At 70.2% G+C, this 113,799-nt stretch carries 104 protein-coding genes and 4 pseudogenes (2 of these 108 only partly in view); 57 read left to right on the forward strand and 51 right to left on the reverse strand.

Annotated features, from left to right (window positions below):
* A protein-coding gene (locus tag BIV24_RS22035; protein ID WP_245766893.1) for a hypothetical protein crosses the window boundary here: on the reverse strand, positions 1-919 show its 5' portion. 590 nt of this gene lie to the left of the window's left edge; 919 of the gene's 1,509 nt are visible here — the first part of the coding sequence; it begins with the start codon at positions 917-919; its stop codon lies beyond the left edge, outside the window.
* A gap of 123 nt (positions 920-1,042) precedes the next feature.
* Here BIV24_RS22035 and BIV24_RS22040 point away from each other — a divergent pair, with 123 nt between their 5' ends.
* The gene (locus BIV24_RS22040; protein ID WP_071368125.1) at positions 1,043-1,582 is read left to right on the forward strand and encodes a WcaF family extracellular polysaccharide biosynthesis acetyltransferase; all 540 of its coding nucleotides are present in this window, start codon (positions 1,043-1,045) and stop codon (positions 1,580-1,582) included.
* On the forward strand, positions 1,579-2,706 hold the full coding sequence (locus BIV24_RS22045; protein ID WP_071368126.1) for a glycosyltransferase: 1,128 nt from the start codon (positions 1,579-1,581) through the stop codon (positions 2,704-2,706). Before BIV24_RS22040 ends, BIV24_RS22045 begins: the two co-directional genes overlap by 4 nt.
* On the opposite strand, the gene BIV24_RS22050 is transcribed toward BIV24_RS22045, so the two are convergent.
* The 3 genes from BIV24_RS22050 to gmd all read right to left on the reverse strand — a co-directional run bounded on the left by BIV24_RS22050 (position 2,685) and on the right by gmd (position 7,499).
* Entirely contained in the window at positions 2,685-3,401 is a 717-nt protein-coding gene (locus BIV24_RS22050) for a hypothetical protein (RefSeq protein WP_071368127.1), read from the reverse strand. The genes BIV24_RS22045 and BIV24_RS22050 overlap by 22 nt on opposite strands.
* 126 nt (positions 3,402-3,527) lie before the next feature.
* A complete protein-coding gene (locus tag BIV24_RS22055) occupies positions 3,528-6,251 on the reverse strand; it encodes a LamG-like jellyroll fold domain-containing protein (RefSeq protein ID WP_177198788.1) in 2,724 nt (907 codons plus the stop codon).
* Positions 6,252-6,485: 234 nt separating this feature from the next.
* Entirely contained in the window at positions 6,486-7,499 is a 1,014-nt protein-coding gene (gene gmd, locus BIV24_RS22060; protein ID WP_071368128.1) for a GDP-mannose 4,6-dehydratase, read from the reverse strand.
* Positions 7,500-7,651: 152 nt separating this feature from the next.
* On the opposite strand from gmd, the gene BIV24_RS22065 reads away from it, so the two are divergent.
* Positions 7,652-8,596 (forward strand): GDP-L-fucose synthase family protein, encoded by a 945-nt coding sequence (locus tag BIV24_RS22065; RefSeq protein WP_079168438.1) that lies wholly within the window; start codon positions 7,652-7,654, stop codon positions 8,594-8,596.
* A 74-nt stretch (positions 8,597-8,670) separates the two neighbouring features.
* On the opposite strand, the gene BIV24_RS22070 is transcribed toward BIV24_RS22065, so the two are convergent.
* Entirely contained in the window at positions 8,671-10,146 is a 1,476-nt protein-coding gene (locus BIV24_RS22070; RefSeq protein WP_071368130.1) for an exopolysaccharide biosynthesis polyprenyl glycosylphosphotransferase, read from the reverse strand.
* 491 nt (positions 10,147-10,637) lie between these two features.
* Here BIV24_RS22070 and BIV24_RS22075 point away from each other — a divergent pair, with 491 nt between their 5' ends.
* The 6 genes from BIV24_RS22075 (at position 10,638) to BIV24_RS22100 (ending at position 18,201) form a co-directional block, all read left to right on the forward strand.
* The gene (locus BIV24_RS22075) at positions 10,638-11,600 is read left to right on the forward strand and encodes an LCP family protein (protein WP_071368131.1); all 963 of its coding nucleotides are present in this window, start codon (positions 10,638-10,640) and stop codon (positions 11,598-11,600) included.
* Positions 11,601-11,722: 122 nt separating this feature from the next.
* Positions 11,723-13,234, forward strand: coding sequence for a glycoside hydrolase family 71 protein (locus tag BIV24_RS22080; RefSeq protein ID WP_071368132.1), 1,512 nt, complete (start codon positions 11,723-11,725; stop codon positions 13,232-13,234).
* A 76-nt stretch (positions 13,235-13,310) separates the two neighbouring features.
* The gene (locus tag BIV24_RS22085; protein ID WP_071368133.1) at positions 13,311-15,137 is read left to right on the forward strand and encodes a gamma-glutamyltransferase family protein; all 1,827 of its coding nucleotides are present in this window, start codon (positions 13,311-13,313) and stop codon (positions 15,135-15,137) included.
* 141 nt (positions 15,138-15,278) lie between these two features.
* Complete coding sequence (locus BIV24_RS22090) at positions 15,279-16,124, forward strand: inositol monophosphatase family protein (protein ID WP_071368297.1); 846 nt, start codon at positions 15,279-15,281, stop codon at positions 16,122-16,124.
* A gap of 161 nt (positions 16,125-16,285) precedes the next feature.
* Positions 16,286-17,695, forward strand: coding sequence for a phytoene desaturase family protein (locus BIV24_RS22095; protein ID WP_071368298.1), 1,410 nt, complete (start codon positions 16,286-16,288; stop codon positions 17,693-17,695).
* Positions 17,692-18,201, forward strand: coding sequence for an O-acetyl-ADP-ribose deacetylase (locus tag BIV24_RS22100; protein ID WP_071368134.1), 510 nt, complete (start codon positions 17,692-17,694; stop codon positions 18,199-18,201). Before BIV24_RS22095 ends, BIV24_RS22100 begins: the two co-directional genes overlap by 4 nt.
* A 40-nt stretch (positions 18,202-18,241) precedes the next feature.
* Here BIV24_RS22100 and BIV24_RS35595 read toward each other — a convergent pair.
* Together BIV24_RS35595 and BIV24_RS22105 are read right to left on the reverse strand one after the other, a co-directional pair.
* Positions 18,242-18,343, reverse strand: a pseudogene (locus BIV24_RS35595) (dihydrofolate reductase family protein); the annotation flags it as partial.
* Positions 18,344-18,433: 90 nt separating this feature from the next.
* Positions 18,434-18,733, reverse strand: coding sequence for a hypothetical protein (locus BIV24_RS22105; protein WP_245766894.1), 300 nt, complete (start codon positions 18,731-18,733; stop codon positions 18,434-18,436).
* Between the two features lie 109 nt (positions 18,734-18,842).
* On the opposite strand from BIV24_RS22105, the gene BIV24_RS22110 reads away from it, so the two are divergent.
* Both BIV24_RS22110 and BIV24_RS22115 read left to right on the forward strand, forming a co-directional pair.
* Positions 18,843-20,321: an AlkA N-terminal domain-containing protein gene (locus tag BIV24_RS22110; RefSeq protein WP_281247763.1), complete on the forward strand. Its 1,479-nt coding sequence runs from the start codon at positions 18,843-18,845 to the stop codon at positions 20,319-20,321.
* Between the two features lie 25 nt (positions 20,322-20,346).
* Positions 20,347-20,865, forward strand: a complete 519-nt coding sequence (locus BIV24_RS22115) for a methylated-DNA--[protein]-cysteine S-methyltransferase (protein WP_071368300.1) — start codon at positions 20,347-20,349, stop codon at positions 20,863-20,865.
* Here BIV24_RS22115 and BIV24_RS22120 read toward each other — a convergent pair.
* Together BIV24_RS22120 and BIV24_RS22125 are read right to left on the reverse strand one after the other, a co-directional pair.
* Positions 20,862-21,623 carry an SIR2 family NAD-dependent protein deacylase gene (locus BIV24_RS22120; RefSeq protein ID WP_071368135.1) on the reverse strand — a complete coding sequence of 254 codons (762 nt, stop codon included), beginning with the start codon at positions 21,621-21,623 and terminating at the stop codon, positions 20,862-20,864. The two genes, BIV24_RS22115 and BIV24_RS22120, sit on opposite strands and share 4 nt — an antisense overlap.
* 348 nt (positions 21,624-21,971) lie before the next feature.
* A complete protein-coding gene (locus tag BIV24_RS22125) occupies positions 21,972-22,406 on the reverse strand; it encodes a DUF6233 domain-containing protein (protein ID WP_071368136.1) in 435 nt (144 codons plus the stop codon).
* A gap of 309 nt (positions 22,407-22,715) precedes the next feature.
* Between BIV24_RS22125 and BIV24_RS22130 the strand changes: the two genes are divergently transcribed.
* The gene (locus BIV24_RS22130; RefSeq protein ID WP_177198790.1) at positions 22,716-23,885 is read left to right on the forward strand and encodes a glycerate kinase; all 1,170 of its coding nucleotides are present in this window, start codon (positions 22,716-22,718) and stop codon (positions 23,883-23,885) included.
* Positions 23,886-23,954: 69 nt separating this feature from the next.
* Here the strand turns inward: BIV24_RS22130 and pssA are convergent, their stop codons facing one another.
* From pssA to BIV24_RS22175, 9 genes are all read right to left on the reverse strand, one after another.
* Entirely contained in the window at positions 23,955-24,773 is an 819-nt protein-coding gene (gene pssA / locus BIV24_RS22135) for a CDP-diacylglycerol--serine O-phosphatidyltransferase (protein WP_071368302.1), read from the reverse strand.
* 22 nt (positions 24,774-24,795) lie between these two features.
* Positions 24,796-25,452, reverse strand: coding sequence for a phosphatidylserine decarboxylase (locus BIV24_RS22140; protein WP_071368137.1), 657 nt, complete (start codon positions 25,450-25,452; stop codon positions 24,796-24,798).
* 170 nt (positions 25,453-25,622) lie between these two features.
* Positions 25,623-26,828, reverse strand: a complete 1,206-nt coding sequence (locus tag BIV24_RS22145) for an acyl-CoA dehydrogenase family protein (RefSeq protein WP_071368138.1) — start codon at positions 26,826-26,828, stop codon at positions 25,623-25,625.
* Positions 26,828-27,397, reverse strand: a complete 570-nt coding sequence (locus BIV24_RS22150) for a MaoC family dehydratase (RefSeq protein ID WP_071368139.1) — start codon at positions 27,395-27,397, stop codon at positions 26,828-26,830. The genes BIV24_RS22145 and BIV24_RS22150 overlap by 1 nt, the downstream gene beginning before the upstream one ends.
* Positions 27,398-27,402: 5 nt before the next feature.
* A complete protein-coding gene (locus BIV24_RS22155) occupies positions 27,403-28,368 on the reverse strand; it encodes an HpcH/HpaI aldolase/citrate lyase family protein (protein WP_071368140.1) in 966 nt (321 codons plus the stop codon).
* Positions 28,365-30,413: a protein meaA gene (locus BIV24_RS22160; RefSeq protein ID WP_071368141.1), complete on the reverse strand. Its 2,049-nt coding sequence runs from the start codon at positions 30,411-30,413 to the stop codon at positions 28,365-28,367. Before BIV24_RS22160 ends, BIV24_RS22155 begins: the two co-directional genes overlap by 4 nt.
* An 18-nt stretch (positions 30,414-30,431) precedes the next feature.
* On the reverse strand, positions 30,432-31,769 hold the full coding sequence (ccrA, locus tag BIV24_RS22165; protein ID WP_071368142.1) for a crotonyl-CoA carboxylase/reductase: 1,338 nt from the start codon (positions 31,767-31,769) through the stop codon (positions 30,432-30,434).
* Between the two features lie 418 nt (positions 31,770-32,187).
* On the reverse strand, positions 32,188-33,000 hold the full coding sequence (locus BIV24_RS22170) for a TetR family transcriptional regulator (protein ID WP_071368303.1): 813 nt from the start codon (positions 32,998-33,000) through the stop codon (positions 32,188-32,190).
* A gap of 136 nt (positions 33,001-33,136) precedes the next feature.
* Entirely contained in the window at positions 33,137-34,942 is a 1,806-nt protein-coding gene (locus BIV24_RS22175; protein ID WP_071368143.1) for a 3-hydroxyacyl-CoA dehydrogenase family protein, read from the reverse strand.
* Between the two features lie 392 nt (positions 34,943-35,334).
* Here BIV24_RS22175 and BIV24_RS22180 point away from each other — a divergent pair, with 392 nt between their 5' ends.
* Entirely contained in the window at positions 35,335-35,910 is a 576-nt protein-coding gene (locus tag BIV24_RS22180; RefSeq protein WP_071368144.1) for an adenylosuccinate lyase, read from the forward strand.
* A gap of 4 nt (positions 35,911-35,914) precedes the next feature.
* Here the strand turns inward: BIV24_RS22180 and BIV24_RS22185 are convergent, their stop codons facing one another.
* The 3 genes from BIV24_RS22185 to BIV24_RS22195 form a co-directional block, all read right to left on the reverse strand.
* Complete coding sequence (locus tag BIV24_RS22185; protein WP_071368304.1) at positions 35,915-36,445, reverse strand: GNAT family N-acetyltransferase; 531 nt, start codon at positions 36,443-36,445, stop codon at positions 35,915-35,917.
* Between the two features lie 39 nt (positions 36,446-36,484).
* Complete coding sequence (locus BIV24_RS22190; protein ID WP_071368145.1) at positions 36,485-36,883, reverse strand: RidA family protein; 399 nt, start codon at positions 36,881-36,883, stop codon at positions 36,485-36,487.
* Positions 36,884-36,950: 67 nt separating this feature from the next.
* Positions 36,951-38,528, reverse strand: coding sequence for an alpha/beta hydrolase (locus BIV24_RS22195; RefSeq protein ID WP_071368146.1), 1,578 nt, complete (start codon positions 38,526-38,528; stop codon positions 36,951-36,953).
* A gap of 338 nt (positions 38,529-38,866) precedes the next feature.
* Between BIV24_RS22195 and BIV24_RS22205 the strand changes: the two genes are divergently transcribed.
* Together BIV24_RS22205 and BIV24_RS22210 are read left to right on the forward strand one after the other, a co-directional pair.
* Positions 38,867-39,310 carry an SRPBCC family protein gene (locus BIV24_RS22205; protein WP_071368148.1) on the forward strand — a complete coding sequence of 148 codons (444 nt, stop codon included), beginning with the start codon at positions 38,867-38,869 and terminating at the stop codon, positions 39,308-39,310.
* A 296-nt stretch (positions 39,311-39,606) separates the two neighbouring features.
* Positions 39,607-42,027, forward strand: coding sequence for an MFS transporter (locus BIV24_RS22210; RefSeq protein WP_071368149.1), 2,421 nt, complete (start codon positions 39,607-39,609; stop codon positions 42,025-42,027).
* A gap of 43 nt (positions 42,028-42,070) precedes the next feature.
* Here BIV24_RS22210 and BIV24_RS22215 read toward each other — a convergent pair whose 3' ends face one another.
* Positions 42,071-42,958 carry a Cgl0159 family (beta/alpha)8-fold protein gene (locus BIV24_RS22215; RefSeq protein ID WP_071368150.1) on the reverse strand — a complete coding sequence of 296 codons (888 nt, stop codon included), beginning with the start codon at positions 42,956-42,958 and terminating at the stop codon, positions 42,071-42,073.
* A 76-nt stretch (positions 42,959-43,034) separates the two neighbouring features.
* On the reverse strand, positions 43,035-43,991 hold the full coding sequence (gene iolC / locus BIV24_RS22220) for a 5-dehydro-2-deoxygluconokinase (protein ID WP_071368151.1): 957 nt from the start codon (positions 43,989-43,991) through the stop codon (positions 43,035-43,037).
* Between the two features lie 249 nt (positions 43,992-44,240).
* Between iolC and BIV24_RS22225 the strand changes: the two genes are divergently transcribed.
* The 6 genes from BIV24_RS22225 (at position 44,241) to BIV24_RS22250 (ending at position 51,678) form a co-directional block, all read left to right on the forward strand.
* The gene (locus BIV24_RS22225) at positions 44,241-45,143 is read left to right on the forward strand and encodes a sugar phosphate isomerase/epimerase family protein (RefSeq protein ID WP_071368152.1); all 903 of its coding nucleotides are present in this window, start codon (positions 44,241-44,243) and stop codon (positions 45,141-45,143) included.
* 161 nt (positions 45,144-45,304) lie between these two features.
* The gene (locus tag BIV24_RS22230) at positions 45,305-46,321 is read left to right on the forward strand and encodes a cation diffusion facilitator family transporter (protein ID WP_071368153.1); all 1,017 of its coding nucleotides are present in this window, start codon (positions 45,305-45,307) and stop codon (positions 46,319-46,321) included.
* Between the two features lie 315 nt (positions 46,322-46,636).
* Positions 46,637-47,470, forward strand: coding sequence for a M55 family metallopeptidase (locus tag BIV24_RS22235; RefSeq protein WP_071368154.1), 834 nt, complete (start codon positions 46,637-46,639; stop codon positions 47,468-47,470).
* On the forward strand, positions 47,463-48,776 hold the full coding sequence (locus tag BIV24_RS22240; protein ID WP_071368155.1) for a M20/M25/M40 family metallo-hydrolase: 1,314 nt from the start codon (positions 47,463-47,465) through the stop codon (positions 48,774-48,776). Before BIV24_RS22235 ends, BIV24_RS22240 begins: the two co-directional genes overlap by 8 nt.
* Before the next feature lie 17 nt (positions 48,777-48,793).
* Entirely contained in the window at positions 48,794-50,758 is a 1,965-nt protein-coding gene (locus BIV24_RS22245; protein WP_177198791.1) for a S9 family peptidase, read from the forward strand.
* Positions 50,755-51,678: a S66 peptidase family protein gene (locus tag BIV24_RS22250; RefSeq protein ID WP_071368157.1), complete on the forward strand. Its 924-nt coding sequence runs from the start codon at positions 50,755-50,757 to the stop codon at positions 51,676-51,678. Before BIV24_RS22245 ends, BIV24_RS22250 begins: the two co-directional genes overlap by 4 nt.
* 165 nt (positions 51,679-51,843) lie before the next feature.
* Here BIV24_RS22250 and BIV24_RS22255 read toward each other — a convergent pair whose 3' ends face one another.
* Positions 51,844-52,185: a DUF5713 family protein gene (locus BIV24_RS22255; protein ID WP_071368158.1), complete on the reverse strand. Its 342-nt coding sequence runs from the start codon at positions 52,183-52,185 to the stop codon at positions 51,844-51,846.
* A 258-nt stretch (positions 52,186-52,443) separates the two neighbouring features.
* On the opposite strand from BIV24_RS22255, the gene BIV24_RS22260 reads away from it, so the two are divergent.
* The 5 genes from BIV24_RS22260 (at position 52,444) to BIV24_RS22275 (ending at position 56,453) form a co-directional block, all read left to right on the forward strand.
* A complete protein-coding gene (locus BIV24_RS22260) occupies positions 52,444-53,649 on the forward strand; it encodes a helix-turn-helix domain-containing protein (RefSeq protein WP_071368159.1) in 1,206 nt (401 codons plus the stop codon).
* Between the two features lie 307 nt (positions 53,650-53,956).
* Entirely contained in the window at positions 53,957-54,490 is a 534-nt protein-coding gene (locus BIV24_RS22265) for a hypothetical protein (RefSeq protein ID WP_071368305.1), read from the forward strand.
* Positions 54,491-54,837: 347 nt separating this feature from the next.
* Positions 54,838-55,035: a hypothetical protein gene (locus BIV24_RS32290; protein WP_079168442.1), complete on the forward strand. Its 198-nt coding sequence runs from the start codon at positions 54,838-54,840 to the stop codon at positions 55,033-55,035.
* 81 nt (positions 55,036-55,116) lie between these two features.
* Positions 55,117-55,665 carry a hypothetical protein gene (locus BIV24_RS22270; protein ID WP_071368160.1) on the forward strand — a complete coding sequence of 183 codons (549 nt, stop codon included), beginning with the start codon at positions 55,117-55,119 and terminating at the stop codon, positions 55,663-55,665.
* Between the two features lie 245 nt (positions 55,666-55,910).
* Positions 55,911-56,453: a hypothetical protein gene (locus tag BIV24_RS22275; protein ID WP_071368161.1), complete on the forward strand. Its 543-nt coding sequence runs from the start codon at positions 55,911-55,913 to the stop codon at positions 56,451-56,453.
* Between the two features lie 98 nt (positions 56,454-56,551).
* Here the strand turns inward: BIV24_RS22275 and BIV24_RS34515 are convergent, their stop codons facing one another.
* Both BIV24_RS34515 and BIV24_RS22285 read right to left on the reverse strand, forming a co-directional pair.
* Complete coding sequence (locus BIV24_RS34515) at positions 56,552-56,710, reverse strand: hypothetical protein (RefSeq protein WP_177198792.1); 159 nt, start codon at positions 56,708-56,710, stop codon at positions 56,552-56,554.
* Between the two features lie 47 nt (positions 56,711-56,757).
* Entirely contained in the window at positions 56,758-57,627 is an 870-nt protein-coding gene (locus BIV24_RS22285; protein WP_071368163.1) for an alpha/beta fold hydrolase, read from the reverse strand.
* Between the two features lie 286 nt (positions 57,628-57,913).
* Between BIV24_RS22285 and BIV24_RS22290 the strand changes: the two genes are divergently transcribed.
* From BIV24_RS22290 to BIV24_RS22300, 4 genes and pseudogenes are all read left to right on the forward strand, one after another.
* A complete protein-coding gene (locus tag BIV24_RS22290) occupies positions 57,914-58,165 on the forward strand; it encodes a LapA family protein (protein WP_071368164.1) in 252 nt (83 codons plus the stop codon).
* A gap of 24 nt (positions 58,166-58,189) precedes the next feature.
* Positions 58,190-58,738 (forward strand): GNAT family N-acetyltransferase, encoded by a 549-nt coding sequence (locus tag BIV24_RS22295; RefSeq protein WP_071368165.1) that lies wholly within the window; start codon positions 58,190-58,192, stop codon positions 58,736-58,738.
* 48 nt (positions 58,739-58,786) lie between these two features.
* A pseudogene (locus BIV24_RS35600) lies at positions 58,787-58,951 on the forward strand (arginase family protein); the annotation flags it as partial.
* Between the two features lie 39 nt (positions 58,952-58,990).
* On the forward strand, positions 58,991-60,964 hold the full coding sequence (locus tag BIV24_RS22300) for a DUF5107 domain-containing protein (RefSeq protein ID WP_071368166.1): 1,974 nt from the start codon (positions 58,991-58,993) through the stop codon (positions 60,962-60,964).
* A 67-nt stretch (positions 60,965-61,031) separates the two neighbouring features.
* Here BIV24_RS22300 and BIV24_RS22305 read toward each other — a convergent pair whose 3' ends face one another.
* Positions 61,032-61,385 (reverse strand): VOC family protein, encoded by a 354-nt coding sequence (locus BIV24_RS22305; protein ID WP_071368167.1) that lies wholly within the window; start codon positions 61,383-61,385, stop codon positions 61,032-61,034.
* Between the two features lie 138 nt (positions 61,386-61,523).
* On the opposite strand from BIV24_RS22305, the gene BIV24_RS22310 reads away from it, so the two are divergent.
* Both BIV24_RS22310 and BIV24_RS22315 read left to right on the forward strand, forming a co-directional pair.
* On the forward strand, positions 61,524-62,003 hold the full coding sequence (locus BIV24_RS22310) for a phage holin family protein (RefSeq protein ID WP_071368168.1): 480 nt from the start codon (positions 61,524-61,526) through the stop codon (positions 62,001-62,003).
* A gap of 266 nt (positions 62,004-62,269) precedes the next feature.
* On the forward strand, positions 62,270-64,114 hold the full coding sequence (locus BIV24_RS22315; RefSeq protein ID WP_071368169.1) for a transketolase: 1,845 nt from the start codon (positions 62,270-62,272) through the stop codon (positions 64,112-64,114).
* A 344-nt stretch (positions 64,115-64,458) separates the two neighbouring features.
* Here the strand turns inward: BIV24_RS22315 and BIV24_RS22320 are convergent, their stop codons facing one another.
* Positions 64,459-64,635 (reverse strand): hydrophobic protein, encoded by a 177-nt coding sequence (locus BIV24_RS22320; protein WP_071368170.1) that lies wholly within the window; start codon positions 64,633-64,635, stop codon positions 64,459-64,461.
* A 42-nt stretch (positions 64,636-64,677) separates the two neighbouring features.
* The gene (locus BIV24_RS22325; protein ID WP_071368171.1) at positions 64,678-65,493 is read right to left on the reverse strand and encodes a class I SAM-dependent methyltransferase; all 816 of its coding nucleotides are present in this window, start codon (positions 65,491-65,493) and stop codon (positions 64,678-64,680) included.
* Positions 65,494-65,669: 176 nt separating this feature from the next.
* Here BIV24_RS22325 and BIV24_RS22330 point away from each other — a divergent pair, with 176 nt between their 5' ends.
* Both BIV24_RS22330 and BIV24_RS22335 read left to right on the forward strand, forming a co-directional pair.
* On the forward strand, positions 65,670-67,289 hold the full coding sequence (locus tag BIV24_RS22330; RefSeq protein ID WP_071368172.1) for an ABC-F family ATP-binding cassette domain-containing protein: 1,620 nt from the start codon (positions 65,670-65,672) through the stop codon (positions 67,287-67,289).
* Between the two features lie 372 nt (positions 67,290-67,661).
* Entirely contained in the window at positions 67,662-67,895 is a 234-nt protein-coding gene (locus BIV24_RS22335; RefSeq protein ID WP_071368173.1) for a DUF6158 family protein, read from the forward strand.
* A gap of 20 nt (positions 67,896-67,915) precedes the next feature.
* On the opposite strand, the gene BIV24_RS22340 is transcribed toward BIV24_RS22335, so the two are convergent.
* A complete protein-coding gene (locus BIV24_RS22340; protein ID WP_071368174.1) occupies positions 67,916-68,455 on the reverse strand; it encodes a type 1 glutamine amidotransferase domain-containing protein in 540 nt (179 codons plus the stop codon).
* 154 nt (positions 68,456-68,609) lie between these two features.
* Complete coding sequence (locus tag BIV24_RS22345) at positions 68,610-69,002, reverse strand: DUF2795 domain-containing protein (protein WP_071368175.1); 393 nt, start codon at positions 69,000-69,002, stop codon at positions 68,610-68,612.
* 612 nt (positions 69,003-69,614) lie between these two features.
* On the opposite strand from BIV24_RS22345, the gene BIV24_RS22350 reads away from it, so the two are divergent.
* The 3 genes from BIV24_RS22350 to BIV24_RS22360 all read left to right on the forward strand — a co-directional run bounded on the left by BIV24_RS22350 (position 69,615) and on the right by BIV24_RS22360 (position 73,494).
* Positions 69,615-70,991, forward strand: coding sequence for a hypothetical protein (locus BIV24_RS22350; RefSeq protein ID WP_071368176.1), 1,377 nt, complete (start codon positions 69,615-69,617; stop codon positions 70,989-70,991).
* Positions 70,992-71,170: 179 nt separating this feature from the next.
* A complete protein-coding gene (locus tag BIV24_RS22355; RefSeq protein WP_071368177.1) occupies positions 71,171-72,400 on the forward strand; it encodes an aminotransferase class I/II-fold pyridoxal phosphate-dependent enzyme in 1,230 nt (409 codons plus the stop codon).
* 14 nt (positions 72,401-72,414) lie between these two features.
* A complete protein-coding gene (locus BIV24_RS22360; RefSeq protein ID WP_071368178.1) occupies positions 72,415-73,494 on the forward strand; it encodes an MBL fold metallo-hydrolase in 1,080 nt (359 codons plus the stop codon).
* A gap of 13 nt (positions 73,495-73,507) precedes the next feature.
* Here the strand turns inward: BIV24_RS22360 and BIV24_RS22365 are convergent, their stop codons facing one another.
* Together BIV24_RS22365 and BIV24_RS22370 are read right to left on the reverse strand one after the other, a co-directional pair.
* Positions 73,508-74,131 carry a DedA family protein gene (locus BIV24_RS22365; RefSeq protein ID WP_071368179.1) on the reverse strand — a complete coding sequence of 208 codons (624 nt, stop codon included), beginning with the start codon at positions 74,129-74,131 and terminating at the stop codon, positions 73,508-73,510.
* A gap of 11 nt (positions 74,132-74,142) precedes the next feature.
* Entirely contained in the window at positions 74,143-74,916 is a 774-nt protein-coding gene (locus BIV24_RS22370) for an MBL fold metallo-hydrolase (RefSeq protein WP_071368180.1), read from the reverse strand.
* An 83-nt stretch (positions 74,917-74,999) separates the two neighbouring features.
* Between BIV24_RS22370 and BIV24_RS22375 the strand changes: the two genes are divergently transcribed.
* The 3 genes from BIV24_RS22375 to BIV24_RS22385 all read left to right on the forward strand — a co-directional run bounded on the left by BIV24_RS22375 (position 75,000) and on the right by BIV24_RS22385 (position 78,212).
* A complete protein-coding gene (locus BIV24_RS22375; RefSeq protein WP_071368181.1) occupies positions 75,000-75,452 on the forward strand; it encodes a hypothetical protein in 453 nt (150 codons plus the stop codon).
* 170 nt (positions 75,453-75,622) lie between these two features.
* A complete protein-coding gene (locus tag BIV24_RS22380) occupies positions 75,623-77,680 on the forward strand; it encodes an alkaline phosphatase family protein (RefSeq protein WP_425442584.1) in 2,058 nt (685 codons plus the stop codon).
* 106 nt (positions 77,681-77,786) lie between these two features.
* Positions 77,787-78,212, forward strand: a complete 426-nt coding sequence (locus tag BIV24_RS22385) for an OsmC family protein (RefSeq protein WP_071368183.1) — start codon at positions 77,787-77,789, stop codon at positions 78,210-78,212.
* Positions 78,213-78,295: 83 nt separating this feature from the next.
* Here the strand turns inward: BIV24_RS22385 and BIV24_RS22390 are convergent, their stop codons facing one another.
* The 3 genes from BIV24_RS22390 to BIV24_RS22400 all read right to left on the reverse strand — a co-directional run bounded on the left by BIV24_RS22390 (position 78,296) and on the right by BIV24_RS22400 (position 80,978).
* Entirely contained in the window at positions 78,296-79,114 is an 819-nt protein-coding gene (locus BIV24_RS22390; RefSeq protein ID WP_071368184.1) for an SAM-dependent methyltransferase, read from the reverse strand.
* Positions 79,115-79,160: 46 nt separating this feature from the next.
* A complete protein-coding gene (locus tag BIV24_RS22395) occupies positions 79,161-80,024 on the reverse strand; it encodes a helix-turn-helix domain-containing protein (protein WP_071368185.1) in 864 nt (287 codons plus the stop codon).
* A 126-nt stretch (positions 80,025-80,150) separates the two neighbouring features.
* Positions 80,151-80,978 carry a helix-turn-helix domain-containing protein gene (locus BIV24_RS22400; RefSeq protein ID WP_071368186.1) on the reverse strand — a complete coding sequence of 276 codons (828 nt, stop codon included), beginning with the start codon at positions 80,976-80,978 and terminating at the stop codon, positions 80,151-80,153.
* A 27-nt stretch (positions 80,979-81,005) separates the two neighbouring features.
* On the opposite strand from BIV24_RS22400, the gene BIV24_RS22405 reads away from it, so the two are divergent.
* The 3 genes from BIV24_RS22405 (at position 81,006) to BIV24_RS22415 (ending at position 83,215) form a co-directional block, all read left to right on the forward strand.
* Positions 81,006-82,073, forward strand: coding sequence for an ADP-ribosylglycohydrolase family protein (locus tag BIV24_RS22405; RefSeq protein ID WP_071368187.1), 1,068 nt, complete (start codon positions 81,006-81,008; stop codon positions 82,071-82,073).
* Between the two features lie 83 nt (positions 82,074-82,156).
* A complete protein-coding gene (locus tag BIV24_RS22410) occupies positions 82,157-82,465 on the forward strand; it encodes a 4a-hydroxytetrahydrobiopterin dehydratase (protein WP_071368188.1) in 309 nt (102 codons plus the stop codon).
* A gap of 9 nt (positions 82,466-82,474) precedes the next feature.
* Positions 82,475-83,215 carry a class I SAM-dependent methyltransferase gene (locus BIV24_RS22415; protein ID WP_071368189.1) on the forward strand — a complete coding sequence of 247 codons (741 nt, stop codon included), beginning with the start codon at positions 82,475-82,477 and terminating at the stop codon, positions 83,213-83,215.
* 34 nt (positions 83,216-83,249) lie between these two features.
* On the opposite strand, the gene BIV24_RS36275 is transcribed toward BIV24_RS22415, so the two are convergent.
* Entirely contained in the window at positions 83,250-83,438 is a 189-nt protein-coding gene (locus BIV24_RS36275) for a hypothetical protein (protein WP_071368190.1), read from the reverse strand.
* Between the two features lie 129 nt (positions 83,439-83,567).
* Here BIV24_RS36275 and BIV24_RS36280 point away from each other — a divergent pair, with 129 nt between their 5' ends.
* The 3 genes from BIV24_RS36280 to BIV24_RS22435 all read left to right on the forward strand — a co-directional run bounded on the left by BIV24_RS36280 (position 83,568) and on the right by BIV24_RS22435 (position 85,737).
* The gene (locus tag BIV24_RS36280; RefSeq protein ID WP_071368191.1) at positions 83,568-83,750 is read left to right on the forward strand and encodes a WYL domain-containing protein; all 183 of its coding nucleotides are present in this window, start codon (positions 83,568-83,570) and stop codon (positions 83,748-83,750) included.
* Between the two features lie 289 nt (positions 83,751-84,039).
* A complete protein-coding gene (locus tag BIV24_RS22430) occupies positions 84,040-84,948 on the forward strand; it encodes a class I SAM-dependent methyltransferase (protein ID WP_071368192.1) in 909 nt (302 codons plus the stop codon).
* An 87-nt stretch (positions 84,949-85,035) separates the two neighbouring features.
* Positions 85,036-85,737 carry an SDR family oxidoreductase gene (locus BIV24_RS22435; protein WP_071368193.1) on the forward strand — a complete coding sequence of 234 codons (702 nt, stop codon included), beginning with the start codon at positions 85,036-85,038 and terminating at the stop codon, positions 85,735-85,737.
* Positions 85,738-85,839: 102 nt separating this feature from the next.
* Here BIV24_RS22435 and BIV24_RS22440 read toward each other — a convergent pair whose 3' ends face one another.
* From BIV24_RS22440 to BIV24_RS22450, 3 genes are all read right to left on the reverse strand, one after another.
* Complete coding sequence (locus BIV24_RS22440) at positions 85,840-86,676, reverse strand: aldo/keto reductase (RefSeq protein WP_071368194.1); 837 nt, start codon at positions 86,674-86,676, stop codon at positions 85,840-85,842.
* Positions 86,677-86,870: 194 nt separating this feature from the next.
* Positions 86,871-88,697: an AMP-dependent synthetase/ligase gene (locus BIV24_RS22445; RefSeq protein WP_071368195.1), complete on the reverse strand. Its 1,827-nt coding sequence runs from the start codon at positions 88,695-88,697 to the stop codon at positions 86,871-86,873.
* 260 nt (positions 88,698-88,957) lie between these two features.
* Positions 88,958-89,821 (reverse strand): LysR substrate-binding domain-containing protein, encoded by an 864-nt coding sequence (locus BIV24_RS22450; protein WP_071368196.1) that lies wholly within the window; start codon positions 89,819-89,821, stop codon positions 88,958-88,960.
* Between the two features lie 158 nt (positions 89,822-89,979).
* On the opposite strand from BIV24_RS22450, the gene BIV24_RS22455 reads away from it, so the two are divergent.
* Positions 89,980-90,993, forward strand: coding sequence for a bile acid:sodium symporter family protein (locus BIV24_RS22455; RefSeq protein ID WP_071368197.1), 1,014 nt, complete (start codon positions 89,980-89,982; stop codon positions 90,991-90,993).
* Between the two features lie 27 nt (positions 90,994-91,020).
* On the opposite strand, the gene BIV24_RS22460 is transcribed toward BIV24_RS22455, so the two are convergent.
* A complete protein-coding gene (locus BIV24_RS22460) occupies positions 91,021-91,740 on the reverse strand; it encodes an SDR family oxidoreductase (RefSeq protein ID WP_071368198.1) in 720 nt (239 codons plus the stop codon).
* Between the two features lie 145 nt (positions 91,741-91,885).
* Entirely contained in the window at positions 91,886-92,734 is an 849-nt protein-coding gene (gene fdhD / locus BIV24_RS22465) for a formate dehydrogenase accessory sulfurtransferase FdhD (protein WP_071368199.1), read from the reverse strand.
* A 292-nt stretch (positions 92,735-93,026) separates the two neighbouring features.
* Here fdhD and BIV24_RS22470 point away from each other — a divergent pair, with 292 nt between their 5' ends.
* The 3 genes and pseudogenes from BIV24_RS22470 to BIV24_RS22480 form a co-directional block, all read left to right on the forward strand.
* Positions 93,027-93,974 carry a beta-ketoacyl-ACP synthase III gene (locus BIV24_RS22470; protein WP_071368306.1) on the forward strand — a complete coding sequence of 316 codons (948 nt, stop codon included), beginning with the start codon at positions 93,027-93,029 and terminating at the stop codon, positions 93,972-93,974.
* Between the two features lie 132 nt (positions 93,975-94,106).
* Positions 94,107-94,913, forward strand: coding sequence for an MBL fold metallo-hydrolase (locus BIV24_RS22475; RefSeq protein ID WP_071368200.1), 807 nt, complete (start codon positions 94,107-94,109; stop codon positions 94,911-94,913).
* A gap of 177 nt (positions 94,914-95,090) precedes the next feature.
* Positions 95,091-95,927: pseudogene (locus BIV24_RS22480) on the forward strand (RNA repair domain-containing protein); the annotation flags it as partial.
* 128 nt (positions 95,928-96,055) lie between these two features.
* Here BIV24_RS22480 and BIV24_RS22485 read toward each other — a convergent pair.
* Together BIV24_RS22485 and BIV24_RS22490 are read right to left on the reverse strand one after the other, a co-directional pair.
* Positions 96,056-96,793, reverse strand: coding sequence for a sulfite exporter TauE/SafE family protein (locus tag BIV24_RS22485; protein ID WP_071368202.1), 738 nt, complete (start codon positions 96,791-96,793; stop codon positions 96,056-96,058).
* Positions 96,794-96,879: 86 nt separating this feature from the next.
* Complete coding sequence (locus tag BIV24_RS22490) at positions 96,880-97,620, reverse strand: SDR family oxidoreductase (RefSeq protein WP_071368203.1); 741 nt, start codon at positions 97,618-97,620, stop codon at positions 96,880-96,882.
* Positions 97,621-98,504: 884 nt separating this feature from the next.
* On the opposite strand from BIV24_RS22490, the gene BIV24_RS36115 reads away from it, so the two are divergent.
* Together BIV24_RS36115 and BIV24_RS33515 are read left to right on the forward strand one after the other, a co-directional pair.
* On the forward strand, positions 98,505-99,140 hold the full coding sequence (locus BIV24_RS36115) for a CatB-related O-acetyltransferase (RefSeq protein WP_281247764.1): 636 nt from the start codon (positions 98,505-98,507) through the stop codon (positions 99,138-99,140).
* Between the two features lie 116 nt (positions 99,141-99,256).
* Positions 99,257-99,382: pseudogene (locus BIV24_RS33515) on the forward strand (transposase); the annotation flags it as partial.
* 2 nt (positions 99,383-99,384) lie between these two features.
* Here BIV24_RS33515 and aspS read toward each other — a convergent pair.
* Complete coding sequence (gene aspS / locus BIV24_RS22500; protein ID WP_071368205.1) at positions 99,385-100,695, reverse strand: aspartate--tRNA(Asn) ligase; 1,311 nt, start codon at positions 100,693-100,695, stop codon at positions 99,385-99,387.
* 239 nt (positions 100,696-100,934) lie between these two features.
* Between aspS and BIV24_RS36120 the strand changes: the two genes are divergently transcribed.
* A complete protein-coding gene (locus tag BIV24_RS36120; RefSeq protein WP_281247765.1) occupies positions 100,935-101,066 on the forward strand; it encodes a hypothetical protein in 132 nt (43 codons plus the stop codon).
* 150 nt (positions 101,067-101,216) lie between these two features.
* Complete coding sequence (locus tag BIV24_RS22510) at positions 101,217-103,250, forward strand: phosphocholine-specific phospholipase C (protein WP_071368207.1); 2,034 nt, start codon at positions 101,217-101,219, stop codon at positions 103,248-103,250.
* Between the two features lie 244 nt (positions 103,251-103,494).
* Here BIV24_RS22510 and BIV24_RS22515 read toward each other — a convergent pair whose 3' ends face one another.
* From BIV24_RS22515 to BIV24_RS22540, 6 genes are all read right to left on the reverse strand, one after another.
* The gene (locus BIV24_RS22515) at positions 103,495-104,055 is read right to left on the reverse strand and encodes an RBBP9/YdeN family alpha/beta hydrolase (RefSeq protein ID WP_071368208.1); all 561 of its coding nucleotides are present in this window, start codon (positions 104,053-104,055) and stop codon (positions 103,495-103,497) included.
* Positions 104,052-105,383, reverse strand: a complete 1,332-nt coding sequence (locus BIV24_RS22520) for an MFS transporter (protein ID WP_071368209.1) — start codon at positions 105,381-105,383, stop codon at positions 104,052-104,054. Before BIV24_RS22520 ends, BIV24_RS22515 begins: the two co-directional genes overlap by 4 nt.
* A 30-nt stretch (positions 105,384-105,413) precedes the next feature.
* The gene (locus BIV24_RS22525) at positions 105,414-106,331 is read right to left on the reverse strand and encodes a TauD/TfdA dioxygenase family protein (RefSeq protein WP_071368210.1); all 918 of its coding nucleotides are present in this window, start codon (positions 106,329-106,331) and stop codon (positions 105,414-105,416) included.
* Between the two features lie 39 nt (positions 106,332-106,370).
* On the reverse strand, positions 106,371-107,342 hold the full coding sequence (locus BIV24_RS22530) for a quinone oxidoreductase family protein (protein WP_071368211.1): 972 nt from the start codon (positions 107,340-107,342) through the stop codon (positions 106,371-106,373).
* Positions 107,343-107,445: 103 nt separating this feature from the next.
* Complete coding sequence (locus BIV24_RS22535; protein WP_071368212.1) at positions 107,446-108,504, reverse strand: beta-keto acid cleavage family enzyme; 1,059 nt, start codon at positions 108,502-108,504, stop codon at positions 107,446-107,448.
* A 372-nt stretch (positions 108,505-108,876) separates the two neighbouring features.
* Positions 108,877-109,899, reverse strand: a complete 1,023-nt coding sequence (locus BIV24_RS22540) for an AraC family transcriptional regulator (protein ID WP_071368213.1) — start codon at positions 109,897-109,899, stop codon at positions 108,877-108,879.
* A gap of 359 nt (positions 109,900-110,258) precedes the next feature.
* Here BIV24_RS22540 and BIV24_RS22545 point away from each other — a divergent pair, with 359 nt between their 5' ends.
* The 3 genes from BIV24_RS22545 to BIV24_RS22555 all read left to right on the forward strand — a co-directional run.
* Complete coding sequence (locus BIV24_RS22545; protein WP_071368214.1) at positions 110,259-111,365, forward strand: TauD/TfdA family dioxygenase; 1,107 nt, start codon at positions 110,259-110,261, stop codon at positions 111,363-111,365.
* 10 nt (positions 111,366-111,375) lie between these two features.
* Positions 111,376-112,881: a long-chain-fatty-acid--CoA ligase gene (locus BIV24_RS22550; RefSeq protein ID WP_071368215.1), complete on the forward strand. Its 1,506-nt coding sequence runs from the start codon at positions 111,376-111,378 to the stop codon at positions 112,879-112,881.
* A 449-nt stretch (positions 112,882-113,330) separates the two neighbouring features.
* A protein-coding gene (locus BIV24_RS22555) for a helix-turn-helix domain-containing protein (protein WP_071368216.1) crosses the window boundary here: on the forward strand, positions 113,331-113,799 show its 5' end (the start). Its footprint extends 560 nt past the window's final position; the window shows 469 of its 1,029 coding nt (coding positions 1-469); the start codon lies at positions 113,331-113,333; the stop codon falls past the right edge of the window.

The following is a 113,799-nucleotide window of genomic DNA, read 5'->3' on the forward strand; positions in this document are numbered from 1 at the left end:
CCAGGCTCAGCGCGATCCGGTACAGCGCGGCGCTCACCGGGAAGACGGTGAACAGCAGCGAGAAGAGGACGGTGAGGAACCAGAAACGCGGGTTGGAGATCGGGTTGTTGACCACCGCGTTCAGCGCGGCCAGCGCCAGCCACGCGGTGATGATCAGCACGGAGCGCCGGGCCCGCCGCGAGGTCACCAGCCAACGCGTGTACACCAGCCAGGCGATGAGGGCGGGCACGGTACCGAAGCCGCGCACGATGGCCTGGCCCGCCTGCGAGTCCGCCTGGGACAGCCCCGCTTCCTCGACGCTGCTGATGAGTTCCTGACGGCTCGTGAAGAAGACCGCGGGGCCGCCCAGTTTGACCACAAGGAGCGCCGAGCCGGCGAAGGCGACAAGTGTCAGCAGGTACAGGCGGCGGCGGTGCACCAGTGCCGGGCGCAGCGGGTCGTCCCGCTCCCGGCCGGGCCGCTGACGGGCCAGCAGCGAGCCGACGTCGAAGGCGACACAGCCGATCAGGACGAGCGAGACGGCCTCGGTCAGATCGGTGCGCGCCCCCACCACCGGGGTCGGCGTGCGTCCGAGCACGGCCTGGGCGAGCGGCGCCACCCCCATCGCTATGTAGACGAACAGCCAGAACGAACCGGCGAGCAGCTTGCGGCGGCTGGTGAGGATCATCGCCGACAGCCGGGTGCCCGCGTACATCGTCAGCGCCAACTGCATCCACAACGCCGAGTCGCGCAGGCCCGTGCCCGGCTGGACCAGCACCAGCAGGGGCAGGAACACCGAGAGGCCGACCACGAGCGGGACCGACAGCGCACGCGAGAGCAGCGTGCGCGGTGAGAAGGACGGCAGCGCGGTGGCTGCGCGCAAACCCGGATCCGGCGTCTCGGGCGCCGACGTCGTGCTCCGGTCCGTTCGCTGCGTCATGGCGCCCCCGCCCCCGAGAAAGATCCCCGCCGCAGTCTACTGACGCCGCGCCTGCGATGAACGGTCAGCAACTACAGTGTGGCGAAGTGGCGTCTGGGGAGGCGTCGTTGGGGGGATGGATCGATGCGTGATCTGCCGGCCTTCACACTGGCCGGATACGACAAGGGGCGCGGCATACTCGTCCAGGCGCTCTGGTTCGCGGTGATGAACACGGTCTTCATGGCGTGGTTCACCCCGGCCCGCGTCAGGGCAGCCCTGCTGCGCGCCTTCGGCGCCGAGATCGGAACAGGGGTGCTCATTCGGCACCGGGTGCGGGTGCTGTGGCCGTGGAAGCTGACGGTCGGCGACCACACCTGGATCGGCGAAGGGGCGTGGATCCTCAACCTGGAGCCGGTCACCCTCGGTGCCCATGTGTGCGTGTCGCAGGAGGCTCTGCTGTGCACCGGCAGCCACGACCACCGCGCCGCCGACTTCCGGTACCGCAATGCGCCGATCACCGTGGACGACGGCGCGTGGATCGCCGCCCGCGCCACCGTCCTGGCCGGAGTGAAGGTCGGCCGCTGCGCCGTCGTCGGCGCCGGGGCGGTCCTCCACAAGGACCTGCCCGAACTGACTCTGCACACCGCCGACAACCGGCGCCGACCCGTCGAGGAGCCGGCGTGAGAGTGCTGCACGCGGTCACCCTGCACAGCACCACCCATGCCTTCGGCGGTCCGGTCCGAGTCGCCCTCAACCTCAGTCAGGGCCTGCGTGAACGCGGACACGACGCCCGCCTCACCGCCCTGGCCGACGGCTTTCAGCGGCCGCTGCCCGAGGAGGTGGAGGGCGTTCCGGCCCGGCTCCATCAGGCGTGCAGGGTCCTGCCGTTGGGGTTCAGCGGCCTGACCTCCCCCTCACTCCTCGCCGGCGCCCACCGCCTGGTGCGATGGGCCGACGTGGTCCATGTGCACCTTGCACGCGACCTGGTGACGCTACCGGTGGCGCTCGCCGCGCTGCGCGCCGGGCGGCCCCTGGTCCTGCAGACGCACGGCATGGTCGACCCGAGCGAGCGGCTGTCGGCTCGGCTCCTCGACGCGGTCGCGGTGCGCCGGGTGTTGCGAGGCGCCGCTGCCGTGCTGCACCTCACCCCGCACGAACTCCGGGATCTGCACGCCGTGGTGGGCGGAGCGGGCCTCGACCGTGCCGTCCACCTGGTCAACGGCGTACCCGCGCCGCCCGAGGGTCCCGCCCCCCAGGGGCCGCCGCGCATCCTGTACGCGGCCCGGCTGCAGGCCCGAAAGCGGCCCGTCGACCTGGTGGACGCGGCGCCCGCGATCCTGGCCCGGCACCCGGAGGCGACCTTCGTCGTGGCCGGGCCGGACGAGGGTGAACTCGCTGCCGTACGGCGGCGGATCGACGAGCTGGGTGTCGCGGGGAAGGTGAGCTGCCCGGGCCCGCTCACCGGGACGCGCATGGCCGAGGAACTGCGCCGGGCACACGTGTATGTGCTGCCGTCGGTGGACGAACCGTTCCCGATGTCGGTCCTGGAGGCGATGGCCGTGGGCACCCCGGTCGTGGTGACCGGCTCCAACGGCCTGGCCCGCGATGTGGACCGGGCCGGAGCCGGGCGTGTGGTGACCGGCCCGGACGGTATCGCCCCAGCGGTGCTCGACCTGTTGGAGCCGTCCGTGCGCCGGTCCGCGTCGGCGGCGGCCCGCAAGCTCACCGCCGAGGTGTTCTCCATGGACGCGGTCCTGGGCACGCTGCTCGACGTGTACGAGCGGGCCTACGCGGGAAGCCAGGCGTAGCAGCCCGACGAGACGAACGTACGGGTCCCGGCCGGGATCTTCGCGGTCACCTTCTTCGTGCCGTCCGGGCCGGGCCCGGACGCCAGCACCTTGTCGCCTGCGCCCAGCGCCTTCCAGGTGCACCCCTCGGCGGTGGTCAGCGCCCGGTACGTGCCCGGCGCCGGTTTCTTGCGCGTGCCGTCGGCGAAGCCGGTCGCGGCGGCGCTCAGCAGGGGCTTCTGCTTCGGGCACAGCTGGGTGATCGCGTCGTCGGCGGACGGCACGTCCCCGGCGATGAGCGCGCCGATCGCGGCGTCCTTGTCGTGGGCGGCGGTGCGCTCGATGCGCTGGCAGGCCTCCTGGCCGACCTGGAGCACGGCGGCCGGGTCCATGTTCTCGGGTACTCGGCCGTGCAGGTACGTCTTCTCCCTGCCGGTGAAGGAACCGGTCGCCGGGGTGAGCTTCGCATCGGGCAGGACCGGGCCCTTGGAGGGTGTCGACGGGCCCTTGGGGGCGGGGCTCGCCTGCTCGTCGGGTACGGCGGCGGCCTGGTCGTCGGAGATGCGTTGCGTGGGCTGCGGCGGCTTCGCCTCCGTGCCGCCTCCCGAGCTGCAGCCGGCGAGCGCGAGGAGCGCGGTGAGAGCGACGGCGCTGCTGGCGGCGCCGCGCCGAAGAGGCCGAAGAGGCCGAAGAGGCCGAAGAGTACGTGTGTGCATGGTGGCTCCTGCGGCCCCGACGGGCCTGGGTATGGAGGCGGGCCCACACCAAGGTGCGGGCCCGAGCGGGGTGTGCGGGGCGCCGGTCGGTGGTCCGGTGCCCCGCACGCGGGGACAGGGTGACGGTTACGGCGCCCCGAAGGTCAGCACCAACTGCGGGGTGTTCTCCGCGGCCGGTGCCTCCCTGGACCACAGCCACAGCGCGTCCGTCCCGGTGCTCGTGAGCGCCAGGTCGTAAGCGCCGCCCAGGGCCGGGGTGAGCGCGGCGGAGTCGAGCGTCGCCGAGTAGACCGTCGAGAGGTCGGTGGCCCCGCTCAGGGTGCCGACCACGGTCTGGGACACTGCGGGCTTGGAGGCGTAGGTGGTTCCCGCCTCAGTCCAGCTTCCGGTGACCGGCCGTACCGAGATGTCGTCCGTGCTGCCCGCGCTGCTCAGCGTGGTGGTCTTCACCGCGAGCCGCGCGCTCTTGAGCACCGTCCCGGCCGGGGCCGACGGCAGGTCGAAGCGCAGATACGTCTCGTACGCCGCGCTGCCGCGCACCGCCAGCGAGGTGGAGGTGCCGTAATTGGTGCCGGTGGCACCGGCGTTGACGTACGTGTCGGCCGACGCCCGGACGGTCTGCACGCTGTCGGCCGGAGCCGAGCCCAAGGTGTAGTGGTTCTGCACCTGGGCCGCGCTCAGCACGGACGGGTAGATCGCGGTCTCGTCGATCTGCCCGGCGAAGTAGTTGCTGGAGGGCTGGTTCGGCCAGCCGTTGAGGTTGTCGCCACCGACGCGCCAGTAACCGCCGTAGCTCTGGTTGCTCGTCTCGGCGAGCGTGCCGACCTGGGTGCCGTCCACGTAGAGCGCCATTCCGGAGGTGCCCTGGGTGGCGACGACGTGGTGCCAGGAGTTGTCGTTGTAGCTGTTGGGTGAGGTGATGGTGCGGGCGGCGTTCGTCCACACACCGAAGACCAGCCGGCCGTCGTTGCGCATGTAGACGTGCTTGTCGTAACTGCCGCTGCTCCGCGTGGTGTTGTCACCGAATCCGACGAGTTTGCCGCCCCGGACGGTGGTCGTCTTGAACCAGGTCTCGATCGAGTACTGACCGGGCACCGTGGTGCGCTTGTTGCTGTAGACGATCTGGTCGCTGCCGTTGAAGCCGATGGCGGTGGACGGACCGGTCACGGCGGCCGGGGTCTGGCGCAGCGAGGGCCCGTTGAGGTGGATGCCGCTCTGGTCGCCGGGCGAGGTGTCGCCGACGAACGGAGTGGCGGACTCGTCGTAGCGCCAGTACAGGTTCGCGCCGTCGTCGAGCACCTTCGCCGCGTATTTCTGGGTGGAGGTCGGCACCGTCACCGTGGCTGTGGCGGACAGCGCGGAGGTGTTGCCCGCGCCGTCGGTGGCGGTCACCCGGTAGCTGTAGGTGGAGCCGGCGGTGACGTTCTTGTCGGTGAACGACAACTGCGGGCGCGACCACTCCACGGAGTCTCCGTCGACGGTGTACACGGGCGTGGAACCGCCGTTGCGGTAGACCTTGTACGTCAGCTTGGTGTCGTCCGTGTCGAGGCTCGCGCGCCAGCGGACATGGGCCTCGGTCGGCTTCACGGACTCGGCACTGACCGACGGCACCGTCGGCGCGCCGGTGTCCGGGGAGGCCGCGAAGCGCGTCAGGCCCTGGGCCGCCGAGCCGTTGACGGTGGTGAACTCGCCGCCGACCCACATGTACTTGTTGTCGGAGGTCTCGGAGATCGCCATGGCGCGCGGGCCGATGCCCTCGCCCAGACCATCGTTGGTGTCCGGGAACCAGCCCAGCTTGTTGGTGCCGGTCGTCGGCTCCGCGAGCAGGTGGTGGCGGCGCCCGTCGGGGAACTCTCCGACGCTGGAGCAGTCATGCGCGTGCGAGGCGCTGTACAGCACGTCCTGATACGACTTGACGGCCTGAGTGGCGCCGAGGCAGGTGTCGCGCCAGCGCTGGTTGAGCGTGGACAGGTCGAGCGCGATACGTCCGTCGAAGACACCGCCGCCGGTGCCCTCGTTGCCGGTGTAGAAGCCCGTGGCGTCGGTGTCGAGCCCCTTGACCACCGAGTTGGTCTCGATGAACCCCGGGTAGGTGCGTACGTTGTCGCCCGTGGCCGCGTCGACGACGGCCAAGGCGTGCGAGTTCGCGCCGTTGACGGTGAAGAAGTCACCGCCGAGGATCACGTTCTTGCCGTCCGGGGTGATCGCGACGGCCCGGCCGGGCTCGTCGACGTCGGCCCGGAACGGCTTGACCGCGCCGCCGGCGGCGTCCACCGCGGCGTACCGCGCGTGCGCGCTGCCGCCGACGGAGGAGAAGTCGCCGCCCAGGTACACGGTGTCGTCGGTGACCGCGAGCGCCCGCACGGTGGCGGAGACGCTCGGGTGGAAGTTCGCCTTGGGCGTGCAGGTGGCGATGTCGATGGCGGCGAGACTGCTGACCTGCGTGCCGTTGACCGCGCCGAAGTAACCGCCCGCGTACAGCGTCTTCTTGTCCGGTGAGACGGCGAGCGCCCGCACGGTCGCGGTGCCGCTGCCGACGGTGAACGACAGCTTGCAGGACGTGGGATCGCCTGTCGCCGCGTCCAGTGCGACGAAGTTCACCGCGTCCTGCGCGGTGCCGCTTCCTCCCGCCGGCGGGCGCACCTGCGAGAAGGTGCCGCCCGCGAAGACCGTGCCGTGCGCCTCCGCCAGGGCCCACACGATGCCGTTGGTCTGCCAGGTCGGCAGGTCGTCGGCGGTGAAGGCGACGGGCGGGGTCAGCGCGGTGGCCGGCTGCGACAGGGCCACCAGGCCCAGGCCCGCCGCGGTGGACAGGACGAGGGCGGCGCTGAGCCCTCTGGATCTGTGCATGTACCCCCCGACTTCCGGGCCCGGTCGTGGGCCCTCTGTCTTGTCGAGCCCGTCGGTGTTCCCCGGATCCGAACGGGCCGCATGAATGTGATTGCTTGCGCACCATACGAGTACATGACACGCCATGGAGCGCACTTGACTCATCTGGTAGCAAATTCCGATGTGTTCACGGTGGCCCCTCGCGTCCCGGATGTCCGCATCCGGTACGAGCGACCGTCTTGCCGTACGCACGTGTCAGCGGTCGATGCGCACCACGGCGCCCGCGAGCTGGTCATCCACCTGCCGCACATCGGCGTCGACCATGATCCGTGCGAGCTCCTCCACCAGGACGGTGGGCCGCCAGCCCAGCGTCTCGCGGGCCTTGGACGCGTCACCGATCAGCGCGTCGACCTCGCTGGGGCGCTCGTACTTGGGGTCGTAGCGCACGTACGCGTTCCAGTCGAGGTCGGCGTGGGCGAACGCGGTCTTTACGAACTGCCCTACGGTGGCCGGGACTCCGGTGGCGACGACGTAGTCCGTCGGCTCGTCGTGCTGGAGCATCCGCCACATCGCCTCGACGTACTCGGGCGCGTACCCCCAGTCGCGGACCGCGTCCAGGTTGCCGAGATAGAGACGGTCCTGGAGGCCGGCCTTGATCCGGGCGACGGCGCGGGTGATCTTGCGGGTCACGAAGGTCTCGCCGCGACGCGGGGACTCATGGTTGAACAGGATGCCGTTGACCGCGAACATCCCATACGCCTCACGGTAGTTGACGGTGGCCCAGTACGCGAAGACCTTCGCGGCGCCGTACGGGCTGCGCGGGTGGAAGGGGGTGTCCTCGTTCTGCGGCGGAGGCGTGGAACCGAACATCTCCGAGGACGACGCCTGGTAGATACGGGTATTCACCCCGCTCGCCCGGATGGCCTCCAGCAGCCGTAGCGTGCTCAGGCCGGTCACGTCGCCGGTGTAGAGCGGCGCGTCGAAGGAGACCCGCACATGGGACTGGGCGCCCAGGTTGTACACCTCGTCCGGCTGTATGTCGCGCAGCAGGTTCACCAGCGCCACCCCGTCGGAGAGGTCGGCGTGATGCAGCACGAAGCGGCGCTCGGCCTCCTGGGGGCCCTGGTAGATGTGGTCGATCCGCTCGGTGTTGAAGCTGGACGACCGCCGCACCAGGCCGTGCACCCGGTATCCCTTCGACAGCAGCAGCTCCGCCAGGTACGAGCCGTCCTGCCCGGTCACGCCGGTGATCAGCGCGGTCTTCGACATGTGGTGTTCCCCTCCCTGCCGGACCCGTCCCGTGGGCGGATCCGGTCCGTACGCCCGCCGTGCGCGGGTGGTATGTCGTGAACTACAGGAAATTTCCTCAAGGTTGACGATGTCGGCTCACTGATCACGCGGTGCCTGGCATGATCCGGCCCATGACCGCATCGCTGCTGCCCGAACGTGCCCGTGTCTTCGTCGCCGGCCACCGCGGACTGGTGGGCTCCGCCGTGGCCCGCCGGCTCGCCGCCGACGGGCACGAGGTGCTCACCCGTACCCGCGCCGAACTGGATCTGCGTGACGCCGCGCGCACCGCGGCCGAACTGGCCGCCCTGCGCCCCGATGCGGTGGTACTCGCCGCCGCGAAGGTCGGTGGGATCATGGCCAACAGCGCTCAGCCGGTGCAGTTCCTGGAGGAGAACCTCCAGATCCAGCTCAGCGTGATAGCCGGGGCCCACGCCGCCGGTGTGGGCCGCCTGCTCTTCCTGGGATCGTCGTGCATCTACCCCAAGCACGCCCCTCAGCCGATCACCGAGGACGCGCTGCTGACGGGACCTCTGGAGCCCACCAACGAGGCGTACGCCCTCGCGAAGATCGCGGGCATCGTCCAACTGCAGTCCTATCGCCGCCAGTACGGCGCGTCGTACATCAGCGCCATGCCGACCAATCTCTACGGGCCCGGCGACAACTTCGACCTGGAGACGTCGCACGTGCTGCCCGCCCTGATCCGCCGCTTCCACGAGGCCGCGGCCGAGGGGCGCGAGGAGGTCGTCCTGTGGGGCACCGGCACCCCGCGCCGGGAGTTCCTGCACGTGGACGACCTCGCCGCCGCCTGTGCCGTGCTGCTGCGCTCCTACGACGGCGACGAGCCGGTCAATGTCGGCTGCGGCAGCGACCTCACCATTCGGGAGCTGGCCGCAACAGTCGCCGAGGTCACCGGGTTCACCGGCCGGATCGCCTGGGACACAACCCGGCCCGATGGCACCCCGCGCAAGCTGCTCGACATCTCCCGGCTCGCGCGGCTCGGCTGGAAGCCGGCGATCCCGCTGCGTGACGGCATCGCCGCCACCTACGCCCACTGGCGCAGCGGCCTCGACGGCTGACGGGCCGCGCTCGTGCACGGACCCCGGCGGCGCGCAGCGCGCTCCGGGGTACTGCGCGGTCACGAGCGGCGCTCTCAGTACGCCCCGCGGCCGTCGACGACGGCGCGGAAGGTGCGGGCCATGACGTCCACATCACTGGTGAACGACCAGTTGTCGACGTAGCTGAGATCGAGCCGGACGGTCTCGTCCCAGGACAGGTCGGAGCGTCCGCTGATCTGCCACAGCCCGGTCATGCCCGGCCGTACGGTCAGCCGCCGCCACTCGACGGGCGTGTAGTGCGCCACCTCCTCGGCGAGTGGCGGCCGCGGACCTACCAGGGACATGTCACCCTTGAGGACGTTGACGAGCTGGGGCAGTTCGTCGAGCGAAGTGCGGCGCAGCCAATGGCCGACGCGGGTCACCCGGGGATCGCGGCGCATCTTGAACATCAGGCCGTCGTGCTCGTTCTCCTGGGCCAGTGCGGCCTTCTGGTGGTCGGCACCCACCCGCATGGTGCGGAACTTCCACATCACGAAGGGGTGCCCGGCCCGGCCGATGCGCTCGTGGAGATAGAGCACCGGCCCCGGCGAGGACAGTTTCACCGCGGCCGCGACCACCAGCAGCACCGGTGCCAGCGCGAGCAGGCCCAGCAGGGCGGTGCTGCGGTCCAGGGCTTCCTTGAGCAGAGGCTGCACTCCCTCCCGCACCGGCGGGGCCACGCGCAGCAGCGACATCCCGCCGGCGGATCCGGTCTCCAGGCGCTTGACGGACACCTCCACCAGGCCGGGCGCGACGAAGAGCTCGATGCCGACGTCGTGCAGGCCCCAGGAGAGGCGGCGCAGCCGCTCCCCGGAGAGCGCGGCGCCCGGGACGACCAGCACCAGATCGGCGCCGAGCCGGTGCGCCGCGCTGATGACCAGGTTGGCATCCTCCGCGGGGGACTCCGGCGCGGTGGCGGCAAGCCGTTCCCCGGTCCGGATCCCCGAGTCGAACGGGCCCTGTCCCACGGGGACGGCGCCCACCGCCACGTACGGGTGGTCGGTGCGCGCGGCGAGGTGTGCGGTGACACTGTCCGCCGCGGTGGGCTCGCCTACCACCAGGACCTTGATCACCGCCTGCGCCCCGCGGCGCACCGCAGCAAGATGACGATGCATCACCTTGCGGCACACCAGAGTCAGCAGCAGGCAGGGCAGCAGTGCCGCCAGGCACAGCGGCGCGCGCAGCCGCACCCCCGCCGCGGCGTGCCCCATGGCGAGCACTCCCAGCAGGATGAACCAGTCGTGGAGCACCGGCAGCGTGCCCCGGCTCTCGCCGATGGCGCGGGCCGCGTAGCGCGAGCGGAACAGCTGGACTCCCGCCCAGGCGAGCCCTGCGGCGACGCCGCTCGGCACTGCCCACGGCTGGTCTGTGGCGACGAGCATCAGTGCCACCGGCACCCCGGCGCCGACGAGGTCGGTGATCAGCGACGCCGGAAGATACCAGCGGGACTTGCGCCCCACCCACAGTGAGGAGCGCGCCCGCGAGCGCGACTTGCGCGATCTATCGGATTCAGCGGCCTGAACATCCCACATGTACCCCCCCAGGCACGTTCTGCGGCACGATTCGCCAGATGTCGCGAACACCTATTCGTCGAACATGCGGCGCGATAGTGAACAGTACGGCAAACTTGTGCACGCATGGGGGCGTTTACGTGAACACGGACGTGGCGCACGGAGCCGTATGAAGTCCCGCGCCGAGCACGCTGGTTGAGCCCCCGGTACGTTGGTCCGGCGGAAAGTCGCACGAACGTCGAACGTGCTGACTACAGTGTGCGCCGGTGCGGTAGGGGCGCACCGCTTCGAGGTGGGGGTGCGTGGTGGGAGACAGGAACACGTCCGGGGCCGAAGTGGCGGGCCAGGACGAGTCGGTTGACCGGGAAGTAGGGGCGGGCAGAGCCGGTTGGATGACATCCGACCCGGCTGCCGACGTTCGCGATCCCTCGACCGAAGCCACACAGAGGGGTGTTGGCGACTCTGGAGCCACGCCCGCGCGACCCCGGCGCCGCAAGAGCCGCGCACGTCGGGTGCTCCTCGGGGCGCTCGTACTGCTCGCCGTGGGCCTGCTCATGGTGGGCGGGTTCGCCTGGTGGGCCGTCGACCACTACACCGGGAACGTCGACCGCATCTCCGGTGTCTTCCCGGAGAATGTCCCCGCGGCGGCGCAGCCGGCACCCTCCGACGGCGGGCAGACCTTCCTCCTCGTCGGCGTGGACAGCCGCTCCGAGCTGCCGACCACGGGCCGTGACGCCAAGGCCCCCGAGTGGAAGTACGGGGCCCAGCGCAGTGACACGATGATGCTGGTCCACCTCCCGGCCGACCATTCCGGTGCGTACGTCGTCTCGTTGCCCCGTGACTCTTGGGTGGACATCCCCGGACACGGCAAGGCCAAGCTCAACGCCGCCTTCTCCTGGGGCGGACCGCCGCTGCTCATCGACACCGTGCAGCGGCTGACCAAGGTGCGCATCGACCATCTCGCCGTCATCGACTGGGACGGCTTCAGGAAACTCACCGACTCCGTGGGCGGAGTGGAACTCGTCGTGGACGGCACCGGCCGCCACATGAACGGCACGCAGGCCCTGACCTACGTGCGTGAGCGTTACGGCCTCGCGCGCGGCGACTTCGACCGTACGCACCGTCAGCAGTACTTCCTTCGGACGCTGTTGGCGAAGGTCATGCGTCCTGCGACCTTCTCCAACCCCGTCAAGGCCACCAGGGTGCTGGACGACCTCACCGCAGCCGTGAGCGTCGACGACCGGCTCGGTGACGGCGACCTGCGTGCCCTGCTGTGGGACAACAAGAAGGTCCGTCCCGGGAACATGGTGTTCATGAACGCTCCCGTCAAGGGAACCGACATGATCTCCGGCCAGTCCGTGGTCCTCCTGGACGCCGGCGCCGGCGCTGACCTGTGGCGGGCCATGCGCGAGGACGCCCTCGACATCTACCTGCAGTCTCACGATGTCGACCGCCTTGGTGCCACAACGTCCTGACGGAACGCCGGTGATCGCCGGAGATGTCCGACGGGTGACAGTTCGCCGGACCACGGGTGGCAACTGCCACACGTGCACTAGAGTTCCCACCGGCGGCCCACCGGCGTCCGCGGAGGACACCCATGATGGATCATCCCGCTCGTCCAACGCGTCAGCACCGAAAGTCGTCAGGCCGGCGGCGACGCACCACGCTCGGTGTCCTGTTCGGCCTGCTACTGATCGGACTGATCGCCGGCACCGGGCTGGCCGGCGACCTGGAGGGCGCCGCGCCCCGAACCGAGCGAACGAGTGCCGCGGCGCTTCCTTTCGACCTCCCGCCCGCCGAAGTGTTGCGCGACAGCCCGCATCTGGTCTTCGCGCACTACTTTCCGCCCTATCCGCTCTCCCTCGACAACCAGCCCGCCGAGCACGACTACTACGCCCGCAACTACCTCACGCCACAAGGCGAGCAAGGCAAGCACGCGGCCTACGGCGGACTGCTGCGTGACCGGCCCCTGCCCGTACCGCCGTCCCGGGGTGACTGGCAACTCGCCCATCTGGAACGGGAGGTGAGGACTGCCCGGGACGCCGGGATCGACGGATTCACCGTCGACATCCTCTCCCTGAACGGCACCAACCGTCAGCGCGTCGACATGCTGCTGCGCGCGGCGCAGCGCGTCGACCCGGGCTTCCGGATCGTGCTGATGCCGGACATGACGTCCCTGCACACCGACCCGCGCACCCTCGCCGACCAGTTGGCCCGGCTCGCCGCGTCCCCGTCCGCGTACCGGCTGGCCGACGGGCGCCTCGTGGTCTCCCCGTTCAAGGCCGAGGCGCAGGACCCCGCCTGGTGGGGCCAAGTCATCGCGCGGCTGCGCGAGCACGGCATCGGCACCGCTCTCGTCCCGGTCTTTCTGGACTTCCGCGCCAACGCCGAGAGGTTCGCGCCGATCAGCCACGCGTTCTCGTCCTGGGGCAACCGGAGCTACACCCGCCAGGACAACGTTCCCGGCGACATCCAACTCGCCCACTCGCTGGCAAAGAAGTGGATGCAGGCCGTGTCCGTGCAGGACACCCGACCCAACCAGGGCATCTACGACGAGGCGGGCAACACCGCCACCCTGCGGTCGACCTGGAACCACGCGATCTCCGACGGTGCGGACTGGGTGCAGCTCACCACCTGGAACGACTACTCGGAAGGCAGTCAGTTCGCCCCCTCACTGCACAATGGCCACACGTACCTGGACATCTCCTCGTACTACGTCACCCGCTTCAAGACCGGGGCCTGGCCGCAGATCGTCCGCGACACCGTGTACGTCACCTCCCGCGTCCAGTTCACGGATGTCGGCAGTGCCTCGCTCCAGCCGCGGCTGATGCGCCCACGTCCTGGCACCGCGCCCCCGCGCGACCAGGTGGAAGTGCTCACCTTCCTGACCGCGCCCGCCACGGTCACCGCGCGCGTGGGCACCGTGCCTCACACCTACCGTGCTCCCGCCGGTGCGTACGCCCGGGACCTGCCGCTGAGCCCCGGCAGTACCGAGGCAGTGGTCCGCCGGGCGGGGGATACCGTCGCCGGCGTCACGACCCGCTATCCGGTGCGGCGTACGGCCACCGTGCAGGACCTTCAGTACTACGCGGTCTCCAGCGGCCGGTGAACTCGTGGGAGGCTTCCGAGGGGGCCTACCGTCCGGCCCCGCTCGACGGTGCGAAAACAGCGAGGTAGGAGGCCGTATGTTCACCACCCGACCCACCCTCCAGGGCACCTTCGGCATGGTGTCCTCCACTCACTGGCTGGCCTCGCAGTCGGCGATGGCCGTGCTGGAGGGCGGCGGCAACGCGTACGACGCGGCCGTGGCGGGGGCGTTCGTACTGCACGTCGTGGAGCCCCATCTCAACGGCCCCGCCGGTGAGGTCCCGATCCTGCTCGCGCCGGCGGGCGGCCAGGTGCGGGTGCTGTGCGGGCAGGGCGTCGCGCCCGCGGGGGCCACGATCGCCCACTACCGGGGGCTCGGCCTCGCTCTCGTCCCCGGTACCGGGCCGCTCGCCGCGGCCGTCCCCGGCGCCTTCGACGCCTGGATGCTTATGCTGCGCGACCACGGGACCAAGTCCCTCGCCGACGTCCTGACATACGCCATCGGCTACGCCGAGCACGGGCACGCGCCCGTGGAACGCGTCGGCGCGACCGTCGAGAGCGTACGCGAGTTGTTCGAGACGGAGTGGACCTCGTCGGCCGAGGTGTACCTGCCGGGCGGGAAGGCGCCGCGGCCCGGCGAGCTGCTGCGCAATCCCGCGCTGGCCGCCACCTGGAAGCGGCTGCTCGCCGAGGTGTCCGGGGCGGGCGACCGGGTGGCGCAGATCGAGGCGGCACGGGAGGTGTGGCGGTCCGGGTTCATCGCCGAGGCCCTGGTGCGGCAGGCGCAGCGGCCCACCATGGACACCAGCGGCGAGCGCCACAGCGGCACCCTGACGGCAGCCGACCTGGCCGCCTGGTCCGCCACGTACGAGACCCCGGCGACCTACGACTGGAACGGCTGGACCGTGTGCAAGGCGGGCCCCTGGAGCCAGGGCCCGGCACTGCTGCAACAGCTCGCCCTGCTCCCGCCCGAGCTGCCGCGCCACGGCTCCGCCGACTACGTCCACCTGCTGATCGAGGGCTGCAAGCTCGCCATGGCCGACCGGGAGGCCTGGTACGGCGACGCGGCCGAGGTGCCGCTGGACGAGCTGCTGTCGGACGCGTACAACGCCGAGCGGCGCGCCCTCGTCGGCGATAAGGCGTCGTACGAACTGCGCCCCGGCGCTCCCGGGGGCCGCGCCGCCCGCTTGAGCAGGCACGCGCGCGTGGGGACCGTCGACGAGTTCGGCCTCGGCCCGATGGGAGCCGGAGAGCCCACGGTCGCACAGCACCCGGCGTCATCGGCACCCGGCGACCCGGATGTCACCGCAGACGGCGCCACCCGTGGCGACACCTGCCACCTCGATGTCGTCGACCGCTGGGGCAACATGGTCGCCGCCACGCCCAGCGGCGGCTGGTTGCAGTCCAACCCGGTCGTACCCGAGCTGGGCTTCCCGCTGGGCACCCGGCTCCAGATGGCCTGGCTGGACGAGGGTCTGCCGAACTCCTTGACCCCGGGCCGCCGCCCCCGTACCACGCTCACCCCCTCGATCGCGCTGCGCGACGGGGTACCGGTGCTGGCGTTCGGGACGCCCGGCGGTGACCAGCAGGACCAGTGGCAGACCCACTTCTTCCTGGCCGCCGCCCTGCGCCCGTCGGTCCGGGGCGGCCTCGACCTGCAGGGCGCCATCGACGCCCCGAACTGGCACAACGACAGCTTCCCCGGATCGTTCTACCCGCGTGAGATGCGCCCCGGCAGCGTCACCGTCGAGTCCCGCATGGACCCCGCGGTCGTCGAGGAACTGCGCCGGCGCGGCCACCATGTCACGGTCGGCGATCCCTGGTCCGAAGGGCGGCTGTGTGCGGTCGCCCGTGACCCGGAGACGGGTGTGCTGTCGGCGGCGGCGAACCCACGGGGGATGCAGGGGTACGCGGTCGGACGCTGAACCCGCACGGCCCCGCGGTGACGGGCGGGCCGGGCGGCGCGGCCCGCGCCGCGAGCCCTGAAGCCGGGAATTCACGCCGATTCCACCCGGAGTGCACCGGCCCGGTGCGGATTGTCAGTGGCGCATGCTCTCATGGGAGCCATGATCGAAGACACCGAAACCATCGACGAGTTTCTCGCCCGCGGCACGTCCGACGTCGAGGAGGCCATCCGCACGGCGGCAGCCACCGAGATCATGCCGCGCTTCCGCCGGCTCGCCGCGCACGAGGTCGACGAGAAGAGCGGGCCGCACGACCTGGTCACGGACGCCGACCGCAAGGCCGAGGAGTACCTGACCGAGGCACTCGCCAAGCTGCTGCGCGGTTCCGTCGTCGTGGGCGAGGAAGCCGTCCACCTCAACCCGGCGGTCTACGAGGCGCTGCACGGCGAGGCCCCGGTCTGGATCGTCGACCCGGTCGACGGCACCCGTCAGTTCGTCCACGGCGACCCCGGATTCTGCACCATGGTTGCGCTCGCCCAAGGCGGCGTCGTGCGCGCCGCGTGGACGTACGCACCGGCCCACGACCAGCTGGCCTGGGCGACACGCGGCGGGGGCGCGTTCCTCGACGGCGAGCGCCTGCGCTCCGGCTCGCCCGACCCGGGCCGCGACCTGGAGGTGGCCACGTCCCACCCCTTCTACACGACGGACGAGCAGAAGCGTGCGCTCCTCGGCCTGGAGACGCAGGGTGTCCGCCCGCGCCCCTGCGGCTCGGCGGGCCTGGAGTACCTCGACATCGCCCGGGGCCGGCTGGACGCCACGGCCTTCTCCTGGGAAGCGGCCTGGGATCACGCGGCGGGCCTCCTCCTGGTCGAGGAGGCCGGCGGCGCGCATCTCACGCTGACGGGCGAGCAGTTCCGTATCACGGGCGGCAACGCCCTGCCGTTCACCGCGGCCCGGGACGAGGCCACCGCTCGCCGGGTGCTGGATCTGCTGTCGGGCAGGGGCTGATCCGCGGGGGAGACCACCCCATCGCGTCCCGGGAACGCGGAATCGTCGCTTCAGTCGCTGACTTGGCTGTGGCCATCCGCGCCCCGGCGGGTGCCGGCCCCCGGGGCATATCCTGATCTCCAGTGGCCGTCGGCTGACGAAGGAGTCCGAAGGTGCCGTCGATACTCGACGTGGTCGTGGTGGGCGCGGGGCCCAATGGGCTGACGGCTGCGGTGGAGCTGGCCCGTCGCGGCTTCTCAGTGGCCGTTTTCGAGGCGTGCGGCACCATCGGCGGCGGAGCCCGCACCGAGGAGCTGACACTGCCCGGCTTCCGGCACGACCCGTGCTCCGCAGCGCACCCCCTGGGCATCAGCTCGCCCGCGTTCGGAGAGCTGCCCCTTCAGCGGTACGGCCTTCAATGGCTGCACGCCGAGCTGCCGATGGCGCACCCGTTCCCGGACGGCACCGCAGCGGTGCTGTCCCGGTCCGTGGCCGAGACGGCCGCCTCGTTCGGGCCACGGGACGCGGGGACCTACCGCCGCCTTGTGGCGCCCTTCGTGAGCCACTGGGACACGCTGGCCAGGGACTTCATGTCCCTGCCTCTGACCGCGCTGCCCCGCGACCCGGTCACCCTGGCCCGTTTCGGGCTCGCCGGTCTGCCCCCGTCGACCTGGCTGATGCGCCGCTTCCGCGACGAGCGGGCCAAGACCCTGTTCGCCGGGCTCGTCGGGCATGTCATGGCCCCCCTCAGCGGCTTCGCCACCGGCGCGATCGGCCTGGTCTTCGCGCTGGCCGCGCACGCCCGCGGCTGGCCGGTGGCCCGGGGCGGCTCCCAGTCGATCTCCGACGCGCTCGCCGCGTACCTCGAGGATCTCGGCGGCACCCTCCACACCGACTACGAGGTCAAGCGCCTCGACGACCTGCCCCCCGCGCGCGCCTACGTCTTCGACACCTCGCCGACCGCGCTGGCCCGCATCGCCGGCCTCGGCAGGTATTACGACGGGTACCGGTACGGCCCTGGCGTCTTCAAGATCGACTACGCGCTGGACGGCCCGGTGCCGTGGACCGCGAAGGAACCGCGCGTCGCCGGCACCGTGCAGATCGGGTCGGACAGCACGGCGATCGGCGCCGCCCTGCGCGCGGTGTCCCGGGAGGGCCGCGCCCCCGACGAACCGTTCCTCATCACCGTGCAGCCCAGCGTCGCCGACCCCACCCGGGCCCCCGCGGGCAAGCAGGTCTTCTGGGTGTACGGCCATGTGCCGAACGGCTGGCAGGGCGACCTCACCGATGCCATCGAACGCCAGTTGGAGCGCTTCGCGCCGGGCTTCCGCGACCGCGTCCTCGCCCGCGCCACCGCCGGCCCGCCCGAACTGGCCGCCCGCAACGCCAACTACGTCGGCGGCGACATCGCCTCCGGCGCGGCGTCCGGCCTCCAGCTCCTGCTGCGACCCAAACCCTCGCTGTTCCCGTACAGCACTCCGCACCCGGCCGTCTTCATCTGCTCGTCGGCGACCCCGCCCGGCCCCGGCGTGCACGGCATGTCGGGGTACAACGCGGCCAAGGCCGTCTGGAGGAGGCTGAGACAGAGATGACCACCATCACGCTGGTCCAGGGCGACATCACCCGCCAGAGCGCCGACGCGATCGTCAACGCGGCCAATTCCTCCCTGCTCGGCGGGGGAGGCGTGGACGGTGCGATCCACCGCCGCGGCGGACCCGCGATCCTCGCGGAGTGCCGCGCCTTGCGCGCGTCCCAGTACGGCAAGGGCCTGCCCACCGGCCAGGCGGTCGCCACGACCGCGGGGGAACTGGACGCACACTGGGTGATCCACACGGTGGGCCCGCGCTACCTCAGCGGGGAGGACCGCTCGGACCTGCTGGCCTCCTGCTACCGGGAGGCCTTGCGAGTCGCCGACGAACTCGGCGCCCGGACGGTCGCGTTCCCGGCCGTCTCCGCCGGCATCTACGGGTGGCCGATCGAGGACGCCGCCCGCATCGCGGTGGAGACGGTGCGGGCGGCGCGGACGGCGGTCGAGGAGGTCAGATTCGTCCTCTTCGACGACCGGGCGTACGAGGCGTTCGCGGCGCAGGTCGGCTGACTTCCCCAAGGCGCCGGGGTCTTCACGGCCATCACCGTGGTCAACGCTCACGGACGACGTCGAAGACCTGCTTCTGCAGGCCGTTGCCGTAGACCTCGTGCTCGACAGGCTTCAGCTTCTGGGTGTCGTTGTCCGTGGCGCTGGCGGGGAGCGGCTGTTCCGGCGGTTCTGGAAGCGGTGCGGATCCGGAGGCCCGATGGTGCGGTCGTGTTCCCGGATGCGCGGGCGGCGGTCAGGCGAGGAGGCCGGTCAGCCGCCGCTGCCATGCGGCCTCGGCGCCGTCCGTGTCCGGGCCGAAGAGGTGATGGAACATCAGCACCACGCCGGGGAAGCAGTGGAAGGTGTAGATCCCGTCAGCGGTGCGGACCTCGATGCGCTCGTCGTCCGACCAGGTCACTTCGCCGTCCAGCGGCGGCAGGCCGGCCGGCTCGGCGTGTGCCCGCGCGCCCACGGCGACCGCGCTCGGCAGCGACAGCCCGCGGGTGAGGGCCGCCCGGACCTCCTGTGCGGGGTGCTCTCCCGACGGCGCCATGGCGAAGACGGGGACGCCGGCACGTCCCGGGGGGGGTAGCCGCAGGTTGACCCAGGTACATGTCGGATTCCCGCCAGCCCGGCCGCCGCTGGTGCCCGATGCTGGAGACATGCAGAACGGGATGCACACCGACAGGGAGCGCTGCGTGCGCGCCGTCCAGTCGAAGGACGCACGGTTCGACGGCTGGTTCTTCACAGCGGTGGTGACCACGCGGATCTACTGCCGGCCCAGTTGCCCGGTCGTGCCGCCGAAGCCGGAGAACATGACCTTCTACCCGAGCGCGGCCGCCTGCCAGCAGGCCGGGTTCCGGGCCTGCAAACGGTGCCGCCCGGACACCAGCCCCGGCTCGCCCGCGTGGAACGAGCGCGCCGACCTCGTCGCTCGCGCCATGCGGCTGATCGCCGACGGTGTCGTCGACCGCGAAGGAGTGCCCGGCCTCGCCGCCCGCCTCGGCTACAGCACCCGCCAGGTCGAGCGCCAACTCCTGGCCGAACTCGGCGCCGGCCCCCTCGCACTGGCCCGCGCCCAGCGTGCCCAGACCGCCCGGCTGCTCATCGAGACGACCGCGCTGCCCATGGCGGAGATCGCGTTCGCGGCCGGCTTCTCCTCCATCCGCGCCTTCAACGACACCGTCCGAGAGGTCTTCGCGTTCTCCCCGAGCGAGCTGCGCAGCCGCCGTCCGAAGCAGACGATGACCGCCCCCGGAGCCCTCGGTCTGCGGCTGCCGTTCCGCGCCCCGCTCAACCCCGACAACCTCTTCGGCCATCTCGCCGCGACCGCCGTACCCGGCGTGGAGGAATGGCGCGACGGCGCGTACCGGCGCACGCTGCGGCTGCCGTACGGTCACGGGATCGTGGCGCTGACCCCGCAGCCCGACTACATCGCCTGCCGTCTCACCCTCAGCGACATGCGCGACCTGCCCGTCGCCATCAGCCGGTGCCGCCGCATGCTCGACCTGGACGCCGACCCGGTCGCGATCGACGACCAACTGCGCACGGACCCGCTGCTGGCGCCCCTCGTCGACAAGGCTCCCGGCCGCCGCGTACCGCGCACCGTCGACGAGGCCGAGTTCGCCGTACGGGCCGTCCTGGGCCAGCAGGTCTCCACCTCCGCCGCCCGCACCCACGCGGCCCGACTGGTCACCGCGCACGGCGAACCGGTCCAGGACCCCGAGGGCGGCCTCACCCATCTCTTTCCGTCTTCGCAGGCACTGGCCGCGCTCGACCCGGCATCGCTCGCGATGCCGCGCACCCGCCGCACGACCTTCACCACCCTCGTGAACCAACTCGCCGACGGATCACTCCACTTGGGCGTCGAGAGTGACTGGGAGGAGATCCGTTCCCGGCTGCTCTCCCTGCCCGGCTTCGGCCCCTGGACCGTCGACGTGATCGCGATGCGCGCCCTCGGCGACCCCGATGCGTTCCTGCCCACCGACCTCGGCATCCGCCGCGCCGCACAGGAGCTGGGCCTGCCGTCCACCCCCGCCGCGCTCACGGCACGCGCGGCGGCCTGGCGGCCGTGGCGGGCGTACGCCGTCCAGTATCTGTGGGCGACCGACAGTCACCCGATCAACTTCCTGCCCGTATGAGTACGCCAAGGGACATCCCATGACAGTGAAACAGCACACGGTGATCGACAGCCCGTACGGCCCCCTGACCCTTGTCGCCACGGACGGCGTCCTGTCCGGCCTCTACATGACCGACCAGCGCCACCGCCCGCCTGAGGAGAGCTTCGGAAGGGGGGTCCCCTCGCGCGAGCGAAGCCGAGCGCGGGGGAGCGACGACACACTCTTCGATGAGGCGACCGAGCAGCTGGACGCCTATTTCTCAGGTGAGTTGAAGGAGTTCACCCTCGAACTGCGCCTGGACGGCACACCGTTCCAGCGTCGCGTCTGGGAGCAACTGTGCCTGATCCCCTACGGCGAGACCCGTTCGTACGGCGAACTGGCCGATGCACTCGGCAGCCCGGGGGCCTCACGCGCGGTCGGCCTCGCCAACGGCAAGAACCCCATCGGCATCATCGTGCCCTGCCACCGCGTCGTCGGCGCGAACGGCAGCCTCACCGGTTACGGCGGCGGCCTGGACCGCAAGAAGCGCCTGCTGGACTTCGAGAGCGGCTCGGCCCTCTTCTAGCTTCTTCTCGGGTGCCGACCGGCAGGGCTGTCGTCGCCGAGCGTGCGCAGCAGCGCGGGCAGTGCGGTGCCGATCGGCTCGCGTACGATCTCGTCGGCCCGGTCGTCGTACGGCGTGGGCTCGGCGTTGACGATGATCAGCCGTGCCCCGTGGTCGGCGGCGATGCCCGCGAGCCCGGCGGCAGGCTGTACCTGGAGGCTGCTGCCGACGGCGATGAACACCTGGCAGGCCTTGGTGATGGCGACGGCCTCGCCCAGCACCACCGGGTCGAGCCGCTCGCCGAACATCACGGTGGCCGACTTGAGGATCCCGCCGCCGCACTCCAGGCACGGCGGATCGTCCTCACCGGCCTCGACCCGTGCGAGGGCGTCCTCCATGGGCCCGCGCGCATGGCACTTCGTGCAGACGACGCTCCGTGCGGTGCCGTGCAGTTCCAGCACCTTGCGGGCGGGCATCCCGGCGAGCTGGTGCAGCCCGTCCACGTTCTGCGTGATCACCCGCACGGGCACCCCGGACCGCTCAAGCTCCGCCACGGCCCGGTGCGCGGCGTTCGGCTCGGCCTTCAGCGTCCGGTTCTTCCGCCGCATCTGCCAGGAGCGCCGCCGGACCTCCGGATCCCGCATGTAGTACTCGTACGTCACGAGCTTCTCGGCCTCGGGATCCCGCCGCCACAGCCCGTTCGGACCGCGATAGTCGGGGATCCCGGAGTCGGTGGAGATACCGGCGCCGCTGAGGACGGCGACGAGGGGCTTGGTCATGGCACCGAGGGTAGAGCGGGTGATCCGGACGCGGCGAACGGATTTGGGTCCGGGCAAGACCACGGCTGAGGGCACGGCACGCGCAGCTTCCGCGGCGGGAACGGAATGAAACCGCTTCACCTGGCGCCCGTTACCGGATCGGCGCCTACCGCTTCTGGCATCGCCACCTTGCCATCCTGCTCGCCGCCACACCCGACCCCGACTGCACCGCCCACACGCTCCTGGCCGCCCTGGCAGCCGAACGCGTCACCGCACTGCTAACGGAAGTCGGTGAACAGCGGATCCGTGCCAACCTCCGCCGCATCGCCCTGACCGCCATGTGGTTTTCGACCTCACTGGGCCATACAGCTAGTCCTCGATGCCCAGGCTGGTGCCGGGTGCGCAGACCTCACATGCGGCAATATGCTCCGCGTCCTTCACCAGGCCCAGCCGGGCCTGGTCCCGGGCGACGGGCATGGTGTCGCGCTGCGGCGCGGTGCAGTCGGCGAGGTGGATGAGCGCGGGCTTCGGGTGCTTGGGGTGCCGCTTGGGTTCGATCACGTACCCGGTTGCGCGGAGTTCGCCGCGGTCGGGTGCGTCTGCGGGGGGAGGAGCGGGCCGCCGGGGCCGGGATGGCCGCTGTGACCGGTGGGCGGTTTTCCTCTCGGCACGGGCGAGGGCCGCGCGGACGGCGTCTCGTTGGAGGTGCAGGTAGATGCCGAGGGTCTCGTTGTCCGCGATCTGTTCTTCGAGGTGTCTCAGGATCGCCCGGAGGCGCGGCGCATCAGGGGGCAGCGCGGACATGGCACTTCCTGGACTTGCGGACATGGCTGAATTCAATCATGTGTTCGATTTCCGGTGCCACCGGGCGGAACCGTCGTCACCCTCTCCGCCGGGGCTTGGACCGCCTTCCTCGCCGCGCGGACCGTTCACCCCGAAAGGTGGGACACTTTCCGAGAAACTGTCACGCTTTTCCACACCTCCACCTCCCCTTCCGTGGCGGATGATCCTGGGGGCGGACCTTCGCCGTGACACGGAGGCAACCGTCGCAGCCGTGGTCCGCGAAGTCGGCGACGACGGGTGCGCTGACCCACGAGAGCAAGGGGAGTGCAGGTGGCAGACGCTGCAGTGAACGACACCCGGACAGCACAGCCGGCGCAGCGGGTGCTCATCGCCGCGGACAAGTTCAAGGGGTCGCTGACGGCAGTCCAGGTCGCGGAGCGGCTGACGGCGGGGCTCCGTAGCGTCGTGCCGGGCCTCGAGATCGAGTCGCTGCCCGTGGCCGACGGCGGCGACGGGACGGTGGACGCGGCGGTCGCGGCCGGGTTCGAACGACGTGAGGTACAGGTCGCGGGCCCCCTCGGCCAGGCGGTGACCGCGGCGTTCGCGCTGCGCGGCGACACCGCGGTCGTGGAGATGGCGGAGGCGAGCGGGCTGCAGCGACTGCCGGCCGGCGTCTTCGCACCACTGACCGCGTCCACGTACGGCTCCGGTGAGCTGCTGCGGGCCGCACTGGACACCGGCGCGCGGACCATCGTGTTCGGGGTCGGCGGGAGCGCGACCACGGACGGGGGCGCCGGGATGCTGTCCGCACTGGGGGCGCGGTTCCTGGACGCGCAAGGGAAGCCGGTGACGCCGGGAGGCGGAGGGCTGGCAGCGCTCGCCCGTGCCGATCTGTCGGGCCTGGACCCGCGGCTGTCCTCGATCGAACTGGTGCTCGCGAGCGATGTGGACAACCCGCTGACCGGGCCCAGGGGCGCGTCCGCCGTGTACGGGCCGCAGAAGGGTGCCTCACCGGACGACGTGGCGGCGTTGGACGCAGCGCTCGCGTACTTCGCGAAGGTGCTGGAGGAGGCCATCGGGCCCAGGGCGGCGCAGTGCGCCGCGTCGCCGGGCGCGGGCGCCGCGGGCGGTGTCGGGTACGGGGCGCTGCTGCTGGGCGCCCGCTTCCGGCCGGGCATCGAGGTCATGCTGGACGTGCTGGGCTTCGCCCCGGCACTGGAGCGGGCCTCCCTGGTGATCACGGGCGAGGGCTCGCTGGACGAGCAGACACTGCACGGCAAGGCAGCGGCGGGGGTCGCGGCGGCCGTGCGGGCGGCGGGCAAGGAGGTCGTGGCCGTGTGCGGCCGTCTGGCGCTGCCGCCGGAGGCAGTGGCCCGGGCCGGTATCCGTCAGGCCTACCCGCTGACGGACGTCGAACCGGACATGGCGACGTGCATCGCGTACGCGGGACCGCTCCTGGAGCGGGTGGCGGAACGGATCGCCCGGGACCACCTGGGCTGAGGCCGGAAAGCTCGGGACAGGCCAAGGGCCCCGAACCAACCCGGTTCGGGGCCCTTGGCAAGCGCAGCGCTACGGCAGCTGTGCGGCTCGCGCCTCGCGGCGGTTGCCGCGGAAGTTGTTCACGCGGCGAGCTGTCGCGAACAGCGGGATCACCGCGCCCATGACCAGCTGCAGTGCGCAGCCCGTCTGGAGGAGGAGCGCGCCGCTCGGTGCGTCGAAGGCCCAGGCCGCCAGCAGGCCTATGCTCAGGACGATCCAGGAGAGCATCGCCACCGCGAGACGGCCCCGCGGCTTCGGGTACTCCACCCGGCTCACCATCAGCCAGGCCGTGCCGAGGATCGCCAGCAGCGTGGCGAAGAACGGCAGCTCCAGGAGGACGATCGAGACCACAGTGAGCGCGCCGAACGGCGAGGGCATGCCCTGGAACACGCCGTCCTTCATCGTCACGCACGAGAAGCGGGCCAGTCTGAGGACGACCGCCAGCAGCACCACGATCGCTCCGACCGCGGCCACTCGCTGGTGCGCGTCGTCCGCCACCATGCCGTAGACCAGCACGAAGTACGCCGGAGCCAGGCCGAAGCTGATCAGGTCCGAGAGGTTGTCCAGCTCCGCGCCCATGGGCGAGCTGCGCAGCTTGCGGGCGACCAGTCCGTCGAAGAGGTCGAAGACCGCCGCGCAGAGCATGAGGATCACGGCCGTGGCCGCGGAGTGCCGGGCCATGCCTCCCTCGTCGCTGCCCGTCAGGTGCGGGATCAGGATGCCGGTGGTGGTGGAGTACACCGCCATGAACCCGCACGTGGCATTGCCCAGCGTGAGGGTGTCCGCTATTGAGAGGCGGAGTGAGAGAGGCATCTCCTCCTCGTCGTCCGCCTCGTCGGCCTCCGGCACCCAGCCGGCCTTGGTGTCACGATCAATCACGGTCAAGGCGAGTCACCCCAGCCACGGTCTTCTGGCCGACCTCGACCGCGACCTCCACGCCCTCGGGCAGGTAGAGGTCGACGCGCGAGCCGAAGCGGATCAGACCGATACGGTCGCCCTGCTCGACCTTGGTGCCCTGAGGCACGTACGGGACGATGCGGCGGGCCACCGCGCCGGCGATCTGGATCATTTCGATGTCGCCCAGTTCGGTATCGAAATGCCAGACTACGCGCTCGTTGTTCTCGCTCTCCTTGTTGAACGCCGGAACGAACCCGCCCGGGATGTGCTCGACCGACGTCACCGTGCCGGAGAGAGGCGCGCGGTTGACGTGGACATTGAGCGGGCTCATGAAGATCGCGACGCGGGTGCGTCCGTCCTTCCACGGCATGATGCTCTGCACCACGCCGTCGGCGGGAGAGATGACCCGGCCCTGGGTGATCTCGCGCTCGGGGTCGCGGAAGAACCACAGCATGCCCGCCGCGAGCGCGGTGGCAGGCACGGCCACGGCCTTCGCGGCGCCGGAGCGGCGCGCACGGGCAAGACTGAGTGCTGCGGTGGCAACGGTCGGGAGAAGCCACGGCGATGCTCCGCGCGCGAGGCGTACGCTGACAAGGCTGTCGCGTGGTGCAGAGGTTTGGCTGTGGGGCATGGATGACCTTCGTAGCGGATGATGCCGCGCTTCAACGGGGGACGGCGGCTTTCCGGCGATCGTACCGGTCGCGGACCGCAACTGGGCAAGCCAGGAAGCCGAGTCGGCGGCCGAAGAGTGTTGACGGGGTGTGATCTTCTTCGCGAAGAAAACACCCCGAACCGGGACAACTAACCCTGGAGTCGATACTCTTCGAGCAGTCTGCGGCCGATGATCATTTTCTGGATTTCGGCGGTACCTTCACCGATCAGCAGCATCGGAGCCTCGCGGTAGAGGCGCTCGATCTCGTACTCCTTCGAGAAGCCGTAGCCGCCGTGGATCCGGAAGGCGTCCTCCACGACCTCCTTGCAGTACTCGGAGGCGAGGTACTTCGCCATGCCCGCTTCGAGGTCGTTTCGCTCCCCGGAGTCCTTTTTGCGCGCCGCGTTCACCATCATCGCATGGGCCGCCTCGACCTTGGTGGCCATCGCCGCCAGCTTGAACTGGATGGCCTGGTGCTGGGCGATCGGCCGGCCGAAGGTGTGACGCTGCTGGGCGTAGGAGACGCCGAGCTCGAAGGCGCGCTGAGCGACGCCGCAGCCGCGCGCAGCGACGTTCACGCGGCCGACTTCGACGCCGTCCATCATGTGGTAGAAGCCCCGCCCCGTGACCCCGCCCAGTACGCGGTCGGCGGGAACGCGCAGCCCATCCATGATGAGCTCCGTGGTGTCGACACCCTTGTACCCCATCTTGTCGATCTTCCCGGGGATGGTGAGGCCGGGGCGGACCTCTCCGAAGCCGGGCTCCTTCTCGACCAGGAAGGTTGTCATCGACTTGTGGGGCGCAGTGCCCTCGGGGTGTCCTTCGTCACTTCGGACGAGGACCGCGACCAGGGACGACGTGCCGCCGTTGGTGAGCCACATCTTCTGGCCGGTCAGCACGTACTCGTCGCCGTCCCTGACCGCCTTCGACGTGATCGCCGACACGTCGGAGCCCAGCGCCGGCTCCGACATGGAGAAGGCGCCGCGGGTCTCGCCCAGCGCCATCTTCGGCAGGAAGTGGTCCTTCTGCTCCTGCGTGCCGTGCTGCTTGAGCATGTACGCCACGATGAAGTGCGTGTTGATGATGCCGGAGACCGACATCCAGCCGCGGGCGATCTCCTCCACGCACAGCGCGTAGGTGAGCAGCGACTCGCCCAGGCCCCCGTACTCCTCGGGGATCATCAGACCGAAGAGGCCCAGTTCCTTGAGGCCGTCGACGATCTGCTGCGGGTACTCGTCGCGGTGCTCCAGCTCCGTCGCGACCGGGATGATCTCCTTGTCCACGAAGTCGCGGACGGTGGAGACGATCTCCTGCTGGACGTCTGTCAGACCGGGGGTCTGGGCGAGGCGGCTCATTACTTCTCCTGCGACTCGGGCTCGGAACCGGCGGTGCCGCCCCGCAGGGGCGTCGTTTGAGGGTGGGGGTGGGAGACGGCCGGGCGGCCGGGCTGCTCGCCGCCGCGCTCCTTGATGTACGTCTCGGTGGGGACCATCACCTTGCGGCGGAACACGCACACCAGCGTGCCGTCCTGCTTGTAGCCCTTGGTCTCGACATGGACGATGCCGCGGTCGTTCTTCGACTTCGACGGCCACTTGTCGAGCACGGTCGTCTCGCCGTAGATCGTGTCGCCGTGGAAGGTCGGCGCCACGTGCTTGAGCGACTCGATCTCCAGGTTGGCGATCGCCTTGCCCGACACATCGGGTACGGACATGCCGAGCAGGAGGGAGTAGATGTAGTTACCCACGACGACGTTCTTGCCGAAATCCGTCGTCTTCTCCGCATAGTTCGTGTCCATGTGGAGCGGGTGGTGGTTCATGGTGAGCAGGCAGAACAGGTGGTCGTCGTACTCCGTGACCGTCTTGCCGGGCCAGTGTTTGTACGTCGCCCCGACCTCGAACTCCTCATAGGTGCGTCCGAACTGCATGACTCTCACGCCTCCGGGATCTCGAACGTGCTGGTGCGCCGCATGCCGGCGGCGCGGCCCTTGCCCGCGATGACCAGGGCCATCTTGCGGCTCGCCTCGTCGATCATCTCGTCGCCGAGCATCGCCGAGCCCTTCTTGCCGCCCGCCTCCGACGTGCAGTACTCGTACGCGTCCAGAATCAGCTCGGCGTGGTCGTAGTCCTCCTGGGACGGCGAGAACACCTCGTTGGCGGCGTCCACCTGACCCGGGTGCAGCACCCACTTGCCGTCGAAGCCGAGCGCGGCGGCCCGCCCGGCCACCTCGCGGAAGCCGTCCACGTTGCGGATCTGCAGGTAGGGGCCGTCGATCGCCTGGAGGTCGTTGGCGCGGGCGGCCATCAGGATCTTCATCAGGATGAAGTGGTAGGCGTCCGCCGGGTAGCCGGGCGGCTGCTCGCCCACGACCAGCGACTTCATGTTGATCGACGCCATGAAGTCGGCCGGGCCGAAGATGATCGTCTCGAGGCGCGGAGAGGCCTCGGCGATCGCGTTGACGTTGTTGAGACCCTGAGCGTTCTCGATCTGCGCCTCGATACCGATGCGGCCCACCTCGAAGCCCATCGTCTTCTCGATCTGCGTGAGCAGCAGATCGAGAGCGACGACCTGCTCGGCGTTCTGCACCTTCGGCAGCATGATGCAGTCGAGGTTCGGACCCGCGCCCTCGACCACCGTCACGACATCGCGGTAGGTCCACTCGGTCGTCCAGTCGTTGACGCGCACGACCCGCGTCTTGCCCGTCCAGTCGCCCTCGTTGAGGAACTTGACGATGGTGTGCCGCGCCTCGGGCTTGGCCAGCGGCGCGCACGCGTCCTCCAGGTCCAGGAAGACCTGGTCGGCCGGGAGGCCCTGTGCCTTCTCCAGGAAGCGGGGGTTGCTTCCGGGCACCGCGAGGCAGGAGCGGCGCGGGCGCAGACGGTTGACCGGCGTTGTCATGCGGGGACCTCCAGAGGGTCGAGCTTGTTCGCTTTCCGGATCTCGTCGACGATACGACCGATGATTCCGGTGATGTCGAAGTCCTTCGGGGTGAAGACCGCGGCCACTCCCACGGCCCTGAGCTGTTCGGCGTCGCCGCCCGGGATGATCCCGCCGGCGATCAGCGGGATGTCGGCGGCACCGGCCTCGCGCAGCCGCTCCAGCACGTCCGGCACGAGCTGCGCGTGCGAGCCGGAGAGGATGGACAGGCCGACCGCGTGCACGTCCTCGGCGAGGGCCGCGTCCACGATCTGCTCGGGCGTCAGCCGGATGCCCTGGTAGACCACCTCGAACCCGGCGTCACGGGCCCGCACGGCGATCTGCTCGGCGCCGTTGGAGTGCCCGTCCAGGCCCGGCTTGCCCACCAGGAAACGGAGCTTGCCGACACCCAGGTCGCGAGCGGTGGCGTCCACCTTCCGGCGGACCTCCGCGAGGGCCGTGCTCTCCTCGGCCGTCACCGCGACCGGCGCGGACGACACCCCGGTCGGCGCGCGGAACTCGCCGAAGACCTCCCTGAGGGCCCCGGCCCACTCACCGGTCGTGACCCCCGAGCGGGCGCACTCCAGGGTGGCCTCCATCAGGTTGCCGGTGCCCTTGGCGGCCTCCTTCAGCCGCTCCAGCGCCTTGCACGGGCGCGGGTGGTTGAAGGGCGGCTGGTAGCGGGTGTCGCGCCAGCGTCCGAGCGAGGCGACAACCCGCGCCTCGACCGCCGGGTCGACCGTCTGGATCGCGGTGTCCAGGTCGGCCGTGAGCGGGTTCGGCTCGGTCGTCTCGAAGATGTTGACGCCGACGATCTTCTCCTGGCCGGACTCGATACGGGCCCGGCGCTCCGCGTGCGAGGCGACGAGCCGCGACTTGAGGTAGCCCGACTCGACAGCGGCCATCGCGCCGCCCATCTCCTGGATCCGGTCGATCTCGGCGAGCGACTCCTCGACGAGAGCGGACACCTTCGCCTCGATGACGTGCGAGCCCTCGAAGATGTCCTCGTACTCCAGCAGGTCGCTCTCGTGGGCGAGCACCTGCTGGATCCGCAGCGACCACTGCTGGTCCCAGGGCCGGGGCAGGCCCAGCGCCTCGTTCCAGGCCGGGAGCTGTACGGCACGTGCGCGTGCGCCCTTCGAGAGGGTCACAGCCAGCATCTCCAGCACGATCCGCTGGACGTTGTTCTCCGGCTGGGCCTCCGTCAGGCCGAGGGAGTTGACCTGGACGCCGTAGCGGAAGCGGCGCTGCTTGGGGTTCTCGATGCCGTACCGCTCGCGCGTGATCCGGTCCCAGATCCGGCCGAACGCCCGCAGCTTGCACATCTCCTCGACGAAGCGGACGCCCGCGTTCACGAAGAAGGAGATACGGCCGACGACATCACCCATGCGCTCCTGCGGCACCTGGCCGCTGTCGCGCACCGCGTCGAGGACGGCGATCGCCGTCGACATCGCGTACGCGATCTCCTGGACCGGCGTGGCGCCCGCTTCCTGCAGGTGGTAGCTGCAGATGTTGATCGGGTTCCACTTGGGCATGTGGGAGACCGTGTACGCGATCATGTCCGTCGTCAGCCGGAGCGAGGGGCCCGGCGGGAAGACGTGCGTGCCGCGCGAGAGGTACTCCTTGACGATGTCGTTCTGGGTCGTGCCCTGGAGCTTGGAGATGTCCGCGCCCTGTTCCTCCGCGACGACCTGGTAGAGCGCCAGCAGCCACATGGCCGTGGCGTTGATGGTCATCGAGGTGTTCATCTGCTCCAGGGGGATGTCCTGGAACAGCCGGCGCATGTCACCGAGGTGCGAGACCGGGACCCCGACCCGGCCGACCTCGCCGCGGGCGAGGACGTGATCGGGGTCGTAGCCGGTCTGCGTCGGCAGGTCGAACGCCACCGACAGCCCGGTCTGGCCCTTGGCGAGGTTGCGCCGGTACAGCTCGTTGGACGCCTCGGCCGTGGAGTGACCGGCGTACGTGCGCATGAGCCACGGCCGGTCCTTTTCGTTGCGCGCCTGCGCGCTCTGACGCTCAGTCATCTGTGACCTCTGCTGTCCTCAGATGTTCCGGAAGCGGTTGATGGCGTCGATGTGCCGGGCGCGCATCTCCTCGTCGCGCACGCCCAGGCCCTCCCCGGGGGCGAGGCACAGGACGCCGACCTTGCCCTGGTGGAGGTTGCGGTGCACGTCGTACGCGGCCTGCCCGGTCTCCTCCAGGGAGTAGACCTTGGAGAGCGTCGGGTGGATCTTGCCCTTGGCGACGAGGCGGTTGGCCTCCCAGGCCTCGCGGTAGTTGGCGAAGTGCGAGCCGATGATCCGCTTCAGGGACATCCACAGATAGCGGTTGTCGTACTCGTGGTTATAGCCCGAGGTCGAGGCGCAGGTGACGATGGTGCCGCCCTTGCGTGTGACGTAGACACTCGCGCCGAAGGTCTCCCGGCCCGGGTGCTCGAAGACGATGTCCACGTCCTCGCCGCCCGTCAGCTCACGGATGCGCTTGCCGAAGCGCTTCCACTCCTTCGGGTCCTGGGTGTGCTCGTCCTTCCAGAACTTGTAGTCCTCGGCGTTGCGGTCGATGATCGCCTCGGCGCCCATCGAGCGGCAGATCTCCGCCTTGGCCGGCGAGGAGACGACGCAGATGGGGTTGGCGCCGCCCGCGAGCGCGAATTGGGTCGCGTAACTGCCGAGGCCGCCGCTCGCGCCCCAGATGAGCACGTTGTCGCCCTGCTTCATCTGGGCGCCGTTGCGGGAGACGAGTTGCCGGTAGGCGGTGGAGTTGACCAGGCCGGGGGCGGCGGCCTCCTCCCACGACAGGTGACCGGGCTTGGGCATCAGCTGGTTGGACTTGACGAGCGCGATCTCCGCCAGACCGCCGAAGTTGGTCTCGAAGCCCCAGATGCGCTGCTCGGGGTCGAGCATCGTGTCGTTGTGGCCGTCGGAGGACTCCAGTTCGACCGACAGGCAGTGCGCGACGACCTCGTCGCCGGGCTTCCAGGCGTTGACGCCCGGGCCGGTGCGCAGGACGACGCCCGCGAGGTCGGAGCCGATGATGTGGTACGGGAGGTCGTGGCGCTTGGTGAGCTCCGAGAGCTTGCCGTAGCGCTCCAGGAAGCCGAAGGTCGGCAGCGGCTCGAAGATCGACGTCCACACCGAGTTGTAGTTGACCGAGGACGCCATGACGGCCACCAGGGCCTCGCCCGGTCCCAGCTCGGGCAGCGGCACCTCGTCCAGATGCAGGGACTTGCGGGGGTCCTTGTCGTGGGTGGTGAGCCCGGCGAACATCTCCGTCTCGTCCTTGTGCACGGTGACCGCGCGGTACGACTCGGGGAGCGGCAGAGCGGCGAAGTCGGCGGACGTTGCCGTCCCCGACTGGATCGCGTCCAGGATGTCCTTCACGGTGTTGCCTCCGGCGAAATGGCGTCTTGAGGGGGAGACGCTCGGGGTTACGTCGGTGCTGCTGGGGTGAGGGGTGCCGTCGGTTCGGCGGAGGTGGTGCTGTGGCAGCGCTTTGTGGCGCGGGAGGTTGCCTGTGACGCAGGCGTCCGGGCGCGCTCGCCCAAGGGCTTGCGGGGACAGCCGGCGTACGGAGGGTCTCTGCACGCCGGCCGCCCGGACACTTTCACGTTATGGCACGGCGTGTCACCTCGCAAGGCACTGGGTGCCAGATATTGCTCTCAGATGAAATCTTTACGTAACAAATGAGCGATGATCGATCGCGCGGCCGACGGGGCGCACACGGAAACGGGCCGGCGGCGGCACAGAGTGCCGCCGCCGGCCCGGCGGGGTGTCAGGGGGACCGAACAGCTCCGTAACGCTACGAGCGGTCCTTGAGGGCCTGCTCGATGGCGCGCATGACCTCGTCGAGGGGTGCGTCGGTCCTGGCCACCGTCACCAGCACCTCGCCCTGCGTCGTCGCGGAGGCCGGCGCCGTACGGGGCGCGACTCCCCGCTCGGCCCCGATCCCCGTGCCGAAGGTCTTCCGTACGATCGCGAAGGCGTGGTCCAGTTGGGTCTCCACGTCCCCTTGGCCGCCGGCTCGCAGCCAGCGCCGCAGGACGTGGTTGTGCGCGGTGACCACCGCCGAGGCCGCGACCTCCGCGAGCAGCGGATCGTCGTTCGCGTCGTCGTCATGCACGTGCTCGTCGAAGTGACCGAGCAGATAGCGGGTGAAGAGCCGTTCGTAACGCGCGACCGAGGCGATCTCCGCCTCACGCAGCGTCGGTACCTCGCGCGTGAGCTTGTAGCGCTGCACGGAGATCTCCGGCTGGGCCGCGTACATCTTCATGACTTCCTTGATGCCGCGGCATACCGTGTCGAGCGGATGCTCGTGCGCGGGTGCGGCGTTGAGTACCGCCTCGGCCCGGACGAGGGTGTCGTCGTGGTCCGGGAAGATCGCCTCCTCCTTGGAGCGGAAGTGGCGGAAGAAGGTGCGCCGGGCGACCCCCGCGGCCGCCGCGATCTCGTCGACGGTGGTCGCTTCGTACCCCTTGGTCGCGAACAGCTCCATCGCCGCTGCCGCCAGTTCTCGGCGCATCTTGAGCCGCTGAGCTGCGGCGCGAGAGCCTGCGGCACTCTCCGGTGCGTCGGGCGCGGCTGGTGTACGTGGGGACTTGGCGGGCTGGGACATGACCCGAACGTACTGCATGTGCCCGGAGTGATGCGCACGCCCGGGGGTCCCCCCGCCCCGCGAGGGCGGGGGAAGTCCGGCCGGACCGAGCAGTCCGCCCCAGCCGGAGCCCTCCTCGAACTGGTCGCCGCGCCCGTCAGCGCTTGGCATATTCGCGGAAGCCGCGGCCGGTCTTGCGGCCGAGGCAGCCCGCGGCCACCAGGTGCTCCAGGAGCGGCGCGGGCGCCAGGCCCGGGTCGCGGAACTCGCGGTGCAGAACCTTCTCGATGGCCAGCGAGACGTCGAGCCCGACCACGTCAAGCAGCTCGAACGGGCCCATCGGATAGCCGCCGCCCAACTTCATCGCCGCGTCGATGTCGTCAAGAGACGCATAGTGCTCCTGCACCATCTTGATCGCGTTGTTGAGGTACGGGAACAGCAGGGCGTTCACGATGAAACCGGCGCGGTCGCCGCAGTCGACGGGGTGCTTCTTGATCGATGCGCACAGCTCGCGGACCGTCGAGTGCACATCGTCCGCCGTCAACACCGTACGGACCACCTCGACCAGCTTCATGGCGGGCGCCGGGTTGAAGAAGTGCATGCCGATCACGTCCTGCGGGCGCGAGGTGGCGCGGGCGCAGGCGACCACGGGTAGCGAGGAGGTGGTGGTGGCGAGGATCGCGCCCGGCTTGCAGACCTTGTCGAGCGTGGCGAACAGTTGCTGCTTGACCTCCAGGTCCTCGGCGATCGCCTCCAGGGCCAGGTCGATGTCGGCGAAGTCGTCGTAGGAACCCGTCGTCCGGATCAGGTCCAGCGTCTGCGCGGCCGCCTCGGCCGCCATCCGGCCCTTGTCGACGGAGCGGGCGAGCGACCTGCCGATGCGTGCCTTCGCGGCCAGCGCCTTCTCCTCGGTGCGGGCGGCGAGGACGACCTCGTACCCGGCCTTGGCGAAGACCTCGACGATCCCGGACGCCATGGTGCCGGAGCCGGCGACTCCCACCGAGCGGACCGGACGGCTCGCTGCCAGGGCGGCGCCGTCCCGCGGGGTCAGTGCGTCGCTCACCACGGTCGCGCTGCCGGGTGCCTCGTAGGTGTAGAAGCCGCGCCCCGACTTACGGCCGGTCAGACCCGCCTCGCTGAGCTGCTTGAGGATCGGCGCGGGTGCGTGCAGCCGGTCGCGGGAGGCGGCGTACATGGCCTCCAGGACGGTACGGGCCGTGTCGACGCCGATCAGGTCGAGCAGGGCGAGCGGGCCCATGGGCAGCCCGCAGCCCAGCCTCATAGCGGCGTCGATGTCCTCGCGGGAGGCGTACTTGGCCTCGTACATCGCGGCGGCCTGGTTCAGATAGCCGAACAGCAGCCCGTCGGCGACGAATCCGGGCCGGTCGCCCACGGCGACGGGCTCCTTGCCCAGGTCGAGGGCGAGGTCGGTCACCGCGCTGACGGCCGGGGGCGCGGTCAGCACGGACGAGACCACCTCGACCAGCTTCATGGCGGGCGCCGGGTTGAAGAAGTGCAGCCCGAGGACGCGCTCGGGGTGGGCCGAGTCGGCCGCGAGACGGGTGACGGACAGCGCGTTGGTGCCGGTGGCGAGGATGGTGTCCGGGCGCACGATGCCGTCGAGGGCGCGGAAGACCTGCTGCTTGATCTCGTACGACTCCGGGACCACCTCGATGACCAGGTCGGCGTCGGCCGCCGCCCGCAGATCCGTGAACGCACGGAAGCGGGCCAGGGCGTCGTCGCGCTCCTGCTCGCCGAGGCGTCCACGGCTGACGGCGCGGGCGAGGGAGGCCTCCAGCGCGGAGGCGGCCTTAGTGATCGCGGCCTCGCTGATGTCGATGCCGACGACCTCGCGGCCGGCCCGGGTCAGCACCGCGGCGATGCCGGTACCCATGGTGCCGAGACCGACCACGGCGATGGTCTTGAGCGGGGACAGACGGGTGTCGGAGAGGGGAGTGGCCATCGGGGGACTCCAGGGATGAGGGTGACGACTGAGAAGCGCACCTGAGTGCGCCGACGAACGCGCACCGTGCGCAGAGTGCTGGTGTTCACCGGGCCGGCGAGCGCACGCGCCCGGCGCCGTTCACGGACGTCCAACGCCCGGGAACGTGATCCGACCGGCCCTGTCCCGGAGCCGGGTCGTGCTGAGGTACCTGGGGTACCGAACCGACCAGCGTCCCCACTGCCCTGGGGACAGTGGGAGTGCTCCTTGCCGTGGCTGCGTCACCAGGCCACCGCAAGTCATGCGAGTGGTAACTCGCTCGAATGAGCTTAACCCGTGGGTAACGAGCGCGCCACCCCCCGAATTTGTGATGTAGGTCCCGGTACCCGGTGCGCGCCCGTAATCTCGGCCCCATGGACCAGGCGTGGCGGGTACTCGCGGAGCGTTTACGGGCCGAGTCCGGCGGATCGCCGGCGTACGAGCGGCTGCTGGCGGCCGACGATCCGGACACGCTGGCCGCCGTGCTGACCGAGCCCGGACAGCCGCTGTGGGCACGCGAGTTGGCGGCCCTCCGGCTCGGCGTCGCGGGTGACCGGCGAGCGTTCGAGGCGCTCGTCCTGCTGCTCAACCACCGTGATCCGCCGCGCTGTGCGTCGGCCGCGTACGCCCTGGCCCGGCTCGGCGACCCGCGCACCGCCCGCGCGGCAGCCGCCCTCGCCACCAACGAACTCCGCGTCGCCTACGCCCTCCATCCCGTACGTCTGCTCGTCGAGTTGCGCGCCCCCGAGGCTGTGCCCGCGCTGATCACCACGCTGCGGCGGCGGCTGCATCCGCACGATCCGTACCGCAAGGTGGCGCTCGCCTGCGTGGAAGGGCTCGGCGCACTCGGCGACGCCCGGGCCAGGCCCGTGCTGAACGACGCGCTCGCGCATCCGGCGCTGGCGGAGGCGGCGGTGCACGCACTGGGGCGCATCCCCTCGCGGCGGTGAGCCGTCAGCCGGGCAGCGGCAAGTCGGCCGCGTACCGCACCTCCGGCACGGCGGCCCCGTCCGCCTCGAACGTCTCCTCGGTGCCGTCGGCATGGAAACCGGCCCGTTCGTAGAAACGCCGGGCGCGGGTGTTCTCCCTGAGCACCCACAGGAGCATCCGCTCGTGTCCGGCCGCCGTGCACCGGCGTGTCGACTCGGCGAGCAGAGCCCGGCCGGCGCCCGCCCCGAGTACCTGGGGCGAGACGTAGATCGCGTACAACTCGGCGTCCTCGGTGAGGGCTTCGCCGTCCCGGTACGGCCCGTGCGCCGCCCAGCCGACGACCTCGCCGTCCCGGTCGGCGACCAGGTTCACCACGCCGTCGCCCTGGGCGAGACGGGCGCGGCGCCGCGCGGTGTCGGCGTCCACGTCGAGTGCGTCGAGATACGACTGCGGTATCAGCCCGCGGTAGGCGGTCCGCCAGCCGTTGATGCGGATCTCGCTCACGCGCCGACAGTCGTCAGGGGTCATGTCGCGGATGCGGAGGGTGTCGTTCATGGCGGCACCGTAGGCGAGCGCGGTCCGGACGGCCACGCGTTATTGCGGCAGCACCGCGTACGCCTCGATCTCCATCAGGAACTCAGGTCGCACCAGCGCCGCCACCTGCACAGCCGACGCGGCGGGCAGGCGGTCCTCCGGTATGTGCTCGGCGCGGGCCGCGCGGATCGCCGGCATGTACGCCATGTCCGTGACGAAGAAGGTCAGTTTGACCACGTCGTCGAACGAGGCGCCGACGGCGGCCAGACAGCGGCGCAGGTTCTCGAAGACCTGGCGGGCCTGGGCCGCAGGGTCGCCCTCGCCGACGAGCTTGCCGTCCTCGTCCAGGGCGAGCTGGCCGGAGATCGCGGCGAAGCGTCCGGTGCCGATGACGACGTGCGTGTACGCGGCGGCGGGGGCGACCTTGTCGGGGGCGGGAATCCTGGTCAGTTCACTCATGGGTCCATGGTGGACCACGGGTCTGACAACGGGGATTCCAGGCCCCCGACGAATCCGTCAGGCGGGTTCAGCCGTGGTGGCCGAGCAGCCCGTGCAGTGTCGAGCCGGGCGAGGAGGGCGACGCCGCCTTGGTGCGCAGCGGCTTGGGGTCGGGCCGATGCTTGCACACCGCGTCGGCTTCCGCGCCGTTGCCGTGCGGCACTCTGCCGTCGGCGAGGTACGCCGTCAGATACCTGTCCATGCAGGCGTTCCCGCTGAGCGTGACGCCGTGGTTACCGCCGCCCTGCTCGACCACCAGACTGGAGCGGCGCAGCAGGTGATGGGTCATCACGCCGCCCGGGTAGGGGGTGGCCGCGTCGTCGGTCGCCTGGAACAGCAGCGTCGGCGGCAACGCGTCGTTCGACACGTCCACCGGCCGCAGCGAGCCCGTCCGCCAGAAGGCGCACGGCGCGTTGTACCAGGTGTTGCTCCAGGCCATGAACGGTGCCTTGGCGTGCACCGCCCAGGTGTCCGCGCGCCACCGCGCCCAGTCGCGCGGCCAGGATGTGTCACGGCACTGCACCGCGGTGTAGACGCTGTAGCCGTTGTCGGCGGCGGCGTCGACCTTGGCGAACTTGTCGTACGCCTTGACCAGCGGGCCGGGGTCATGGTGGTTCACATACGCCGCGAACGCGGCGGCGAGGTTCGGCCAGTAGCCGTTGAAGTAGCCGCCCGGGACGAAGATGTCCTCCAACTCGGAGGCGCCCACCTTGTTCCGGGCCGGATGCCTGGCCAGTGCCGCCCGCATCGCGTACCACTTGGCCTCGACCCCGGCCGGGTCGGTGCCGAGCCGGTATGTCGAGTCGTACTTGGCGACCCAGGCGAGGAACGCCCGGTGGCGGTCGTTGAACGCGTAGTCCTGCTCGATGTTGTCCTTGTACCAGACGCCGCTGGGGTCGACGATGGAGTCGAGCACCAGACGACGTACCCGCTGCGGGAAGAGCTTCGCGTACACGGCGCCCAGGTACGTGCCGTACGAGTAGCCGAAGTAGCTGATCTTCTTGGCGCCGAGCGCCTGCCGGATCGCGTCCATGTCCCGTACGGCGCTCACGGTGTCGATGAACGGCAGCACGCTCGCGTACTTGGTGGCGCACGCCTTGGCGAAGGATGCGGCGCGGGAGATGCCGGCCTGTTCCAGGGCGGGCGTGCTGGGCACCGAGTCCGGGCGTACCGGCTTGGAGCGGCCGGGCGAGCAGTTGAGGGCGGGCTTGCTCTTGCCCACGCCCCGCGGGTCGAAACCGATGACGTCGTACTGCGACGCCACCTTTTTGGGCAGCGTGGAGGCGACGAACCCGGCGAGCATCAGACCGCTGCCGCCCGGCCCGCCGGGGTTGACCAGCAGCGGTCCCTGATAGGTCTTCGCGGTGTGCGGGACGCGCGACAGCGCCAGGCTGATCCGCCGTCCCCGCGGGTTCGCATAGTCGAGCGGCACCGTGACGGACGCGCACTGGAGTGTCCGAAAGCGGGCGGTGGCGCACTTCTTCCAGGTGGGCTCAGCCGCTTTCGCGGTGCCCGCGATGCGCACTGCGCTCGCCTCGGCCGGGACGGTGGTGAGCGTCCCCGCCACCATGGCGGCAGCGCACAGCACGGCTGCGCGTTTTCTCATGTAAGGCCTTCCAGGAGGGGGTTGGGCCGTAGAAGTCAGGCCCTCGCCGCATCGTCCCGGAATGTCCGGCTGTATGAACGTGTTCAGGTAAGACTTGACCCGATCGGGTCGCGCGAAGCGCTCGGATGCGCCGTGCATTCCCTCACAGGAGGGAGAGCGGAGTCCCAGTCATCGCCAGATCGACCCAGTTCACGGAGCGCATCTCGTGCGACATCCCCGTGCGCGTGGGGCTTGTCCTGGCTCCCGCGGGGCGACGCCGCGTGTACCCGTCCGTGAGCGTGCCCCGAAGTGTGATGAGATGGCGCACACTCCACCACACGTACGGAAAGAGGAAGGCCATGGCGCAGGTCGAGGCCACGACGGAGCGGACCATCTCGGCGGACGCGGAGACGGTGTTCGACGCCCTCGCCGACTACCGGGGCACCCGCTCGAAGGTGCTGCCCGAGCAGTTCAGCGAGTACGAGGTACGCGAGGGCGGCGACGGCGAGGGCACGCTCGTCCACTGGAAACTCCAGGCCACCAGCAAGCGCGTCCGCGACTGCCTCCTCGAGGTGAGCGAGCCGACCGACGGCGAACTCGTCGAGAAGGACCGCAACTCCTCCATGGTCACCACATGGCGGGTCACCCCGGCCGGTGAGGGCCGGTCCCGTGTCGTCGTCACCACCACCTGGAAGGGGGCCGGCGGCATCGGCGGCTTCTTCGAGAGGACCTTCGCGCCCAAGGGCCTCGCCCGTATCTACGACGCGGTGCTCGCCAGGCTGGCCGCCGAGGTGGAGAAGTAGTACCGGACGGCAGAAGCGAGGGCGTACGCCACCGTAGGCGCCCCACCCCTCCCCGTGCGCTCCGGGGGCGCGGATCCCGCGATCCGAGCCCCCGGAGCGCATTTCGTCAGTCGTCCGGCTGAATCTCACGCTCACCGTTTCGAGTGGTTTTCTACACGGTGCGGTTGTACGCCGTAGGGCTCCGACCGGCGGATACCCGTGCGGGGTGCCTCCCGAAGGTGAATCGTCGCGCTTGATCGCAGTTGTCGCGCAGTGCGAGAAATTGGGCGGCGCAGACGCGACGAGGGGAGCGGTACGTGGGCGTGACGACGGTGATGGACGTGGACAGCGAGCGGGCAGTGCCGCCCGTGGTCCCGGTCACGCCCCAGGAGCCGACCGGCCCCGAACAGCCGGCGGATCTCAGCCCCCGCCGCGTGCGCCTGGTCTTCGTCGGCCTGATGCTCGCGCTGCTGCTCGCCGCGCTCGACCAGATGATCGTGGCCACCGCGCTCCCGAAGATCGTCGGCGAGCTGCACGGCCTGGAGCGGATGTCCTGGGCGATCACTGCCTATCTGCTGACCTCCACCGTGGGCCTGCCGGTCTACGGCAAGTGCGGCGACCTCTTCGGCCGCAAGGGCGTCTTCCAGTTCGCGATCGCGGTCTTCGTCATCGGCTCGGCGCTCGCCGGACGGGCGCAGAGCATGGACCAGCTGATCGCCTTCCGCGCCATCCAGGGCGTCGGCGCCGGCGGGCTCATGATCGGCGTACAGGCGATCATCGCGGACATCGTCCCGCCCCGCGAACGCGGCCGCTTCATGGGTCTGATCGGCGCGTCCTTCGGCCTCGCCTCGGTGGCCGGGCCCCTCCTCGGCGGCTACTTCACCGACCACCTCTCCTGGCGCTGGTGCTTCTACATCAACGTGCCCTTCGGTCTGGTCACCCTGGCCGTCGTCGCCGCCGTGCTGAAACTGCCGAAGCCCGTCGTGAAGGTCAGCCTCGATGTGCTCGGTACGCTGCTGCTGGCCACCGCATCGACCTGCCTGGTGCTGCTGACCAGTTGGGGCGGCACCGAGTACGCCTGGGACTCGCGCGTCATCCTGGGGCTGGGCGCGGGCGCGGTCCTCGCGAGCGCCCTCTTCCTGATCGCCGAGGGGTTCGCCGCCGAACCCCTCATCCCCCTGCGGCTGTTCAGGGACTCGGTCTTCAACGTCACCGCCCTGGTGGGACTGGTCGTCGGCGTCGCGCTGTTCGGCGCCGCCAGCTACCTCCCCACCTTCCTGCAGATGGTCGACGGCGCGAGTGCCACCGAGTCCGGGCTGCTGATGCTGCCGATGATGGCCGGGGTCGTCGGCGCCTCCATCGTCTGCGGACAGCTCGTCAGCAAGACCGGCCGCTACCGGGTCTACCCGGTCCTCGGCAGTGCTGTGTCCGCCGTCGGCATGTGGCTGCTGTCCCGGCTCGACGTGGACACATCGAGGCTGGAGTACAGCGTCTGGATGGCCGTACTCGGCGCCGGTATCGGCATGGTGATGCCGGTCCTGATCCTCGCCGTGCAGAACTCCGCGCGCCCCGCCGACCTCGGCACCGCGACCAGCGCCAACAACTACTTCCGGCAGATCGGCGGCAGCGTCGGGGCCGCGGTCTTCGGCACCCTGTTCGCGAACCGGCTCTCGGACGCCCTGCGGGAGCGCCTCCCCGCGGGCGCGGGCGCCCGGCTGCCCGACGCCCAGTCCATCACCCCGCAACTGGTCCACGCACTGCCCCCGGCCCTGCGCCACGCGTACATCGACGCCTACGCGGAAGCCATGCCGCGGATCTTCCTCTACCTCGTGCCGGTGCTCGTCCTCGGCCTGCTCATCGCCTTCTTCCTCAAGGAGAAACCACTGGTGTCCCACAACGCCCCCGCCGAGTCCTCGCTCGCCGCCCACAGCGAGTCCCCGCTCGCGGCCCAGGTCCCGCAGGCGCGTGCGCCCTACGCCGCCGGAGTGCCCGTCTGCGGTACGGTCCAGCACCCCGACGGCACCGTCGTACCGCGCGCCGCGCTCACCCTCATCGACGTCGGGGGACAGCAGATCGGTCGGGGTGCGAGCGGCGAGGACGGACGGTATGCGCTGTCCACGCCCGGATCCGGGTCGTACGTCCTGATCGCCGCGGCCGGCGGTCACCAGCCGCAGGCGGTCTCGGTGACCGTCGGGGAACGCCCGGTGGAGCTGGACGTCATGCTCGGCGGCGCCGGCCGGCTCGCCGGGAGCGTGCTCACGGCCGACGGAACGCCGGTGCGCGATGCCGCCGTCACGCTCACCAATGTGCACGGAGAGGTGGTCGCGAGCACCCGCAGCGGGCGTGAAGGCGGTTATGTCATCGGCGAGTTGGTCGCCGGTGAGTACACCCTCGCCGCCAGCGCGCCCGCGTTCCGCCCGGCCGCGCTGCCCGTCACCGTGCAGGCATCGCGCGAGACCCGGCAGGACGTCGAACTCGCGGGCGGGGCGGTGCTGCGAGGTACCGTGCGCGCCGGAGACGGGAGGCCCGTCGAGGATGCGCGCGTGACGCTCCTCGACGCCGCGGGCAACGTCGTCGACACGCTCACCACCGGCGCCGACGGGATGTTCCGGTTCGTCGACCTGTCCTCCGGTGAGTACACCGTGATTGCGGCCGGGTACCCGCCGGTGGCCACGGTGCTCCAGGTCGCCGGGGGCGGCAGGACCGAGCGGGACCTGCAGCTGGGGCACGAAGACTGAGGGGCGGCCTCGCCCGCCCTCTTCCCGGAGGTCACAGCAGGCTTCACAGCGATGTCACCAGGCTGACCGCGGTGTCCACCGCGGTCTCCACGCTGCCTTCGGCGGGGTACAGCAGGGGCCGGCCCGCGACCATGCCCTGGACGGTGGGCAGCCGCAGGGCCGCGCGCCACTTCTCGTAGGTGCCCGCCTGGTCCGCGCCGACCTCGCCGCCGAGGAGTACGGCGGGCAGGGTCGAGGCCTCCACTGCCTCGGCCATGCCGTCGGGGTCGTCGGTGACGGGGAGCTTGAGCCAGGTGTAGGCGGAGGTGCCGCCCAGGCCCGAGGCGATGGCGATGGACCGGGTGACAGCCTCGGTGCTCAGGTCGTTGCGCACCCTGCCGTCGACGCGGCGCGAAAGGAACGGCTCGATGAACAGCGGCAGACGGCGCGCGGCCATCTCGTCCACGGCCCGGGCCGCGGACTCCAGGGTCCGCAGGGAGCCCGGGTCGTCGTAGTCGATGCGCAGCAGGAGCTTCCCGGCGTCGAAGCGCAGCCGTTCGATGTCTTCGGCGCGCTGGCCGGTGAAGCGGTCGTCCATCTCGAAGGACGCGCCGGCGAGGCCGCCGCGGTTCATGGAGCCCAGGACGATTTTGTCGTCCAGGACCCCGAGCAGCAGCAGGTCCTCCAGGATGTCGGCGGTGGCGAGCACCCCGTCCACGCCGGGCCGGGACAGTGCTATGCACACGCGCTCCAGGAGATCGGCCCGGTTGGCCATGGCCAGGCGGCGATCGCCGACGTCGAGGGCGCCGCGCGCGGGATGGTCGGCGGCCACGATCATGAGGCGGCCGCTGTCGCCGATCAGCGGGCGGCGCGCACGTCGGGCGGCGGCTTCGGCGATGGCCTGCGGATTGCGGGCGCGCACCGTGACGAGGTCGGCGATGCAGATGCTCAAGACGGACTCCGTTCACCGGGTGGCATGCAAGGAGGCTCTCGGGCGGCCAGGTGCGAGGGGTCCTCAAAGGGGGCGGTCAGCCGCGGGCGAGCAGGTCGGCGATCTCCGGTTCGGTCGGCATCGCGGAGGAGCAGGCGAGACGGGAGGCGACGAGCGCGCCGGCCGCGTTGGCATGGCGCATGACCTGCTCCAGCGGCCGGCCGGCGAGCAGCCCGTGGCAGAGCGAGCCGCCGAAGGCGTCCCCGGCGCCGAGTCCGTTGACGACCTCCACGGGCATGGGCGGCACCTCGGCCGTCGTACCGTCGCGATGCACGGCGAGTACCCCCTTGGGGCCCTGCTTGACGACCGCCAGCTCCACGCCCGCGTCCAGCAGTGCCTGGGCGCAGGCCCGTGGTTCGCGTACGCCGGTGGCGATCTCGCACTCGTCGAGGTTGCCCACGGCCACGGTGGCGTGGCGCAGCGCCTCGGCGTAGTAGGGGTGTGCGGCCTCGGGGTCGTTCCAGAACATCGGGCGCCAGTCGAGGTCGAACACCGTGATACCGGCCCTGTTCCGTGCCGCGAGGGCGGCGAGCGTGGCCGAGCGGCTGGGTTCCTCGCTCAGGCCGGTGCCGGTGATCCAGAAGATGCGGGCGGAACGGATGGCGGAGAGGTCCAGCTCGTCGGCGCGGATCTCCAGATCGGGGGCCTTGGGCCGACGGTAGAAGTAGAGCGGGAAGTCGTCGGGCGGGAAGATCTCGCAGAACGTGATCGGGGTCGGGAGGGTGTCCACGGGCGTGACGAACCGGTCGTCGACCCCGAACTCCTTGAGCGCCAGGTGCAGGTACGTGCCGAAGGGGTCGTCACCGGTCCGGCTGATCACCGCGGTGGTGCGGCCGAGACGCGCGGCGGCCACCGCGACGTTGGCCGCCGAGCCGCCCAGGAACTTTGCGAACGTCTCGACCTGGGGGAGCGGCACACCGGTCTGCAAGGGGTAGAGATCCACCCCGAGGCGTCCCATGGTGATGAGATCGAATCGTTCGGCGGGCTCAGGCATGCGCGTCGCTCCTCGTGCGGGGATGCGGGCCGGCGGCCGCCCGGAAGGCTGGTGTCCGGGCCCGGATGCCTCACAGGTGTAGGCCGCCGGGCGCCCCCTGTCAAGGCTTTGTACTTACATTCGGACCTACTTCTGAAATGATGTCTTGACAAATCTTGAGGGGGTCCACCGATACTGCGCTGGAATCGACAACCGCGGGGTAGGGCATCCAGGTACCTGTGACGGCATCCATCGAAGGGAGCTCCTGACATGACCACTGTCCTGGACCGCATCCGGATCGGCTCGGCCCCGGACTCCTGGGGCGTCTGGTTCCCCGACGACCCGCAGCAGGTGCCCTGGGAACGCTTCCTGGACGAGGTCGCCGAAGCCGGCTACTCCTGGATCGAGATCGGCCCGTACGGCTATCTGCCGACCGACCCGGCACGGCTCACCGACGAGGTGGACAAGCGGAACCTGAAGGTGTCGGCGGGCACGGTCTTCACCTCGCTGCACCGCGGGCCGGCCGTGTGGGAGTCCACCTGGGAGCACGTCAGCCAGGTCGCCTCGCTCACCCAGGCCATGGGTGCGAAGCACCTCGTGGTCATCCCCTCCTTCTGGCGGGACGACAAGAGCGCCGAGATCATCGAGCCGCCGGAACTCACCGGTGAGCAATGGACCCACCTCACCAAGGGCATGGAGCGGCTCGGCCACGAGGTCAGGGAGACCTACGGCCTCGACATCGTCGTCCACCCGCACGCCGACACCCACATCGACACCGAGGAGCACGTCGAGCGCTTCCTCGACGCGACGGACTCCGATCTGGTCGACCTCTGCCTGGACACCGGTCACTACGCCTACTGCGGCGGCGACAGCGTCAAGCTCATCGAGACCTACGGCGAGCGCATCGGCTATCTGCATCTCAAACAGGTCGACCCGGAGATCCTCGCCGACGTCGTCGCGAACGGGGTGCCGTTCGGCCCCGCCGTGCAGCGCGGCGTGATGTGCGAGCCACCGGCCGGCGTGCCCGCGCTGGAACCCGTCCTCGCCGCCGCCCAGGGCCTCGGCGTCGAACTGTTCGCCATCGTCGAGCAGGACATGTACCCCTGCCCGCCGGGCAAGCCGCTGCCCATCGCCGTACGCACCCGCGCGTTCCTCCGCTCCTGCGGCGCCTGACCACTCCGCGGCGGCAACCCACCACTACTTTGCGTCTACGCAGGTCAGGGGCTTGTTATCGGAGATGACAACGGTCACCGCTGCAGTCTTTGGTGATTCCCGCGCCGATGCGTTTCACTGCGGTTTCAGGCACTCGATGCGAGGGGGAAGGCGGACCGACCATGACGATCGACCACGGGCATGCGCACGGTTCAGGGGGCCACGCCGGGCACGCCCATGGTGTGTCGGCGCACGCCGACCGCCGCTGGCTGGGCATCTCGCTCGTGCTGATCACCGTGTTCATGGCGGCGGAGGTGGCCGTCGGCGTCATCGCCGGTTCCCTGGCCCTGCTCTCCGACGCGGCGCACATGCTCACCGACGCCGTCGCCATCGTGCTGGCGCTGATCGCGATGAGGCTCGCCGCCCGCCCGGCCGGTGGTGGCTTCACCTACGGGCTCAAACGCGCGGAGATCCTCTCCGCCCAGGCCAACGGCCTCACGCTGTTCCTGCTCGGTGTGTGGCTGGCCGTCGAGGCCGTCCAGCGGCTCGTCTCGCCGCCGCAGGTCCGGGGCGGGCTGATGCTGGTGACCGCGCTGGTCGGCATCGTCGTGAACATGGCCGCCGCCTGGTGCATCGCGAAGGCCAACCGCGCCTCCCTGAACATCGAGGGTGCCTACCAGCACATCCTGACCGATCTGTTCGCCTTCATCGGCACCGCCGTCGCCGCGCTCGTGATCGTCCTGACGGGCTTCCAGCGTGCCGACGCCATCGCCACGCTCTTGGTGGTAGCGCTGATGGTGAAGGCCGCCTACGGGCTGCTGCGCGACTCCGGCCGCATCTTCCTGGAGGCCGCGCCCGCCGACATGGACCCCGACGCGCTGGGGGACCGGCTCGTCGCCCAACCGGTCATCGTGGAGGTGCACGACCTGCACGTCTGGCAGATCACCTCCGGCCAGGCCGCCATGTCAGCACACGTCCTGGTCGAACCGGACGGCGACTGCCACTCCGTCCGCCGCCACCTGGAGAGAGTCCTGCGCCACGACTACGGCATCACCCACACCACCCTCCAGGTCGACCACGTCGGCGAGGACACCGAGGCCGGGGACCTGCTGCAGAGCACCTCCCCCACGGCCGGCTCCGCCGAGCACTGCGACGATGCCCACGGCCCCGTCTACCGGCCGGGACCGAACGGACACTGACCCCGCACGGGCCGCTCGCGGGCTCCTTCGGCCCCGGCCGGAAGTCCGGGCACCGGAAGTGTTCTGGCCGAGAGGGCCCGAGTTGAGCCGAGTCAGGCCGGGATGGGCGGGATCCAACCTTTCCGTGATCAAACCGAGAGTCACTTCACCCTGACTCGGTCATGCCGACACGACGATGTCGGTTTACACTCGCGCTGCTCTCCCGGCGCAGTGTTGGGACAGGCAGGCGTCGCCGGGGGCCGAGGGAACTGATGTCAACCACTCATGTCGGCGAGCTCCCTCGGGCTCTCTGACCTGGAGAGGACGGAGCCGGGCATGAAGATCCTCATCAGCGCCGACATGGAGGGCGCCACCGGAGTCACCTGGCCGGCCGATGTGCTGCCCGGGACACCCCAGTGGGAGCGCTGTCGGTCGATGTTCACCTCGGATGTGAACGCCGCCGTGCTCGGGTTCTTCGACGGCGGCGCCGACGAGGTGCTGATCAACGAGGCCCACTGGACCATGCGCAATCTGCTCCTGGAGCAGCTCGACGAGCGCGCGCAGATGCTCACCGGACGCCACAAGTCCCTCTCCATGGTCGAGGGCGTGCAGCACGGGGACGTGGACGGCATCGCGTTCGTCGGCTATCACGCGGGCGCCGGTATGGAGGGAGTCCTGGCGCACACCTTCCTCGCCAACTCCCTCACCGGGGTGTGGGTGAACGACGTCCGCGCCAGCGAGGGCCTGCTGAACGCGCACGTCGTCGCCGAGTACGGAGTGCCCGTCATCCTCGTCACCGGCGACGACGTGGCCTGCGAGGACGCGCTCGGGTACGCGCCCGAGGCGCTCAAGGTCGCGGTCAAGGACCATGTCTCCCGGTACGCGGCCGTGTGCCGCACCCCGGCGAGGACCGCCGCCGACATCCGCGCCGCTGCCAAGGAGGCCGCGTCCCTGGCCGTGCGTCATGAACCGGTGGACGGCGGGCCGTTCACCGTGGCCCTGGAGTTCGACGCCGAGCACCTGGCGATGGCCTCCACCGTGGTGCCGGGCGTGGACCGCATCGGCGAGCGGAAGGTGGCGTACACGAGCGCAACCATGTACGAAGGGATCCGTACCTTCAAGGCAGTCACCACGATCGCCTCGAACGCGGTGGAGGAGCAGTATGGCTGACCAGCAGGCACTCGAGGAGGTCGTACGGTTCACGTCCGACCTCATCCGCATCGACACCACCAACCGCGGCGGCGGCGACTGCCGGGAGCGCCCCGCCGCCGAGTACGCCGCCGGGCAACTGGCCGGGGCGGGCCTCGAGCCCACGCTGCTGGAACGCACCAGCGGGCGGACGAACGTCGTCGCCCGCATCGAGGGCACCGATCCCTCCGCCGACGCGCTGCTCGTCCACGGTCATCTCGACGTGGTGCCCGCCGAGGCCGCGGACTGGAGCGTGCACCCCTTCTCCGGCGAGGTCCGCGACGGTGTCGTCTGGGGCCGGGGCGCGATCGACATGAAGAACATGGACGCGATGATCCTCGCAGTCGTCCGGGACTGGGCGCGTTCGGGCGTCAGACCACGGCGCGACCTCGTCATCGCGTTCACCGCCGACGAGGAGGCCAGCGCGGAGGACGGCTCCGGCTTCCTCGCGGACCGCCACGCGGACCTCTTCGAGGGGTGCACCGAAGGCATCAGCGAGTCCGGGGCGTTCACCTTCCACGACGGCGCCGGCCGGCAGATCTACCCGATCGCGGCGGGCGAGCGCGGCACCGGCTGGCTCAAGCTCACCGCGCGCGGCCGGGCGGGACACGGCTCCAAGGTCAACCGCAGCAACGCGGTCATCCGGCTCGCCGAGGCGATCGCCCGCATCGGCGCCCACGAGTGGCCGCTCAGGCTCACCCCGACGGTGCGCGCCGCACTCACCGAACTCGCCGCCGTGTACGGCCTCGACGCCGACCTCGACCACCCCGACGGCACCGACGGCCTCCTGCGGAAGCTCGGCCCGGCCGCCGCGCTCGTCGAGCCCACGGTCCGCAACAGCGCCAACCCGACCATGCTGAGCGCCGGATACAAGATCAACGTGATTCCCGGGGAGGCCGTCGCCTACGTCGACGGACGCTATCTGCCTGGTGGCGAGGACGAGTTCACCGCGACCCTCGACGAACTCACCGGCCCGGACGTGGAATGGGAGTTCCACCACCGCGAAGTCGCGCTGCAGGCCCCGGTGGACTCGCCGACGTACGCCCGGATGCGTGCCGCCGTCGAGGAGTTCGCACCCGAAGGACACGTGGTGCCGTATTGCATGTCGGGCGGCACGGACGCCAAGCAGTTCTCGCGACTCGGTATCACCGGATACGGGTTCGCTCCGCTGAAGCTCCCGGAGGGCTTCGACTACCAGGCGCTCTTTCACGGCGTCGACGAACGTGTCCCGGTCGAGGCGCTGCACTTCGGTGTCCGCGTCCTCGACCGCTTTCTGCGCACGGCCTGAGAACGGAAGTGGGGGAGATGGTGCAGACCCTGAAGTACGGAGCGTGGCCCTCGCCGATCGACGCGGCGCTCGCCGCCGCGCACGACGGGCAGCCGGAGGCGGTGGGCTTCGTCGGCGACGAGGCCTGGTGGACCGAGCCGCGCCCCACCGAAGGCGGGCGCCGCGCGCTGGTACGGCGTACGGCGGACGGCCTGGAGAAGACGGTGCTGCCCGCGCCGTGGAACGTACGCAGCCGGGTCATGGAGTACGGCGGCCGCCCCTGGGCCGGGGTGATGCGTCCCGAGGGGCCCCTGGTGGTGTTCGTGCACTTCGCGGACCAGCGGCTGTACGTGTACGAGCCGGAGGCCCCCGGGGCCGGGCCGCGTCCGCTCACTCCGCTCTCGGCGGTGGGCGGCGGACTGCGCTGGGTCGACCCGCAGGTGCACCTCGAGCGCGGCGAAGTGTGGTGCGTGCTGGAGGAGTTCACCGGTGACGAGCCCACCGACGTGCGGCGGGTGGCGGTCTCCGTGCCCCTGGACGGCTCGGCGTCCGAGGACCGCGACGCCGTGCGTGAACTGACCGACGCCCGCCACCGGTTCGTCACCGGCCCCCGGCTCTCGCCGGACGGCCGGCGTGCGGCCTGGCTCGCCTGGGACCATCCCCGAATGCCGTGGGACGGCACCGAGCTGATCGTCGTCGACGTGGCCGGCGACGGGACGTTCCGGGAGCCCGCCACGGTCGCCGGCGGCCCCGACGAGTCGATCGCCCAGGCCGAATGGGCGGCGGACGGCAGCCTGTTGCACGCCAGTGACCGCACCGGCTGGTGGAACCTGTACCGGGACGGTGTGCCGCTGTGCCCCCGCGAGGAGGAGTTCGGCGGACCTCTGTGGAAGGTCGGGCAGCGCTGGTTCGCGCCGCTGGAGAACGGGCTGATCGCCGTCCTGCACGGCAAGGGCGCCGCCCGGCTCGGGGTGCTCGACCCGGACCGCGGCGAGGTCGTCGACGCGGCCGGGCGCTGGACCGAGTTCGCGCCCACGCTCGCCGTGCACGGCAGTCGGATCGTCGCCGTCGGTGCCGGCCCGCGCAGCGCGTACGAGGTCGTCGAACTGGACTCCCGCACCGGCCGCGCCCGGGTGATCGGCTCCGGGCACCAGGACCCGGTGGACCCGGCGTACTACCCCGAGCCGCAGATCCGCACCTTCAACGGCCCCGGAGGCCGCGAGATCCACGCGCACATCTACCCGCCGCACCACCCCGGCCACATCGCGCCCGCCGGCGAACTGCCGCCGTACGTGGTGTGGGCGCACGGCGGTCCCACGGGCCGCGCCCCGCTCGTCCTCGACCTGGAGATCGCCTACTTCACCTCGCGCGGCATCGGCGTCGCCGAGGTGAACTACGGTGGTTCGACCGGCTACGGACGGGAGTACCGCAACCGGCTGCGCGAACAGTGGGGCGTCGTCGACGTCGAGGACTGCGCGGCCGTCGCGCTCGCCCTCGCCGACGAGGGCACCGCGGACCGCGACCGGCTCGCCGTGCGCGGCGGCAGCGCGGGTGGCTGGACGACGGCGGCGTCCTTGACGACGACCGACGTGTACGCCTGCGGCACGATCATCTATCCCGTCCTCGATCTGGCGAACTGGGGCTCGGGGGAGACCCACGACTTCGAGTCGCAGTATCTGGAGAGCCTGGTCGGGCCGTACGCGCAGGTGCCCGACCGATACGCCGAACGGTCGCCCCTGGAACACGCCGACCGGATCACCGCGCCCTTCCTGCTGCTGCAGGGGCTCGACGACCCCATCTGCCCGCCCGCGCAGTGCGAGCGGTTCCTGGCCCGGCTCGACGGGCGGCGGGTTCCGCACGCCTACATCGCCTTCGAGGGCGAGGGGCACGGATTCCGCCGCGCCGACACGATGGTGCGCGCGCTGGAGGCCGAACTGTCCCTGTACGCACAGGTCTTCGGACTGAACCCGCCCTGCGTCCCCACTCTGGAGCTCAGTAAGTGACACCCCTCACGAGGCCGCCCCGACTCGCCCCCGGCGCCCGCGTCGCCGTCGTCGCGACCAGCGGGCCCGTACCCGAGGAGCGCCTCGCCGCCGGGCTCGACATCCTGCGCGGCTGGGACCTGGACCCCGTCGTGGCGCCGCACGTCCTCGACCGGCACCCCGGCTTCCCCTACCTCGCGGGGCGTGACGCCGACCGGGCCGCCGACTTCCAGGCCGCCTGGTGTGACCCGGACGTGTCCGCGGTGCTGTGCGCCCGGGGCGGGTACGGCGCCCAGCGCATCGTGGACCTCCTCGACTGGGAAGCTCTGCGGGCCGCCGGGCCGAAGGTGCTGGTCGGCTTCAGCGACATCACCGCACTGCACGAGGCGTTCGCGGCCCGCCTCGGCCTGGTCACCCTGCACGGGCCGATGGCGGCGGGCGTCGACTTCCTCAAGAGCACGCGGGCCCAGGAGCACCTGCGGGCGACGCTGTTCGCGCCGGAAACCGTCCGCGCCATCACCTCCTCGGGCGTCACGCTCGTCCCCGGCCGCGCCCGGGGCGTCACCCTCGGCGGCTGTTTGAGCCTGCTCGCGTCCGAACTCGGCACTCCGCACGCCCGGCCCGGCGCCCGGGGCGGGCTCCTGCTCATCGAGGACGTCGGAGAGGAGGCGTACCGGATCGACCGGATCCTCACCCAACTGCTGCGCTCCGGCTGGCTGGACGGCGTCGCCGGGATCGCGCTCGGCTCGTGGAAGGGGTGCGGGCCCTACGAGCAGCTGCGTCCCGTCCTCATCGACCGGCTCGGCGGCCTGGGCGTGCCGGTCGTGGAGGAGTTCGGCTTCGGGCACGGGCAGGACGCGCTGACGATCCCGTTCGGGGTGGAGGGTGAACTGGACGCGGATGCGGGGACGTTGACCCTGGACGTACCGGCGCTGGCGTGACCTGGGCAGATCGCCTGGATGGGAGGGGAGTGGCCCGGCCGCCTGTGCCGTCAGGGCGGCGGGTCGACCAGCCACCGCAGGAGCGCTGCACCGATCTGTCGGCGGGCTTGAGACAGCGTGCCCGCCGTCGGTGCAGTGACCGGCAGCCGGCCTTCCCACCGTCGCTCACCAATCCCGAGTGGCGATCAGCTTCTCGACGTCCGCGTCCGTGAACCCGTAGGCCGACGCGACAAACCAGAAGTCCTCGGCGATCTCCTCGCGCGCAACCGTCTCGATCTCACTCCCGGCTGCCTCGAACTCTGCCTCCAGACGGTTGAACTCCTCCGTCGAGGCCTGGGTGAGTGCATACAGGGCCGCCAGATCCGACGGCTGTTCAGCCTCAATCCGCTCGCACAGCCGCAGCAGGATCACCCTGCCCTTGTCGACGACGTGATCCGGGAAGTACGAGTCCGCGTAGAGCTGCCGCAGAAACGCACGTCCTGCTATTTGTTGGTTTGTGATCGGCATGGTGCCTCCCCATCCCCGTAGACGAACCGAGGTGCCGATCATGCAGCACACCACTGACAACGACACGCCGCCCGTGTGTGCCAGATGGGTCGTAACCGGTAGTTTCGCAAGCGGCCCTGGGCGACACTGTGGCGGGCGCCGTGTCGACGAGCTTTGCTGGGGCAACCGAAGGCATCCGCTCCGCTGTATCGCGTATCCACGCAGCTACAACCTGGCCGCAGTACCGTGGACAGATACCTACCTTCTGGCGGGGTACATATGAACACCAGCATTGGCGACCGTATTCGTGGCCTGCGCGAATTCCGCGACCTCACCCAAGAAGAACTTGCCGACCGCGCAGGCGTCCACGTCGACACCATCCGCAAACTGGAGCAGGGCGTCCGACAGTCCGCGCGTATCAACACCCTGCGCGCCCTAGCACGCGCCCTCGATGTGCAACTTGAACGCCTCGTAGGGCAGCCCACTGTGATGCAGCAACTCACCGACGACGGTGGACTACTCGCCCTGCGTGACGCCATCCAGAACATCGACTCCCTCCCTGGCGTACCTGCCGATGAAAATCTGGAAGAGCCGCCCCGCGAACAGGTTTGGGTGGACGACGTGCGTGACGCGACATCCAAGTACTGGCACGGCGAGTACTCCGAACTCGCCGGAACGCTGCCCTTGCTGTTGCGCGACGGACGCGCGGTCGCCCGTGAGACCCCGACAGAGCGTGTGTGGCGGCAACTTGCGCTCGCCTATCAGCTTGCCGCCTGTCTTGCTGCGCAGGCCGGACACCCGGACTGGGCCTACACGGCCGTCGAGAAGCAACTCGCAGCCGCCGCACGCTCCTCCGACCCCCTCATGGAGGGTATGGGGGTCAGCACATTGTCGTGGTTACTGCTGCGGCAGGGCCGGTGGGAGGAAGCGCAGGACATCGCTGAGCGTAAGGCGGAAGTACTGGAGCCGTCCTTCATGAAGGGAACCCCTGCGCAGCTTGCGGTGTACGGCAATCTGTTGCTTGCCGCTGCCGCCCCAGCGGCCCGACGGGACGATCACGACCAGGCTATGGCGTTGCTCTCCGTGGCGGAGGCCGCAGCGGTTCGCTCGGGCCGCGTCAAGGCCTACGGCACGGCGTTCAGCGTCGTCGATGTCCGCACCCAGAAGGTGAACATTGCGCTCGCCGGGAGCGAGACGCGTCCTGCTGATGCGCTGCGGTTCGCCGATGACGTGAACTTGGATGAGATCTCCCGGCCGGTGCATTGTTCCGCATACCGGGTGGATGTCTCGCAGGCCCAGTATCAGACCGGCGACAGCGAAGGGGCACTGGCGACGCTGCTTGAGGTAGAGAAGGTCCAGCCGGAATGGATCCGCTTCCAGGCTCTGGCCGCGGCCACAGTTCGGGAGATGCTTGAGACGGAGCGTCGTCGCAATACCCCGCTGCGGTCCTTGGCGGCGCGTCTGGGCGTGGACCCGACCTTGTGAACGGGTAGGACAGCACGTCCTACCGGCAAGAGAATTGGCTGGGCGACTGGTGCCTTGAGTCGCTGGGCTGTAATGGCGCGCGCTCGTAGCGTCATCACCACAGGGCGGCGCTGCCCCTGCACCCCGCCAGGGGTCGGGTCGGCGCCGCAGCCCCTAGCCCAAGGAGCGAGACGTGAGCGCGTCGGCTGCGAGCAGCCCGCCGCTCGACGTGCCTCGTGGAAGTGGAGGCCGACGAGTGAACAGCACCGAAGAACGGCGCGCATGTGATGGCGTCGAGCAGATGACGCGGCGTGAGAGCGTGAACGGCATGCATACGAGTCAGGAACCGCTCCTGACCTCCGGAGCCGAACGTGATCTCGCCGTAGAGCACTGGCTTCTGTCGGCGACGGCAGACAACGACCGAGCTCGCGCCGAGTGGAAGGAGTCCGGAGTCGCCCTCTTGCGGTGCGGAACGCTGTTCGGCGCGGTCCGTACCTCCGGTGTGGTGGTGCGCGCTGCGGCCGGGACGGACCGCCCTCGGGAGGTCGACGCCTATCTCGCGCAGGTGCTCGCTGGGCCGGTGTTCTCCGACCGTGTCATCGACTGCTACTACGTGCTCGTACCGCCGAGCGCAGGCACGCGGGAGGCGTGGGCCGCCACCCACGAGGACGCCGAGTACTTGGGGCGTGGCCACTATCTCGGCGTCCCGAAGGTGACGGCAAAGACTCCCCAGCAGGGCCGCTCCTATTGGTGCGCGCCGATGGACAGCGCGGGGGTTCTCGCCTCGCCGGAAGCCGTGTCCCAATTCCTCGCCTTCGGCAGGTACCAGATGGCGTGCGACGCGACGTATGCCATTGAGTAACAAGGGCGCCCCTCTGGACGCGGGGAGGGGTGTGCGTCGTGGAGGCCGGGCTGTAGTGAGCCAACGTGCCGCCCAAATCCTGTACGTAGCTGTGCTCGTCACATTGATCGTGAGCGTCAGCAGGAGTTGCCCCTCGCACGCTCCAACCCTGCGGGTATGCGCCGAGACCTGAGGTAGGGCGTTGGTGCCATTCCCCCGAGACACACGCCTGGCCGGGGTGGGGTCACGGTTCCGGCTGACCACCTTGTGGAGGGGCAAGCAGCCGCAACCTGTCAGCGACCGGGGAGAACAACACGCCGGTCGGTGTCGGACCCCGGCGGCTATTGACTTTCCGTGGAGGAATCCTGATGTCGAACACGATGAGCGGACCCGTTCACCTCGGTCTGCCGCCGGAGTGGCCGCAACCCGTACGAGGCTGCCGCGTGTGCGCGGCGCTGGCCAAGCAGCGCGCGGAGGCCGCAGGCGCTGGGGACCAGTCGAAGGTCTCGGACTGCAACGTGGAGATCAGCCGTCACATGGAGCCGCATCCGAGAAGACGACGGTGAGTGGAGCTGCCCTGTGGTGCTGCGGGCAGGTCTCGAAAGGCTGCTCTTGTCGCGAAGGTGTCCAAGCGGCAAAGTGAGGCCGTGATCATTCCCTTCTTACGTGACGACACACAGGGCTCGCTGACGGTGACGGTGGAGCGCGTGGACGATCCCATCGCGATCGGCAAGCACCCCTCAGCCCAGGGCTTCCCGAGCTGCACCGCTGTGGTGGACTACCCGGAAAAGGGATATCGGGCCCTCTTCGGTTGGGTCCAGCTGGTGCGTTCGACGGACAACACCTCCGCTGGGGCCGCCTTCGACATGGACCCGTTCTACCTCTTCGAGGATGCGCCGTCGCCATACGCGTTCTTCGGCGTCAAACCCACCTTGTTCGACGCGCCGTCCCGGGCCGGGCGAGAGCCGCTCATCTGGACGGCCCACAGCTACTTGGCGTGGACACCGATGGATGGCACCGAACGGCGAGTCCTTCCGCTGACTGGCTTCTCCTGGGGGTTCGACATCGGCTCGGACAGTCGCATCGCATTGCAACCCGTACAGACGTTGACTTCTATGGACTGGGATGCGCACCTGCCCTATCTCGGCACCTCATACCCAGGCTGGGTGTTCGATGAGTGGCAACCTGAGCAGTGAGCCCTGTCAGTCGCCTGCTCCTTGACCACGCCCATCAGGGGGCGCAGATGCGGGATGTCTTGTCCGGGCTTGGGTGCCACGCTTTGAGACATGACACCGGCCTATGTGCCGATCACGAACCACTGTCTGGTCGACGAACCACGCAGTGAGCCGCCCCGGTTGCTCGCGGACCGTGCTGCGCCAACGCTCCATGAGTGGTACGCGCAAGGCTTCCCCCGAGCGTCAATCGTTGTCATGCTCCAACCGTGACCGAGAACACCTCCCCCGTTTACCAGGCGCGGTACGGCTGGGACCGCAGGACCACTGGAGTCGTTGCGGCCAGTGCCTTCTTCACCGCGATCCTGTTGCTCCCGGACGTGCCGCTGGTCGGGCGGATCCTGGGCCTGCCGCTGTTCGGCGGGGGCGGGCTGTTCATGGCGTACATGGCGATGAGTCGCAAGGTCGCGTTCCGGGTGGACGAGACCGGTGTACTCCTTGGTGGAAACCCCGCTCGGTACAGGGCCACCACCGTCCACGTGCCCTGGGACGACATCACAGGCTTCGTGCTCTGGCGCCAGGTCACGGGCAGCGCCAGCCTGTCCTATGTGGGGCTCGTCCGGCGAGAGGGCGCTCCGGCACTGCCCGGGGACGGCCCGAAGTCCCGAGCCGTCGTGAGACGCCTCGTTTCGGTACCCGAAGACGTAGCGTTCGCTTCCCGGGCGGTGACCGGGTGGCGTTTGGACAAGGAGCGGCTGGTCACCGCCATCGCCCACTTCGCGCCCGGTGTCCCCGTGCGTGACCGTCTTTAGCCGAAGTACACCCTGCACGCACGCCGTTGTGTATCGACGATCGAATTCGTCGCTCGAGGCGGGGCCCGGAAGGTTCAGGAGGCCTCCGTCACTGCGGGTCAGGGCCCTGGGAACATGTAGTCGGTCTTGATCCGGCCGTCTTCGTCGAGCATGAGGATGTCCGATCCACCCGCCATCACATCTCCGTCGGCGGTTGACACCACATCCCAGTCGAGCTTGAAGGTGACGGTGGTCTGTTCGGGCAGAGGAGAGAGCAAGGAGCATGTCGTGGCCGGCTCATCGCCCAGCACCGCCCCCGACCGTTTCAGCTGATCACACGGCCGAGGAAGTCACGGATGTGCTGGGTGATGACGTCGAAATGGCTCTCCAGGGCGAAGTGCCCGGACTCGACCAGGTGGACCTCGGCCTCAGGCAGGTCCCGCTGGAAGGCGCGGGCACCGTCGGGACCGAAGATCTCGTCGTTCGCTCCCCAAACGGCCAGCAGCGGAACCCGGGACTCGCGGAAATACTGGTGGACGGCCGGGTAGAGGTCCACGTTGGTGGGGTAGTCGCGGAAGAGCTTGAGCTGGATCTCGTCGTTGCCGGGCCGGTCGAGCAGCGCCTGGTCGTGGACCCAGTTGTCGGGGCTGACGAGGGTGGGATCGGCTACGCCGTTGAGGTACTGCCAGCGGGTGACCTCCGCGGTCAGCGCCCTGCGCACCGGTGCCTCGGTCTCTGGACCGGGTGTCCGGGCGTAGGCGAACAAGCCCTCCCAGAAGGGCTTGACGAAGCCGTCGGTGTAGGCGTTCCCGTTCTGTGTGACGATCGCTGTGACGCGCTGCGGGTCCCGGAGCGCGAGCCGCCATCCGATGGGTGCGCCGTAGTCGTGCACGTACATGGCGAATCGGTCGACGCCCAGGTGGTCGAGGAGCTCCGAGGTGATCTCGGTGAGGGCATTGAAGGTGTAGGGGAACTCGTCCAGGCCCGGCATTGCCGACTGGCCGAAGCCGATGTGGTCCGGTGCGATGACCCGGTAGTGGTCCGAGAGTGCCGGGATCAGGTGCCGGAACATGTGCGAGCTGGTCGGGAAGCCGTGCAGCAGGACCACTGCGGGCGCCCGCGGGTTGCCGGCCTCCCGGTAGAACACCTCCAGGTCATCAAGGACGGCGGTGCGGTGGTGCACGGCGTATGCCATCACTCCAGCCCCTTCATTCAGCACGACACGAAGGTCGAAGCCCGACGTCAACGGCGAAGGCGGAGCCGTCCTGCGCACGGTCGACACCATCATCGATCAGCGCCGCGAGACGCGCGACTTTGCCGACGCGGGCCAACTGGCTTGGTCGGTATGGCGCTCGTGGTCCGGATCGAACCCCCGACGCGGAACAGTGACCCTGGACGTACCGGCGTCAGAGTGACGTGGGCTCACCCGTTCGGCCCCCGTCTGTCGGGCGGCGGAGCCGGTGGCCGTCCATGCTGGTCGTATGAGACCGAAGACGTCCTGGACGGACGGGACGAGCGGCGGGGCGCACCAGGGCCGGCAGTGGGTGACGCCGCGCAGGGTCGTCGGCCTGGTCCTGGCCGCGCTCGTGCTGGTTTTCATCTTCCAGAACACCCAGCACACCCGGATCCAGCTGCTGGTCGCGTGGGTCACGATGCCGCTGTGGCTGGCGCTGCTGGGCACGTGGGTGATCGGGGCGTTGTGCGGGGCGCTGGTGATGAGTCGGCGCGGCTGACCCCGGTTCGCGTACCGTGTCGGTGTGCCTGAGACTCGTGGATATCTCGCCGAGGGCCCCCGCGTGGGCATACGCGCCTTCACCTACGAGGACGGAGCCGAGTTCACCGCCCGGGTGCGGGAGAGCAAGGACCTGCACCATCCGTGGCTGTTCCCGCCGACCAGCGCCGAGGCCTACGCCGCGTACGCGGGCCGTCTCATCGAGGAGCCGACGAAGGCCGGGTTCCTGGTGTGCGAGAAGGACGGCAGCGGAGCCATCGCCGGGTTCATCAACATCAACAACATCGTCGACGGCGGTTTCCGGTGCGGGGCGCTCGCGTACGGCGCTTTCGCATACGCGGCGGGGCGCGGGCTGATGACCGAGGCGCTCGACCTCGTGGTGCGGTACGCGTTCGGGCCGATGGGGCTGCACCGGCTGGAGATCAACGCGCAGCCCGGCAACGCCGCCTCGATAGCACTCGCCCGCCGCTGCGGCTTCCGGCTGGAAGGGTTCTCACCGAACATGATCTACATCGACGGTGCCTGGCGCGACCACGAACGCTGGGCCATCACCGCCGAGATGGTGGGGAGTTGAGCCCGATGCGTACCCTCGTCGTCCTGGACGCCCCCTCCAGCCTGGGCTCTCCCCGATGAACTCCTCGCGCTGCTGAGCCCGTTGCTTGCCTCCCCGCAATGCGTCGGCCTCAACATCACCATCTACGACCCCGATCTGGACCCGGAAGGCACGGCCGGGGCGCTGTTGACGGACATCGTCGTGTCCGCGTTTGCGTCCTTTGCCCAATCCTGACGGCACGGCCCCTGGTCGGCTCGGCGAAGGCCGGGTTCCATGGCGATCGTGACGATGATCCGACGTGACGTACTGACGCTGCCCGCCGCGGAGCTGGGGCCGGACAATCCGCTACCCCCGCTGCGTCCGCTCGACGAGATGCACCGCATCGAGGACCGGGACAAGGAGGATCTGCCGGGCGACATGGCCCGGCAGATCGGCTACGCGCCCCTGCACAGCCTGCTGCCCGTGCGGGTCCGGGACGGCTACGGCAGGACGCGGGCACCCCGCGACATCGACACCCTCGTGATCGAGAACGACCGGCTGCGCGCCACCGTCCTGCCCGGTCTCGGCGGGCGGATCGCCTCGCTGTACCACAAGCCGACCGGCCGTGAACTGCTGTACCGCAACCCGGTGTTCCAGCCCGCCTGCTTCGCGCTCAACGGGGCCTGGTACTCCGGCGGCATCGAGTGGAACATCGGCGCCACGGGCCACACCACCCTCTCCTGCTCGCCCCTGCACGCGGCCCGCGTCACCGCGCCCGACGGGGGAGAGATGCTGCGCCTGTGGGAGTGGGAGCGCCTGCGCGACCTGCCCTTCCAGGTCGATCTCTGGCTTCCGGAGGGCTCCGACTTCCTGTACGTCGGCGTCCGCGTGCGCAATCCGCACGAGCGGCCCGCGCCGGTGTACTGGTGGTCGAACATCGCGGTGCCCGAGGAGTGCCGGGTCCTGGCGCCCGCGGAGGAGGCGTACCACTTCGGGTACGAGCGCCGCCTGCGTCGCGTACCGGTGCCGTCGTACGACGCCGTGGACCGCACGTACCCCCTGAACAGCGTCCACCCGGCCGACTACTTCTACGAGGTGCCCGACGGGCGGCGCCGCTGGATCGCCGCGCTCGACGAGAACGGCCACGGGCTGGTGCAGACGTCGACCGATGTGCTGCGCGGACGGAAGCTGTTCGTATGGGGCACCGGGACCGGCGGGCGCCGCTGGCAGGAGTGGCTCACCGAGCCGGGCACCGGCGGCTACTGCGAGATCCAGGCCGGACTCGCCCGCACCCAGCTGGAACACGTACGGCTGGACGCCGAGAGCGAGGTGTCGTGGCTGGAGGCGTACGGGCCGCTGAGCGCGCGGCGGGAGGGGGAGTGGGCGGCCGTCGTCCGCGGAGCCGAGGCAGGGCTCGACGCAGTCCTTCCGCGCGCGGAGGTCGAGGCCGCCTACGCGGCGTGGAGGCCCTGCGCCGACACCGAACCCGGTGAGACGCTCGCCGTGGGCTCCGGCTGGGGTGCGCTCGAAGTGCTGCGCACCGGCGACAAGTTGCCGGGTACGCCCTTTGAGGAGTCGACGCTCGGCGACGCTCAGACGCCGTGGCTTCAGCTGCTGCGGTCAGGGTCCTTCCCCGAGCCGCGGCGGGTCACCCCGTCCGGTGAGACGCTCGTCGCCCCGCACTGGCGGGACATGCTGGAGAGTGCCCCCGCCCAGCCATTGACGGAGTATCACCTCGGCGTCGCCCAGTGGCATGCGGGTGACCGGGCGCAGGCGGTGCGCAGTTGGGAGCGTGCCCTCCAACTGTCGACATCCAGCTGGCGGTTGCTTCGCTGTCTCGCTGTGGCCGATCGGGAGGCCGACCACCACGAGCGCGCCGCCGACCGGTATGCCGAGGCCTTCGACGACCTTTGTCAGGAACGGCGCGACGACGGGGAGAGCTGGACAGCCGCCACGGCGGCGCTCGGCCACGAGGCGATCGAGGCGCTTGTCGCGACAGGGCGCATCACGGACGCGCGCGCTGTGTGGCACCGCCTCCACCCCGCGACGCGCCGACGCGGCCGGTTCCGGCTGATCGAGGCCCGGCTGCTGCTCGCGGAGGGGAAGCGGGAGGCGGCGCGAGCCGTCTTCGACGCGGGGTTCGAGGTGGCGGACCTGAGGGAGGGCGCGGAGTCGATCGGCGAGCTGTGGGCCCGGATCACCGACGAGCCGCTGCCGGCGCACTATGACTTCCGGATGCGGCCCGGGCACGACGACCGGCCGGCGTGAACCGCCCCTCGGCGGTTGTCCGGCTCGTGGGCGGCAGCCATGTACCGCCGGCCGCCGCCGCGAGCCGCTACGCGGCCGGACCGCGATCCGCGTACTCGTACACCGAACCGTCCGGGTGCAGCGCGATCAGGTTGCGGCCGACCGGCGTCGCCACCGGGCCCGCCAGGACGCGGGCCCCCGACTCGGTGAGAACACGCTGCGCCTCGTCGACGTCCTTCACCGCGATCGTGGCCGTGACCTTGCGCAGGATCTCGATCTCGGCCTCGGGCCCGCTCATCAGCAGGAAGCAGCCGATCGCGGCGACCGACACGCCGCCGCGCTCGAAGCGCAGGGCATGCCCACCCGCCAGTCTCTCGTAGAACGCGACCGAAGCCTCCAGGTCGTCGACGCAGATTCGTAGCGTGGCTCCCAGAATTTCCATGCGGGAAAGCCTAGTTGGGGCCGGTCGGGTAGGTGATCGTTTCGGTCGGATCCCGGAACGGCCCGGTCCGGCCGGTGTGCGGCGTGTGAGGCCGTGTGCGCGGTGTTATGCCCGCCGGTGCCTGGGTACCCGGCGGGCATGAACCGTATGGATCACCTGGAACATCTGGACAAGGGCGTGGTCGACGAGCTGGCGCAGGTGGCCCGTGAAGTCGTGCGCGACGAGTTGCGCGAGCAGTCGCGCAAGCAGCGTCGCGCGGCAATGCTGTACGCCTCCTCCGGGGCCGCCGGCCTGTACACGGGCGCCGCGTTGGCCCTCGCCGTCGGTCTGGCTCTGGCGCTGAGCCTGCCCGGCTGGGCCGCCGCGCTGGTCACGGCGGTACTGCTGGGTGGGGCCGCCTATCTGCTGCGTCGGCAGGCCCGCTCCGCCGGCGGGCACGGCGGCATGCCTCGGAGTGCCGAGGGTCCTGTCCTCGGCGGCACCCAGCCCACGCGGGCGGCGGGCCGACCCGGAGTACCGGGTACGGGCCCGTCGGCGTCCGGCATCCCCGGTCGTCCCGCGCCGGGATCCTCGCGGCCGGGAGCGGACCCCGAGGACCCGCGCCACCGGGCCCGGTGAGTGACCATGATCAGGGCCCGGCTGGGAGGGCACGGGCCATCGCCAACGCGAGTCGGTGGCCCGGTCCGGGCCACCGCCGCCCGGGTCCGTTCCCGAACGCCGTAGTGGCGTGTCAGGAACGCCGTACTGTCGTGTCAGGCCGCCCGGTCGGGCCTGCCTGACCCTGGACACGCCTGGCCGGAACGGGCCCGCCCACCCGGACCACCCGAGATCCCCACTCTCGGCTCGCTTCGAACGGGGGCGCCGCCTGGTACGGAGGAACGCTCATGATCACCCGTCACCTCATCGATCTGGCTCAGCAGTTGCGCGTTGACAGCGTCCGCGCAGCCGCCGTGGCCGACTCCGGGCACCCCACCTCCTCGATGTCCGCCGCGGACCTGATGGCCGTCCTGCTGGCCCACCACCTCCGCTATGACTTCGAACGCCCCGCCCACCCCGCGAACGACCGGTTCATCCTGTCCAAAGGACATGCCTCACCCCTCCTGTACGCCGCCTACCGGGCCGCCGGGGCGATCAACGAGACCGAGCTGCTCACCTTCCGCAAGCTCGGCAGCCGCCTCGAAGGACACCCCACGCCCCGCCGGCTGCCCTGGGTGGAGACGGCCACCGGATCGCTCGGGCAGGGCCTGCCCATCGGCGTCGGCGTCGCCCTGGCCGGGCAACGACTCGACCGCACCGGCTACCGCGTCTGGGTGCTGTGCGGCGACAGCGAACTGGCCGAGGGATCCGTGTGGGAGGCCGCCGAGCACGCCGGGTACGAGCACCTCGACAACCTGACCGCGATCGTCGACGTCAACCGGCTCGGCCAGCGCGGCCCCACCCGCCACGGCCACGACCTGGACGCGTACGCACGCCGCTTCCAGGCCTTCGACTGGCACGCCATCGAGGTCGACGGGCACGACGTCGACGCCATCGACCGCGCCTACACCGAGGCCGAGTCCACCACCGGACGGCCCACCGTGATCCTCGCCCGCACGCTCAAGGGCAAGGGCGTCGGCGCGGTCCAGGACCGCGAGGGCCTGCACGGCAAGCCGCTGCCGGATCCCGCGGAGGCGATCGCGGAACTCGGTGGCGTACGCGACCTGCGCGTCGAGGTTCAGCCGCCGCCCGCCGCCCGCATGCTGCACACCGGGCAGGGCGGCCATCTGGAGCTGCCGCGCTACGAGATCGGTGACATGGTCGCCACCCGCGACGCCTACGGGCAGGCGCTCGCCGCACTCGGCAGCGCCCGCGGCGACATCGTCGCCCTCGACGGCGAGGTCGGCGACTCCACGCGCACCGACTACTTCGCCAAGGAGCACCCCGACCGCTACTTCGAGTGCTACATCGCCGAACAGCTGATGGTCGCCGCTGCCGTCGGCATGGCGACACGCGGCTGGATGCCCTACGCGTCGACGTTCGCGGCGTTCCTCACCCGCGCCCACGACTTCATCCGCATGGCCTCGATCAGCGGTTCCGGCATCAACCTCGTCGGCTCGCACGCCGGATGCGCCATCGGCCAGGACGGGCCGTCCCAGATGGGTCTCGAAGACCTCGCGATGTTCCGCTCGGTGTACGACTCGACCGTGCTGTACCCGTGCGACGCCAACCAGACCGCCAAGCTCGTCGCCGCGATGGCAGGCCAGGAAGGCATCCGCTACCTGCGCACCTCGCGTGGGAAGACGCCGGTCATCTATGGGCCCACCGAGGAGTTCCCGGTCGGCGGCAGCAAGGTGCTGCGCGCCTCCTTCAAGGACCGGCTGACGGTCGTCGCCGCCGGAATCACCGTCCACGAGGCGCTGGCCGCGGCCGACGCCCTCGCCGGGGAGGGCCTGCACCTGCGGGTCATCGACCTGTACTCGGTCAAGCCCGTCGACCGCGGCACCCTGCACGAGGCCGCCAACCGCACCGGCTGCCTCCTCACGGTGGAGGACCACCGCGAGGAGGGCGGCCTCGGTGACGCGGTCCTCGACGCCTTCCTCGACGGACGCCCCCTGCCCCGCCTGGCGCGCCTCGCCGTCCGGACCATGCCGGGCTCCGCGACCCCTGCGCAGCAAGTGCACGCGGCGGGCATCGACGCCGAGTCCATCACCGCCGCGGCACGGCTGCTGGTGGAGCACGCCCTCGTGTGAGGGTTGACTCTCGGGCTTGCAGCGCCCCGGGCCGGTCGGGTTCGTGCGATCTGGGACGCCGGGTAGGGCGTCGGCGTGCGGGGCCCCCGCTCCACCGGAGTGATGGTTCGGGGGCTCCCCGTCGCCGCTGGCCGTACCCACACGGCCAGGTCGCCAGGGCTGTCCATCAGCGGCCTCCGGCCGCGGGGGCCTCCCGGGATCGGACCACGGACACGATCCGTGTCGCTGCCCCGGGGTCGAGTACGCCGGGGACCAGTGCGCCGGGGACCGTTCGGGGCGCGCGGCCGAGCGGGCTCACCTCCGCTCAGTCCACAGGAACGGTGCGTCACTTGGTCACCGCGATATCATCCGTGCCGCGCTCCGGCCGCGTGCTTGTGGTGGAGCCCCTTGTGGCGGAACAGGAAGCCCAGCAGCCAGATCACGAACACCGCAAGGGCGATCCACCACAGCACTTTCACCACGAATCCGACGGCGAACAGGATCACAGCCGCCACCAGCAGGACCAGCAGGATCGGAATCATGACGTGCACCTCCTGCGCGCCGAGTTTCCCGAAAGAGGAGAATCAGACGTCCTTTCGGCAAAGAATTTCGCCGTGCAGGACGGAGAACCAGCCGTCCTCCTGCCGCCCCCATTCCCGCCAGGCCTCGGCTACGACCCGCAACTGCCCAGCGCTCGCGTGACCGCCCTCGGCGGCCCGGTCCGCGTACGCGGAGGCGAGCGTGCGGTCCGCCCACAGCCCGCTCCACCAGGCCCGCTCCTCGGCGGTGGCGAAGGTCCAGGTGCTGGAGGTGGCCGTGATGTTCCGCAGGCCGGCCTGCAGCGCCCATGACGTCAGGCGCCGGCCGGCGTCCGGCTCACCGCCGTTGGCGCGGGCGACCCGCTCGTACAGATCCAGCCAGTCGTCCATGCCCTCGGAGACCGGGTACCACGCCATCGCGGCGTAGTCCGCATCCCGGACGGCGATGAACCCGCCCGGCCTGGTGACCCGGTACATCTCGCGCAGCGCCTGCACCGGGTCGCCCACATGCTGGAGCACCTGGTGGGCGTGGACCACGCAGAACGAGTCGTCCGGGTACGCGAGTGCGTGCACATCGGCGACCGCGAAGTCGATGTTGGCGACGCCGCGGGCGGCGGCCGTGTCGCGGGCCTGTTCCAGGATCGCCGGCGCGTGGTCGACGCCGGTCACATGGCCGTCGGGGACGAGGGCGGCCAGGTCCGCGGTGATGGTGCCCGGTCCGCAGCCGATGTCCAGGATCCTCATGTGCGGCTCGAGCGAGCCGAGGAGGTACGCCGCCGAGTTGGCGGCCGTCCGCCAGGTGTGCGAGCGCAGCACGGACTCGTGGTGGCCGTGCGTGTAGACGGCGGTCTCCTTCGGCATGACCTTCCTCTTCCCGTCGGACGGGCCCCGAGGCCGCTGCAGCGGGGCGGTACGCGTCACCGTACGTGCCCCTGCCGAATGGTGAGACCCCCGTTTTGGAATGTGGACGACCGGATTGTGCCGGAGGGTCGATAATCGTTTGCCTGGACGCCGCACGCCCGCCCAGAATGCGCCCCATGGGACACCTGGAAGCCGCGCACCTCGAGTACTACCTCCCGGACGGGAGGGCATTGCTGGGGGATGTGTCCTTCCGGGTCGGAGAAGGCGCCGTCGTCGCGCTCGTCGGGCCCAACGGGGCGGGGAAAACGACCCTGTTGCGCATCATCTCCGGTGAGCTGAAACCACACGGCGGATCCGTCACCACCAGCGGCGGCCTCGGCGTCATGCGGCAGTTCGTGGGATCCGTACGGGACGAGACGACCGTGCGCGACCTTCTCGTCGCCGTCGCTCCGCCGCGCATCCGCGAGGCCGCCCGCGCCGTCGACGCCGCCGAGCACGCCGTGATGACCGTCGACGACGAGGCCGCCCAACTGCGGTACGCGCAGGCCCTCGCCGACTGGGCCGAGGCCCGCGGCTACGAGGCCGAGACCCTGTGGGACATCTGCACCACGGCCGCATTCGGCGTCCCCTACGAGCGGGCTCAGTGGCGCCAGGTCCGCACCCTGTCCGGGGGTGAGCAGAAGCGGCTGGTCCTCGAGGCGCTGCTGCGCGGCCCCGACGAGGTCCTGCTCCTCGACGAGCCCGACAACTACCTCGACGTACCCGGGAAACGATGGCTGGAGGAGCGGCTCGCGGAGACCCGCAAGACCGTCCTCTTCGTCTCCCACGACCGGGAGTTGCTCGCCCGCGCCGCCGAGAGGATCGTCAGCATCGAGCCGGGGCCGGCCGGCGCCGACGCCTGGGTGCACGGCGGGAGCTTCGCCACCTACCACGAGGCCCGCCGCGAGCGGTTCGCGCGGTTCGAGGAACTGCGCCGCCGCTGGGACGAGAAGCACGCCCAGCTGAAGAAGCTTGTACTGACGCTCCGTCAAGCGGCGGAAAACAGCGCCGACATGGCATCGCGGTACCGTGCCGCGCAGACCCGGCTGCGGAAGTTCGAGGAGGCCGGCCCGCCCCCCGAGCCGCCGCGCGAGCAGGACATCACCATGCGGCTCAAGGGTGGCCGTACCGGCGTTCGGTCGATCACCTGCGAGGGGCTCGAACTCACCGGCCTGATGCGCCCGTTCGACCTGGAGGTGTTCTACGGCGAACGCGTCGCCGTGCTCGGCTCCAACGGCTCCGGCAAGTCGCACTTCCTGCGCCTGCTGGCCGGCGGCGACGTCGCCCACACCGGGCAGTGGAGGCTCGGCGCCCGGGTCGTTCCGGGCCACTTCGCCCAGACCCACGCCCACCCCGAGCTGGAGGGCCGCACGCTCCTTGACATCCTGTGGAAGGAGCACTCCCAGGACCGTGGCGCCGCCATGTCCCGGCTGCGACGCTACGAGCTGACCGGCCAGGCCGAGCAGCCCTTCGAGCGGCTCTCCGGCGGCCAGCAGGCCCGCTTCCAGATCCTGCTCCTGGAGCTGGAGGGCGCGACCGCGCTGCTGCTCGACGAGCCGACCGACAACCTCGACCTGGAGTCCGCCGAGGCACTCCAGGAAGGTCTCGACGCGTTCGCCGGCACGGTCCTGGCCGTCACCCACGACCGCTGGTTCGCCCGCTCCTTCGACCGCTACCTCGTCTTCGGGGCCGACGGCCGCGTCCGGGAGACGGCGGAGCCCGTGTGGGACGAGCGGAGGGTGGAGCGGGCGCGATAGGGCCTGCCGTCACATTCCCGTCGTCGCCCGAAGGGCGGTCCCGCGGCGTCTGGTGCGTGCTCCCGGCGTGCCGGGTGGAAGTCCTCGTACTGGACGTACTTGGGCTTTCGCCCGGTGCGGCGAGTGGGGGTACCCCCTGCTCGAAGAGCTTGGGGGAGCGTGCCAGGCGTCGCGGGGCAGACGGGAATGTGACGACAGGCCCTGGCTCCGCCACAAGGACGACCGGAGCGCTCGTGGGGCGTCCGGGATGTTCGTACAGTGGAGGGAGAACGGCGAGAACCATGGCTCCCGCCCGGATACCGCTCGGGGTGCCTGCCGGGTGGGTACCCGGACCGCAGTGAGCAATCCGACGAGCGACGAGCGGGGTACACCATGAGCGGAGTCGACCCGGGCCGGCTGACCGACCAGCAGCTCATGAAGGAGTTGGAGACGATCCACCGCACGCGTCACGACACGCTGCTCCACGGTTCGAACGACGCACTGCGCGCGCACAACGACCGCATGGCGCAACTGGAAGGCGAGTATCTGCGCCGCCATCCGCGCCGCCTGATCGTGGCGAGCCGGACGCGCGACGGGGCCCGGGAACGGGGGACGGCCGAAGCCTGACCCCCGCCCGTCGCGACCGGCTACCCTCCCCGGCCGGGGAACTCCGTCAGGATCGCCTCGTCGAACGCCTTCAGATCGTCCGGCCTGCGGCTGGTGATCAGCTTGTTGGGCCCCTGGTCGAACCGCACCTGCTCGTCCACCCACGTACCGCCCGCGTTGCGGATGTCCGTGCGCAGGCTCGGCCACGACGTCAGGGTCCGGCCCCGTACCACGTCGGCCTCGACCAGGGTCCACGGCGCGTGGCAGATCGCGGCGACCGGGCGGCCCTGCTGGAAGAAGGAGCGGACGAACGAGACGGCCCGCTCGTCCATCCGCAGGAAGTCCGGGTTGGCCACTCCGCCCGGCAGGACAAGCCCGTCGAAGGATTCGGCCTGCACCTGGCCGACGACCGCGTCCACCGGGAACGTGTCCGCCTTGTCGAGGTGGTGGAACGCCTGTACACGACCCGGCTTCGTCGATATGAGGACCGGTTCGTGGCCGGCGTCGACCAGCGCACTCCAGGGGTCGGTGAGCTCGACCTGCTCGACGCCCTGGGACGCCATCAGGAATGCGATACGCATGCTGTTCACTTTCCTTTCCGTCTCCGCGCATGCCTCTCCGGCTCGTCGTTCGCCGCCCCCCTTCCCGCGCTGCGCCCGGTGCCGTCCGGCCCGGACGCAGCAGCAACTCCTCGCCGTACGGCGGGAGTACGGGTCGTCCCGTGCACCCGGGCCGCTATGCGTGGCGCGCGATCCCCTCCGCCTCCACGACGGCCTTGGCGAGTTCCTGGGCGTTGGCGTAGCGCACCGAACGCGGCAGCCGCTTCAGCGGCTCGACGAGCGCGTCCGGGGCGTTGCGGTGGCGCAGCGCGTCGATCAGATCGTCCCGGTGCGCCGGGAACGCCGTACGGCCCAGGATCCGCGCCATCTCGTAGCGCATGTCGGCCACGGAGTGCTTGCTGCCCGGGGCCACCGGACCGGCCCAGACCGCCGGGTCGTCGTCGGCGGTCGGCTCGGGGTCCTGCCACTCCTCGGTCCGCGTCGGATGGCCGGACCGCAGCAGTTCCTGCAGTTCGTGCTTCATCTCGTCGTCGCGGTGCGCGCTCAGTCGGTCACTGCCTCGCTGCATGACTCCCTCCAGATCTTCGGGGTGTTCCCCCGCGTACCCGGTGGACGGCGATCGAATCGGAGGTCCTTCAGGTGGCCGGTGCCGCACCGCGGTCCGCGTTGTCTTTCACCTGGGTGAATCGTGTCGGCGCCGGACGTGGCCGCGCACGCTCCGGGACCGCCGCCGAACGGTGCGTAGCCGATCGCCTCGAAGACGGCCTTTTCCTCCTGCCGCACCCGGGGGACGTACGGCCGGTCCCCGGCCCGTCCCCAGGCGGCGGGCGGGTCGTCGACACCGTAGGGGTCACACCTTTCGAGCCACTCGGGGCATGCGGCGAAAGCCCCTCTGCTGTGGAGTCCCGCGGGTTTGCCCGCATGCACCCGGCGGCGTGGCGTTCCGCCGGGCGGGTCCGTGATGCCGGGCCCCGCGTTCCCCCGGGGCGCGCGTCGCCGACGTGATGTGACGGGACATCAGTGCCTCGCCCGGTGGCAGGGGCGTCGTGGTCACTCGCCCGGCGGTGCGGTTAGCGCGAATGGTGCCCGGCCGCGCGCGGGCGGCGGCTGGGCGGGCTGTCATGGGCTTTCGGGGGCACGGCGGTCGTGCCCCGGAGGAACCGGCCGAAGGAGCCCCCTCATGCGCCGCAGTGCCCGTGTCCTGTCCGCTGCCGCCCTGACCGGTGCCGCGATGGGTGCCGTCGCCCCGCCCGCCTCGGCGGAACCGTCCGCCGACATCGCCCCACGTGCGGTCGTGCCCGGCGGCACGGTCACCGTCTCGGTGACCTGCGACGCGATCAGCGGTACCGAGCCCGACTCCATCGAGGCCACCTCCCAGGGTTTCGAGGGAGGCGTGGTGCAGTTGAAGCGGGTCGGCGGGGGCGGTGAGGGGGTGGCCCGGGTCGTGTACAGCGGCACGGCCCGCATCCCGGCCGCCGGGAAGGGCCGCGCCTCCGACATGGCCGACCGCGATGCGGAGCTGGGCGTCGAAGGCCGGTGCCCGACGGTCCCGGGCGAGCCGGAGAGACGGTGGACCGAGTCGTTGGCGGTGAACCGGGACGGCAGTCGGCAGCAGGAAGCCGGTCAGCCGCAGCAGGGGCAGCAGCAGGCGGAGAACCAGGCGAAGCAGCAGGGCGAGGGCCAGGGGTGGCGGCAGGGTGGGGTCCTGGGGGAGGGCCCGGACTGGGGGCAGGGTAAGCAGCAGGGCGAGGGGCAGCAGGGCGAGGGGCAGCAGGGCGAGGAGCAGCAGGGGTGGCAGCAAGGTGACGATCAGGGCCGGCGGCAGGGGAACGGCCCGGGGTGGCCACAGGGGAAGCAGCAGGGCGACGGCCAGGGGTGGCAGCAAGGTGACGATCAGGGCCGGCAGCAGGGCGAGGGACAGGGCCGGCAGCAGGGCAACGGTCAGGGGTGGCAGCAGGGCAACGGTCAGCAGGGCAACGGGCAGCCGTGGCAGCAGGGCAACGGGCAGCCGTGGCAGCAGGGCAACGGTCAGGGGAGGCAGCAGCAGGGCAACGGTCAGGGGAGGCAGCAGCAGGACAACGGTCAGGGGAGGCAGCAGCAGGACAACGGTCAGGGGTGGCGGCAGGACAACGGGCAGGGCTGGCAGCAGGGCAACGGGCAGCCGTGGCAGCCGGGCAATGTCCAGGGAAGGCAGCAGGACAACGGTCAGGCGGGGCAGCAGGGGAAGTGGGCGGCCGATGGCCAGGGCAGGCTGCAGGGGAAGGAACACGGCGAGGAGCAGGGCAGGCAGCGGGGAGAGGGCCCGGGGAAGCACCCGGGCGAGGAACACGGCAAGCAGCAGGGAGGCGGCCGGGACGAACGCCAGGGCGGGAAGCACGGGGAACGGGAGAACGGGGGGCGGCCACCCGTAGCCTCCCAGCACGGGGTGAACGCGGGCGCGGGCGGCGCCTTCAACGAGTCCGTACCGATGCTCGTCGCGGGCGGCCTCCTGATCGTGGGGGCGCTCGGCGGCGCGATCCACCGGGTGTGGCGGCGCGAACCGTCCCGCGTGCACTGATCCCGCTCCGAGTGACCGGGCGGACGCCCATGACCGGCCACAGCCCTGGGGACCCACAGCGTGACGGCACCGTCGGCACCGTGGAGAAACAAGACCGCGCGAACAGACGGGGGCGACGGGCCGGGTGCGTCAACGCCCGGGGAACCAGCCACGGCACCACGGACTGCGCGGAGGCACGCATGCGGCGGACGGATCCGGAAGGGCGCGGCCCCGTCCGATACGGCCCGCCCCTGCCCGGCCACGGGCTGCCGGTCCTTCCCGGCCTCGTCACCGCGCTCACCGGGGCCGCGGAGCACGACGGTGCCGATCCCTCCACCCGCCTGCCGGCCCTTCTCGACGCCGCCTGCGGCTACTTCGGCCGCCGCGGACTGCCCACCGGGCCCGACGCGCTGGCCGCGGCCCCCGGCGCCCCCGCCCTGCTGGTCGCGGTCACCGCCGCACTCGGCGGCGACGTGCTCGTGCCGCGGCCGTGCGCCGCCTGGTGGGTACCCCAGGTCAGGGCGCTCGGCAGATCCGTGTTCCATGTGGCCACGCCCGCCGAGGGAGGTGGCGTCCCGGATCCGTACGCCCTCCTGGAAACCCTTCGCCGGGTCCGCGCGGAAGGCGGCGATCCGCGCCTCCTCGTGCTGGCGGTCGCCGACGACCCCACCGCCACCGTGGCACCGCCCGAGGTGGTGCACGAGACCGTGGAGGCCGCCGCTGCCGAAGGACTGCACCTGGTCAGCGACGAGACCTGGCGCGACACCGTGCACCGGCCGCACGACACCGTGCTGTTCAGTCCCGCCGAGATGCTCCCGGACCGGGTCACCGTCGTCACCGACCTGGCCGGCCCCTTCCTCCCGCCGGGCTGGCCCGCGGCCGTCGCCCGCTTCCCGGCCACCGCCGACGGCGCCGGGCTGCGTGCCCGGGTCCTCGACGTGCTCACCGCACTCGGTGCCCGCATCGCCGACCCGGTCGCCGCCGCGGCGGCGTACGCCCTCGGCGAGCCCGCCGACGTCAACCGGCGCCTGGCCGCCGGCATCGCGCTGCACGCGCGCGTGGCCGCCGCCGCACACCGTGTCGTGGTCACCGCGGGCGCCCTTGCGCGGCCCCCGCAGGCGGGACGCCACCTCTACGTCGACCTCGGCCCGCTGCGCTCCGCGCTCGGCGGACATGATGTCGGCGACGCACAGGAACTGGAGGACTTCCTCACCGCCCGGCTCGGTATGCCCGCGCCCGGCGGCCACCGCTTCGGGGACGATCTGGCGGCGCTTCGTGTCCGTCTGGCCACCGCACCGCTCCTCGGCGCGACCCCCGAGGAGCGGGCTCAGTGCCTCGTGGCACCCGTGCCATTGGAACTGCCGCACGTGCACTGCGCGTTGATGCGACTGGAATCGGTCTTCGACGATCTACGCGACGACGCTCAGTGAGGGGAGTCTCCTCGATGACGCAGCAGTCCGAGTCGACCACGGGCACCCTTTCGACCCAGCAGGACGCCCGCGAGCCGGCGTCCACGTCCCTGCTGATCCCGGACCCCGCGCCACCGACCTCGCTTCCACCGCTCGCCGAGCCTCGTCCGCTCGGCGAACGGCGCCTGTGGCCGCGCTCCTTCATGGACCGGTTGACCTCACCGCTGCCCGGCCTCAAGGCCCTCGCCCGGCTCGCCCGCGAGGGCGCGGTGCGGCCCGGCCGCGAAGGGCTCCGGGACATCCCGCTGCTGCCCTACGAGCCGGGCCCGCTGCCGCGGGTCGACGTGGGCACGATCGCCGTCTCCTGGGCGGGGCACGCCAGTTGGGTGGTGCGGATAGGCGGGCTGACCGTCCTCACCGACCCGGTCTGGTCCCGGCGCATCCTTGGCACGCCGGCCCGGGTCACCCCCGTCGGCATCACCTGGCACGACCTGCCGGCCATCGACGCGGTCGTCATCAGCCACAACCACTACGACCATCTCGACGCCCCGACCCTGCACCGAATCCCCTACGACACACCGGTGTTCGCACCGGCCGGGCTCGCCGGCTGGTTCAGGCGGCGGCGGTTCACCCGCGTCACCGAGCTGGACTGGTGGGAGGGTGCCGAACTGGGCGGCGTCCGCTTCGACTTCGTCCCCGCCCACCACTGGTCCAAGCGCACCCTGACCGACACCTGCACGACGCTGTGGGGCGGCTGGGTGCTGACGGCATCCGACGGGCAGCGTGTGTACTTCGCCGGTGACACGGGGTACGGCCACTGGTTCGAGCGGATCGGCCGCCGCTACCCGGGCATCGACCTGGCGCTCATGCCGATCGGAGCGTACGAACCGCGGTGGTGGCTCAGCGACGTCCACTGCGACCCGGAGGAGGCCGTCCGGGCGACGGCCGACCTCGGGGCGCGGCGGATGGCACCCATGCACTGGGGCACGTTCGTTCTGTCGGCGGAACCGGTCCTGGAACCGCTGACGCGGGTGCGGGCGGCCTGGGAGAAGGCGGGGCTCGCCCGCGAGGACCTGTGGGACCTCCCGGTAGGGGCGTCGCGAGTGCTGGAATGAGCCCGCCCGGTGCTCACAGAGCGGTCGCCCGGCGCATCCGTCGCCACATACCGGGCACCGCGCTGACCGTCAGAGTCAGCACGACCGCCGTCACCACCCCTTCCCACGGCTCGGGGAACAGGGAGCCTCCGAGAATGCCGATCAACTGGTAGGTCGCGGCCCAGGCGAGGCAGGCCGGCGCGTCGCCGCGGGCGAAGTCCCGCAGCGGCATACGGGCCATCAGACAGGCGAGCATCACCGGTATGCGGCCCGCCGGGACGAGCCGGGACAGCGTGAGCACCGTGACCCCGTGGTCGCCGAGCTTCCGCTGCGCCTGGGCCAGCCGGTCCTCCGGGGCGCGGTCGCGGATCGCCTGCAGCCAGCGGGAGCCGTTCTGCGACCGCATGCCGCGCCGGCCCAGCCAGTACAGCACGAGGTCCCCGAGGAAGGCCGCGAGCGCCGCGACGACGAAGACCAGCACGAGCGAGAAGGGGGCGGTCTGATGGAAGGCGACGACGGCCGCGGAGCTGACCAGCGCCCCCGTCGGTACGACGGGCACCAGCGCGCCGACCAGCACCAGCAGGAACAGCGACGGATAGCCGATCGCCTGCTGGGCGGACTCCGCGGGCACGGTGGTACTCCCGGCGGCGAGGAACATGGCGAGAGGTATCACGGGGCGACCTCTGGACGGACGCTCTCCCCGTGGGACAGGAGGTGCACCGCCGCCTCCGGCGCACGGTGTGCGGCGAGGCGCACGAACTCATCGCCCGGCGCATGGAATTCATGGGGGCGCACGGCGTCCAACCCGATCGGCCAGTACGTGCCGTAGTGCACCGGCACCGCGCTGCGGGGCCTCAGCCGCGCCAGCGCCTGGGCCGCGCGCCCCGGATCCAGATGCCCCTCCCCGAGGTACGGTCCCCAGCCGCCGACCGGCAGCAACGCCACGTCGACCGGCCCGACCTCCTTGGCCATGGACGCGAACAGCCCGGTGTCCCCGGCGAAGTACGTCCGCGCCTCGCCCTCGATGACGTACCCGAGGGCGGGGGAGCGGTGCGGTCCGACCGGCAGCCGGCGTCCGTCGTGGCGCGCCGGTACGACGCGTACGACCAGGTCACCGACCTGGACCCGGTCGCCGGGCGCCACCTCCGTGATCCGTAGCCGGCCGAGCCGGCGCAGCCCCGGCACCTGGGCGCGGGCTCCGCGCGGCACCAGCAGCCGGGTGCCCGGGGCCAGGCGGGCCAGCGACGGCAGGTGCAGATGGTCGGCGTGCAGGTGCGAGACCAGCGCCACATCCGCGACCGCGGCCTCGGGCGGCGGCGGGGCACCGCGGCGGCGTCGCAGATGCGCGAGGCGGCGCGCGAACAGAGGGTCGGTCAGGACGCGTACACCGGAGTCCTCGACCGTACAGGTGGCATGCCCCCACCAAGTGATCTCCACCGGCACTCCTCTGCCTCCTTCACGCGCCTGCCCGAAGCCTACGGGCAGGAGTAGGGTCGACCGCGAAACCCTGAGGTGAGGGGGGCACCATGGGAGAGGCGAACAGCACCTCCGGCGCGAGCGAGGCCACCGGCCGGCCCGCCCCGGTCCGGGTGGCGGCGATCGCCAGTCTGACGCCCCTGGCCGAGCTGGAGGCGGACCCCTTCCTCGTCGACTCCCGCGGCCAGCACGCGATGTGTGCACGCTGGGCGGCGGAGCGCGGCTACGTGGTGACGCGGGAACTTCTCGTACGGGGCCTGCGCCCCGATCATCGCGTGCTGTGGGCGGACGTGGAAGCGGGGCAGGTCGACCTGTTCGTCGCCCCCAGCCGCCGCGTCCTGGAGCGGGCCCTGTCCTGCGTCGAGGAGTTCACCGCGGAGTGTGCGCGACGGGGCGTCCGCGTCGAGACGGTCGGCCGCGCCGAGCCGTCGTACGACGCCTCGATGAAGGCCCGAGTCCACCGCCGTCTGTCGATGCCGACGGCGGGCTACGACGGACGGTGACCGCTTCGCCCGGCCGTCCGGGCGAAGACCGCGCCCCGGGGATGCCGGGCCGTTGTGACAAGGTGGGAGGCTGCCCCGCAGGGACCGACCGTGCGGGCCGGGACGTGAGGTGTGGTGTGGGTCACGGGCGTTGGCGGAGTGTGCTCAGCGGAGTGTGGCGGAGTATCGCCGTGTGGGCCGCGTCCACCGTCACGATGCTCGTCCTCGCCGAGTTCCTTCCCGACTTCCGGCTGGAGTCCGCGAGCGGCGACAGCATCACCGGCGTCGCCCTCACCGCCGCGGCGGGCGCCGGTGTCTTCGGTCTGCTGTCCGCCCTCGTGTGGCCCCTGCTGGTCCGGCTGCTGCTGCTCGTGCCCGCCCTCGTTCTCGGGCTGCTCGTCTTCTTCCTCAACGGCTCCCTGCTGCTGATCGCCCTGCGCCTCAACCCCTCGGGGCGCGGCGAGGCGGCCCCCGAGACCGCGATGGTGGTCGCCGCCGCGATGTCCGCCGTCGCCTCGGCCACCGGCGCAGCCCTGGCCGTACGGGACGACGACGCGTACCGCAGGAGGCTCTACCGGCTCGCCGACCGGCGGCGCGGACGGGACGAGGGGCAGGCCGGGCCCGCCACCCCGGGCGCCGTCTTCATCCAGCTCGACGGCGTCGGACACGACGTACTCCGGGCGGCCGTCGACAAGGGACTCATGCCGACCGTCGCCTCCTGGCTCGACTCCCACGACGGCGGCGGCCCCACCCACCGCCTCACCCCCTGGCGCACCGACTGGTCCAGCCAGACCGGCGCCAGCCAACTGGGCATCCTGCACGGCTCCAACCACGACGTGCCGGCCTTCCGGTGGTACGAGAAGGACCGGCGCGAGGTCATGGTCTGCAACCGGCCGACGAGCGCCGCCGAACTCCAGCGCCGGGCCGTCGAGCGGACCGATGACGGCGGGCTCCTCACCGTCGACGGTGCCAGCCGCGGCAACCTGTTCAGCGGCGGCGCCGACCAGCTCGCCCTCGTGCTGTCCGTGTCCGCCAGGCGGGGCAAGGAGAACCGTTCCCGCGCCGGGTACTTCGCTTACTTCCGCGACCCCGCCAACGCGGTCCGCACCGCCATGTCGTTCGTCGCCGAGGTCGGCCGCGAGATAGGCCAGTCCACCCGGGCGCGCCTGGCAAGGCAGCGGCCCCGGGTCGGCCGAGGCGGTCTCTACCCCCTTGTCCGCGCCTTCGCCACCGTCGTCGAACGGGACGTCGTCGTCGCCGCGGTGATCGGGGACATGCTCGCCGGCCGCGACGCGGTCTACGCGGACCTGGTGGCCTACGACGAGGTGGCCCATCACTCCGGCCCGCACAGCCGCGACGCCCAGAAGGTCCTGCAGAAACTGGACCGCTCGCTCGCGCTGCTCGCGCAGGTCGCCGAGCACGCCCCGCGCCCGTACCGGATCGTCGTGCTGTCCGACCACGGCCAGAGCCCCGGCGAGACCTTCCAGACGCGTTACGGACTCAGCCTCGGCAACCTGGTGCGGGCCGGCTCCGGCCTGCCCGTGCCCCGCCGGGTGGAGCGCACGCACAGCGGGGCCGAGGCGCGGGCGGCGGTGCGGGCCGCGCTGCGCCGTCCGGTGGAGGAGGAAGGCGAGAAGCACCGGCCCGCCCGCCGCCGTTCCGAGCCCATCGTGCTGGCCTCCGGCAACCTCGGGCTCATCTCGTTCCCGGACGTGCCGCACCGGATGGGCAAGGAGGAGATCGACCGCCGCCACCCCGCGCTGCTGTCCACCCTCGCCAACCACCCCGGCATCGGCTTCGTCCTCGTGCGCAGCGAGGAGCACGGCGGGGTGGTGCTGGGGGCGAACGGCGCACAGGTCCCGGCCGACCGGCTCATGGACGGGACGGGTCCGCTCGCCGGCTTCGGCCCCGGCGCCGCCGACGCCGTGCGCCGCACACACTCCTTCCCGCACACCGCCGACATCATGGTCAACTCCTGGTACGACCCGGCCGCGGGCGAAGTCCTCGCGTTCGAGGAGCAGATCGGCTCGCACGGCGGACTCGGCGGCGCCCAGGGCCGCCCCTTCCTGCTGTCACCGGTGACGTTGTCAGCCCCGGCGGAGGACGGCGCCGAACTCGTCGGCGCCGAACGGATCCATCAGGTCTTCCGCCGCTGGCTGCGTGAGTGCGACGGGCCTCAGGTGCCGCTGACCGCACACGAGACCGTGACGGATGTCACAACCGAGGCCGGGGACGAACGCGCCGCCTGACCCGCGGCCCGAAAACACCGCCTCGTCCACCCGGTGCGGCGCACCCGGGTGTGATCGGATGGGGCTGACGGAACCCGGTAACGGGACCACACCGAAAGGAAGAACCGTGGCAACCACGCGCACCGCACACACGGTCTGGGAAGGCAACCTGCTCGAGGGCAACGGCGTCGTCACCTTCGACTCCTCCGGCATCGGCCCGCAGCCGGTGTCGTGGCCGTCGCGCGCCGAGAAGGCCAATGGCAAGACCAGCCCCGAGGAGCTGATCGCCGCCGCTCACTCCAGCTGCTTCTCCATGGCCCTGTCGCACGGCCTGACGGGCGCCGGCACTCCGCCCACCAAGCTCACCACCTCGGCCGACGTCACCTTCCAGCCGGGTGAGGGCATCACCGGCATCCATCTCACCGTCGAGGGCACGGTCCCCGGCATCGACAACGACGCGTTCGTCGCCGCCGCCGAGGACGCCAAGAAGAACTGCCCGGTCAGTCAGGCCCTGACCGGCACGACGATCACGCTGTCGGCCAAGCTGGCCTGACCCTCGTCACGTTCCCGGGTGCCGCGCTCCCCTCGGGGGCGCGGCACCGCCGTATCCGGGGACCCGGTGGGGGCCGCCGAAGGTCAGAGCTTGCGCGCGACCCCGGCGTACACCGGCACGATGCCCTCCGCCATCGCCGCCAGGTCCTCCTCCTCGGGACGCCACTCGGACACCGGGAGCACACCGGGCTCCAGCAGTTCCAGGCCGTCGAAGAAGCGCGAGAACTCGGCGTGCGCGCGCGGGTGGAAGGGGGTTCCGCTGCGGCGGAACAGCGCGGCCGCCTGCTCGATGGCGGCCGGGTTCAGATCGGGCGTGACCTGGGAGAGGACCAGATGGCTGCCGGGGGCGAGCGCGTCGACGTAGCGCTTCAGCAGCCCGTACACGTCGTCGACGTCAACGTCCTCGCTCAGGTAATGGGTGAGCGCGACCAGCGACAGTGCGACCGGCTCGTCGAAGTCCAGGGACTTCGAGGCCAGGGCGAGGATGGCGTCCACGTCGCGGACATCGGCGTGGACGTAGTCGGTGACGCCCTCGGCGGTGCCGTGCAGCAGCGCCTCGGCGTGCCGCAGCACGATCGGGTCGTTGTCGGCGTACACCACACGTGCCTCGGGGGTGATCCCCTGCGCGACTTGGTGGAGGTTGGGCTCGGTGGGGATGCCGGTACCGATGTCGAGGAACTGGCGCACACCCGCCTGCGCCAGCGCCCGCGTCGCCTTGCGCATGAACCGGCGGTTGGCGCGCGCCCCGCGCCGCACGGCCGGATCCACCGCGAGTATCTTCCGGCCCAGCTCCTCGTCCACCGGGTAGTTGTCCTTGCCGCCCAGCCACCAGTCGTACACCCGCGCAGGATGCGGCCGGCTGGTGTCCAGGCGGGTGGACGCTGCTTCATGTCCGTTCGTCATGCGATGCTCCTGAGAAAAGATGGTGAAACGCGGAGACGGCGTCGGGTCAGAAGGTGTCGCGGTACTCCCGCAGGATTTCCCTCGTGCGCTGCACGGAGGCCGCCTTCGCGGACATGTGGTCCAGCACCTCCAGGTGCATGGCCACCTCCGTGCGCGAGTCGAGATAGAGGGCACCGGTCAGGTACTCGCTGTAGACCATGTCGGGCAGTTCCGGCTCCGCGAAGCGGAACAGCACGAACGGGGTGTACGTCCCCGGGTGCGGGCCGGCGGCGTACTCCGAGACCTGCAAGGTGAAGCCCGGGTCCTCGGCGATGTCCAGGAGCCGGTCGATCTGGTCGCGCATCACCGCGGAGCGGGTGCTGACCGGGCGGCGCAGCACCGTCTCGTCCATGATCACCCAGAGATGGGGCGGGTTCTCCCGGTCGAGCAGCTTCTGCCGGGCCAGCCGCAGCGCCACGTGCCGCTCGATGTCCTGGGGGCGTACCTGCCCGATCGTCCCGGCCTCCAGTACGGCCCGCGCGTAGTCCTCGGTCTGCAGCAGTCCGGGCACGAAGTGGGGCTCGTAGGAGCGGATGATGCGGGCGGCGCCCTCCAGGCTGACGTGCAGGCTGAACCAATCGGGCAGCACATCGTGGTAACGCTGCCACCAGCCGGGCTCGTTGGCCTCCTCGGCGAGCCGGACGAAGGCCGTGATCTCCTCGTCGGACACGCCGTACGTCGTCAGCAGCACCTGTACATACGGGATCTTCAGCGCGACATCGGCCGTCTCCATGCGCCGCACGGTGGCCGGGGCGACGTGCAGCACCCGCGCAGCCTCTTCCCGTTTGAGCCCGGCAGTCTCCCGCAGCTCCTGAAGCCGCCGCCCGAGGACCACCTGCCCCACGGTGGGCGCAGCCCGCCGCTCACTCACGCCACGCCTCCCTGATCGCTGAAGTACGCCAGCAGTGTGACATGTTCGGGTGGAAGTCACAGCAGGGCGGTGGCCGGTGGCCGCACGCTCTCATCGGCGGACGTTCACAATCCGCCTGTCAGCAGGTCACATACTCATGGACTGAAGGTACTTCACGGTCGCCGGGTCCGCGGGCAGGAACGTCTCGATGGCCAGCTCCGCGACCGTCACGTCCATCGGCGTGTTGAAGGTGGAGATGGACGAGACGAAGGACAGCACCTGGTCGTCGTGCTCGATCCGCAGCGGGAGCGCGAAGTGGGGGACCGGCTCGTGGTGTTCAGGCTCCGTGCGGTCCGGGACCGGATACGCCGCCACCTCCTCGTACAGCGCACGCAGGGCGGACGAGCGCTCCAAAGCGATCTGACGATCCATCTGATCCAACAGATGGCCGCGCCATTCACGCAGATTCCGGATGCGCGGCGCCAGACCCTGCGGATGCAATGACAGGCGCATCACGTTCAGAGGCGGGGCGAGCAGCCGTTCCGGGACGTCCTCCAAAAGCATGGTGATGCCCCGGTTCGCCGCCACCACGTTGTACATGGCGTCCACCACCACCGCCGGATACGGCTCATAGCCCTGGATCAGCTGCTCCATGCCCGCGCGGAGCGCCGCCATCGACGGGTCGTCCAGGGGCGTCTCCGGGTAGTGCGGGGCGTAACCGGCGGCCAGCAGCAGCGCGTTGCGCTCACGGACCGGCACGTCCAGGTGTTCCGCGAGCCGCAGCACCATCTCCTCGCTCGGCCGTGACCGGCCCGTCTCGATGAAGCTGATGTGCCGCGCCGAGGAGTCGGCTTGAAGCGCCAACTCCAGCTGGCTGAGCCGCCGTCGCATCCGCCAACCGCGCAGCAGCGGGCCGATGCCCAGTTCGGAAGACGCCGGTGACAGTGTGACGGTGCCGGACGCGACAATGGCCATACGTTGACCCTAGTCGAGGAGTGGTGCATGTACGACCGACTCGCCCCGTCCTGGGAGGCCACGGCGATCTACCGGGCCCGTGTACGCGGCTGCCTCCTCGGAGGCGCCATCGGTGACGCCCTCGGGTATCCCGTCGAGTTCGCCTCCCTGGACCGCATCCGGACGGTGCACGGCGCCGCGGGCATCACCGGGCTCGTACCCGACGCCGAGGGGGTAGTGGGCCGGGTCACCGACGACACCCAGATGACCCTGTTCACCGTCGAAGGGCTCCAGCAGGCGCACGAACGCGAACGCCACAAGGGGATTGGCGGCGGCTGGTCCCGGCTGGTCCGGGAAGCGTACGGCCGCTGGCTCGACACCCAGCGCCTGCCCGGCCCGCCCGCGGGTGCCCACGGCGGCCTCGCCGCGCAGCCCTGGCTCTACGCGCGGCGCGCCCCCGGCAACGCCTGCCTCTCCGGGCTCGCCCGGGACTTCGTGCCGGATCCGGGGGCCGAGCTGGGCCGCCCGGGCCCGGTCAACTCCGACTCCAAGGGCTGCGGAGCGGTCATGCGCTCGGCCCCCTTCGGGCTTGTCCGTGCCCCCGCTGACGCTGCGTTCGCCATGGCCGCGCGCTGCGCGCAGACCACCCACGGCCATCTCACCGGCTACTACTCGGCAGGGGCCTTCGCCGCGATCGTCACGTTCCTCGTCGAGGGCGACTCCCTGGAGGGGGCCGTGCTGCGCGCCCTGCGGCTGCTCGCCCGGTACCCCGGACACGAGGAGACCGCGGGCGCGCTGCGGCAGGCCCTCGACCTGGCCGCCCAAGGGTCCCCGACCGCCCGGAAGGTCGAGACGCTGGGCGGAGGCTGGGTCGCGGAGGAGGCGCTCGCCATCGCCGTGTACTGCGCGCTCGTCGAACCGGAGATCCGCCATGCGCTCCTCCTGTCCGTCAACCACTCCGGCGACAGCGACTCCACGGGTGCCATCTGCGGCAATCTCCTCGGCGCCCACCGCGGCGACCACCGCCTGCCGCAGGACTGGCTGGCACATGTCGAGGCGCGCGCCGAGATCACCGTCGTGGCGGACGACTTCGCCGCGGAATGCGTACGACGTTGAGGGAACGGCCGCGCGTACGGGGCCGCAGGCAGGGGATGTGACAGGGTGAGGCGAACCCCGCGTCGTACGGAAGGAGCCGGGCCATGCCCGTAGAACCGCTGTCGCAGAAGGAGATCGAGGACCGGCTGGCGGAGCTGCCGGGCTGGTCCCTGGACGGCGACCGGCTGGCCCGCTCCTACCGGCTCGGATCACACTTCGCGGCCGCCGCGATGGTCGTCCACATCGCCCAGGTCCAGGAAGAACTCGACCACCACTCCGACCTCACCCTCAGCTACCACACCGTCTCCCTCACCGTGAACACACACAGCGTGGGCGGCGCTGTCACCGAGCTCGACTTCGAACTGGCCCGGCGCGTCGAGAAGTTGGCGCCCGGTCACGGTGCGCAAGGGTAGGGTGCCGACATGCTCGACTACGACAGCGAAGTCGACCGGTACGACGCCACCCGCGGAGGCGAGCCCCGGGCCGCGGCGGCGGCCGATGCCGTGCTCGGACTGCTGCCCGAGGGCGCCGGACGTCTGCTCGACGTGGCGTGCGGCACAGGGATCGTGACCCGGCGGCTCGCGGCCGGGCGGCCGGGCCTCAGGGTGACGGGCGCCGACCTGGCGCACGAGATGGCGCGCTACGCCGCCGCCCGGCTGCCCGGCGTCGTCGTCCGCGCGGACAGCCGTCGACTCCCCTTCCCTGACGGGGCGTTCGACGCGGTCACCAGCGTGTGGCTGCTCCATCTCATCGACAGCCCCGAGGACGTGCGGGCCGTGGTGAACGAGTGCGCTCGCGTACTGCGCCCCGGCGGGGCGTACCTCACCACGGTCGACAAGGCCGCCGCCCACGATGTGGGCAGTGACATCGACGCCGTCCTCGCCCCGCGCCCGAGCCAGCCGGCCCCCGACGCCGCGGACACGGTCGCGGCGTACGCTGCGGCGTGCGGTCTGGTCCCTGCCGGGCAGGCCCGCTTCCCCGGCGTCGGCCAGGGCCGCAGTCCCCGCAGCACGGCGGCGGACCTGCGACGCGGCTGGTTCACCACGCTGACCCCCGGCTCCGCGCTCGCCGAACGGATCGCCACAGGGCTTACGATGCTGCCCGATCAGGAACGGCAGCGCCCCGACCCGGTGTTCACCCTGCAGGCCTTCCGCAAGGGTTGAGCGGCTCCTGGCAGGCGGGGCCCCCGCGCGGCCCTCAGGCAGCCGAGGGCCGGCTGAACTCCATGATCCAGTTGGTCACGCAGGTGTCACCGCCGTCTACCGAGAACGCCTGCTCCCACCGCTTGAAGGCGGGCCGCTGGTACGTCGACGCGGACCCGGACCACGCACCTTCCGTGTCGACCAGATCCTCGAACTCGCCACCATCGAAAAGGAGTTCACCCAACCTCGGGATTTCGACCTGGGGGCCTACTGGGCCGCGTAACAAAGAGACTTCCACGAGCGGCTGCACCGGGATGAGGCGGTCGTCCGGCTCGCACCGGGAACCCGCCTCACCGGCCCGGCGGTACGAGCGGTGGATGCCAACGGACTTACAGGCGACGACGGGTGGACCGTCGCCACCGTCCCCATCGAGTCCGTCGAGCACGCCCACGACGAGTTCCTGCGGCTCGGCACCGCGATCGAGGTGCTGGAGCCACCCGAGCTGCGCGCACGCATCACCGCAACCGTGACCGCACTTGCGCGGACCTATGCATAGAGGGCGCTGACCGAAACGCGTCAACTCCCCGTCCTCTCAGCAGGTCCCGGACCGGCAGCCGTGCCGGAACCGATGCGCGCGGGGAGGCCGGGAGCCTCGGCGTTCGCGTGGGAGTAAGGCATAGCCACCCCCTGTACCCGGTATGGGCAGATCGCCCGTCGTCGTTCATGAGCCCAGGTTGCGGACAGACGGGCGAGTCGCACCTGGTGTTGCCGTTTCGGCAACGGAATTGGCCTCGTCGCCGTGCGTCGGGGCACCCTGGTCGCATCGACAGGAGAGGCTGATCACCATGGCACAGGAGCACCAGGGCCACCCCCACGGCGCGCACGACCACCACCATCACCACCACGGCCACACCGACATCGACTGGTCCGAGATGGCCCCGCTGCTGGAGTCCCAGGCGGAGTTGTTCGCGCCGCTGTACCGGCAGGCTATGGCCTGGCTGTCCGAGGAGGTGAGCGCGCCCGGCCTGATCGTCGACACGGGCAGCGGCCCGGGGGTGGTCTCCGGTCTGTTCGCCGAGGTCTTTCCGGACGCCCGGGTCATCGCGGTGGACGGCTCCGTACCGCTCCTCGAACGGGCCCGCACCCGCGCCGTGCGCCTCGGCTTCGCCGACCGCTTCGCCACCGTCACCGGTGAACTCCCGGACGCCCTGGCCGAGCTGGAGCACCCGGCCGACCTGCTGTGGGCCAGCAACAGCCTGCACCACCTGGGAGACCAGCGCGCCGCCCTGGCCGCGTTCGCCGGACACCTTGCACCCGGCGGCACCCTTGCCCTGCTGGAGGGTGGTCTGCCCGCCCGCTTCCTGCCCCGGGACATCGGCATCGGACGGCCCGGTCTGCAGGCCCGCCTCGACGCGGTGGAGGCCGACTGGTTCACGCGCATGCGGGAGGAGTTGCCCGGGTCCGTCGCCGAGACCGAGGACTGGCCGGCCCTGCTGACCTCCGCCGGCCTGAAGTACACCGGCACCCGCAGCTTCCTCCTCGACCTGCCGGCCCCGGTCTCCGAACCGGCCCGCGCCTACGTCGTCGCCTCCCTCACCCGCCTGCGCGAAGCGCTGACCGACGACACCACCGCAGCGGACCGCGCCACACTGGACCGCCTCCTCGACCCAGAGGACGAGGCGAGCGCGCACTGCAGGAAGGACGTCTTCGTCCTGAAGGCATACACCGTGCACACAGCCGTGCGGACCTTCTGAACCGCCCTTCGCGCCGCAGCCGTTTGACTTGGAGCGCTCTCCAAGTGATTGACTCCCCGACCGTTCACCGACAACGAGGGGGCAGCCATGATCGATTCTCCAGTCGCACTCATCACCGGAGGCGGCAGCGGCATCGGGGCCGCCGTCGCCCGGCAACTGCTGGACGCCGGGCACCGGGTGGCCGTCACCGGGCGGGGCGAGCAGCGGCTGCGCGACTTCGCCACCGAACTCGGCAATCCCGAGGGCCTGTTGACGATCGTCGGCAGTACCGCCGAGTACGACCAGGTGACGGCTGCCGTCGAGACCACGCTCAAGGAGTTCGGACGGCTCGACACGGTGGTCGCCAACGCCGGCTTCGCCACGCACGACACGGTCGCCGAGGGCGATCCGGCCGGGTGGACCGAGATGGTGCTCACCAACGTCCTTGGCCCGGCCTTCCTCATCCGCGCCGCCGTCGACGCCCTGAAGGAGACCCGCGGCCGGATCGTGCTGGTCGGCAGCGTCGCCGGGTTCGTGCCCACGCCCGGCAACCTCTACGGGGCGACTAAGTGGGCCATCACCGCGCTCGCGGAGAACACCCGCCGCCAGGTGACCGAGTGGGGGGTGGGCGTGACCCTGATCGCGCCCGGCCGGGTGGAAACCCCGTTCTGGGACGAGCTGGGCAGCCTGCCGCCGGGCCACCTGCTGACCGCCGACCAGATCGCCGACTCGGTGGTGTGGGCGATCCGCCAACCCGAGGGTGTGGACGTCAACACCGTGGTCATACGGCCGATCGGGCAGCCGAACTGACCTGCGCCGAAAGGCGCGGCACCGGACACGCCGGACCCGACGACGGCCCGGCCGCGTGGAACGCGGTCGGGCCGGCCGGGTGAGGTGCCGAACCTGACGGCGTCAGACCATGTCGAACGCGGCCGGGTCGGGGCCGATACGGCGGTCCTCGTTGAGCGCGCTGATCGCGGCCATGTCCTCCGTGTCCAGCGAGAAGTCGAAGACCTGGATGTTCTCCTTGATCCGCGACGGCGTCACGGACTTCGGGATGACGATGGTGCCGAGCTGGAGGTGCCAGCGCAGCACGATCTGGGCCGGGGAGCGGCCGTGCTTCTGGGCGATGGCGACGATCGCCGGGACCTCCAGGAGACCCTTGCCCTGGCCGAGCGGCGACCAGGCCTCGGTGTGGATGCCCTGTTCTGCGTGGTATTCGCGCGCCGCGTGCTGCTGCAGATGCGGGTGCAGCTCGATCTGGTTGACCGCCGGGATGACGGACGTGGCGCCGATCAGCGTCTCCAGGTGCTCCGGAAGGAAGTTGGAGACACCGATCGCCTTGGCGCGGCCGTCCGCGTAGATCTTCTCGAAGGCCTTGTATGTCTCGACGAACGTGCCCCGGGACGGCAGCGGCCAGTGGATCAGGTACAGATCCACGTACTCCAGGCCGAGCTTCTCCAACGACGTGTCGAAGGCGCGCAGCGTGGAGTCGTATCCCTGATCGCTGTTCCACAGCTTGGTGGTGACGAAGAGGTCCTCGCGGCGGATGCCGGACGTGGCGACCGCCTTGCCGACTCCCTCTTCGTTGCCGTAGATCGCCGCTGTGTCGATGCTGCGGTACCCGGCCTCCAGCGCGGTGGCGACGGCGCTCTCCGCCTCGTCGTCGGGCACCTGCCAGACGCCGAAGCCCAGCTGGGGCATCTCGACGCCGTTGTTCAGGATGATCGGAGGGACCTTGCTGCTCACGAGCTCTTGATCCTTAAGTCGACGGATGATACGGGTGATACTGACATCGTCAACGATCACGTCCCGGCATGCATTCCTGACCGGCTGATTCCCCCCGGAATCTCGACAGGGACCACGGATCGGCCGGAAACGGAACGGTCGCCATCGGTGCGGACCGATGCCCGGCCTGCGACAAGACGCGGCGTGCGCCGGGCTCACGCCTGGTACAGCGCCTCCACCTCGTTCGCGTACGCGTTCTCGATCGCCCTGCGCTTCAGCTTCAGCGACGGGGTGAGCAGGCCGTGTTCCTCGGTGAACTGGTGCGCAAGGATCCGGAAGGTGCGGATCGACTCGGCCTTCGAGACCAGGGTGTTCGCGGAGATCACCGCGCGCCGCACCTCCGTCTCCAGGTCGAAGTCGCACACCAGCTGCTCCGGGGGCAGCCGTGGCTTGCCGCGCATCTGCAGCCAGTGCTCCACGGCCTCGGTGTCGAGCGTGATCAGCGCGGCCACGTAGGGGCGGTCGTTGCCGACGACGATGCACTGCGCGACCAGCGGGTGGTCCCGCACGCGCTCCTCCAGCGGCCCCGGTGACATGCTCTTGCCGCCGGAGGTCACCAGGATCTCCTTCTTGCGGCCGGTGATCGTCAGATAGCCGTCCTCGTCGAGTGAGCCGAGGTCGCCGGTGGCGAGCCAGCCGTCGTGCAGGGTCTCGTCGGTGGCCTTGGCGTTGTTGAGGTAGCCCTGGAAGACATTGCCGCCGTGCAGCCAGATCTCGCCGTCGTCCGCGATATGCACGGTCGTGCCGGGGATGGCCTGTCCGACCGTGCCGTACCTGGTGCGCTCGGGCGGGTTCGCGGTCGCGGCCGCTGTCGACTCCGTCAGCCCGTACCCTTCGTAGACCTGTACGCCGGCGCCCGCGAAGAACAGCCCGAGCCGGCGGTCCATCGCCGAGCCGCCCGACATCGCGTGCCGCACCCGGCCGCCCATCGCGGCGCGGATCTTGGCGTACACCACCTTGTCGAAGAACTGGTGCTGCATGCGCAGGCCCGCCGAGGGGCCGGGTCCGATGCCCCACGCTTTCGCCTCGAGCGCGTCCGCGTACGCGACGGCGACCTCGACCGCCTTCTCGAACGGGCCGGAGCGGCCCTCCTTCTCGGCCTTGCGGCGGGCCGCGTTGAAGACCTTCTCGAAGATGTACGGCACCGCGAGGAAGAACGTCGGCCGGAACGCGGCCAGGTCGGGCAGCAGCGCCTCGGCGTTCAGCTGTGGCTGGTGGCCGAAGCTGACCCTGCCGCGGATGGCCGCGACCTGCACCATCCGCCCGAAGACATGGGCCAGCGGCAGGAACAGCAGCGTGGCCGCCTCGCTGCCCCTCTTGGTGTGGAAGACCGGCTCCCAGCGCGCGATGACCGTGTCGGCCTCGAACATGAAGTTGCCGTGGGACACCACACAGCCCTTGGGGCGGCCGGTGGTGCCGGATGTGTAGATGACCGTCGCCGTCGACTCGGGGGTGACCGCGCGCCGGTGCCGGTGGACCACCTCGTCGTCGATGTGCGCGCCCGTGTCGTACAACTGCTGGAGGGCGCCCGCGTCCAGCTGCCACAGCCGGCGCAGCTGCGGCAGCCGGTCGATGACCGTGGCGACCGTCATCGCATGGTCCTCGTGCTCCACCATCGCGGCCGTCGCCTGCGCGTCGTGCAGCATCCAGAAGACCTGCTCGGCCGACGAGGTGGGGTAGACGGGCACCACTTGGGCGCCGATCGTCCACAGCGCGTAGTCGAAGAGCGTCCACTCGTAGCGGGTACGGCACATGATGGCGACCCGGTCCCCGAACCGGATTCCGTCCGCCAGCAGGCCCTTGGCGAGCGCCAGGACCTCGTCGCGGAACTCGGCGGCGGTCACGTCACGCCACCGGCCCTGCTCGTCCTTGCGGCCGAGGGCGACACGGAGCGGATCTTCCTGGGCATAATCGAAGACGGTGTCGGCCAGACCGCCCACTGGTGGCGCCGATGTCATCGGAGGGTTGGTGAACTCGCGCAATCCCCGCTCCTAGTGGTGCTCCGCACAGCGCGGTGAAAGCTACCCCACCGCAGGGCCGAGCGGGAGGGGGCGGAATTCCGGCGGTTTTCCGTATACGCACAGGTCAGCCGGGGGAAAATGCCCGCACATAGGGAAGGGCTGGACAGAATTCCTCGCGGTCCCGTAGGTGCCGGACCGCAATCTCCACGGAATCTGTACGACGCGCTTACGGCACCGCACGTACTGCTCGACGGGGTGGTGGCCGACCACCGGCGCAGGCCCTAACGCCGGTACAGCCGGTCCCCGCCCGCCAGGATCGCCGCCGCCAGGGCCCGGGCCGCGCCCTGCGCCGGGCCCGGACGGTGGCCCTGGACCAGGACGAAGTCGGTCTCGCCCAGCTCGGGCAGGCCGGCGCGCTCGGGGATCCGTACCAGGCCGGGCGGGATCAAGCCCCGGGAATGGGCCATCACGCCGAGCCCGGCCCGGGCCGCCGCGAGCAGGCCGTTGAGGCTGCCACTGGTGCACACGATGCGCCAGGCGCGGCCCTGCTCCTCCAGGGCCTCCAGGGCGCGGGCGCGCGTGATGCCCGGCGGGGGGTAGACGATCAGCGGAACCGGGCGGTCGGGGGCGAGGCGCAACCGCTCGGCGCCGATCCACACCAGCCTGTCGCGCCAGACCAGTTCGCCGCGCGGGTCCTGGGGGCGCCGCTTGGCCAGCACCAGGTCGAGCCTGCCGGCGGTGAGCTGTTCGTGCAGGGTGCCCGACAGCTCGACCGTCAGCTCCAGGTCCACCTCGGGGTGGTCGTGGCGGAAGCCCTCCAGGATCTCCGGCAGCCGGGTCAGCACGAAGTCCTCCGAGGCTCCGAACCGCAGCCTGCCCCGCAGCCGCGTCCCGGTGAAGTACGCCGTCGCCTGCTCGTGCACCTGAAGGATCCGGCGGGCGAAACCGAGCATCGCCTCGCCGTCCTCCGTCAGCTCGACGGAGTGGGTGTCCCGCAGGAAGAGCTGCCGTCCCGTCGCGTCCTCCAGACGGCGCACATGCTGGCTGACGGTCGACTGGCGCAGTCCGAGGCGCCGGGCGGCCTGCGTGAAGCTGAGTGTCTGGGCCACCGCCAGGAACGTACGCAGGTGGGGCGGGTCGTACACACCTACAGGCTATCGCGATACGCGATGACAGTCAGAGCGGTATGGCGGATTCCCGATCGCTCGCGGCAGGAGACGATGAGGAGGGCACGACCGTGCCCGGCACCGGACGTACAGCGAAGTAGTGGAGCACAGTGAATCGCCTGCAATGGCCGCGTTGGATGCCCGTAGACCCGTACATCCTCCTGCTGCTGGGGGCCGTGGGACTTGCGGCCCTCCTCCCGGCGCGGGGAACGGCCGCCGACGTCGCGTCGGGCGCCTCCACGGCGGCGATCGCCTTCCTCTTCTTCCTGTACGGGGCCCGGCTCTCCACCCATGAGGCCCTGGCCGGGCTCAGGCACTGGCGACTTCATGTCACCGTGCTGGCCTGCACGTTCGTGGCCTTCCCCGTGCTGGGCATCGCGACCCGCGGACTGGTGCCGGTGCTTCTGACGCACGACCTCCACACCGGACTGCTCTTCCTCACTCTCGTCCCGTCGACCATCCAGTCGTCGATCGCCTTCACCTCGATCGCCCGTGGCAATGTGCCCGCCGCGATCTGCGCGGGCTCCTTCTCCTCCCTCGCCGGCATCGTCATCACGCCGCTGCTCGCAGCGGTGCTGCTCGGCAACAGCGGCGGTGGGTTCTCCGCGGACTCACTCGTCAAGATCGTGCTGCAGTTGCTGGTGCCGTTCCTGGCGGGGCAGGCGCTGCGCCGGTGGATCGGCGGGTTCGTCACGCGGCACCGGAAGGTGCTCGGGCTCGTCGACCGCGGCTCGATCCTGATCGTCGTCTACACCGCGTTCAGTGAGGGCATGGTGCAGGGCATCTGGCACCAGGTGAGCCCGCCGCGGCTCGGCGGCCTGCTCGTCGTCGAAGCGGCGCTGCTTGCCGTGATGCTCGCCCTGACCTGGTACGGAAGCCGGGCCCTGGGCTTCGACCGGGGGGACCGGATCGCGATCCAGTTCGCCGGGTCGAAGAAGTCCCTCGCCTCCGGACTGCCCATGGCGAGCGTCCTGTTCGGCACGCACGCCGCCCTCGCCGTGCTCCCCCTGATGCTCTTCCACCAGATGCAGCTCATGGTCTGCGCGGTGATCGCCAAGCGCCGCTCCCACGACGCGGAGGCGTCGCCGACCGGCCCGGAGCAGACAGCGGCGTCACGCGCCGCTGCCGGTACGGAGACACGTTCGGGCTGAGGTGTCGCACCGTCTGCGGCTGACGGTTCAGACCAGCAGGCCGCCGCCGTCCACGACCACCACCGAGCCGGTGCTGAAGCCGCCGCGCATCAGATACAGGTACGCCTCCGCGACATCGTCCGGCGTGCCCACCCGGCCCATGGGGAGCGAGGCGGCGGCGGACTCGTAGTGCCGGTTCCGGTCCGCCTCGGGCAGGTCTCGCCACAGCTCGGTGCGGACCACGCCGGGCGAGACCACGTTGACCCGCAGCGGGGCGAGTTCCAGGGCCAGGGCCCGGGTGAGCGACTCCATAGCCCCGCACAGGCTCGCGCCGACGCTCGTGCCCGGCTTCGGCCGATGGCCCGCGATCCCCGTGGTCAGTACGACGGATCCGCCCTTCCGGATCAGGGGCGCGCCGTATTTGACGGCCGCGTACGCGCCCCACAGCCGGGTGTCCAGGAACCGCCTGGCCCGCGTCAGGTCCGACTCCGCGAGGCTCTCCAGCAGCGGTGACTCGCCAGCCGTGTAGACCAGATGGTCGAAGTTGCCGAGCCGCTCGAAGAAGCCGCGCACCGCGGTCTCGTCGGTGGCGTCCAGGGCGTGCCCCTCGGCGCCCTGCGGCAATCGCTTGAGCGCCGCGTCGACGCTCTCCTGTCGGCGGGAGGCCACGACCACCTCCGCGCCCTCCCGCGCGGCGGCCTCCGCGACCCCGAGTCCGATGCCCGACGTGCCGCCGATGATGACGGTCCGTTGTCCCTGCAGGCCCATGCCTTGTCCCTTTCGCGCCAGTGTGAGGGGATCCAGCCTGCGCCTGCGGACGCCCTCTGGTCCACTACCTTCTCCGGCCGCGGCGCCACCCCGGAGGGCTCCCGCTCCCGCTGATCCCGACGGTCGTACCGCAGAGGGGGCCCGGTCAGCCCTGGGGGGCCGTGGCCCGCAGGGCGATGCGGTGCTCGCCCGCGTACACGTTCATGGAGCTGCCCCGCAGGAAGCCCACCAGGGTCAGGCCCGTCTCGGCGGCCAGATCCACCGCGAGCGAGGAGGGCGCGGAGACCGCGGCCAGTACCGGGATGCCCGCCATCACGGCCTTCTGCGCCAGTTCGAAGGAGGCCCGGCCCGAGACCAGCAGGACCGTGCGGGACAGCGGCAGGTCGCCGCTTTGCAGGGCGCGGCCGACGAGTTTGTCGACCGCGTTGTGCCGGCCCACGTCCTCGCGGATGTCGAGCAGCTCCCCGTCCTCGGAGAACAGGGCCGCCGCGTGCAGGCCCCCGGTCCGGTCGAACACCCGCTGAGCCGCGCGCAGTCGGTCGGGGAGGCCGGCGAGCAGCTCCGGCGACACCTGCAGCGGGGGAGTGTCCGCGATCGGCCAACGCGCCGTCGTGCGGACCGCGTCCAGGCTCGCCTTGCCGCACAGGCCGCACGAGGACGTGGTGTAGACGTTTCGCTCCAGTGTGATGTCCGGGAGCACCACGCCGGGCGCGGTTCTCACGTCCACCACGTTGTAGGTGTTGGAGCCCTCGGCTGTGGCGCCCGCGCAGTACACGATGTTCTGCAGGTCCGAGGCGGCGCCCAGAACGCCCTCGCTCACCAGGAAGCCCGCGGCGAGTGCGAAGTCGTCGCCGGGCGTGCGCATGGTGATCGCGAGCGGTTTGCCGTTCAGCCGGATCTCCAGCGGCTCCTCGGCGACCAGTGTGTCCGGGCGGGACGAGACGGCCCCGTCCCGGATACGGATCACCTTGCGTCGTTCCGTGACTCGTCCCATGTGTGATCAGCCCCGGTTCTGTGCGTGCTGGCAGCCGAAATGGCCCTTGATGCGAAGATTGCCGTAGGGCACCGGGTCGCGGCGCGGCGAGGTGACCTACGCGGTCTCATTGTCCTGCACCGGCAGAGTGAGATCGCGGCCCGCGTCGCGGGAGGCGCACGCCGGACACCCGGGGTGAGGGAAGCCGACAACACGCACACCCTATTCCTGTTGATTGTCATGCCGTCGTACCCATGAGTCACTTATCAGACTGGTGGAACCCGACACGCACGGCAACGAGGGGGAACCACCCATGAACGGCTCACGCATCGCCGCAGTCGGCCACTACCAGCCCGCCAAGGTGCTCACCAACGAGGAGCTGGCGGACATGGTCGACACCAGCGACGAGTGGATCAGGAGCCGGGTGGGCATCCGCACGCGCCACATCGCCGGGCCCGACGAGCCCGTCGACGAACTGGCCGCGCACGCCGCCGCCAAGGCGCTCGCGGCGGCGGGCCTGGCGCCCGGCGACATCGACCTGGTCGTGGTCGCCACCAGCACGGCCGTCGACCGCTCGCCGAACATGGCCGCCCGTGTCGCCGCCCGGCTCGGCATCCCGCAGCCCGCGGCGATGGACGTCAACGTCGTCTGTGCCGGTTTCACGCACGCGCTCGCCACCGCCGACCACGCGGTGCGTGCGGGCGCCTCGTCGCGGGCGCTCGTCATCGGAGCCGACAAGATGTCCGATATCACGGACTGGACCGACCGCACGACCTGCGTCCTGGTCGGGGACGGTGCCGGGGCCGCTGTCGTCGAGGCATGCCCGCCCGGTGAAGAGCCCGGGATCGGGCCCGTGTTGTGGGGCTCGGTACCCGGGATGGGGCACGCGGTGCGCATCGAGGGCATGCCGCCGCGGTTCGCGCAGGAAGGGCAGAGCGTGTACCGGTGGGCGACGACCCAGCTGCCGCCCATCGCGCGCCAGGTCTGCGAGCGGGCCGGGATCGCGCCCGAGGACCTCGACGCGGTGGTGCTTCACCAGGCGAACCTGCGCATCGTCGAGCCGCTCGCCGCGAAGCTCGGCGCCGTGAACGCAGTCGTCGCCCGCGATGTCGCCGAGTCCGGGAACACCTCGGCGGCGAGCGTCCCGCTCGCGCTCTCCAAGCTCGTGGAGCGCGGCGAGATCTCGACCGGCGACCGTGTGCTGCTCTTCGGGTTCGGCGGCAACCTGTCGTACGCGGGGCAGGTCGTCCGCTGCCCGTAGTGCTGCGACCGGAAGGGTTCACCGGCTCGCGACTCCCGGCAGGGCACCTCACCCCGTCGTCTTCAAGCAACGGGACTGTTCCGAGGAGAAGTTGTCAATACCCGTGGATCACGCGTTCTGTAGACTCGCCGGATGGTCAGCGATCTTCTGCGTCTCACTGTCCTGGGGTGTGCCACGCCCTATGCGAGCGTGGACAATCCGTGCTCCGGCTATCTGGTGTCCAGCGGCGAAACCCGGGTCTGGGTGGACGCGGGAAGCGGCACTTTGGCGGAGCTGCAGCGGCATGTCCGGCTCGATGAGGTGGATGCGATCTGGATCTCGCACCTGCACGCCGATCACAGCGCGGACCTGCTCACCGCCTACTACGCGGCGCTTTTCGCGGACGTTCAACTCGCCGCGCCCATCCCTCTGTTCGGGCCGCCGGGCATCGCTGACCGGCTGGCCCACTTCCTGACCAACACCTCGACGCGCAGCCCGGTCGAGTCCGCCTTCACCGTCCATGAGCTGTATGACGGGCATCAGACGCACGTCGGCGCAATCACGTTGACGAGCCGGGCAGTGGAACACGGCATCCCGGCCTTCGCCGTGCGCATCGAGGCCGAAGGCCGGTCGCTGGTCTACTCCGGGGACACAGCGCCGTGTGCGAACCTCACGCAGCTGGCCAACGGGTGCGACGTGCTGCTGTGCGAGGCCGAGAGCGCCCAGGCGCCGGCCGAGGGCGTGCAGGTACACCACACGCCCGAAGACACCGGCGACACGGCCGACGCGGCCCGGGCAGGCCGATTGATCGTCACCCACGTCGGCCGATTCCTCACCCCACAGCAGGCGGTGGCACGCGCCTCGACCCGGTTCAACGGTCCCGTCGACCACGCGGCGCCCGGTGCCACCTTCTCGATCGGCCCAGGGCTGTCCGGCTGCTCCGTCCTGGACGGCGGTTGAGTGTCCGTCCCGCTGGCCTGCCCCTTGGTCGCCGACGCCAGGGTTGCCGGGGTGCCACGCCCCGGCACCGTCACGCATCGTGCCTGATGCGTCGCGGTGCGAGCGGAACAACCGTCGAGGACGGGGTGGGCGGCACCCTGGAAGAAGAGAAGGTGTGAAGGCGGGGGAGGAGGCGAGATGCGAACCAGCGACGAGATCTATCACCGGGTCCGCTGGGATCCGCGGTTCGACCCGGCCCGCTTCGTGTTGGGGATCAGCCTGCGCGGGGGTGCCTTCGAACGCATCCCGCTGTCTTCCTTCGTGCCCGGGGGTGACATCCCGTGGCACCGGGTGGTGTTCATCGAGGCGGACGGCGAGGTGGTCTGGGACCGGGCCACGGGCGTGGACCGCATCGACGCGTCCGGCGCCGGCCGGGTGCGGGACCCACAAGTAGACCTGAGTTTCGACACGAGCTCCGGCAGGAGCGAGCCCGTCGGTGTCCTTGACGTGTCCCCGACGGCCCGCACGGCGGTGGCCTGGATCCCGCCCGCGGAGCTGTGGCCGCCGATCCAGGACATCCGCCGGGATTACGATCCACAGATCCACCGGTGGCCGCCGCACGTCAATGTGCTCTTCGGCTTCGTGCCGGAGTCCGACTTCGAACGGGCTGCCCCGCTGCTCGCCGTGGCGACGGCCGGGACGCCGGTCTTCACCGTCCGGCTGGACGGGGTGCGCACCTTCCGGCACAGGGCGTACTTCACCGTGTGGCTCGACCCGACGGCGGCCGGCGAGGCGCCGTGGGCGGACCTGCACCGCGCACTGCAGCAGCGGTTCCCGCGCTGCCGTGGGCCCGCCAAGAACTTCACCCCACATCTGTCCCTGGGCCGGACCCGGGATCCGCGGCGAGTCACCGCCGACTGTGCCACCCGGCTCGACGCCATGACGGCGACAGTCTGGGAACTTGTCCTGCTCTCACGCAGGGGCGACGGGCCGATGCGGCCACGGGCCACGGTCGCCCTGCGATCGGGCGAGGTCCGCCGGCTGCCCTCGCTCGGCCTCGAAGCGCCGGGTCCGGAGGACACGGCTTGGCTCTCCGCGATCACCGACAGGTGAGGCCATAGTCAGGTGAGGCAAAGCGCCCGGAGCCGCGACAGTCCCAGGCGCTAAAGCCCCTGGAGCTTCCACAGCCCCTTCGTGAGGGCCGATATCCCACCGGACAGTGCAAGCAGGAGCACGAGACGACGAGCGTGTCCGTCCGGCACTCGACCCGCCAGCACTTTTCCGATCGTGGCACCTGCCGTCATGGCGAGAACGACCAATCCCCAGACCGACGGGTTGAGCCGCGGCATGCCGTTTGCCGCAAGGGACAACGCGTTCACCACTACCCCGTACAGCTGTGCGTTGGGGACGAACTCCCGCACGGTCCAGCCCGCATTCACGGCGTACAAGGACAACGGTGGACCGCCCACTGCGGCCGACGAGTTCATGAAGCCACCCACGGCCCCCGCCGCCACAGCTCCCCAGGCGCCACGCAGCGCGGGAATGCGCAGTCCACGCATCACCAACAGAACCGCCGCACTCACCAGTGCCCCTACGCCGATCAACAGCACCGACTCGGGTAGCTGTGCGGCCGTCCAGGTCCCGGCCGGTACGGTGCACGCTGCCGCGGCGATCAACGGCATCATTGCCAGCAGGCGTATGTTTCTCCAGCCTTCGGCAATGCCGACCACGCTGATGGCGCCGGCCGCGCAGTTGGCCAACGCCACCCCCGTTCCGGGGCCGAGGACCAGGATCAATGCCGGTACCGCGACGAGCGCGAACCCCATGCCGGTGAGCCACTGCACCGACGCACCTGCCAGGACGATGACGCACAGCAGAACTTCGGCCGGCCAGCCAGTCACCGGCGACTCCCCACACAATTCTCCGTTGGTAACTCAGCACGACTACCCGAGTCCAACCTCCGTAGTCCAACCTCCGTAAAGACTGTTCAGGCAAGACCGCCGTTGCTGAACAGGACCTGGCCATTGACCCAGCGGGCCGGTCCCGCGAGGAAGGCAACCGTCTCGGCGATGTCCTCGGGAAGCCCCAGACGTGCGAGTGGCACGGCCTTGGCGAGGTTGTCGATGACTGCCTCGTCCTTACCGTCGAGAAACAGCGAAGTGGCGATGGGGCCGGGGGCGACGGCGTTGACAGTGATGTCCTTGCCGCGCAGCTCGCGAGCGAGGACCAGGGTGATGGCCTCGACGGCCGCCTTGCTCGCCACGTACGCGCCGTATGCGGGGAACTGTGTGCGGGTCAGCGAGGTGGAGAAGTTGACGATCGTCCCACCGGCGCGGAGCCGTCGGGCAGCCTGCTGGTCGACGACGAACGTGCCGCGGATGTTCGTGCGATGGATCTGGTCGAGGTCATTCAGGTTCAGGGTCGCAATCTGGCCGGGCCGCATGATGCCGGCGGCGTGCACCGTGACGTCGATGCCGCCGAAGGCGGCTTCGACGGCGTCGAAGGCGACGGCCATCGCATGCTCGTCGGCGACGTCGCCGCCAACGGCGATCGCCCGGCCGCCGCCCGAGGTGATCTCGTCGACCAAGCGGTCGGCCATGTCCTTGTTGCTGACGTAGTGCACGCCAAGAGCCAGGCCGTCCTTGGCGAGCCTCCTGACGACCGCGCGGCCGATGCCGCCGGACCCGCCGGTCACCAGGCCGACCCGAGGGGAAGGATTTGGGCTCATGAAATTTTTCTCCCTCGATGTTGTGTGAGGTTATTGAGTGGCGGTTTGAATCTCGAATTCACCTGAATGCAACAAATGAATTCGGTGATGGTAACGCGTTATCCGATGAAATCCTTCCAGGGCTCCTTGCCTATGCCGAAGATTTTCAGCGGGATGACATCCGTCTCCTCGTCAATTTCGTCGTCGCAGGCCGGAGGTCGGCTCGGGCGGCGGAGGGGCTCCGGCCGTTGCCAAGACTGGCTGATGGCCTGGGTCTGGACGGTGACCTTCGGCCACTGTGATGGTCAAAAGTCCGTTTGGCCGGTCGTTCCGCCTTCTTCGCGCAGGTCACGGACCATGCGATCCCACGTCAGCTCGCCGAACGGGTGAGCTGTGGTGGACAGTGGGCGCCGGGGAACGGGGGCCACTTCCCGGCGCGGTGGTCGCGGAGCCAGGTGATCCAGATGTCAGGCGTGGACATGCGATGAGCACCGAGTTGATGACTCCGGTCGGACCACGCACGGTGCGGCCGGTCGATGCACATCCGGCCGTTCCAAGGGCACTGTATGGAGCATCTGGCGGCAGTGGAAGCGTCAGCGACCGAAGTTCACGAGGATGTGTCGGCCAACTGACCGTTCAGCCGCTTCTTTGGAGTGAAAGGGAAGGAGAAGGGCGCGTGTCTGCGGGGGATGTGGATATTCCTTACCTGCACCTGGCCGTTGAGAGCCGCCGCGTGGGCTGGTGTGGACTTTCGAACCGGTGTCGGCCGGGAACGGGGAATATGCGGTGCGCAGGCCGTTGGGATTCCTGCCCACCGGGGAGAAACTCCGTCCGCTTCTACCCGAGAGTAAACAACCATGTCGAATGAGCGTCATTGGTCGAGGCCACAGTACCTTCATGAAGCCGTGACCAACCCCAACATCCACGTGCGAGGCACCCACAGCTATTACAGCCACGCCTGGTCCGGCGACTTCGAGCAGTCCGTGGTGCGCTACCTCCACGGAGATGAATACAGCCGAACGGGTTGGGAACCCGCCTGGTCCATTGACCAGCTGCACATCGGAGACTACGTGTGCATCGGGGCCGAAGCCGTACTCCTCATGGGCGGCAACCACATCCATCGCACAGACTGGTTCAGCCTCTACCCCTTCCGTGACGTTCGCGTCAGGGCTTACCTGGGCAAGGGCGACACCGTGATCAAGGACGGCGTCTGGATCGGCATGCGGGCCATGATCATGCCTGGCGTAACACTCGGTGAGGGTGCCGTCATCGCTGCGCAAAGTGTGGTCACACGTGATGTGCCGCCCTATACCGTTGTGGCCGGCGCTCCGGCCAGGGAAGTCCGTAAACGCTTCACCCCGGAGGTCATCGACAGGCTCCTGGCGCTGGGGATCTACCAGTGGAGCGACGAGAAGTTCGACGCTCTGCGGCCGGTGATCTGCGGATCCGGCATCGATGCCCTCGAGGAGGCGTCCCAGGAATGGGACGCCGCGATTCCGACAACCGGCCGTCATACAGCAGGGGTCTTGAGCCGGGGCTGACGCGGAATCCATCCGCTTATCGCTCAGCAGGCTTGACCGGTCTTACAACGGCTGACCTCGATCTTGCATGACAGTCCGCCGCCGGAGTCGGCGTAACGTTTCGTGTTCTGTGGCTGATGGCGGGCAGGTCATGTGGCCGGTGGCGGGACCACCGGCAGGTGATCGACGGGATTCTGCACCGGGTGCGGACCGGAGTGCAGTGGCGTGACCTGCCGGCACGGTTCGGGCCGTGGAAGCCGGTCGGCTACGGGGTGAGCCGGTTGGGTCCGCGGAAGAGGAAGGTGGCCTCGCGGATCGACTCCAGACCGAGCATCGCCATCAGCACCCGTCCGAGGCCCAGGCCCAGGCCGCCGTGCGGCGGGCAGCCGTACCGGAAGGCGTTCAGGTAGTCCTGCATCGGCTCTGGGCTCATGCCCTTCTCGGCGGCCTGCTTCAGCAGCACGTCGTAGCGGTGCTCGCGCTGCGCGCCGGTGGTGACCTCCAGCCCCTTCCACAGCAGGTCGAAGCTCAGGGTCACGCTCGGGTCGTCGGCCGGCCGCATGTGGTAGAAGGGCCGGGTGCCGACCGGGTAGTGCGTGATGAACACGAACTCGTGGCCGGTGGCCTGCTGGATGTGGGCGTTGATGCTCCGCTCGCCCTCCGGGTCCAGGTCCTCCTTGATGCCCTCCGGGTCCCAGCCGCCCTTGCGCAGGATGTCGTGCGCCTCGGTCATGGTGATGCGGGGGAAGGGCGTCGTGGGGACGGTGATCTCCACGTCGAACTGCTCCCGGACGGCCTCGCCGTGGGCGTCCGCGACCTTGGCGATCGCGTAGGCGAGTATGTGCTCCTCGAACGCCATGACGTCCTCGACGCCGTCGATCCAGGCCAGCTCGACGTCGACGCCGGTGAACTCGGTGGCGTGCCGGGAGGTGAACGACGGCTCGGCACGGAAGACGGGACCGATCTCGAAGACCTTCTCGACGCCGGCCGAGATCGCCATCTGCTTGTAGAACTGCGGCGACTGCGCCAGGTAGGCGCTGCGGCCGAAGTAAACGAGCTTGAAGACCTCCGCGCCGGACTCCGAGGCGGTGCCCATGAGCTTGGGGGTGTGCATCTCCGTGGCGCCCTGCGCGTAGGCGTACTCGCGCATCCCCTGCTCCAGGGTGGTCTGCACGGCGAACATCAGTTGGGCTGCGGGACGGCGGCGCACGTCCAGGAAGCGCCAGTCCAGCCGGTGCTCGATCCCTGTGTGCACGTCGATCGGCAGCGGTGTGGCGGCCGGGTTCAGGACCTCGACAGCCTCTGGGACGAGTTCCAGGCCGCCGAGCTTGACCTGGGGAGCATCCACGACGCGCCCGGTGATCTTGATGGCGGACTCGGGGGTGAGGGCTTGGAGCTGGGCCTCCAGCGGTCCGCCGTCACGTTTGTGGGTGACCTGCACCGGGCCGGTGCCGTCCCGCACGATGACGAACTGCATTTTGCCCTGCAGGCGGAGAGCGCTCACCCACCCACAGACGGTGACGGTACGGCCGACGTGTTCTCGTAGGTCGCAGACGTGTACGCGGCTTTGGATCATTGCGGTCCTCCGAAGGACATCGTCATGATCCCTTGGGAGTGCGGGTGAGAAGGGCAACTCGCGGTACCACCGCACTTTCGCCGCCACCAGGTGGCGGCCTCATTCGGGCCCGGCGACGGGGCCCGGCCGGCGGGGCATTGGGCCAGAAGGGGCCTTTCCTCCCCGCGCTCGGGCGGCGGCGCAGGCGGGCGACCAGCGCCACCACCTTCAATGCTCTCTCTCAGAGCGCGAAGTTCGCCATGCGCTACCTCCAGTGCCCTGCGAAGCTCGGCCATGTCCTCGCGATGCTCGTCGAGAGGAAGGCCGAGGAGGCCGGCCATGCCACTGTGGCGGTGGTCGGACGCCACTGGACCTTTGGCCGGGACGCTTGAGCGTTTACGTTTCGGCTGGTTCTCGTACTGCCGCGCGACACCTGCTGTCACTACCGTCCCCGCCGAACCAGTCAACGGGTCGAGAAGGCCCCAACGTTCGGAGGTCCCGTGTCCCCGTCCTCGTCTCCGGAACTGTCGCGCAGGCGCCTCATGGCCATCGGCGGGGGCGCGCTCGGCGCCGCCGCCGTCGCGTCCTTCCTGCCGCCGTCGCTGCAGCAGGCGCTCGCCGCGCAGGCCGAGGCAGGGGCGCCGCCGAAGGGCGGGCTCGCCGCCGTCGAACACGTCGTGATCCTGATGCAGGAGAACCGGTCCTTCGACCATTACTTCGGTACCCTGCGGGGCGTGCGCGGCTTCGGCGACCGCAATGCGATCCGGCTGCCCAGTGGCAACAGCGTCTTCGAACAGCCGGGCGTGCTGCGCACCGTCATGCCGTTCCCGGTGCGCGAGGCCGCCGCGATGCAGAAGAAGGACCTCCAGTACATCGGCGCCCTCGACCACTCCTGGTCCGGCGGCGCCAAGGCCTGGCACGACGGCTGGCACGACGGGTGGATCACCGCCAAGACCGCGGCCACCATGGCGTACTACACGCGCGAGGACATCCCGCTGCACTACGAGCTCGCCGACACGTTCACCGTGTGCGACGCCTACCACTCCTCCATCCACTCCTCGACCAGCCCCAACCGCAACCATCTTTGGAGTGGCAAGACCGGCTACGAGGCGAACGGCAACCGGGCCGTCGGCAACGACGCGTACGACGAAGGCACGCACCCCGGCTATGACTGGGGCACGTACGCCGAGCGCCTGGAGAACGCGGGCGTGAGCTGGCGGACGTACACCGAATGGGAGAACTTCACCGACAACCAGATCGAGTTCTTCACCACGTTCAAGGCCATTGCCAAGAAGGTGCTCACCGAAGCCGGAACCGGCCTGACCTACATGGAGGCCTTCTACGCCAAGGTGCGCGACGCCGGCAGCGAGAGCCAACGGACCGAACTGCTCGCCGCTCTGGAGAAGGGTGTCGCGACCCTGAGCAAGAGCGAGCGGTCGCTGTTCGAGCGGGCGCTGCGCCGTGTGCCCACCGGCACGCTCGCCGAGACGTTCGCGAAGGACGTCGCCGCCGGGAAGCTGCCACAGGTGTCCTACCTCGTGCCGTCCGCCGTCGACTCCGAGCACCCCTCGGTCTCCTCGCCGATCCACAGCGCGACCATCGTGTACAAGGTGCTCGACGCGCTCGCCTCGCACCCCGAGGTGTGGAGGAAGACCGCCGTCTTCATCAACTACGACGAGAACGACGGGTTTTTCGACCATGTTCCGCCGCCGGTGCCGGGCACGGACAACACCGATGAGCGGTGGAAGGGGCAGCCCACCGGGCTCGGCGTGCGGGTGCCGATGCTCGTCGTCTCGCCGTGGACCGTCGGCGGGTACGTCTGCTCGGAGGTCTTTGATCACACCTCCGTGATCCGGTTCCTTGAGCAGTGGACCGGTGTGCGCGAGCCCAACATCAGCGCCTGGCGCCGCCAGGTCACCGGCGATCTGACCGGCGCCTTCGACTTCCGGCACACCGCACGGCAGCCCGAGGTGGAACAGCCCGGCGTCATACCGCAGTTCAGTGGCCGCTGGGCCCCGCAGCCGCCCGCGAACCAGTCGATGCCCGAGCAGGAGACCGGCACCCGGCCCGCGCGCCCGCTGCCCTACCAGCCCGACGCCCACACGGTCGTGCGCGACGGGAAGCTGACGCTCAGCCTTGCCAACACCGGCCGCTCCAGTGCTCACTTCGCGCTCTACCCGTACGCGGCGGAGTACGCGACACCCCAGCACTACGACGTCGTCAGCGAGGCCGCCGTGACCGTGCCGGTGCGCGACGGGGTGTACGACTTCGTGGTCACCGGGCCCAACGGGTTCCGGCGCGAGTTCCAGGGGCGTACGGACTTCGGCGTCGACGTCACCACGACGGTGGACGCCCGTACGCGGCTGCTGCGGATCGGGCTGCACAACACGGGGAACACGGCACGGACGTTCACCGTGGACAAGCGCACGGTCGTCGTACGGCCCGGCCGGACCGTGACCGTGGTGCACGACACGAACGAGGCGCACGGCTGGTACGACACCGAGGTCACCTGCGAGGACTTCCGCAGGCGGCTCATGGGGCACGTCGAGAACGGGCGGCCCAGCGTATCCGGGTGAGCGGTGCCGGCTGACGCGTCGGTGTCCCGCCCGCACCCGTCGTGGTGGACGCGGGCGGGCTGCCACGTCGGTCGGCCGTTTCAGCGCCTGCGCCTGCCGAGAATGTCATCCATGCAGCTCAGGGGCTCGCAGCAGCACTGCGCGCGGTCGGCAGCCGCAGAGTGCACGGCTCCCTCCCTTCGACGAGGACGGGAGGGAGCGCGACGGCAGGCGTCGTGCATCAGGCGGGTTTCTCGGACGAAGCTCAGCCGAACTCGCGGATGAGTTCCTCGGCTCGAGGCCATTCGCCGTAGCCGGACGCAGGGTTGAGGTGTCCGACAGGGCCGAGGTTTTCCAGGCGGCTGCCCCATGCCCGGGCGAGACCGGTGACACGCTCGAAGCCGGCCAAGGGGTCGTTCGTGCCGGCCGCGACGATGCTGGGGAAAGGCAGGGGTGTCCGCGGCGCGGGCGTCCAGCCGTTCTCTCGCAGGGCTTCCGGCGTGGGGTAGCCCTCCGGCAGCGGGGTGTCGAAGTCCGGCGGCGCAGCCAACAGCGCCCCCTTGACCGAACGCTGGTGGCGTTGCGCCCAGTGCACGGTGGTCATCACCCCGGCACTGTGGGCGACCAACACAACCGGGCCGGAGAGGTCCGACAGCACCTCGTCCAAGGCGGCAACCTGGGCGTCGCAGCTCAGCCTGCCCGTCGCCAGCGGCGGAACCGTACGGGAGTCTTCGATCTTGTTGCCGAGGATGGTCTGCCAGTGGTCCGGCATGTGATCGCGTAGTCCAGGGACGATCACGACCGTCGGCGACGCGGTGAGGCTCATGACTGCAACTCCGGGGTCTTGAGGGCCAGGTCGGGGAACAGCCCCAGGCGGCGCAGATCCTTTTCGTAGGAGAACTTGCCGATGGTGAACGCCACGCTGCCCGCGAGCGCGACAAGCGGGACCACCTGCAGTGCGCCGAGCAGACCCATGCGGTCCGCGAGTACGCCTGTCACTGCGGGTCCCGGGGCAAGCCCGAGCAGGCTGTTGGCCAGGGTGAGCGTGGCCATGGCCGTCGCCGCGATGGCGGCAGGGGTCAGATTCGCCACCATGGCGGCCGCCGGTCCGGCGGTACCGGCGGCCACCAGGGTCCCGGTGGCAATCAGCGCGAGCTGCAGCGGGCCGGCCGGCAGGTGGAATCCGGTCATCAGCAGCACCAGCGACCCGAGACTGCAGGCGATCGCAACGGTCCACTTCCGGATCCCGGCCCGCCGGCTGAGGCGGTCCGCGACGACCCCGCACAGGATCATGCCGGTGCCGCTGATCAGCGCAAAGCACCCGGCACCCAGACCGGCCTTCGCGGGGGCCATGGAGTAGTAGCGGTTGAGGAAGCTGGGCATCCAGGCCAGCAGGGCCATCGCGATGAACATCTGCGTTCCGCTGCCGATGTAGGCGCAGATGACGGAGACCGAGGAGAACAGCCGCGGTAGCAGGGTCCGGACGGGAGCGCCTTCACCAGACGCGCTGCTGTGCTTGCTGGAGGCCGGCCCGAGCCTCTTCTCGGTGACCACGAGGCTGTACACCATGGCCAGCAGCAGGCCGAAGATCCCCATGACGGCGAACGCCCAGCGCCAGCCGTATGCCTGGGCCAAGACGCCGCCGACCGACACACCCAGCACGGAACCGAACGACCCTCCCGCCATGAACGCGCCGGCGAGCGTGGCCCGCAGACGGACGGGGAAGACGCTGAGGACGACCGCGATACCGACGCTGCCGTAGGCCGCCTCTCCGACGCCTACCATGAACCGGCCCAGGAACATCTGGCCGTAGCCGGCGGAAACGGCGCACCCCAGGGTCGCCAGGCTCCACACCATTGCGGCGATGACCAGGCTCTTGATCCTGCCCCAGCGGTCCGCCAGGAGCGACAGGGGGAAGGTCAGCACACCGACCATCAGGGCCACGATGCCGCTCAGCGACCCCAACTGGGCGTCGGAGAGCAGCCATTGTGCCTTCAGCAGGGGAAAGACCGCGTTGAGGACCTGCCGCGACATGTAGTCGGACAGCAGGAGCCCGAAACTCAGGGCGAACACCAGCCAGGCGTAGCTGCGGGGTACGGCTGGTTCGTCGGGAGACATGGCCGGCACCGTAGTGCCGGTCGTGTGCAGTCCCATGGGCGTCACCTTTCCGTCGCTGCTCAAGGCTCAGAAGGGTCTGTCGCCGACGATTCCGGCACGCTCCATCTTGCGGACGGCGGGCCAGTAGTCCTGGACGGCGTAGTGCTGTGTGGAGCGGTTGTCCCAGATGGCGACGCTGTTCTTCTGCCAGCGCCAGCGCACCTGGTACTCGGGGACGGCCGCTTGGCTGATCAGGTACGCCAGCAGGTTGCCCGCCCCGGGGGCGTAGTCCTGGCCGAAGCGCACGTTCTCGGGCGTGTGGTAGTTGACGAAGTGCGTGGTGAAGGCATTGACGAAGAGGATCTTCTCGTCGGTCTCCGGGTGGGTACGGACCACCGGGTGTTCCGGGTCCTTGAACTGGGCCTTCAATTGGTGGCGCCGCTCCATCGGCATGACGGCGCCGAAGGTCGCCTCGATGCTGTGCCGTGCGCGCAGGCCGGCGATCTGCGTCTTGATGTGATCGGGCAGTCTGCGGTAGGCCTCGGCCATGTTGACCCAGATCGTGTCACCGCCCACCTCGGGCGTCTCCACGCAGCGCAGCACCGCTCCCATGGGAGGGCATTCACGCCAGGTCCCGTCGCAGTGGAGCGCGTTCTCGTAGTGCTCGGGATTGCTGTTCAGGTCCTTGTAGATGCGGACCAGCCCCGGGTGGTCCGGGTCGCTGCCGACCACCGGGTGGTCCTCCAACGGGCCGAGGCGGGAGGCGAAGGCGACGTGCTCGGCGCGGGTGATGTCCTGGTTGCGCAGGAACAGGACCTTGTACTGCAGGAGCAGATTCTTGATCTCGGAGAACAGGTCGTCGTCGCGCGCGGCGTCGCCGAGGTTCACGCCGAAGAGTTCGGCACCGATGGTGCAGGTCAGCGGCTCAACCCTGATCGAGGTGCGAAGGACACCAGGGCGCACCGGGGCGGGCGTGTCTTCCCTCGGGCGGATGGTCTGGGGCATGGTGCTCACTCCTGGGATGACTGAGGGGGCACGGCGTGCTCAGAGGACGAAGACGGAAGATCCCGTAGTTCGTCCCGCTTCCATGTCGCGGTGTGCCTGTACCGCGTCCTGGAGGGCGTAGCGCTGATTGATCTCGATCGTGATGCGGCCGGACGCGACATGTCCGAACAGCTCGCCCGCCAGGGAGTCCCGTTCGGCCGGTTCGGCGATGTAGTCCGCCAGCGCGGGCCGGGTCACGAACAGCGAGCCGTGGACGGCCAGCTGCATGGCGTCGAGCGGCGGGACCCCGGAGGCCGTGCCGAAGCACACCAGCAGGCCGCGGCGCTGCAGCGAGGCCATGGATCCGGCGACGGTGTCCTTGCCGATGCTGTCGAAGACGACCGGGACACCCTTGCCGCCGGTCAGCTCACGCACGCGCTCGGCCACGTCCTCGCGCCGGTAGTAAATGATGTGGTCGCAGCCATGGGCCCGGGCGACCTCGGCTTTCTCCTTGCTGGAGACCGTGCCGATCACGGTGAGGCCGAGCAGTTTTGCCCACTGGGAGAAGATCAGGCCGACGCCGCCGGCCGCTGCGTGGAGCAGCACGGTGTCGCCGGACTTCAGTGGGTGGATTCGGCGCAGCAGGTAGGCCGAGGTGAGACCGCGCATGGTCATCGCCGCGGCGGTCTCGCAGCTGATCTCCTCCGGCAGCTTGATCAGCGAGTCCGCGGGCATGACCCGCTCCGTGCTGTAAGCGCCCAGTGGGCTGCCGGTGTAGGTCACTCGGTCGCCCTCGGCGACGTGCTGCACGCCCTCGCCCACGGCCTCGATCACACCGGAAGCCTCGACGCCGAGGCCTGCGGGCAGCGGGGCCGGGTACAGGCCGGTGCGGAAGTAGGTGTCAGCGAAGTTGAGTCCGACGGCAACGTGCCGGATGCGTACCTCGCCCGGGCCCGGGTCGCCGACGGTGACCTCTTCCCACCGCAGGACGTCGGGGCCGCCGGTTTCGTGGAAGCGAATGGCGTGTGCCATGGGTTGCTCCGTTTGCTCGTGTGCGGCGTGGCGGTCGCGGACCGTCTCCGGTCGGCTGGGGTGGATGCCGTCTCGGTCCCGCGACCGCTGCTCGTGGACTGGGTCAGCTCTTGACGCCGCGCAGCATGGGGCCGCGCTGGCCGGGACGGCGGTTGGGTACCATCCCGAGGTGGGCGAGGGTCGCGTCGGCGTCCGAGTACCACTCGCCGATCTTGTAGATCTTCTTCGCCTCCGGTCCGGTGGCGATCTCTCGGCCGAGCACGTTGGCGATCTGGACCATCTGTTCGACCTGCTCCACGGAGGACATCCGCTCGCCCTTGTGCCGCCACAGGTTGTCCTCGTTACCCACTCGCACATGTGTTCCCAGTGCGATACCGATGGCGTTCATCGGCGCCACCGCGCGCATGGAGGCCTCGATGGTGAGCACGGCGCCGTCCGGGACGCGGCGGATGAACTCGATCAGGTCGGCCGGGTGCCGGCCGGCGAACCCGCCGCCGATGGCGACGTAGTTGAGCACCAACGGCCCGCTGTGGATGCCCTTGCGGATCAGCCGCTCCACGGTCTCCAGCTGCGCCATGTTGGCGAGCTGGAAGTGCGGCTGGATGTTGTTGGTGCGGAGTCGCTTGAGGTGCTCGAGGTAGAAATCCGGTCCGGCCTCGACCACCATGTCCCGGTAGGCCTTGTAGTACGCCGGCTTGGCGATGGAAGTGCCCTCGATGTCCTCGTCGTCGAAGAGCTCGACGATGTTCATCTGGTTGGTGTTGATCGCGATCGTCACCTGGTCCGGATGGGGCGTGATCTCGGCCAGCATATGGCGGGTGTCGTAGCTGAGCCACTTGGCGTCGGCGCCCTCGTCCTCGGGGGCGAAAGAGATCGACCCGCCGATCTGCAGGACCATGTCAGGCACAGCCTCGCGCAGCCGGGCCATCAGCTCGTTGAACATGGACATGCGCTTGGATCCGTGACCGTCCAGCTCGCGCACGTGGATGTGCAGAACCGTGGCGCCGGCGTTGTAGCAGTCGACCGCCGCCTGCACATGCTCATCCATGGTGAGCGGGAGGTCGTCGGCGTCACCGGGCAGCCATTCCGGCCCGTAGGGCGCGGCCTGGATGACCAGCTTCTCCTGGTTCTCTGGATACAGGGAGTCGTCGAAGAAGTGCACGGTCCATCTCCTTTGAGGATCGGTCTTCACTCGCTGCACGCATCACTGCCGCGATGCGGGGCCTGGGGTGCGGCGCGAAGTGAAGTGGGATGACAGAGGGGATTTCCGGACTCGCTGGGCAGCCCGAATACGATCAACGGGCCCCGGGGGAGATGCGGTTGCGAGCAGGATCCCTGCTCGTCCCCGTGGGGCCGACAGTCTTCCTTGCGGTAGTGCCACGTTAAGGGCCGACTACGCGGCATGCTTAACGACAGGTGACATTTGATTTATCACTTGGGGACCGTCCCTCCCCGGCTCGCGCCGCCCGGCTCAGGGGCTCGGCCGAGGCCGCGTGAGCGATCGCGCTTCCCGGTAGCGGGTGACCGTCGGTGGTCATCCCTCGGTGAACGGTTGCTGCCTGGTCCTCCGGAGTCGCCACTCCCGGGGGCTGCAGCCGAACCGCTCGCTGAACCAGCGCGAGAAAGCGCTGGATGCGGAAAATCCCAGCAGCCTGGAGATCTCCGTCAACGAGCGGCGCGGGTTCGCCACCAACTGCTCGGCGAGCTGCGTACGCGTCGCGTTGAGCAAGGAGGAGAAGGTCTCGCCCGAGGCCGACAGGTGCCGGTGCACGGTCCTCCGGTCGACGCCGAGACTGCCTGCGACCTGTTCGATCGAACAGCGTCCGGTCGGCAGCAGGACTTCGATCAGCTCGCGCACACGGTCCAGTTCGGTCGTGTCCCTCGAGATGGCGATGGACTCGAAATACTGCCGGGCGTAGGTCCGCAGCAGCGGGTCCGACATGAGGTTGGGAGCGTCGAGGTCGCTGGCGTAGAAGACGATCCCGTTGAATTCCCGGTCAAATTCCACGACAGGGCCGAAGATGCGCCGGTGGGTTCGGGTGTCGGCTGGAGCGCCGTGTGTGAAACACACGGCCACCGGCTGCCATCGAGTACCGAGAAAATTGCGGAGGACCTGGTGGAAGGCGCCCACGGCCAGCTCCGCGGCCTGGCCGGCCGCCGTCGCCTCACCCAGGTCGAGGCACAGCTTCAGGGTGGCCAGGCCGTGCGCCTCGGAGAGCCGACTGCGGAGCATCTCGTTGTACATGTACTCATGGCGGATCAGAAGCTCGAGTACGCTGCGGACGTCGGGCTCCTCGCGGATGACCAGGCTGATGCGGCCGAGGTTGGAGAAGCGGCGGCGCTCGGCGAGGAGCAGCCCGAAATCCTCATGGTGCGAGGCCGCCGCCGAGAGCTCGAGCAACTGGACCACGGCCACGCCGGAGATCCATCTGTCCTGGACCGCCAGACCGACGGGGTCCAGGCCCACGTGCTTCATCAGGGACAGCGGGTCGATGCCGAGTGACTGGCTGACCTCGACGTAGCTGCTCAGCGCGGCGTTGCGGACACGGGGCTTCATGGGCGCACTCCCAGGGCTCTGTCCCCAGTTGATAAGTCAGATGTCACGTCAGGTCAAGCGATGAGCCGGGGCGTGACTTAGCGTTGCACCACTGCATGGGAGCTCGCCGTCTGGATTCAGGTCCTGACCGACATGAAATTCGACGGAGCACACCATGACAAAGAGTCCAACCGTTGACCAGCCCTGGAAAGCGATAAGGAATCTCGATTCGGGTGGCCTTGGGCGGAAATGCCTGCGCCGAAGTCGTGGGGTTCCTCCGCGAGGAGAGGAGAAGGGGCGTGTGTGCGGTTTCCGGTCCCCGGTCAGCCGGGAGTCGCGCAGCTCCGGCCGGGCGGGCACGCGACCCTGGAGAGGTCACCATGACGAGCGTGATCGAGGTGCTGCGCCGGCCCTGCACCGGGCCGGCTGTGTGGAGAGGCCCGGACCTGGCGGACTCCGAGGAGTGGGTCCTGCGGCTCTCACCGGCACAGATCGGCGAACTCGAGGCGGCCCTGCGCACAGTGCGTGAGCGGAGTCTTCCACTGCTGAAGGTGGACGCCGGTGACTTTCCGGTACCGGCTCTGGCCGGCGAGCTGGAACGCATCGCCGACGTACTGGAGAACGGACGCGGCTTCGTGCTCGTCAAACGCATTCCGGTCGAGCGGTACAGCCCGGCGGCTGCGAGCACCATTTTCTGGGGTCTGGGTCGGCACCTCGGTATTCCGGTGTCGCAGAACGCGGCGGGCCACATGCTCGGCCACGCCCGGGACACCGGCCGTTCCATGGCCGATCCCGCGACGCGCGGCTACCAGACCAGGGCGGGACTGCCGTTCCACACCGACGGGTCCGATGTCCTCGGGTTGTTGTGCCTGCGAGCGGCCCGCTCCGGCGCACGCATCACTGTCGTCAGCTCGGCGGCGGTCTACAACGACGTGCTGGCGCGGCGGCCGGATCTGGTCGAGCGCCTGTACCGGACCCATTTTCTCGACCGCCGGGAGGAGCAGGTCCCCGGCGAGCAGCCGTACTCGGCAGTTCCACTCGCCTGCTGGTACGGGGGCAAACTCAGCCTGCGCTACAACCGTTGCTACCTGGAGTCCGCGCAGCGCTTTCCTGCTGTACCCGCCCTGGAGCCGGCAGACGTCGAGTTGTTCGACCTGATCGACGAACTGGCGGATTCCCCGGAGTTGCGACTTGACGTCGATTTCGAGGTCGGTGACCTGCTGCTCCTCAACAACCACACGGTTCTGCACTCCCGCACGGAGTACGAGGACTTCGCCGAGCCTGAGCGGCAGCGGCACGTGCTGCGGCTGTGGCTGGCCCTACGGCAGGGACGCGACCTGCCACCGGACTTCTGGGGAACCCTGCACCGCAGCGGAGGCGGTCCCGGCCGCGGCGGGATCACGCCCCGGGACGTGATCGCGACACAGAAATCCGCGGACCTCGGCGACACCCGCCGCCACGGGCACCGTCACCCACCCAAATCCTAGGGGAGACCGAATGAACAACCTGGCCACACTCCTGGTGGAGTCGGCATGGGCCGACCGCGACCGGGTCGCCGTTCGCCAGGACGATCTGGCCCTCACCTATGCCCAGCTGAACGACAGCAGCGCCCGAGTCGCCGCGCTGTTGCACGCCAAGGGCGTCCGGCCGGGTGATCGCGTGGCATTGGTCATGCGCAACGCCACCGAATTTCCTGTCACGTACTACGGCATCCTCCGTGCCGGCGGCGTGGTCGTGCCGATGAATCCGCTACTGAAGGCCCGTGAAATAGCCTTCGCACTCAGGGATTCCGGATCCCGGATCGTGCTGGCGTGCCCGCTGTTCGCAGACGAAGTCGCCGCGGCGGCGGCAGAGGTCGGGGCCGAATGCCTGGTCACGGACCCGACGGCTTTCGGATCCCTGCTGCAGGCCACCGACCCGATACCCCAGGTCGTGGACCGCGCGGAGAATGATACGGCCGTGATCCTGTACACCTCGGGCACAACGGGGACCCCGAAGGGCGCCGAGCTGACCCATCGCAACCTGATGACCAACGCCGCCACCGCGGCCGAGACGTTGCTCCATGTCGGGCCGGACGACGTCCTGTTCGGGGGCCTGCCACTGTTCCACGCCTTCGGACAGACCTGTGCTCTCAATACCGCGGTCGCGGCTGGGGCGACTCTGACCTTGCTGCCGCGGTTCGAGTCGGCCAGAGCGCTGGAGATCATGCACCGGGACAAGGTCACCGTTTTCCTCGGCGTCCCCACGATGTACACGGCCCTGCTCCGCGCCGGGATCCCCGATGGCTACGAGCTTTCCCGACTGAACTTGGCCGTTTCCGGCGGCGCTTCCTTGCCGGTCGAGGTACTCCACGGCTTCGAGCGGGAATTCGGCGTCACTGTGCTCGAGGGCTACGGGCTGTCGGAGACGTCGCCGGTCGCCGCATTCAACCCTCCGGACCGGCCACGCAAGGCCGGCTCGATCGGTCTGCCCATCCGCGGAGTCGAACTCAAACTCATCGCAGACGATGGCACCACCGTGGGCCCGGGCGAGGTCGGCGAGATCGCGATCCGCGGTGAGAACGTCATGAAAGGCTACTGCAACCGTCCGGACGCGACCGCGGAAGCCATCCGGGACGGGTGGTTCCACAGCGGTGATCTCGCCCGTGTCGACGAGGACGGCTACTACTTCATCGTCGACCGGAAGAAGGACCTCATCATCCGTGGCGGATACAACGTCTATCCGCGCGAGATCGAGGAGGTGCTCTATGAACACCCCGCTGTTGCCGAAGCCGCTGTCATAGGCGTGCCGCACGAGATCCACGGGGAGGAGGTGGCCGCCGTAGTGACGCTCCGGGACGGTGCACAGACCACCGCCGGTCAGATACGTGACTACGTCAAACAGAGGGTTGCTGCCTACAAGTACCCGCGGATCGTCACATTCACCGATGGACTCCCCAAGGGAGCAACGGGCAAGATCCTCAAGCGGGAGATCGCCGTCGAACAGCAGGCGTCCAAGGCCTGAACGGTGAAGGCTCCGTAGCGGCCTTCGTGCCAGGGTGGCAACACACATCTGCGGTGCAATGGCGTCAGGCGCCCAACTCGTCGCTGAGCGGAGGGCCATGGCGGTGCAGAGCCCAAGTCCGGTGTTCAAGCAACGGATCCATGTAGTCAGGGATGTGGGTCAACTACCACACACCCACCGGTCCGGCGGCAGCAAGCACCGTCTCAGACGCGGTCGAGCAAGCAGCGCACAGGGCACGAATCACAGCATCAGCCGGCCCTGTCGTGGAACTTTGGTTGCGAGGTGCTTCCCACCTGGGAGGCCGCGTGCGGGGCGTCCCGGGTGGAATGCTGCCCGGGCAAACGGTCGATGGTGACATCACGACAGCCGGTTAGGGTTCGGTCGAGGGCAATCCGGTCCATGCGAGCAGTGCCAGGGCCGGACACGGTGCTCACCCGAGGAGGAGCTGGATGCTGCAGGCACTGGGACTGGGGCCGGTCGAAGAGGCCGTCTACACGGCACTCCTGGCCCGCCCGACAGCCACCGCGCAGGAACTCGCCCAGCAGACCGGACTCGGGCAGGCCGAAACCGCCCGCATACTCCTTGACCTGACGACACGCGGCCTGGCGGCGGTCGCCAGCGAGGCCGAGAGGGGGGCACCTGACTCGGCTGACTGCGGGGCCGGCCCCCAGCCCGCCCGCTACCGGCTCACACCGCCCTCGGTCGCCCTGGCCCCGTTCCTCGTCGAGCAGCGCAACGCGCTGCACCGGGCCGAGACCGCGGTCTCGATGCTCATCGAGCAGTACCGCAGTACCGCCGCACACCCCGCGGGCAGCGTCGTGGAGGCGGTCGTCGGGATGGAGCAGGTCGCCCACCGGTTCCACCAACTGCAGCGCGGCGCCCAGCAGGAGTTGCTCGTCTTCCTCGTCGGCGCGCCCG

This window comes from Streptomyces colonosanans (assembly GCF_001866645.1).
Taxonomy (GTDB): domain Bacteria; phylum Actinomycetota; class Actinomycetes; order Streptomycetales; family Streptomycetaceae; genus Streptomyces; species Streptomyces colonosanans.

Coding starts and splice junctions, on each gene's coding strand:
- BIV24_RS22040 (WP_071368125.1), top strand. CDS start 1,043: ATGCGTGATCTGCCGGCCTTCACACTGGCCGGATACGACAAGGGGCGC.
- BIV24_RS22050 (WP_071368127.1), bottom strand. CDS start 3,401: ATGCACACACGTACTCTTCGGCCTCTTCGGCCTCTTCGGCCTCTTCGG.
- BIV24_RS22055 (WP_177198788.1), bottom strand. CDS start 6,251: ATGCACAGATCCAGAGGGCTCAGCGCCGCCCTCGTCCTGTCCACCGCG.
- gmd (WP_071368128.1), bottom strand. CDS start 7,499: ATGTCGAAGACCGCGCTGATCACCGGCGTGACCGGGCAGGACGGCTCG.
- BIV24_RS22065 (WP_079168438.1), top strand. CDS start 7,652: ATGACCGCATCGCTGCTGCCCGAACGTGCCCGTGTCTTCGTCGCCGGC.
- BIV24_RS22070 (WP_071368130.1), bottom strand. CDS start 10,146: ATGTGGGATGTTCAGGCCGCTGAATCCGATAGATCGCGCAAGTCGCGC.
- BIV24_RS22080 (WP_071368132.1), top strand. CDS start 11,723: ATGATGGATCATCCCGCTCGTCCAACGCGTCAGCACCGAAAGTCGTCA.
- BIV24_RS22085 (WP_071368133.1), top strand. CDS start 13,311: ATGTTCACCACCCGACCCACCCTCCAGGGCACCTTCGGCATGGTGTCC.
- BIV24_RS22090 (WP_071368297.1), top strand. CDS start 15,279: ATGATCGAAGACACCGAAACCATCGACGAGTTTCTCGCCCGCGGCACG.
- BIV24_RS22100 (WP_071368134.1), top strand. CDS start 17,692: ATGACCACCATCACGCTGGTCCAGGGCGACATCACCCGCCAGAGCGCC.
- BIV24_RS22105 (WP_245766894.1), bottom strand. CDS start 18,733: ATGGCGCCGTCGGGAGAGCACCCCGCACAGGAGGTCCGGGCGGCCCTC.
- BIV24_RS22110 (WP_281247763.1), top strand. CDS start 18,843: ATGCAGAACGGGATGCACACCGACAGGGAGCGCTGCGTGCGCGCCGTC.
- BIV24_RS22120 (WP_071368135.1), bottom strand. CDS start 21,623: ATGACCAAGCCCCTCGTCGCCGTCCTCAGCGGCGCCGGTATCTCCACC.
- BIV24_RS22125 (WP_071368136.1), bottom strand. CDS start 22,406: ATGTCCGCGCTGCCCCCTGATGCGCCGCGCCTCCGGGCGATCCTGAGA.
- BIV24_RS22140 (WP_071368137.1), bottom strand. CDS start 25,452: ATGCCCCACAGCCAAACCTCTGCACCACGCGACAGCCTTGTCAGCGTA.
- BIV24_RS22145 (WP_071368138.1), bottom strand. CDS start 26,828: ATGAGCCGCCTCGCCCAGACCCCCGGTCTGACAGACGTCCAGCAGGAG.
- BIV24_RS22150 (WP_071368139.1), bottom strand. CDS start 27,397: ATGCAGTTCGGACGCACCTATGAGGAGTTCGAGGTCGGGGCGACGTAC.
- BIV24_RS22155 (WP_071368140.1), bottom strand. CDS start 28,368: ATGACAACGCCGGTCAACCGTCTGCGCCCGCGCCGCTCCTGCCTCGCG.
- BIV24_RS22160 (WP_071368141.1), bottom strand. CDS start 30,413: ATGACTGAGCGTCAGAGCGCGCAGGCGCGCAACGAAAAGGACCGGCCG.
- BIV24_RS22170 (WP_071368303.1), bottom strand. CDS start 33,000: ATGTCCCAGCCCGCCAAGTCCCCACGTACACCAGCCGCGCCCGACGCA.
- BIV24_RS22175 (WP_071368143.1), bottom strand. CDS start 34,942: ATGGCCACTCCCCTCTCCGACACCCGTCTGTCCCCGCTCAAGACCATC.
- BIV24_RS22180 (WP_071368144.1), top strand. CDS start 35,335: ATGGACCAGGCGTGGCGGGTACTCGCGGAGCGTTTACGGGCCGAGTCC.
- BIV24_RS22185 (WP_071368304.1), bottom strand. CDS start 36,445: ATGAACGACACCCTCCGCATCCGCGACATGACCCCTGACGACTGTCGG.
- BIV24_RS22190 (WP_071368145.1), bottom strand. CDS start 36,883: ATGAGTGAACTGACCAGGATTCCCGCCCCCGACAAGGTCGCCCCCGCC.
- BIV24_RS22195 (WP_071368146.1), bottom strand. CDS start 38,528: ATGAGAAAACGCGCAGCCGTGCTGTGCGCTGCCGCCATGGTGGCGGGG.
- BIV24_RS22205 (WP_071368148.1), top strand. CDS start 38,867: ATGGCGCAGGTCGAGGCCACGACGGAGCGGACCATCTCGGCGGACGCG.
- iolC (WP_071368151.1), bottom strand. CDS start 43,991: ATGCCTGAGCCCGCCGAACGATTCGATCTCATCACCATGGGACGCCTC.
- BIV24_RS22225 (WP_071368152.1), top strand. CDS start 44,241: ATGACCACTGTCCTGGACCGCATCCGGATCGGCTCGGCCCCGGACTCC.
- BIV24_RS22230 (WP_071368153.1), top strand. CDS start 45,305: ATGACGATCGACCACGGGCATGCGCACGGTTCAGGGGGCCACGCCGGG.
- BIV24_RS22235 (WP_071368154.1), top strand. CDS start 46,637: ATGAAGATCCTCATCAGCGCCGACATGGAGGGCGCCACCGGAGTCACC.
- BIV24_RS22240 (WP_071368155.1), top strand. CDS start 47,463: ATGGCTGACCAGCAGGCACTCGAGGAGGTCGTACGGTTCACGTCCGAC.
- BIV24_RS22245 (WP_177198791.1), top strand. CDS start 48,794: ATGGTGCAGACCCTGAAGTACGGAGCGTGGCCCTCGCCGATCGACGCG.
- BIV24_RS22255 (WP_071368158.1), bottom strand. CDS start 52,185: ATGCCGATCACAAACCAACAAATAGCAGGACGTGCGTTTCTGCGGCAG.
- BIV24_RS22260 (WP_071368159.1), top strand. CDS start 52,444: ATGAACACCAGCATTGGCGACCGTATTCGTGGCCTGCGCGAATTCCGC.
- BIV24_RS22265 (WP_071368305.1), top strand. CDS start 53,957: ATGCATACGAGTCAGGAACCGCTCCTGACCTCCGGAGCCGAACGTGAT.
- BIV24_RS32290 (WP_079168442.1), top strand. CDS start 54,838: ATGTCGAACACGATGAGCGGACCCGTTCACCTCGGTCTGCCGCCGGAG.
- BIV24_RS22285 (WP_071368163.1), bottom strand. CDS start 57,627: ATGGCATACGCCGTGCACCACCGCACCGCCGTCCTTGATGACCTGGAG.
- BIV24_RS22290 (WP_071368164.1), top strand. CDS start 57,914: ATGAGACCGAAGACGTCCTGGACGGACGGGACGAGCGGCGGGGCGCAC.
- BIV24_RS22300 (WP_071368166.1), top strand. CDS start 58,991: ATGGCGATCGTGACGATGATCCGACGTGACGTACTGACGCTGCCCGCC.
- BIV24_RS22305 (WP_071368167.1), bottom strand. CDS start 61,385: ATGGAAATTCTGGGAGCCACGCTACGAATCTGCGTCGACGACCTGGAG.
- BIV24_RS22310 (WP_071368168.1), top strand. CDS start 61,524: ATGAACCGTATGGATCACCTGGAACATCTGGACAAGGGCGTGGTCGAC.
- BIV24_RS22315 (WP_071368169.1), top strand. CDS start 62,270: ATGATCACCCGTCACCTCATCGATCTGGCTCAGCAGTTGCGCGTTGAC.
- BIV24_RS22320 (WP_071368170.1), bottom strand. CDS start 64,635: ATGATTCCGATCCTGCTGGTCCTGCTGGTGGCGGCTGTGATCCTGTTC.
- BIV24_RS22325 (WP_071368171.1), bottom strand. CDS start 65,493: ATGCCGAAGGAGACCGCCGTCTACACGCACGGCCACCACGAGTCCGTG.
- BIV24_RS22330 (WP_071368172.1), top strand. CDS start 65,670: ATGGGACACCTGGAAGCCGCGCACCTCGAGTACTACCTCCCGGACGGG.
- BIV24_RS22335 (WP_071368173.1), top strand. CDS start 67,662: ATGAGCGGAGTCGACCCGGGCCGGCTGACCGACCAGCAGCTCATGAAG.
- BIV24_RS22340 (WP_071368174.1), bottom strand. CDS start 68,455: ATGCGTATCGCATTCCTGATGGCGTCCCAGGGCGTCGAGCAGGTCGAG.
- BIV24_RS22345 (WP_071368175.1), bottom strand. CDS start 69,002: ATGCAGCGAGGCAGTGACCGACTGAGCGCGCACCGCGACGACGAGATG.
- BIV24_RS22350 (WP_071368176.1), top strand. CDS start 69,615: ATGCGCCGCAGTGCCCGTGTCCTGTCCGCTGCCGCCCTGACCGGTGCC.
- BIV24_RS22355 (WP_071368177.1), top strand. CDS start 71,171: ATGCGGCGGACGGATCCGGAAGGGCGCGGCCCCGTCCGATACGGCCCG.
- BIV24_RS22360 (WP_071368178.1), top strand. CDS start 72,415: ATGACGCAGCAGTCCGAGTCGACCACGGGCACCCTTTCGACCCAGCAG.
- BIV24_RS22365 (WP_071368179.1), bottom strand. CDS start 74,131: ATGTTCCTCGCCGCCGGGAGTACCACCGTGCCCGCGGAGTCCGCCCAG.
- BIV24_RS22375 (WP_071368181.1), top strand. CDS start 75,000: ATGGGAGAGGCGAACAGCACCTCCGGCGCGAGCGAGGCCACCGGCCGG.
- BIV24_RS22390 (WP_071368184.1), bottom strand. CDS start 79,114: ATGACGAACGGACATGAAGCAGCGTCCACCCGCCTGGACACCAGCCGG.
- BIV24_RS22400 (WP_071368186.1), bottom strand. CDS start 80,978: ATGGCCATTGTCGCGTCCGGCACCGTCACACTGTCACCGGCGTCTTCC.
- BIV24_RS22405 (WP_071368187.1), top strand. CDS start 81,006: ATGTACGACCGACTCGCCCCGTCCTGGGAGGCCACGGCGATCTACCGG.
- BIV24_RS22410 (WP_071368188.1), top strand. CDS start 82,157: ATGCCCGTAGAACCGCTGTCGCAGAAGGAGATCGAGGACCGGCTGGCG.
- BIV24_RS22415 (WP_071368189.1), top strand. CDS start 82,475: ATGCTCGACTACGACAGCGAAGTCGACCGGTACGACGCCACCCGCGGA.
- BIV24_RS22430 (WP_071368192.1), top strand. CDS start 84,040: ATGGCACAGGAGCACCAGGGCCACCCCCACGGCGCGCACGACCACCAC.
- BIV24_RS22435 (WP_071368193.1), top strand. CDS start 85,036: ATGATCGATTCTCCAGTCGCACTCATCACCGGAGGCGGCAGCGGCATC.
- BIV24_RS22455 (WP_071368197.1), top strand. CDS start 89,980: ATGCCCGTAGACCCGTACATCCTCCTGCTGCTGGGGGCCGTGGGACTT.
- BIV24_RS22460 (WP_071368198.1), bottom strand. CDS start 91,740: ATGGGCCTGCAGGGACAACGGACCGTCATCATCGGCGGCACGTCGGGC.
- fdhD (WP_071368199.1), bottom strand. CDS start 92,734: ATGGGACGAGTCACGGAACGACGCAAGGTGATCCGTATCCGGGACGGG.
- BIV24_RS22470 (WP_071368306.1), top strand. CDS start 93,027: ATGAACGGCTCACGCATCGCCGCAGTCGGCCACTACCAGCCCGCCAAG.
- BIV24_RS22475 (WP_071368200.1), top strand. CDS start 94,107: ATGGTCAGCGATCTTCTGCGTCTCACTGTCCTGGGGTGTGCCACGCCC.
- BIV24_RS22490 (WP_071368203.1), bottom strand. CDS start 97,620: ATGAGCCCAAATCCTTCCCCTCGGGTCGGCCTGGTGACCGGCGGGTCC.
- aspS (WP_071368205.1), bottom strand. CDS start 100,695: ATGATCCAAAGCCGCGTACACGTCTGCGACCTACGAGAACACGTCGGC.
- BIV24_RS36120 (WP_281247765.1), top strand. CDS start 100,935: ATGCGCTACCTCCAGTGCCCTGCGAAGCTCGGCCATGTCCTCGCGATG.
- BIV24_RS22510 (WP_071368207.1), top strand. CDS start 101,217: ATGGCCATCGGCGGGGGCGCGCTCGGCGCCGCCGCCGTCGCGTCCTTC.
- BIV24_RS22515 (WP_071368208.1), bottom strand. CDS start 104,055: ATGAGCCTCACCGCGTCGCCGACGGTCGTGATCGTCCCTGGACTACGC.
- BIV24_RS22520 (WP_071368209.1), bottom strand. CDS start 105,383: ATGGGACTGCACACGACCGGCACTACGGTGCCGGCCATGTCTCCCGAC.
- BIV24_RS22525 (WP_071368210.1), bottom strand. CDS start 106,331: ATGCCCCAGACCATCCGCCCGAGGGAAGACACGCCCGCCCCGGTGCGC.
- BIV24_RS22530 (WP_071368211.1), bottom strand. CDS start 107,342: ATGGCACACGCCATTCGCTTCCACGAAACCGGCGGCCCCGACGTCCTG.
- BIV24_RS22540 (WP_071368213.1), bottom strand. CDS start 109,899: ATGAAGCCCCGTGTCCGCAACGCCGCGCTGAGCAGCTACGTCGAGGTC.
- BIV24_RS22545 (WP_071368214.1), top strand. CDS start 110,259: ATGACGAGCGTGATCGAGGTGCTGCGCCGGCCCTGCACCGGGCCGGCT.
- BIV24_RS22550 (WP_071368215.1), top strand. CDS start 111,376: ATGAACAACCTGGCCACACTCCTGGTGGAGTCGGCATGGGCCGACCGC.